The sequence below is a fragment of the Paraburkholderia sp. 35.1 genome, assembly GCF_050436525.1.
In the GTDB taxonomy this organism is placed as follows: Bacteria; Pseudomonadota; Gammaproteobacteria; order Burkholderiales; family Burkholderiaceae; genus Paraburkholderia; species Paraburkholderia tuberum.
Window position 1 is genome coordinate 2,180,881 of the sequence record NZ_JBNDMJ010000002.1, and the last position, 115,343, is coordinate 2,296,223.

The 115,343-nt window shown below is 62.7% G+C and carries 89 protein-coding genes, 2 tRNA genes, 3 rRNA genes and 10 pseudogenes (2 of these 104 only partly in view); 48 read left to right on the top strand and 56 right to left on the bottom strand.

Annotated features, from left to right (window positions below):
• Positions 1 to 1,950, bottom strand: partial view of an FUSC family protein gene (locus OKW27_RS15920; RefSeq protein WP_429334052.1) — the 5' portion only. 264 nt of this gene lie to the left of the window's left edge; the window shows 1,950 of its 2,214 coding nt (coding positions 1-1,950); it begins with the start codon at positions 1,948 to 1,950; its stop codon lies beyond the left edge, outside the window.
• Positions 1,951 to 2,295: 345 nt separating this feature from the next.
• Here OKW27_RS15920 and OKW27_RS15925 point away from each other — a divergent pair.
• Both OKW27_RS15925 and OKW27_RS15930 read left to right on the top strand, forming a co-directional pair.
• Positions 2,296 to 3,431, top strand: a protein-coding gene (locus tag OKW27_RS15925) for an IS3 family transposase (protein ID WP_429334053.1) whose coding sequence is annotated in 2 segments (ribosomal slippage) — positions 2,296 to 2,560 and positions 2,560 to 3,431 — 1,137 coding nt in all. Because the reading frame shifts where the segments join, the coding sequence is not laid out codon by codon here.
• A 58-nt stretch (positions 3,432 to 3,489) separates the two neighbouring features.
• Positions 3,490 to 3,978: pseudogene (locus OKW27_RS15930) on the top strand (LysR substrate-binding domain-containing protein); the annotation flags it as partial.
• Here OKW27_RS15930 and OKW27_RS15935 read toward each other — a convergent pair.
• The 16 genes and pseudogenes from OKW27_RS15935 to OKW27_RS16010 form a co-directional block, all read right to left on the bottom strand.
• Positions 3,967 to 4,444: pseudogene (locus tag OKW27_RS15935) on the bottom strand (integrase core domain-containing protein); the annotation flags it as partial. The pseudogenes OKW27_RS15930 and OKW27_RS15935 sit on opposite strands and share 12 nt — an antisense overlap.
• A 19-nt stretch (positions 4,445 to 4,463) precedes the next feature.
• Positions 4,464 to 4,556, bottom strand: a pseudogene (locus tag OKW27_RS15940) (hypothetical protein); the annotation flags it as partial.
• A gap of 263 nt (positions 4,557 to 4,819) precedes the next feature.
• Positions 4,820 to 4,933 (bottom strand): 5S ribosomal RNA (rrf, locus tag OKW27_RS15945).
• Between the two features lie 227 nt (positions 4,934 to 5,160).
• Positions 5,161 to 8,042: ribosomal RNA gene (locus OKW27_RS15950) — 23S ribosomal RNA — on the bottom strand.
• A 348-nt stretch (positions 8,043 to 8,390) separates the two neighbouring features.
• A tRNA-Ala gene (locus tag OKW27_RS15955) sits at positions 8,391 to 8,466 on the bottom strand.
• 53 nt (positions 8,467 to 8,519) lie between these two features.
• Positions 8,520 to 8,596, bottom strand: a tRNA-Ile gene (locus OKW27_RS15960).
• Positions 8,597 to 8,671: 75 nt separating this feature from the next.
• Positions 8,672 to 10,204 (bottom strand): 16S ribosomal RNA (locus tag OKW27_RS15965).
• Together the 16S, 23S and 5S rRNA genes with 2 tRNA genes alongside form the textbook arrangement of a ribosomal RNA operon.
• Positions 10,205 to 10,706: 502 nt before the next feature.
• Positions 10,707 to 11,267, bottom strand: coding sequence for a phosphonate degradation HD-domain oxygenase (locus tag OKW27_RS15970; RefSeq protein ID WP_090806206.1), 561 nt, complete (start codon positions 11,265 to 11,267; stop codon positions 10,707 to 10,709).
• A gap of 3 nt (positions 11,268 to 11,270) precedes the next feature.
• Positions 11,271 to 12,025, bottom strand: a pseudogene (locus OKW27_RS15975) (aldehyde dehydrogenase family protein).
• Complete coding sequence (gene phnA / locus OKW27_RS15980; RefSeq protein WP_429334617.1) at positions 12,022 to 13,302, bottom strand: phosphonoacetate hydrolase; 1,281 nt, start codon at positions 13,300 to 13,302, stop codon at positions 12,022 to 12,024. The pseudogene OKW27_RS15975 and the gene phnA overlap by 4 nt, the downstream one beginning before the upstream one ends.
• Positions 13,303 to 13,408: 106 nt before the next feature.
• Positions 13,409 to 14,164, bottom strand: coding sequence for a phosphonate utilization associated transcriptional regulator (locus tag OKW27_RS15985; protein WP_090810094.1), 756 nt, complete (start codon positions 14,162 to 14,164; stop codon positions 13,409 to 13,411).
• 105 nt (positions 14,165 to 14,269) lie between these two features.
• Positions 14,270 to 15,133, bottom strand: a complete 864-nt coding sequence (phnV, locus tag OKW27_RS15990; protein ID WP_429334054.1) for a 2-aminoethylphosphonate ABC transport system, membrane component PhnV — start codon at positions 15,131 to 15,133, stop codon at positions 14,270 to 14,272.
• Positions 15,123 to 16,085 carry a 2-aminoethylphosphonate ABC transporter permease subunit gene (locus OKW27_RS15995; RefSeq protein WP_090806212.1) on the bottom strand — a complete coding sequence of 321 codons (963 nt, stop codon included), beginning with the start codon at positions 16,083 to 16,085 and terminating at the stop codon, positions 15,123 to 15,125. Before OKW27_RS15995 ends, phnV begins: the two co-directional genes overlap by 11 nt.
• Positions 16,063 to 17,163: a 2-aminoethylphosphonate ABC transport system ATP-binding subunit PhnT gene (phnT, locus tag OKW27_RS16000; RefSeq protein ID WP_429334055.1), complete on the bottom strand. Its 1,101-nt coding sequence runs from the start codon at positions 17,161 to 17,163 to the stop codon at positions 16,063 to 16,065. The genes OKW27_RS15995 and phnT overlap by 23 nt, the downstream gene beginning before the upstream one ends.
• A 73-nt stretch (positions 17,164 to 17,236) precedes the next feature.
• Positions 17,237 to 18,328, bottom strand: coding sequence for a 2-aminoethylphosphonate ABC transporter substrate-binding protein (gene phnS / locus OKW27_RS16005; protein ID WP_429334056.1), 1,092 nt, complete (start codon positions 18,326 to 18,328; stop codon positions 17,237 to 17,239).
• A gap of 497 nt (positions 18,329 to 18,825) precedes the next feature.
• Entirely contained in the window at positions 18,826 to 19,581 is a 756-nt protein-coding gene (locus OKW27_RS16010) for a DeoR/GlpR family DNA-binding transcription regulator (RefSeq protein ID WP_090806218.1), read from the bottom strand.
• A gap of 295 nt (positions 19,582 to 19,876) precedes the next feature.
• On the opposite strand from OKW27_RS16010, the gene OKW27_RS16015 reads away from it, so the two are divergent.
• Both OKW27_RS16015 and OKW27_RS16020 read left to right on the top strand, forming a co-directional pair.
• Positions 19,877 to 21,433 carry an ABC1 kinase family protein gene (locus tag OKW27_RS16015; protein ID WP_429334057.1) on the top strand — a complete coding sequence of 519 codons (1,557 nt, stop codon included), beginning with the start codon at positions 19,877 to 19,879 and terminating at the stop codon, positions 21,431 to 21,433.
• A 35-nt stretch (positions 21,434 to 21,468) separates the two neighbouring features.
• Positions 21,469 to 21,775 (top strand): annotated as a pseudogene (locus tag OKW27_RS16020) (EamA family transporter); the annotation flags it as partial.
• Between the two features lie 36 nt (positions 21,776 to 21,811).
• Here OKW27_RS16020 and OKW27_RS16025 read toward each other — a convergent pair.
• Positions 21,812 to 22,759: a L,D-transpeptidase gene (locus OKW27_RS16025; RefSeq protein WP_429334058.1), complete on the bottom strand. Its 948-nt coding sequence runs from the start codon at positions 22,757 to 22,759 to the stop codon at positions 21,812 to 21,814.
• 448 nt (positions 22,760 to 23,207) lie between these two features.
• Here OKW27_RS16025 and nadE point away from each other — a divergent pair.
• Positions 23,208 to 24,067 (top strand): annotated as a pseudogene (gene nadE / locus OKW27_RS16030) (ammonia-dependent NAD(+) synthetase).
• A gap of 111 nt (positions 24,068 to 24,178) precedes the next feature.
• Here the strand turns inward: nadE and OKW27_RS16035 are convergent.
• The 5 genes from OKW27_RS16035 to OKW27_RS16055 all read right to left on the bottom strand — a co-directional run bounded on the left by OKW27_RS16035 (position 24,179) and on the right by OKW27_RS16055 (position 29,475).
• A complete protein-coding gene (locus tag OKW27_RS16035; protein WP_090806224.1) occupies positions 24,179 to 24,445 on the bottom strand; it encodes a hypothetical protein in 267 nt (88 codons plus the stop codon).
• Between the two features lie 427 nt (positions 24,446 to 24,872).
• Complete coding sequence (locus tag OKW27_RS16040) at positions 24,873 to 25,235, bottom strand: hypothetical protein (protein ID WP_429334059.1); 363 nt, start codon at positions 25,233 to 25,235, stop codon at positions 24,873 to 24,875.
• A 79-nt stretch (positions 25,236 to 25,314) separates the two neighbouring features.
• Positions 25,315 to 25,986 (bottom strand): hypothetical protein, encoded by a 672-nt coding sequence (locus tag OKW27_RS16045; RefSeq protein WP_090806228.1) that lies wholly within the window; start codon positions 25,984 to 25,986, stop codon positions 25,315 to 25,317.
• A gap of 184 nt (positions 25,987 to 26,170) precedes the next feature.
• The gene (locus tag OKW27_RS16050; RefSeq protein ID WP_429334060.1) at positions 26,171 to 27,835 is read right to left on the bottom strand and encodes a S10 family peptidase; all 1,665 of its coding nucleotides are present in this window, start codon (positions 27,833 to 27,835) and stop codon (positions 26,171 to 26,173) included.
• A gap of 80 nt (positions 27,836 to 27,915) precedes the next feature.
• Positions 27,916 to 29,475, bottom strand: a complete 1,560-nt coding sequence (locus OKW27_RS16055) for a S53 family peptidase (RefSeq protein WP_429334061.1) — start codon at positions 29,473 to 29,475, stop codon at positions 27,916 to 27,918.
• Positions 29,476 to 29,785: 310 nt separating this feature from the next.
• Here OKW27_RS16055 and OKW27_RS16060 point away from each other — a divergent pair, with 310 nt between their 5' ends.
• Positions 29,786 to 30,298 (top strand): DUF1993 domain-containing protein, encoded by a 513-nt coding sequence (locus OKW27_RS16060; RefSeq protein ID WP_090810096.1) that lies wholly within the window; start codon positions 29,786 to 29,788, stop codon positions 30,296 to 30,298.
• Between the two features lie 35 nt (positions 30,299 to 30,333).
• Here OKW27_RS16060 and OKW27_RS16065 read toward each other — a convergent pair whose 3' ends face one another.
• Positions 30,334 to 30,522, bottom strand: a complete 189-nt coding sequence (locus tag OKW27_RS16065; protein WP_090810098.1) for a hypothetical protein — start codon at positions 30,520 to 30,522, stop codon at positions 30,334 to 30,336.
• A gap of 146 nt (positions 30,523 to 30,668) precedes the next feature.
• The gene (locus OKW27_RS16070; protein WP_429334062.1) at positions 30,669 to 31,349 is read right to left on the bottom strand and encodes a LysE family translocator; all 681 of its coding nucleotides are present in this window, start codon (positions 31,347 to 31,349) and stop codon (positions 30,669 to 30,671) included.
• Positions 31,350 to 31,502: 153 nt separating this feature from the next.
• Here OKW27_RS16070 and OKW27_RS16075 point away from each other — a divergent pair, with 153 nt between their 5' ends.
• Both OKW27_RS16075 and OKW27_RS16080 read left to right on the top strand, forming a co-directional pair.
• On the top strand, positions 31,503 to 31,973 hold the full coding sequence (locus OKW27_RS16075) for an Lrp/AsnC family transcriptional regulator (protein ID WP_018425024.1): 471 nt from the start codon (positions 31,503 to 31,505) through the stop codon (positions 31,971 to 31,973).
• Positions 31,974 to 32,069: 96 nt separating this feature from the next.
• The gene (locus tag OKW27_RS16080; RefSeq protein ID WP_090806236.1) at positions 32,070 to 32,303 is read left to right on the top strand and encodes a hypothetical protein; all 234 of its coding nucleotides are present in this window, start codon (positions 32,070 to 32,072) and stop codon (positions 32,301 to 32,303) included.
• Between the two features lie 70 nt (positions 32,304 to 32,373).
• On the opposite strand, the gene OKW27_RS16085 is transcribed toward OKW27_RS16080, so the two are convergent.
• On the bottom strand, positions 32,374 to 32,850 hold the full coding sequence (locus OKW27_RS16085) for an OsmC family protein (RefSeq protein WP_090806238.1): 477 nt from the start codon (positions 32,848 to 32,850) through the stop codon (positions 32,374 to 32,376).
• Positions 32,851 to 32,897: 47 nt separating this feature from the next.
• Positions 32,898 to 33,290 carry a hypothetical protein gene (locus tag OKW27_RS16090; RefSeq protein WP_429334063.1) on the bottom strand — a complete coding sequence of 131 codons (393 nt, stop codon included), beginning with the start codon at positions 33,288 to 33,290 and terminating at the stop codon, positions 32,898 to 32,900.
• 149 nt (positions 33,291 to 33,439) lie between these two features.
• Between OKW27_RS16090 and OKW27_RS16095 the strand changes: the two genes are divergently transcribed.
• The 4 genes from OKW27_RS16095 to OKW27_RS16110 all read left to right on the top strand — a co-directional run bounded on the left by OKW27_RS16095 (position 33,440) and on the right by OKW27_RS16110 (position 41,609).
• Positions 33,440 to 35,443 carry a VTT domain-containing protein gene (locus OKW27_RS16095; RefSeq protein ID WP_429334618.1) on the top strand — a complete coding sequence of 668 codons (2,004 nt, stop codon included), beginning with the start codon at positions 33,440 to 33,442 and terminating at the stop codon, positions 35,441 to 35,443.
• 780 nt (positions 35,444 to 36,223) lie between these two features.
• Positions 36,224 to 37,465 (top strand): phospholipase A, encoded by a 1,242-nt coding sequence (locus OKW27_RS16100; RefSeq protein ID WP_184068068.1) that lies wholly within the window; start codon positions 36,224 to 36,226, stop codon positions 37,463 to 37,465.
• Between the two features lie 297 nt (positions 37,466 to 37,762).
• Complete coding sequence (locus OKW27_RS16105) at positions 37,763 to 38,995, top strand: hypothetical protein (protein WP_176078987.1); 1,233 nt, start codon at positions 37,763 to 37,765, stop codon at positions 38,993 to 38,995.
• Positions 38,996 to 39,011: 16 nt separating this feature from the next.
• Positions 39,012 to 41,609, top strand: a complete 2,598-nt coding sequence (locus tag OKW27_RS16110) for a response regulator (RefSeq protein WP_429334064.1) — start codon at positions 39,012 to 39,014, stop codon at positions 41,607 to 41,609.
• Positions 41,610 to 41,645: 36 nt separating this feature from the next.
• Here the strand turns inward: OKW27_RS16110 and OKW27_RS16115 are convergent, their stop codons facing one another.
• From OKW27_RS16115 to OKW27_RS16135, 5 genes are all read right to left on the bottom strand, one after another.
• Positions 41,646 to 42,752, bottom strand: a complete 1,107-nt coding sequence (locus OKW27_RS16115) for a porin (protein ID WP_429334065.1) — start codon at positions 42,750 to 42,752, stop codon at positions 41,646 to 41,648.
• A gap of 107 nt (positions 42,753 to 42,859) precedes the next feature.
• Complete coding sequence (locus OKW27_RS16120) at positions 42,860 to 44,119, bottom strand: MFS transporter (RefSeq protein ID WP_184036630.1); 1,260 nt, start codon at positions 44,117 to 44,119, stop codon at positions 42,860 to 42,862.
• A 92-nt stretch (positions 44,120 to 44,211) separates the two neighbouring features.
• The gene (locus OKW27_RS16125; protein ID WP_429334066.1) at positions 44,212 to 45,174 is read right to left on the bottom strand and encodes a PDR/VanB family oxidoreductase; all 963 of its coding nucleotides are present in this window, start codon (positions 45,172 to 45,174) and stop codon (positions 44,212 to 44,214) included.
• Between the two features lie 14 nt (positions 45,175 to 45,188).
• Positions 45,189 to 45,971 (bottom strand): SDR family NAD(P)-dependent oxidoreductase, encoded by a 783-nt coding sequence (locus OKW27_RS16130; protein WP_090806258.1) that lies wholly within the window; start codon positions 45,969 to 45,971, stop codon positions 45,189 to 45,191.
• A gap of 105 nt (positions 45,972 to 46,076) precedes the next feature.
• Positions 46,077 to 47,351, bottom strand: coding sequence for an aromatic ring-hydroxylating dioxygenase subunit alpha (locus tag OKW27_RS16135; RefSeq protein ID WP_184071569.1), 1,275 nt, complete (start codon positions 47,349 to 47,351; stop codon positions 46,077 to 46,079).
• Between the two features lie 141 nt (positions 47,352 to 47,492).
• On the opposite strand from OKW27_RS16135, the gene OKW27_RS16140 reads away from it, so the two are divergent.
• On the top strand, positions 47,493 to 48,281 hold the full coding sequence (locus OKW27_RS16140) for an IclR family transcriptional regulator (RefSeq protein WP_090806260.1): 789 nt from the start codon (positions 47,493 to 47,495) through the stop codon (positions 48,279 to 48,281).
• 305 nt (positions 48,282 to 48,586) lie between these two features.
• On the opposite strand, the gene OKW27_RS16145 is transcribed toward OKW27_RS16140, so the two are convergent.
• Positions 48,587 to 50,071 (bottom strand): mannose-1-phosphate guanylyltransferase/mannose-6-phosphate isomerase, encoded by a 1,485-nt coding sequence (locus tag OKW27_RS16145; RefSeq protein WP_090810102.1) that lies wholly within the window; start codon positions 50,069 to 50,071, stop codon positions 48,587 to 48,589.
• Positions 50,072 to 50,378: 307 nt separating this feature from the next.
• Between OKW27_RS16145 and OKW27_RS16150 the strand changes: the two genes are divergently transcribed.
• Entirely contained in the window at positions 50,379 to 50,618 is a 240-nt protein-coding gene (locus OKW27_RS16150) for an NAD-dependent epimerase/dehydratase family protein (RefSeq protein ID WP_429334067.1), read from the top strand.
• Between the two features lie 12 nt (positions 50,619 to 50,630).
• On the opposite strand, the gene OKW27_RS16155 is transcribed toward OKW27_RS16150, so the two are convergent.
• Both OKW27_RS16155 and OKW27_RS16160 read right to left on the bottom strand, forming a co-directional pair.
• Positions 50,631 to 51,899 (bottom strand): glycosyltransferase family 4 protein, encoded by a 1,269-nt coding sequence (locus OKW27_RS16155; RefSeq protein ID WP_429334068.1) that lies wholly within the window; start codon positions 51,897 to 51,899, stop codon positions 50,631 to 50,633.
• A 323-nt stretch (positions 51,900 to 52,222) separates the two neighbouring features.
• Entirely contained in the window at positions 52,223 to 53,233 is a 1,011-nt protein-coding gene (locus OKW27_RS16160) for a GlxA family transcriptional regulator (RefSeq protein ID WP_090806262.1), read from the bottom strand.
• 477 nt (positions 53,234 to 53,710) lie between these two features.
• On the opposite strand from OKW27_RS16160, the gene OKW27_RS16165 reads away from it, so the two are divergent.
• The gene (locus OKW27_RS16165; protein WP_429334069.1) at positions 53,711 to 54,478 is read left to right on the top strand and encodes a class I SAM-dependent DNA methyltransferase; all 768 of its coding nucleotides are present in this window, start codon (positions 53,711 to 53,713) and stop codon (positions 54,476 to 54,478) included.
• A 223-nt stretch (positions 54,479 to 54,701) separates the two neighbouring features.
• Here the strand turns inward: OKW27_RS16165 and OKW27_RS16170 are convergent, their stop codons facing one another.
• A complete protein-coding gene (locus OKW27_RS16170) occupies positions 54,702 to 55,862 on the bottom strand; it encodes a DegT/DnrJ/EryC1/StrS family aminotransferase (RefSeq protein WP_429334070.1) in 1,161 nt (386 codons plus the stop codon).
• Positions 55,859 to 56,380, bottom strand: a complete 522-nt coding sequence (locus tag OKW27_RS16175) for a hypothetical protein (RefSeq protein ID WP_429334071.1) — start codon at positions 56,378 to 56,380, stop codon at positions 55,859 to 55,861. Before OKW27_RS16175 ends, OKW27_RS16170 begins: the two co-directional genes overlap by 4 nt.
• A 396-nt stretch (positions 56,381 to 56,776) precedes the next feature.
• Here OKW27_RS16175 and OKW27_RS16180 point away from each other — a divergent pair, with 396 nt between their 5' ends.
• A complete protein-coding gene (locus OKW27_RS16180) occupies positions 56,777 to 57,727 on the top strand; it encodes a GDP-L-fucose synthase family protein (RefSeq protein ID WP_429334072.1) in 951 nt (316 codons plus the stop codon).
• 170 nt (positions 57,728 to 57,897) lie between these two features.
• Here OKW27_RS16180 and OKW27_RS16185 read toward each other — a convergent pair whose 3' ends face one another.
• From OKW27_RS16185 to OKW27_RS16245, 13 genes and pseudogenes are all read right to left on the bottom strand, one after another.
• Positions 57,898 to 58,956 carry an IS630 family transposase gene (locus OKW27_RS16185; RefSeq protein ID WP_429334073.1) on the bottom strand — a complete coding sequence of 353 codons (1,059 nt, stop codon included), beginning with the start codon at positions 58,954 to 58,956 and terminating at the stop codon, positions 57,898 to 57,900.
• 38 nt (positions 58,957 to 58,994) lie between these two features.
• On the bottom strand, positions 58,995 to 60,161 hold the full coding sequence (locus OKW27_RS16190; protein ID WP_429334074.1) for a glycosyltransferase: 1,167 nt from the start codon (positions 60,159 to 60,161) through the stop codon (positions 58,995 to 58,997).
• Positions 60,146 to 61,528 (bottom strand): hypothetical protein, encoded by a 1,383-nt coding sequence (locus tag OKW27_RS16195; RefSeq protein WP_429334075.1) that lies wholly within the window; start codon positions 61,526 to 61,528, stop codon positions 60,146 to 60,148. Before OKW27_RS16195 ends, OKW27_RS16190 begins: the two co-directional genes overlap by 16 nt.
• A gap of 45 nt (positions 61,529 to 61,573) precedes the next feature.
• On the bottom strand, positions 61,574 to 62,692 hold the full coding sequence (gene gmd, locus OKW27_RS16200) for a GDP-mannose 4,6-dehydratase (protein WP_090806278.1): 1,119 nt from the start codon (positions 62,690 to 62,692) through the stop codon (positions 61,574 to 61,576).
• A gap of 57 nt (positions 62,693 to 62,749) precedes the next feature.
• Positions 62,750 to 64,996, bottom strand: coding sequence for a polysaccharide biosynthesis tyrosine autokinase (locus OKW27_RS16205; RefSeq protein ID WP_429334076.1), 2,247 nt, complete (start codon positions 64,994 to 64,996; stop codon positions 62,750 to 62,752).
• A gap of 311 nt (positions 64,997 to 65,307) precedes the next feature.
• Positions 65,308 to 65,448 (bottom strand): annotated as a pseudogene (locus OKW27_RS16210) (DUF6429 family protein); the annotation flags it as partial.
• 47 nt (positions 65,449 to 65,495) lie between these two features.
• Positions 65,496 to 67,493: a hypothetical protein gene (locus OKW27_RS16215; protein WP_429334077.1), complete on the bottom strand. Its 1,998-nt coding sequence runs from the start codon at positions 67,491 to 67,493 to the stop codon at positions 65,496 to 65,498.
• Between the two features lie 99 nt (positions 67,494 to 67,592).
• Complete coding sequence (locus tag OKW27_RS16220; protein ID WP_429334078.1) at positions 67,593 to 69,020, bottom strand: lipopolysaccharide biosynthesis protein; 1,428 nt, start codon at positions 69,018 to 69,020, stop codon at positions 67,593 to 67,595.
• A gap of 141 nt (positions 69,021 to 69,161) precedes the next feature.
• A complete protein-coding gene (locus OKW27_RS16225) occupies positions 69,162 to 70,313 on the bottom strand; it encodes a glycosyltransferase (protein WP_429334079.1) in 1,152 nt (383 codons plus the stop codon).
• Positions 70,314 to 70,363: 50 nt separating this feature from the next.
• Positions 70,364 to 71,233, bottom strand: coding sequence for a glycosyltransferase family 2 protein (locus tag OKW27_RS16230; RefSeq protein WP_429334080.1), 870 nt, complete (start codon positions 71,231 to 71,233; stop codon positions 70,364 to 70,366).
• A complete protein-coding gene (locus OKW27_RS16235) occupies positions 71,196 to 71,834 on the bottom strand; it encodes a putative colanic acid biosynthesis acetyltransferase (protein WP_429334081.1) in 639 nt (212 codons plus the stop codon). Before OKW27_RS16235 ends, OKW27_RS16230 begins: the two co-directional genes overlap by 38 nt.
• Positions 71,835 to 71,900: 66 nt before the next feature.
• Positions 71,901 to 73,451, bottom strand: a complete 1,551-nt coding sequence (locus OKW27_RS16240) for a GMC oxidoreductase (RefSeq protein ID WP_429334082.1) — start codon at positions 73,449 to 73,451, stop codon at positions 71,901 to 71,903.
• The gene (locus OKW27_RS16245) at positions 73,441 to 74,283 is read right to left on the bottom strand and encodes an aldo/keto reductase (protein ID WP_429334083.1); all 843 of its coding nucleotides are present in this window, start codon (positions 74,281 to 74,283) and stop codon (positions 73,441 to 73,443) included. Before OKW27_RS16245 ends, OKW27_RS16240 begins: the two co-directional genes overlap by 11 nt.
• Positions 74,284 to 74,889: 606 nt before the next feature.
• Between OKW27_RS16245 and OKW27_RS16250 the strand changes: the two genes are divergently transcribed.
• The 4 genes from OKW27_RS16250 (at position 74,890) to OKW27_RS16265 (ending at position 78,097) form a co-directional block, all read left to right on the top strand.
• On the top strand, positions 74,890 to 76,143 hold the full coding sequence (locus OKW27_RS16250) for a glycosyltransferase WbuB (protein WP_090806297.1): 1,254 nt from the start codon (positions 74,890 to 74,892) through the stop codon (positions 76,141 to 76,143).
• A gap of 92 nt (positions 76,144 to 76,235) precedes the next feature.
• Positions 76,236 to 76,451 carry a hypothetical protein gene (locus OKW27_RS16255; protein WP_184067996.1) on the top strand — a complete coding sequence of 72 codons (216 nt, stop codon included), beginning with the start codon at positions 76,236 to 76,238 and terminating at the stop codon, positions 76,449 to 76,451.
• 407 nt (positions 76,452 to 76,858) lie between these two features.
• On the top strand, positions 76,859 to 77,071 hold the full coding sequence (locus OKW27_RS16260) for a hypothetical protein (RefSeq protein WP_143037197.1): 213 nt from the start codon (positions 76,859 to 76,861) through the stop codon (positions 77,069 to 77,071).
• A gap of 120 nt (positions 77,072 to 77,191) precedes the next feature.
• Positions 77,192 to 78,097, top strand: a complete 906-nt coding sequence (locus tag OKW27_RS16265) for a GlxA family transcriptional regulator (RefSeq protein ID WP_244144955.1) — start codon at positions 77,192 to 77,194, stop codon at positions 78,095 to 78,097.
• A 94-nt stretch (positions 78,098 to 78,191) separates the two neighbouring features.
• On the opposite strand, the pseudogene OKW27_RS16270 reads toward OKW27_RS16265, so the two are convergent.
• Positions 78,192 to 78,329: pseudogene (locus OKW27_RS16270) on the bottom strand (IS110 family transposase); the annotation flags it as partial.
• A gap of 139 nt (positions 78,330 to 78,468) precedes the next feature.
• Here OKW27_RS16270 and OKW27_RS16275 point away from each other — a divergent pair.
• Positions 78,469 to 78,771 (top strand): ArsR/SmtB family transcription factor, encoded by a 303-nt coding sequence (locus tag OKW27_RS16275; RefSeq protein ID WP_018424976.1) that lies wholly within the window; start codon positions 78,469 to 78,471, stop codon positions 78,769 to 78,771.
• A gap of 83 nt (positions 78,772 to 78,854) precedes the next feature.
• Positions 78,855 to 79,913, top strand: coding sequence for an alkene reductase (locus OKW27_RS16280; protein ID WP_187617777.1), 1,059 nt, complete (start codon positions 78,855 to 78,857; stop codon positions 79,911 to 79,913).
• 91 nt (positions 79,914 to 80,004) lie between these two features.
• On the opposite strand, the gene OKW27_RS16285 is transcribed toward OKW27_RS16280, so the two are convergent.
• Positions 80,005 to 80,532, bottom strand: coding sequence for a GNAT family N-acetyltransferase (locus OKW27_RS16285; RefSeq protein ID WP_429334084.1), 528 nt, complete (start codon positions 80,530 to 80,532; stop codon positions 80,005 to 80,007).
• Between the two features lie 150 nt (positions 80,533 to 80,682).
• Between OKW27_RS16285 and OKW27_RS16290 the strand changes: the two genes are divergently transcribed.
• From OKW27_RS16290 to OKW27_RS16305, 4 genes are all read left to right on the top strand, one after another.
• Positions 80,683 to 81,330, top strand: coding sequence for a VTT domain-containing protein (locus OKW27_RS16290; RefSeq protein ID WP_018424973.1), 648 nt, complete (start codon positions 80,683 to 80,685; stop codon positions 81,328 to 81,330).
• A gap of 120 nt (positions 81,331 to 81,450) precedes the next feature.
• Positions 81,451 to 81,903, top strand: coding sequence for a MarR family winged helix-turn-helix transcriptional regulator (locus tag OKW27_RS16295; protein ID WP_184065162.1), 453 nt, complete (start codon positions 81,451 to 81,453; stop codon positions 81,901 to 81,903).
• 45 nt (positions 81,904 to 81,948) lie between these two features.
• Positions 81,949 to 82,527: an isochorismatase family protein gene (locus tag OKW27_RS16300; protein WP_187613095.1), complete on the top strand. Its 579-nt coding sequence runs from the start codon at positions 81,949 to 81,951 to the stop codon at positions 82,525 to 82,527.
• 51 nt (positions 82,528 to 82,578) lie between these two features.
• Positions 82,579 to 83,928 carry an MFS transporter gene (locus tag OKW27_RS16305; protein ID WP_090806319.1) on the top strand — a complete coding sequence of 450 codons (1,350 nt, stop codon included), beginning with the start codon at positions 82,579 to 82,581 and terminating at the stop codon, positions 83,926 to 83,928.
• A 40-nt stretch (positions 83,929 to 83,968) separates the two neighbouring features.
• Here OKW27_RS16305 and OKW27_RS16310 read toward each other — a convergent pair.
• Positions 83,969 to 84,233: pseudogene (locus OKW27_RS16310) on the bottom strand (LysR family transcriptional regulator); the annotation flags it as partial.
• Positions 84,234 to 84,463: 230 nt separating this feature from the next.
• Here OKW27_RS16310 and OKW27_RS16315 point away from each other — a divergent pair.
• Complete coding sequence (locus OKW27_RS16315; RefSeq protein ID WP_429334085.1) at positions 84,464 to 85,867, top strand: MFS transporter; 1,404 nt, start codon at positions 84,464 to 84,466, stop codon at positions 85,865 to 85,867.
• Positions 85,868 to 86,019: 152 nt separating this feature from the next.
• A pseudogene (locus OKW27_RS16320) lies at positions 86,020 to 86,172 on the top strand (type II 3-dehydroquinate dehydratase); the annotation flags it as partial.
• Here the strand turns inward: OKW27_RS16320 and OKW27_RS16325 are convergent.
• Positions 86,169 to 87,248 (bottom strand): hypothetical protein, encoded by a 1,080-nt coding sequence (locus tag OKW27_RS16325; protein WP_429334086.1) that lies wholly within the window; start codon positions 87,246 to 87,248, stop codon positions 86,169 to 86,171. The pseudogene OKW27_RS16320 and the gene OKW27_RS16325 sit on opposite strands and share 4 nt — an antisense overlap.
• Positions 87,249 to 87,367: 119 nt before the next feature.
• Here OKW27_RS16325 and OKW27_RS16330 point away from each other — a divergent pair, with 119 nt between their 5' ends.
• The 5 genes from OKW27_RS16330 (at position 87,368) to OKW27_RS16350 (ending at position 90,940) form a co-directional block, all read left to right on the top strand.
• The gene (locus OKW27_RS16330) at positions 87,368 to 88,273 is read left to right on the top strand and encodes a LysR substrate-binding domain-containing protein (protein ID WP_429334087.1); all 906 of its coding nucleotides are present in this window, start codon (positions 87,368 to 87,370) and stop codon (positions 88,271 to 88,273) included.
• A gap of 98 nt (positions 88,274 to 88,371) precedes the next feature.
• Entirely contained in the window at positions 88,372 to 89,046 is a 675-nt protein-coding gene (locus OKW27_RS16335) for an HAD-IA family hydrolase (RefSeq protein WP_429334088.1), read from the top strand.
• A gap of 34 nt (positions 89,047 to 89,080) precedes the next feature.
• Positions 89,081 to 90,229, top strand: coding sequence for a DSD1 family PLP-dependent enzyme (locus OKW27_RS16340; RefSeq protein WP_429334089.1), 1,149 nt, complete (start codon positions 89,081 to 89,083; stop codon positions 90,227 to 90,229).
• 95 nt (positions 90,230 to 90,324) lie between these two features.
• The gene (locus OKW27_RS16345; RefSeq protein WP_429334619.1) at positions 90,325 to 90,639 is read left to right on the top strand and encodes an RNase A-like domain-containing protein; all 315 of its coding nucleotides are present in this window, start codon (positions 90,325 to 90,327) and stop codon (positions 90,637 to 90,639) included.
• 7 nt (positions 90,640 to 90,646) lie between these two features.
• Positions 90,647 to 90,940: a contact-dependent growth inhibition system immunity protein gene (locus OKW27_RS16350; RefSeq protein ID WP_429334090.1), complete on the top strand. Its 294-nt coding sequence runs from the start codon at positions 90,647 to 90,649 to the stop codon at positions 90,938 to 90,940.
• 29 nt (positions 90,941 to 90,969) lie between these two features.
• Here OKW27_RS16350 and hpaR read toward each other — a convergent pair whose 3' ends face one another.
• Positions 90,970 to 91,377 (bottom strand): homoprotocatechuate degradation operon regulator HpaR, encoded by a 408-nt coding sequence (hpaR, locus tag OKW27_RS16355; RefSeq protein ID WP_090806334.1) that lies wholly within the window; start codon positions 91,375 to 91,377, stop codon positions 90,970 to 90,972.
• Positions 91,378 to 91,568: 191 nt separating this feature from the next.
• Between hpaR and OKW27_RS16360 the strand changes: the two genes are divergently transcribed.
• The 7 genes from OKW27_RS16360 (at position 91,569) to hpaI (ending at position 97,585) form a co-directional block, all read left to right on the top strand.
• The gene (locus OKW27_RS16360; protein ID WP_429334091.1) at positions 91,569 to 92,342 is read left to right on the top strand and encodes a fumarylacetoacetate hydrolase family protein; all 774 of its coding nucleotides are present in this window, start codon (positions 91,569 to 91,571) and stop codon (positions 92,340 to 92,342) included.
• Positions 92,339 to 93,097 carry a fumarylacetoacetate hydrolase family protein gene (locus OKW27_RS16365; RefSeq protein WP_090806337.1) on the top strand — a complete coding sequence of 253 codons (759 nt, stop codon included), beginning with the start codon at positions 92,339 to 92,341 and terminating at the stop codon, positions 93,095 to 93,097. Before OKW27_RS16360 ends, OKW27_RS16365 begins: the two co-directional genes overlap by 4 nt.
• Before the next feature lie 40 nt (positions 93,098 to 93,137).
• Positions 93,138 to 94,595, top strand: coding sequence for a 5-carboxymethyl-2-hydroxymuconate semialdehyde dehydrogenase (gene hpaE, locus OKW27_RS16370; protein WP_429334092.1), 1,458 nt, complete (start codon positions 93,138 to 93,140; stop codon positions 94,593 to 94,595).
• An 83-nt stretch (positions 94,596 to 94,678) separates the two neighbouring features.
• Positions 94,679 to 95,542, top strand: coding sequence for a 3,4-dihydroxyphenylacetate 2,3-dioxygenase (gene hpaD, locus OKW27_RS16375; protein WP_090806341.1), 864 nt, complete (start codon positions 94,679 to 94,681; stop codon positions 95,540 to 95,542).
• A gap of 19 nt (positions 95,543 to 95,561) precedes the next feature.
• Entirely contained in the window at positions 95,562 to 95,960 is a 399-nt protein-coding gene (locus tag OKW27_RS16380; protein ID WP_090806343.1) for a 5-carboxymethyl-2-hydroxymuconate Delta-isomerase, read from the top strand.
• A gap of 7 nt (positions 95,961 to 95,967) precedes the next feature.
• Entirely contained in the window at positions 95,968 to 96,771 is an 804-nt protein-coding gene (hpaH, locus tag OKW27_RS16385) for a 2-oxo-hept-4-ene-1,7-dioate hydratase (RefSeq protein ID WP_429334093.1), read from the top strand.
• A gap of 10 nt (positions 96,772 to 96,781) precedes the next feature.
• The gene (gene hpaI / locus OKW27_RS16390) at positions 96,782 to 97,585 is read left to right on the top strand and encodes a 4-hydroxy-2-oxoheptanedioate aldolase (protein ID WP_429334094.1); all 804 of its coding nucleotides are present in this window, start codon (positions 96,782 to 96,784) and stop codon (positions 97,583 to 97,585) included.
• Between the two features lie 21 nt (positions 97,586 to 97,606).
• On the opposite strand, the gene OKW27_RS16395 is transcribed toward hpaI, so the two are convergent.
• Positions 97,607 to 99,928 (bottom strand): EAL domain-containing protein, encoded by a 2,322-nt coding sequence (locus tag OKW27_RS16395; protein WP_429334095.1) that lies wholly within the window; start codon positions 99,926 to 99,928, stop codon positions 97,607 to 97,609.
• Positions 99,929 to 100,427: 499 nt separating this feature from the next.
• Between OKW27_RS16395 and bcsD the strand changes: the two genes are divergently transcribed.
• From bcsD to OKW27_RS16435, 8 genes are all read left to right on the top strand, one after another.
• On the top strand, positions 100,428 to 100,883 hold the full coding sequence (gene bcsD / locus OKW27_RS16400; protein WP_090806351.1) for a cellulose biosynthesis protein BcsD: 456 nt from the start codon (positions 100,428 to 100,430) through the stop codon (positions 100,881 to 100,883).
• 147 nt (positions 100,884 to 101,030) lie between these two features.
• Positions 101,031 to 101,759 (top strand): cellulose biosynthesis protein BcsP, encoded by a 729-nt coding sequence (bcsP, locus tag OKW27_RS16405; protein WP_429334096.1) that lies wholly within the window; start codon positions 101,031 to 101,033, stop codon positions 101,757 to 101,759.
• Complete coding sequence (bcsQ, locus tag OKW27_RS16410; RefSeq protein ID WP_090806355.1) at positions 101,756 to 102,544, top strand: cellulose biosynthesis protein BcsQ; 789 nt, start codon at positions 101,756 to 101,758, stop codon at positions 102,542 to 102,544. Before bcsP ends, bcsQ begins: the two co-directional genes overlap by 4 nt.
• Positions 102,541 to 104,748 carry a UDP-forming cellulose synthase catalytic subunit gene (gene bcsA, locus OKW27_RS16415; RefSeq protein WP_429334097.1) on the top strand — a complete coding sequence of 736 codons (2,208 nt, stop codon included), beginning with the start codon at positions 102,541 to 102,543 and terminating at the stop codon, positions 104,746 to 104,748. The genes bcsQ and bcsA overlap by 4 nt, the downstream gene beginning before the upstream one ends.
• A 3-nt stretch (positions 104,749 to 104,751) precedes the next feature.
• Positions 104,752 to 107,310 (top strand): cellulose biosynthesis cyclic di-GMP-binding regulatory protein BcsB, encoded by a 2,559-nt coding sequence (gene bcsB / locus OKW27_RS16420; protein WP_429334098.1) that lies wholly within the window; start codon positions 104,752 to 104,754, stop codon positions 107,308 to 107,310.
• Positions 107,311 to 107,329: 19 nt separating this feature from the next.
• The gene (gene bcsZ, locus OKW27_RS16425; RefSeq protein WP_429334620.1) at positions 107,330 to 108,517 is read left to right on the top strand and encodes a cellulose synthase complex periplasmic endoglucanase BcsZ; all 1,188 of its coding nucleotides are present in this window, start codon (positions 107,330 to 107,332) and stop codon (positions 108,515 to 108,517) included.
• Positions 108,508 to 113,220 carry a cellulose synthase subunit BcsC-related outer membrane protein gene (locus OKW27_RS16430; protein WP_429334099.1) on the top strand — a complete coding sequence of 1,571 codons (4,713 nt, stop codon included), beginning with the start codon at positions 108,508 to 108,510 and terminating at the stop codon, positions 113,218 to 113,220. Before bcsZ ends, OKW27_RS16430 begins: the two co-directional genes overlap by 10 nt.
• Positions 113,221 to 113,793: 573 nt before the next feature.
• A protein-coding gene (locus OKW27_RS16435; RefSeq protein WP_429334100.1) for a response regulator crosses the window boundary here: on the top strand, positions 113,794 to 115,343 show its 5' portion. It continues 1,111 nt past the right edge of the window; only the first 1,550 of its 2,661 coding nucleotides appear in the window; its start codon is at positions 113,794 to 113,796; its stop codon lies beyond the right edge, outside the window.

Sequence of the window (115,343 nt, forward strand, 5' to 3'; positions counted from 1 at the left end):
ATCGGCGCGTGCGGCTTCGTTGCGCAGATCGATGACGGCGTGACCTACTTCGATCGTCGCGAGCATCCAGCGAAGTGCGTCGCGCCGTCGTCGTGAACGGTGCGTCAACAGCACGCGCAGTTGCGAAGTCAGATCATGCGTGCCCGACTGGAAACGTTGGTTCAGACCCGGCAGCGCGTCCTTGCATGCCGACACCGATTGCGCTCGCAGGTCGCCCATGATCCGGTCGATGAGCCAGCGCATATCGGCGGGAAAGACCACCGCGAAAACAACCGCTGCGAGCAGCATCGACGCGGTGAGCGCGATGCCGTTGTTGATCAGCAGATCGGGCACGTAGCTGACGACGTTGTCCGGCCCGGCCAGCAGACAGAAGAACACCGAAAAGCCGATGCCAAGCCCAGCCGCGCCGCGACGCGTCGCGATGAATGCGCCGAGCGCGAGCACCGGCGCGAGTACTGCGCAAAGCAGCGGGAAACCATCGATGTTCGGATACACGTAGCACATGAACACATAGCCGGCCAGCGTCGCGAGCACCGCGCCGATTGCCATCTGGATGGCCATTCTGGTGGCGCTTGGCGCGGTGGACGTCAACGCGCAGACCAGTGTTGCGCCAATTACGGCGAGACCGCCGCTCGGCCAGTTGGTCGCGATCCAGAACGCACCGGCGATTCCGATGACGACAGCCGAGCGCACGAATGTGAACAATACGGCGAAGCGGTTTGTGCGGCTTATAGGTCTGCTTGTGCGGTGGCTATTAGTTGGGCTTGAGCTGCATCGTAGGCTGTGCTGCCGGCTTGCTGTTTTGCGCCACAAGCATGCATAGGTTTGCGAATAGTTTATCCATTCGCCCACGAATCGATACAGCAATTCGGCTGCCGTGTTGAAGTCCGCAAGCGATTCCGCGGACGCGGCTTCGAATGGCCGCCTGGTTTCGCGTACCCGGCGTGGCAAGCTCGCTCGAAAGGGGCGCAGATCGGCTGCTGCGTGCGATGCTTCGACGCCGGCTTCAGCTTGTGCTTCGAACAAGGCTCCCAGTTCGTCGAGGTACGGACCGATGGCCGCGAGTATCGACACAGCGCGGCTGGCGCGCAACCGTTTGAGCAACTGATTCAGCGCATGCAGACGCGCGCACGCATCCATGAATTCGCTATTCAGACGCGCCAGATGCGCACTGCGCGAGCGCATCGCCGGATCTTCGAATGCGACGAACGTGCGGGTTGCTTCGAGGCCAGCGATTTCGTCGACGAAATCCGCGAAACGCCGTTCGAACTGATTGCGCTCGAGCCCGCGTGCGAGCACGTCGACAGCATACGCAGTAAAATTCGCGTACCTGATCTGAAGGTTACGTCGCAGCGCAAGGATCGAGCGCTGGGGCAGCAGCAACGCGCTGACCGCGCTCGAACACACGATGCCGAGCGCCACTTCGGCGGCACGCGTGAGTGCGGCGAGGAACAGTCCCTGAGGCGTCGTCACGTTTGGAATGCCGATCAGCGCGGCGGTGTAACCCGCGAGCACAAAACCGTACCATCTGAAATGCCGATACCTGACCGCCGCAGCAATACAGGCGCTCACCCACACGATCATGCCGAGCATGTACAGTTCGGGCTGCTGACCGAACAGCCCGCCGAGCACGAGCGCGGCCACGGTCCCTACTGCCGTTCCGAGAATCCGGTAGAAGCTCTTCGCGAGCACCATGCCGCTGAACGGTTGCATCAACACAAAGACAGTGGTCATCGCAATGCGCGGCTGCGGCAGATCGAGCAGCATCGCGATGCCCAACGCCAGCAGACCGGCGGTGACCGTCTTCAGCAGATGCAGCCAGGTCAGACCGTCGCTGCTGGCCCAGTCCCGCACGGCGCGATTGAGTTTGGCTCGGCTGAGGCGTCGCCGCATGACGCCGCGCGGACCGAAGAAATCCGCCGACGGTTCGATCGCATGATCGGGTTTCATCTGAAAACAGTGCACCCTACGTGGTCGCTGAGAGAGCCTCCGGACAGAATGGCCGACACCGGCAGGCGAGGCGCCGATTGTAGGAGTCCGCGATGTGTACATTAAGCCGATGGGTGCAGAACATCTGTTCCAGAACGGACAACAATAGTGTTCTGAGACTGACGGAAAATATGATCTTGATCTTGAAACAGAAGGTTTGATGGACACGCTACAAAATATGCGAGTGTTTGTGCGCGTGGTTGAAGCCGGCAGCTTCAGAAGTGGCTTCGAGAATTCAGACAGTTCGTTGAGTGGAAAAGCTGGGGGGTGAGTCGGCCATAATGGCCGGCAACAAGGGACCAGAAGATGACGAAACGAAACCGACGGACCCACTCACCGGCGTTCAAGGCAAAGGTGGCCCTGGCGGCGCTCAAGGGCGACAAGACGCTGGCAGAACTGGCCCAGCAATTTGATGTCCATCCGAACCAGATCACGGACTGGAAAAAGCAACTGCAAGAGCGGGTTGCCGATGTGTTCGAAGTGGGGGGCGCGGCGCCGTCGGCGCCGCCAGTCGACGTGAAGGTGCTGCACGCGAAGATCGGGCAATTGACGTTGGAGAATGATTTTTTAGAAAGCGCGCTCAGCAAGGCGGGACTGCTGGGCGTAAAGCGATGATCGATCGTGATCACGCTCTACCGGTGACACAGCAGGCCCGGCTGGTAGGCATCAGCCGCTCGAGTGCCTATTACCAATCGCGTGGGGTCAGCGAAGCGGATCTGAAATTGATGCGCCGGATTGACGAGCTTCATCTCGAGCATCCATTTGCAGGGGCACGAATGCTGGCAAGGCTGCTGCGTCGCGAAGGCATCAAGGTCGGGCGCAGACACGTCAGCACCTTGATGAAGCGCATGGGCGTCGAGGCGTTGTATCGCAAGCCAAACACGAGCCGCAAGCATGCAGCCCACAGGATCTGGCCGTACCTGCTGCGCCATCGCAAGATCGAACGGGCCAATCAGGTCTGGGCGCTCGATACGAGCTATATCCCGATGGCGCGCGGCTTCGTATATCTGACGGCCGTAGTGGACTGGGCGAGCCGTCGGGTGCTAGCACACCGGGTGGCGATCACGCTGGAGAGCTGCCATGCCGTCGAGGCGCTGGAGGAAGCGTTTGCGAAATACGGCCTGCCTGAGATCGTCAACACGGATCAAGGCAGCCAGTTCACCGCAACCGAATTCACCGACGCGGTGCTCAGCCGGAACGTTCTTCTGTCCATGGATGGAAAGGGCGCCTGGCATGACAACGTGTTCGTCGAACGGGTGTGGCGAAGCGTCAAATATGAAGAGGTCTATCTGAAAGCCTACGACTCGGTCAGCCACGCCCGCCGCTCAATCGGCAATTACCTGAACTGGTATAACCAGAACCGGCCTCATTCCAGGCTGGCCGATCAGACACCGGATGAAGCATACTTCGCCACGCTGCCAGCGATAAAATCGGCAGCTTGATTGCCTCAGCAATTCCACTTAAAAACTCGCTGATCCTGTCCGAACGAACGAGGCCACCTCTCACGGCGCGCCGCAAGAACCGGCTGACCTTGCGCATCACGAATGTCTGATCCTGCATACGCCGGCGTTCCCGCCACATGAATGGACGCTCGACGGCCCGAACGGCAGTGAGTTGATGGAAGTCGACGGCCCAGTGCATGTGAACATCGCCGAATCATTGATCGTGGCGATCCGCGAAGGCATGGGCATCGGCATGGTGCCGCTCTACGCGGCCATTTCCGGGTTGCGCGATGGCACGCTGGTGCGCGTGTTGCCGGAATATACGCTGCAGAAGACGACTGTTTATGCGCTCTATCCGTCGCGCAAATTCATCGATGCAAAGACGCGCACGTGGGTCGAATTCTTGCGCTCGCATCTGCCGACGGTGATTGCGCGCGACGAAGCATTGCTTGCTGAGGTCGGGCAACCGGGGGGCGGAGATGACCCAGTGCAGCTGGTTGGAGTTGCCCCTGCAACTCAGGACACGCGGACACCGTTAGGTCAATGAAGTCGCGGCAGCACGCCTGAACTCATGCGGCGAGCGGTATTCCAGGGCTTTGTGCGGATGGCGCTCATTGTAGTGTTCAAATGCAACAGCCAGACTCGAGAGCGCCGCTGGCGCGCCAGGCTCGTCCATACAGGCGACGTAATTGTCGCTTCATGATCTTCACGAACGATTCGACCATGCCATTGCTCTGCGGAGAACGTGCCGGCGTTCTCAATGACTCCAGGGCCAATTCGCGAGCGAAGCTGCGAGTGCGGTGGTCGACATAAGCCGAGCCGTTGTCCGTCAACCATTCGATGGACGGCGCGACCTGCCGGTGCCGAATTGCTGCGCGACGGCGGCCAGCATCGCGTTGCGCACTACATCACCGCTATGCCCGCCGGTCCCCGCCGCCCAGCCAATCGCCTCTCCGATCGCAGCAGTCGAGTGCGAACGTTACGCGCAACGGCGTGCCATCGTCGCACCGGAACATCTGTGTCGCGATCAGCCTGCGCCACCCAGTTGTAGATGGTCTGTGCAGTCGGCTCGAACTCCTTTTCCAGTTCCTCCCGCCTGCGCCCGGCCTTCACCAGCTCGACCATTTGCGCCCGAAATTCCGCCGGGTACGGGGTACGATGCTTGCCGATAATCGGCACCTCCTTCTCCAAAGGATAGATGTCCGTTTTTCTGGGTCAACTTCAGTATGCGCAAAAACGCGTCGATCAACAGGCTACTTTTGGCAGTGGCTGGCAACGGCGTCCGACCACGCTTGTTGTTCGTGCTCGGTCGAGCATGTTGCTGTTGATTTGGGCCGCGTAAACGCAAAAACCCCACCGCGGCGGGTGGGGTTTCTGACTGGGGGGGAGCCTGACGATTACCTACTTTCACACGGGCAATCCGCACTATCATCGGCGTGGAGTCGTTTCACGGTCCTGTTCGGGATGGGAAGGGGTGGGGCCGACTCGCTATGGTCATCAGGCATGACGGGTTGCTGCGTCGCAGGGTTGAAGTCAACCGGTCGCGCCACAGCCAATCGGGAAGAAGCGTAAAGGATTCGAGTGTGGGGGGTTGTGTTGTTTCTGGCACAACACTGAATCCCAACCGTGCGTTTCTGTGAGCTCCCGCGGGAGGTCACACAAATCCCCTTCGGGGATCGGACCCGCGTAAGTGCTGAAGCACTCACGCGGGTCGAGACACACCTGTTATAGGATCAAGCCTTACGGGCAATTAGTATCAGTTAGCTCAGTACATTACTGTACGTGCACACCTGACCTATCAACGTCCTGGTCTTGAACGACCCTTCAAGGGGCTCGAAGCCCCGGGGATATCTCATCTTAAGGCGAGTTTCCCGCTTAGATGCTTTCAGCGGTTATCTCTTCCGAACATAGCTACCCGGCGATGCCACTGGCGTGACAACCGGTACACCAGAGGTTCGTCCACTCCGGTCCTCTCGTACTAGGAGCAGCCCCCTTCAAATATCCAGCGCCCACGGCAGATAGGGACCAAACTGTCTCACGACGTTTTAAACCCAGCTCACGTACCTCTTTAAATGGCGAACAGCCATACCCTTGGGACCGGCTACAGCCCCAGGATGAGATGAGCCGACATCGAGGTGCCAAACACCGCCGTCGATATGAACTCTTGGGCGGTATCAGCCTGTTATCCCCAGAGTACCTTTTATCCGTTGAGCGATGGCCCTTCCATACAGAACCACCGGATCACTATGACCTGCTTTCGCACCTGTTCGACTTGTCAGTCTCACAGTCAAGCACGCTTATGCCATTGCACTATCAGCACGATTTCCGACCGTACCTAGCGTACCTTCGTACTCCTCCGTTACACTTTGGGAGGAGACCGCCCCAGTCAAACTGCCTACCATGCACTGTCCCCGACCCGGATCACGGGCCAAGGTTAGAACCTCAAACAGATCAGGGTGGTATTTCAAGGACGGCTCCATTGAGACTGGCGTCCCAACTTCATAGCCTCCCACCTATCCTACACAGACCGGTTCAAAGTCCAATGCAAAGCTGCAGTAAAGGTTCATGGGGTCTTTCCGTCTAGCCGCGGGGAGATTGCATCATCACAAACACTTCAACTTCGCTGAGTCTCGGGAGGAGACAGTGTGGCCATCGTTACGCCATTCGTGCAGGTCGGAACTTACCCGACAAGGAATTTCGCTACCTTAGGACCGTTATAGTTACGGCCGCCGTTTACCGGGACTTCAATCAGGAGCTTGCACCCCATCATTTAATCTTCCGGCACCGGGCAGGCGTCACACCCTATACGTCCACTTTCGTGTTTGCAGAGTGCTGTGTTTTTATTAAACAGTCGCAGCCACCAGTTTATTGCAACCCTTTCACCCTTCTGGCGCAGGCCAGTCAGGCTATGAGGGCGTACCTTATCCCGAAGTTACGGTACCAATTTGCCGAGTTCCTTCTCCCGAGTTCTCTCAAGCGCCTTAGAATACTCATCTCGCCCACCTGTGTCGGTTTGCGGTACGGTCACTGTGAAACTGAAGCTTAGAGGCTTTTCCTGGAACCCCTTCCAGTTGCTTCGCCACCGAAGTGGCTCGCCTCGCACCCTTGAATTCCGCGCCCGGATTTGCCAAAGCGCCTTCTCCAATGCAAGGACCGGGACTTCCAACACCCGGACAACCTTCCGCGATCCGTCCCCCCATCGCATTTCACAATGGTGCAGAAATATTAATCTGCTTCCCATCAGCTACGCATTTCTGCCTCGCCTTAGGGGCCGACTCACCCTACGCCGATGAACGTTGCGTAGGAAACCTTGGGCTTACGGCGAGGGGGCCTTTCACCCCCTTTATCGCTACTCATGTCAGCATTCGCACTTCCGATACCTCCAGCACACTTTCCAGTGCACCTTCGCAGGCTTACGGAACGCTCTCCTACCATGCACATTACTGTGCATCCGCAGCTTCGGTATATGGCTTAGCCCCGTTACATCTTCCGCGCAGGACGACTCGATCAGTGAGCTATTACGCTTTCTTTAAAGGGTGGCTGCTTCTAAGCCAACCTCCTGACTGTTTTAGCCTTCCCACTTCGTTTCCCACTTAGCCATATTTGGGGACCTTAGCTGGCGGTCTGGGTTGTTTCCCTCTTGACACCGGACGTTAGCACCCGATGTCTGTCTCCCGTGATTGCACTCTTCGGTATTCGGAGTTTGCTATGGCGTAGTAATCCGCAATGGACCCCACAACCATGACAGTGCTCTACCCCCGAAGGTGATACACGAGGCACTACCTAAATAGTTTTCGGAGAGAACCAGCTATTTCCAGGTTTGTTTAGCCTTTCACCCCTATCCACAGCTCATCCCCTAACTTTTCAACGTTAGTGGGTTCGGTCCTCCAGCACGTGTTACCGTGCCTTCAACCTGGCCATGGATAGATCACCTGGTTTCGGGTCTACACCCAGCGACTGGACGCCCTGTTCGGACTCGCTTTCGCTACGCCTGCCCTAATCGGTTAAGCTCGCCACTGAATGTAAGTCGCTGACCCATTATACAAAAGGTACGCCGTCACCCCTTCGCAGAGGCTCCGACTGTTTGTATGCATGCGGTTTCAGGATCTGTTTCACTCCCCTCCCGGGGTTCTTTTCGCCTTTCCCTCACGGTACTGGTTCACTATCGGTCGATCACGAGTATTTAGCCTTGGAGGATGGTCCCCCCATCTTCAGACAGGATTTCACGTGTCCCGCCCTACTTCTCGTACACCCAGTTCTTCCATGCTGTTTTCGTCTACAGGGCTATCACCTGCTATGGCCGCACTTTCCAGAGCGTTCGACTAACAATACAGATAACGTGTACCGGCTGATCCCATTTCGCTCGCCACTACTCTGGGAATCTCGGTTGATTTCTTTTCCTGCGGTTACTTAGATGTTTCAGTTCACCGCGTTCGCCTCACGCAGCCTATGGATTCAGCTACGGATACTCCATTAGGAGTGGGTTTCCCCATTCGGACATCTCCGGATCAATGCTCGTTTGCCAGCTCCCCGGAGCTTTTCGCAGGCTACCGCGTCCTTCATCGCCTGTGATCGCCAAGGCATCCACCACATGCACTTGTTCGCTTGACCCTATAACGGGTGTGTCTCTGTGTCGACCCACGCTAGCGCTTTAGCGCTTACGTGGGTCCCATCCCCGCAGGGGATAGACGCACTCGCTACAGGTTGAGTATTCGTGTTGCGCCGTATTCCAAAGCAATCTTTCGATCACCTTTAAAATACATCGATACAATCACAACCCTGATTCACCTACTCCGCACCCATCTCCAGGTGCCTTTCGTGAATCTCTTTACTACTTCTTCCTGATTGTTAAAGAACGGCAGCCGGTATGAAGCCTGTGCCTCATACCGCTCTGACTGGCTCAATCGCCAATGCAAAGTACTCAGCATCACTTCGTGCTGAACCCTTGGCATTGAGGATTGGTGGAGGATGACGGGATCGAACCGACGACCCCCTGCTTGCAAAGCAGGTGCTCTCCCAGCTGAGCTAATCCCCCAGTCTCACAGATACTCCAGCGGCCCCAGCCCTTCAGCTCACCAGACAAGACACTGGTGGGTCTGGATGGATTCGAACCATCGACCCCCGCCTTATCAAGACGGTGCTCTAACCGGCTGAGCTACAGACCCCTGAGCCTGTCTGCGTTTCTTCTAACCACAGCCGATAAGCGTGAGCACTTGAGTGCAATGAATGCACAGCTCTGGAAAGGAGGTGATCCAGCCGCACCTTCCGATACGGCTACCTTGTTACGACTTCACCCCAGTCATGAATCCTACCGTGGTGACCGTCCTCCTTGCGGTTAGACTAGCCACTTCTGGTAAAACCCACTCCCATGGTGTGACGGGCGGTGTGTACAAGACCCGGGAACGTATTCACCGCGGCATGCTGATCCGCGATTACTAGCGATTCCAGCTTCACGCACCCGAGTTGCAGAGTGCGATCCGGACTACGATCGGTTTTCTGGGATTGGCTCCACCTCGCGGCTTGGCAACCCTCTGTTCCGACCATTGTATGACGTGTGAAGCCCTACCCATAAGGGCCATGAGGACTTGACGTCATCCCCACCTTCCTCCGGTTTGTCACCGGCAGTCTCCCTGGAGTGCTCTTGCGTAGCAACTAGGGACAAGGGTTGCGCTCGTTGCGGGACTTAACCCAACATCTCACGACACGAGCTGACGACAGCCATGCAGCACCTGTGTTATGGCTCCCTTTCGGGCACTCCCGCCTCTCGGCAGGATTCCATACATGTCAAGGGTAGGTAAGGTTTTTCGCGTTGCATCGAATTAATCCACATCATCCACCGCTTGTGCGGGTCCCCGTCAATTCCTTTGAGTTTTAATCTTGCGACCGTACTCCCCAGGCGGTCAACTTCACGCGTTAGCTACGTTACCAAGCCAATGAAGGCCCGACAACCAGTTGACATCGTTTAGGGCGTGGACTACCAGGGTATCTAATCCTGTTTGCTCCCCACGCTTTCGTGCATGAGCGTCAGTATTGGCCCAGGGGGCTGCCTTCGCCATCGGTGTTCCTCCACATCTCTACGCATTTCACTGCTACACGTGGAATTCCACCCCCCTCTGCCATACTCCAGCGCTGCAGTCACCAATGCAGTTCCCAGGTTAAGCCCGGGGATTTCACATCGGTCTTACAGCACCGCCTGCGCACGCTTTACGCCCAGTAATTCCGATTAACGCTCGCACCCTACGTATTACCGCGGCTGCTGGCACGTAGTTAGCCGGTGCTTATTCTTCCGGTACCGTCATCCCTCACGGATATTAGCCACGAGGTTTTCTTTCCGGACAAAAGTGCTTTACAACCCGAAGGCCTTCTTCACACACGCGGCATTGCTGGATCAGGCTTGCGCCCATTGTCCAAAATTCCCCACTGCTGCCTCCCGTAGGAGTCTGGGCCGTGTCTCAGTCCCAGTGTGGCTGGTCGTCCTCTCAGACCAGCTACAGATCGTCGGCTTGGTAGGCCTTTACCCCACCAACTACCTAATCTGCCATCGGCCGCCCCTTGAGCGCGAGGTCCCGAAAGATCCCCCGCTTTCCTCTCCCGAGCGTATGCGGTATTAATCCGGCTTTCGCCGGGCTATCCCCCACTCCAGGACACGTTCCGATGTATTACTCACCCGTTCGCCACTCGCCACCAGACCGAAGTCCGTGCTGCCGTTCGACTTGCATGTGTAAGGCATGCCGCCAGCGTTCAATCTGAGCCAGGATCAAACTCTTCAGTTCAAACCTGTTACTGTGTTCGGGCTCTCTCGAACCCGGTCGCTCACTCAACGTACTGACGATGATTGATCCGTCTTTCGACAGACAAACCTTCCTCTAATACTGTGTGAGGCTTCTGATACTTCTGCCTGACAGCAGACTCCGGAGAATCCGCCGCCGCATTCCGCATCAAGCGCCCACACTTATCGACTGTTAGTTTTTAAAGATCGGTCCGCCAAACCCGCCGCGCCTGAACCACCACTACCCGGCACTGCTTCGTTTGCGTCGCTGCGTCTGCAGCAGAGAAATGAGATTATGGAGAACTTCCACCGGATCGTCAACAGGTTTTTATCACTCGCCTAACCTGCCCACGCCGCCGAAGCCCACGCCATCAAAGGCTTCCCGCTTCTCCGCACCCCGGCGTCCGGAGCACGAAAGTGCGGAATTCTAGTCGCCGACATCGGGACTTGCAAGCGATATTTTGACCGCTCGGCGCGCAACCTACCGCGACCCAAAACACCTCGACTCACGCAGTCGCATGCGCGCGCATCACCCGTTCGACCACGGCCAGATAATGGTCGATCCCCGGCGTCGCGCGATCCTTCTCTTTCGCGCGATCGTCCCATCGGCGCAAACGCATCGCGTCTTCGGCGTACGGTTTCTGCATAAACGCCTGCGCCTCTTCCCTGCTGAAGACCCCGCCCTGCAATTGCAAGCTGCGCACCGAGTCGGCGGACAGCTGGCCAAAATAGGTGGCGTCGATCGCGCACAGGCAGCGCTTCGCGTCGACGTGCAGACGAATCGGCTCCAGCACCGCATCCGACAACACCGGCCGCAAAAACGGCAAGGCGAAATACTGATGCAGATCGTCGACACCCCGTTCCGTCGGCGTCTCCCCTTGCAGGTTCAGCAGATGGCCGAGGTCGTGCAAGAACGCCGCGGCGACGAGTTCGTCGCTCGCGCCTTCCGCCTCGGCGAGCGCGCCGCTCTGCAACGCATGCTCGAGCTGCGTCACCGGCTCGCCGCTATACGCGAGGCTGCCGTGTCGCTCGAAGAGCACACGGATATCGTCGAGACTCAATGCCACCTGTTACTCCCAAGGTAATGAAAACGTCTTCAGATTGGTAAAGCTCTTCATCGCTTCCTGAACGCCTTCCTTGTAGCCTAGCCCCGAATCCTTGAGGCCGCCGAACGGCGTCAGCTCGATCCGATAGCCTGGCACTTCCTACACGTTGACGGTGCCCACGCGCAGCTCATTAATGAAACGCGTGATCGCGTCCTGCCGGTTCGTACACACGCCCGACAGCCCGAGCGGTGTTCCGTTGCTGATGCGAATCGCATCGTCGAGCGTGTCGAACGCGATGACCGGCGATACCGGCCCGAAGGTTTCCTCGCGCACGAGTGTCATCGACGGATCGACGTTATCGAGCACGGTCGGCGCATACAACGCGCCGCGGCGCTCGTTGCCGAGGCGCAGGCGCGCGCCTCGAACGAGGCAAAGCGGAACACGTCGGCGACGCGGCCGATCTCGTAGCGAGAGTCCTGTTTCGGCAGACCCGACTCGAGCGAAATCAGATCCGACGCCGGTTCGATCCGCTCACGCAGCAGCACCGCCGCGCGCTCGAGAATCTGCGAACGCTCGTAGCGCGACAACGTCGGCCGATACGCGAGCGCGTAGTCGAACGCGGCGCGCACATCGTCGATGCTGGCGAAGGGCACCGTGCCGACGCGCATGCCGGTATAAGGATCGAACACGTCGAGCGTCCGGGCGCGCGTCGCGCGCTCGCCGCTCAGCCTCAATGCTTCGGCGCGGAACTCAGGATGGTCCCGCGGCGCCGTGTTCATGATGTCGACACGCGATTGAGCGCGACGTCGAAGATATCGAAATTGCGCAGCCGTTTGCCTTCGCTGCCGGTGGCTGATGGCTGAACGCGCCGGTTGAACAGCAGTGGCACTTCCTGCTCGGAAATCCCGCCGTGCGAGCGCAACGGCACGGTGAGCCCGGACAGGTCGTGCTCGTCGCGCCGCGTGCCGAGCACCACATGCTTCGTGCCGATCACGACCAGATCGCCGACGCGATCCTCAGGCAGCCCGAAGCGCGCACACGCGGCGCGTCGATCGAGCACGACTTCGATTCCCGGCAGGCGGCCGATCCGCGCAATCACGGACGCAGCATCGACCTCGCGCGGCAAATAGACCGTCGCGAACGAACCCAGCGCGCCATGATGCACGACGTACGGATCGGTGATCGGCAGAATCACGCGCGCCGTCGACGCGTCGAGCCAGTCGTCGAGCAAGTCCTGCAGATAGATCACGTTCGGCTCGCCGGTCTGCGGATCGTGCTTCGCGTTCATGCCGTGATCGGCGGTGAGGCCGATCACCCAGCCGAGCGCGTCGAGCTTCGCGAGATAGCCGTCCATCATCGCGTAGAACGCGTTCGCGCCTTCGGTGCCGGGCGCCCATTTGTGCTGGATATAGTCGGTCGTCGACAGATACATGAGGTCCAGCTTGCGTGTCTGCGCGAGCCGCACGCCGGCCGCGAACACGAATTCCGACAACCCCGCGCTATACACGTCGGGCAATGGCAGGCCAACCAGATCGAACGCGTCGTCGATGCCGTTTTCCTCGCGCGTCACCTCGTCGGCTTTCTCCGCCGAAAAGCAGATGCCCTTCAACTGCGCGCCGAGCAGCCCGCGCAGTTTGTCCTTCGCAGTGACGACGGCGACCGCGGCGCCCGCGTCGGCGGCGGCCGCGAGCAGCGTGGGCGCGCGTAGGTAGGCGGGATCGTTCATCATCACCGCCGCGCCCGCGCCGTCGTTCGCGAGGGTGTCCCAGAAGTAGTTGCCGCAGATGCCGTGCACGGACGGCAATACGCCGGTCACGATCGACAGGTTGTTCGGGTTCGTGAACGACGGGATCACGCAGTCGCCGCGAAACGCCGCGCCGCCCTCGAGCATCGAACCGATGAACGGCGCGACGCCGGCCGCGACCGCCGCTTCCAGGTACGCAAACTCGCAGCCGTCGACACAGACAACGACCGTCGGTTGCGAAGGCAGCCGGTAGCTCCGGCCGTTGACTTCGATCGTGCGTTGCTCGGGGTATGTCATCGCGTGGTTTTCCATTGCCGGGGTTGTCATTGCAAAGTCTTCATCGCCGGGTTGTCTGTTCGTGGGGCGAAGCTGCCGCGGCGTTTGCCGGTACGCTTGCCTCGGCTTCATCGCCGCGCCGTCATCGCCCGCGCGAGCCGGCCGCACCCGCGCCTGCCGGGAGGCGCTGCTCGTGCGCCGCATCGCCCGCCGCCTCGCAGGCCGCATGCGCGCGCTGCAACCCGCCCTGCACATGCGCGCGCATCAACTGCGCGGCCTGCTCCGCATCGCGCGACGCGAGCGCTGTCAGAATCGCGCGATGCTCGGCGAGCGAGCGCGCCATCGCGTCGGCCTGCACGACTAGCGCCGCACGCCGAAACAGGCTCAGCTCGCTGACGAGCCTGCGATACGTGTCGTACAACTTCGTGTTGCCCGCCGCCGCGACCAGCGCATCGTGAAACGCGACGTTCGCGCGCGCATACGCATCGTGATCGTGCGACGCGAGCGCCGCGCGCATCGCGTCGACCCAGTCGCGCAGCACCGCGAGCTTGCCCGCATCGATGCTCGACGCGAGCATCCGGCACGCCCCCTCTTCGAGCACCGCGCGCACCGCGTAAATCTCGTCCGCCTCCGCGAGCGACACGGTCCGCACGAACACGCCGCGATTCTTCTCGGTGCGCACCAGACCCGCCTGCTCTAGCGCGCGAAACGCCTCCCGCACCGGCCCGCGCGACACCTGCAATCGCGCCGCCCAGTCGGCTTCGTTGAGCTTGTCGCCCGGCGCCAGCATGCCGCCGACGATATGCCGCTCGATCTCGTCGCGCACCAGCGTCGTCAGCGAATGGCGGCGCAGGACCTCGATCGGATCGACGGACGCAGTGTGCATATACTCGGTCATTTTGGCAACTTTTGCCACATCTACATCGATGCTCACCGGTTCGCGCGCGTGCTTCAGATCAACGAAATCGCTCGCCGATCAGTCGGATAACTCGGCTCAGTCGGGTCAGTCGATCCGGCGCCGCGGAGCGCGCGCCGCGATCAGCAGCAGAGCGACCAGCGAGACCAGCAGCAGAATCAGCGACAGCGCGGAAGCCGGCAGGTAATAGCCGCGTTCCACCTGCCCGACGACGACGATCGGCACCGTCGCGAAGCCTGGCGGATATACGGTCAGCGTCGCGCCGAGTTCGCCGAGCGACAGCGCAAAGCCGAGCGCGAGACTCGCGCGTATCGCCGGCACCAGTTGCGGCAACACCACGCGGCGCAGCACCATCGACGGCGGCGCTCCGAGGCTCGCGGCCGCTTCGCGCAACACGGTCAGCTCCGGGCGCAGCGCGGCGGCCGCGCAGCGGTAGCAGAACGGCAGTACCAGCGCGAGCTGCACGAACACCACGATCGCCGCCGAGCTCGACAGATCGAGCGGCCGTTTGTGATACGCGATCAGCACCGCGAGGCCGAGCACGACGCTCGGCACGCCGTTGGGCATCATCGCGATCGTGTCGATGACGGCGCCGAGGCCGCGCCGGTCGCGTCCTTCGAGCGCGAGCGCGAACCACAAACCGAGGATCGTGCCGAGCACCGCGACGCCCATGCCGACTTCGAGGCTGGTGGTCAGCGCGTCGAAGTCGCTCGAACCGAGGCGCTCGAACCAGCGCATGCTGAAGCCGTCGGGCAGGAACGTGCCGGACCAGTGCGACGCGACGCTCGATAGCGCGACGACCAACACCGGCAGCACGAACAGCCAGAAGCACAGCAGCGCGGCAAAGCCGAGAAACAGACCGCCGAGCAGTCGCACCGCGAGGCTGTGCCGCACCGGCCGGCCCTTCTTGTGCATGACCGGCAGCACGGTCGGATCGAGTTCAACGGCCATGACCGGCTCCTTTCACCTTGCGACGATTGACACGCCGGTACAACGCGTACAACGACAACGACATCAGCAGCATCACGACCGCGCCGGCGGCGGCGGTCGGCAGATCGAGATCGACGGTGGCGGCGCTGTAGATCGCGACCGGCAGCGTGATCAGATGGGCGCTGCCGAGCACCAGCAGAATGCCGAACTCGTTGAGCGTCAGCAGAAAACACAGGATCGTGCCGGCCGCGATGCCCGGCCACGCGAGCGGCAGGATCACCTTGAACGCGACCATCAGGCCGTTCGCGCCGAGGCTGCGCGCGGCTTCGATCAGTCGCTGGTCGAGCAGCGCGAACGATGCCAACGTCGGACGCACGACGAACGGCGTATAGAACACGACTTCCGCGAGAATCACGCCGCCGATGCCGAACAGAAAATCGAGCGGCGGCGCCTGCAGATTGAACAGCCGCTGCAGCCCGATGCTGACCGAGCCTTGCGAGCCGTACAGAAAGATCAGCGTGAACGCGACCAGAAACGACGGGAACGCGACGAACAGTTCGAGAAAGCGCGTGACCAGGCGCGCGCCCGGAAACGGCTTGAAGAACAGCAGCGACGCGAGCGCCACGCCGAGCAGCGACGCCAGGCTCGCACTCGCGAACAGGATGCCGAGCGTAGTGCCGATCACGCCGCGCGTTTCGGGGTTACCGAAGAACGTTACGTACGCGTGGCCAGACAGGCCATGCGCGCCGGTCAGACTCAGCATCACGAGCCGCACCAGCGGATAGATGACGAGCGGTCCGAGCACCACGACTGCAATGAACAGCAGATGCCATTGCGCGAGGCGCTCGCGCCGCTTGACGGCGGCCGCGTGCGCCGCCGCGCTCGCGAGACGGCGCGCGGCGGCGGCTTCGACCTCGGCTCGTGCGGCAAGGTCGAGCGGGTTGGACGTATCAGGGCTTGATAAGGACGACATCGCCAGCCTCGTAACGCAGGGAAACACGCGCGCCCTTCTCCGGCGTCATGCCGAGACCACGCTGCAGCGTGACGAGCACGGGGTCGTTCGGCAGCGCATCGAGCACGACCGATACCGACAAGGCCGCGCCGTACCACTCGACCGACGCGATCGCGCCGTGCAACTGCCCCTCTCCGAGCGGCACGATGCGCAGCGCCTCCGGACGCAGACACGCGACACGTTCGCGCTCGTTGTAGCGCGCGTCGTCCATGCCGAACGCGACCTGCGGCGGCAGCAGATTGGCCGCGCCGAGGTAGCGCGCGACGAAGCCGTCGGCCGGCGAGTCGTACAGCTGCTGCGGCGTGCCGAGCTGCGCGATATGGCCATCGCGCATCAGCAGCGTGCGGTCGGACAGCACGAGCGCGTCGTCCTGATCGTGCGTCACGCACACGATCGTCAGATTCGGCAGGCGTTCATGCAGCGCCTTCAGTTCGGAGCGCACCGACGCGCGCAGATTGGCATCGAGCGCGGACAGCGGTTCGTCGAGCAGCAGCACGTCGGGCTCGATCACGAGCGCGCGGGCGAGCGCCACGCGCTGCTGCATGCCGCCCGACAGTTGCGCGGGCATCACGTGACCGGCATCGCCGAGCTGCACGAGCTTCAGCACCTCGGCGACGCGGCGCGCGACGTCGCGCGCCGGAATACGCCGCGCGCGCAACCCGAACGCAACGTTCTCGAATACCGTCAGATGCGGAAACAGCGCGTAGCTCTGGAACAGCAGTCCGAGGTTGCGCTTGTGCGGCGGCATGTGCGTCAGATCGCGGCCGGCCACCGTCAGCGTGCCAGCCAGACCGTCGGCCTCGATGAAGCCCGCGATGAAGCGCAGCAAGGTCGTCTTGCCGCAGCCGCTGCGCCCGAGCACGGTGAGCAACTCGCCGCGCCGGATGGTCAACGACAGATCGTCGAGCACCGTGCGCGCGCCGAAGCGCACCGTCAGGTGATCGATCTGCACGCCGCCGGGCGCGTCCGAACGCGCGGCGTCGAGCGCATCCAGCGGAGCGCCAGGCGCAGTGGGGTGAGCGATACTGGCCGTATTCACCGGAGTCGTCCTCCAACAGGATTAATGCTGATGCGGCGCCGCGCATTACGTGCGAAGCGCCGCCTGAATCGACTTACTTCGGCTTGACCACTTCGATCTCTTTGCCCGACGAACCGATCACGTCGCTCTTCCAGCGCGCGGTCCAGTCGGCCTTCTTCGCCATCACGTGGTTCCAGTCGACCGGAATCAGCTTGACGCCGCTGATCGCCTGCTTGACCGCTTCGCCGTTCTTGCCGGCGAGCGGCACGTCGCTGCGACCCGGAATGCCGAAGATGTCCGGCACCTTCGACTGCACTTGCGTCGACATCAGATAGTCGATCAGCTTCTTGCCCTCGGCCTGGTTCGGACCGTTCTTGATCAGCGCGATCGCGTACGGCAGCTGGAACGTGGTCGGCTGACCGCCGGGCGTGGCGGCGAGGAACACCGGTTTCAGCGACAGGCCGCCGTTGGCCGCGTCGTCGAGATCCATCTGCAGATCGCCGTTGGCGACCGCGATCTCGTTGCGCGACAGCAGCACGTCGAGATAGCCCGTGCCCTTGGTGTGGAACTTGGCGCTCTGCTCGAGCTTCTTCAGATAATCGAACGCCTGGTCTTCGCCCATCAGCGACGTGGTCAGGATGATCACCGCCATGCCGTCGCCGGCGGTCGCCGGATTCGAATATGCGACCTTGCCGGTGAAGTCCGGGTGCAGCAGGTCCGCGAACGTCTTCGGCTGGGTTTTCGTGACTTCGGGGTTGATCGCGAACGAGAAGTAGTTGTTCACGAAGGTCGCCCACGCGCCGTTCGGCGCCTTCGCGATGGCCGGCACGTTCTTGTAGTTGGCGCTCTGGTACGCCTGCAGCAGGCCGCTCTGGTCGGCCTGCTGAATGAACGGCGGCAGGGTGACGAGCACGTCGGCCTTCGGCTGATCCTTCTCGATGGTCGCGCGGTTCACGACTTCGCCGCTACCCGCCGTGACGATATTGACCTTCACGCCCTCCTTCTTTTCGAAGGCCGGCAGCACATCCTTGTACAGATTTTCGAGGCCGTCGGCCGTGTACAGCACGACGGCGTCGGCCGCATGAGCCTGCATCGCGGCACCGCCGAACGCGGCCGCGGCGACCAGCGCCGGCAGCAGTTTGCGCGCGAGGCCGGCCGCAGCGTGAAGGGAATTCGTCTTTTTCATGTCGCTCTCTCCGAAGCTAAAAACCAGACGGTCGGGATAACCCATACCTGTAGTGATTGAACGGCGGCACGCGCTTGCTTGTTGCCCGCTGCGGTTGCCGCGCCGGTCTGTCGTGGATTGCAGATTGCCGACAACTTTGCCGCTTCTCGCCCAGCCTGACTGACAGCCCCTATTACACCCGCGCTGCCTGCCGCGCCTGAGCGGGCACGGCAAGAATCACAGGTTTCGATGACAAGGCCATGACGATTGCGCCGAATTCCAAAAAAAGACACAAATTGCCAACTCTCGCCAACCGACGGAATTCGTCGCGCCACCCCAAAGCGGACCCCGCGCGCCGATCCCGTGTGGATCGTACATGGCGAAAATGACGATGTATGCACGGTGCGTCGGGAAAATGCGGAGGGGGTGGCTTGTTTTATTTAGATTTTGGCGGGCGCGGAATCTCGCTCAGCGCGAGCGGCGTATGAACGCGGGGGGAACCGCCCCGCCAGCCCGTCTCAGGCGATCAGAATCTCCGGACCATGCGCGGTGATCGCCGTGCCAAGCGCGCGCTCGGGCGCCAGTTCGGTGACCAGATACCGCGCCGACTCGATCCCGTTGATGCGCACCGGCGTCACGCGTCCGAATTTCGAATGATCGGCGACGACGACCACCATGTCGGCCGCGGCGATCATGCGGCTGCGTACTTCGGCCGCCATGCGGCTGTAGTCGGTGAGATAGCCGTCCGGCGAAATTCCGCCCGCGCCAATGAACGCGAAATCGGCGTGGTACTGCGTGAGCTGCTGAACCGTGTCGAGGCCGAAGGTAGCGTCTTCGATATCGGACAGCTCGCCGCCGAGCAGCGTCACGCGATTGTCGTTGCGTCGGCCGAGCAGCAGCGCGATGCGCCAGTCGTTGGTGTATACCGTCAGCCGATGCCGGTCGAGCAGCGCCCGCGCGACCGACTGCGTGGTGCTGCCCGAATCGATGATCAGCGATGCGCCGTCCGGCACGAACTCGGCCGCGCGCTCGCCGATCGCGCGCTTCGCGCCGGCGTTCTCGGCTTCGCGCGTATCGAGATCGGGCTCGCGCCGATCGCTCGACAACGCGCCGCCGTGTGTCGTCACGAGCAGGCCGCGGCCGGCCAGCGCGTTGAGGTCGCGACGGATCGTTTCGCGCGATACGTTCAGTTCGCGCACCAGTTCCGCGACCGACAGCGCGCCGTGCTTTGCGACTTGCGCGAGGATGTATTGATGACGTTGTTCTGCGAGCATCTGAGAAGGCCGGAAGCCGGCACGCTTGGGTTTCGCCGTGGTTGAGGAAGGCCGCCGTATTGTATTACGCGTATTGCGCGTCGTCGGTGCTCGCGTGCAGGTGGCGCTCAGGGTGGCGTGGGGGCGCGTTCACGGCGCGCTCGGCTTGCATCGAGCCGCCCTTGCGCGCGAACACGCCAGCCATCGCGCCGACCTGCTAACCTTGACGGCTGGACTCGCCGGCCATGCGGCGAACGCAACGCCGCCGCCCGGCCGAGTCCCGCGCACAACGCCTCGCCCGTCAACCGAACCGCCGATGCCGCCACTGTTTCGCCGTCTACTGCTGCTGTTCCATGCGCTGCGTTACGGCGCGCGCCTGATCTGGCTCGCCGCCCCGCCCGACCACAAGCTGCACTGGATGATCGAACTGATCGGCCGCGTGCATGCGTCGGAGCGCAGCGGCGCGCAGTTGCATGGTCTGCTGCCGGCGCTCGGTCCGCTCGCGAGCCGCTTCGCGCAGACGCTCGCCAGGCGCCCCGAGCTCGCGAGCGGCACGCTGCATGACGCGCTGGACGCCATCGATCACATGGAAGTGCCGCTGTCGCCGGACGACTCCGCGCTGGCTTTGACTCGCGCGTTCGGCCGGCCGCTCGGCGAGCTGTTCAGCGCGGTCGACCTCGTGCCGGTACGCAGCGGCTTCGCCGAGCAGACCCATTTCGCGCGGCTCGCGATGCCGCTCAAAGGTCATCACGAAGTCGCCGTCAAACTCGTGCGCGCGCAGCAGTTGCAACAGATCGGCGATGAACTCGCTTTGTTGCGCTGGGTCGCGCGCTGGCTCGAAAAGCTGTCGCGCGTCGCGCGCCGGCTGCAGTTGCGCGCGCTCGCGCAAACCTTCACCGACGACATCCTGCGCCGCTTCGACCTGCGCGCCGAAGCCGCGAATCTGAGCCAGACCGGCCACGATTTCGACGGCGACAAGCGCATCGTCGTGCCGGACGTGATCTGGGAGCTGTGCACCGACCACACGCTGACGATGCAGCGCGTCAACACGCTGTCCGCGAGCGACCTGCCCGCTCTGCACGCGCACGGCATCAAGCTGGCGCCGCTCGCCGCGCATATCGTCGAGATCGTCACCGAGCAGGCATTCGAGCATGGCTTCTTCCACGCGACGCTCGATGCGCGCCGCGTGCGCGTCAGCATCGAGCCGGACACGCTCGGGCGCCTCGTGCTCGCGGAGTTCTCGATCATGGCGACGCTGTCGAGCGACGAGCGCGAATTTTTCGTGCACGGCGCGACCGCGTTGTTCGACCAGGACTACGGGCGGCTCGCCGACATGCATCGCGAGGCCGGCCACGTGCCGGACGACACGCGCGCCGAGCTGCTCGAAGCCGAGCTGCGCACGCGCGCCGAAGCGCACTTCGCGGCGGCGCCCGCGGATCGCTCGGCGAGTTCGCTGTTTCACCATCTGCTGCACGGCGTGCAACCGTTCGACGGCCACGTGCCGGGCGCGCTCGCGACCGCGCAGCGCTCGTTCCAGCAGGCGGAGATGCTCGCGCGGGCGCTGCATCCGGGCATCGATACATGGAACATCGCGCGCGGCGTGCTCGCCGATATCGCGCGACGCGATCTCGATCATCGCGGCTGGCTCAAGCGACTGTCACACGAGCTGCCGCATCTCGCGCATATGCTGCCGCGCGTGCCGCAACTGGCGGTGCGCTATCTGCAGCAGCACGATCGCACCGGCACCCCGCAGCAGAACGCGCAACTGCTCGCGGATCTAGCGCGCGAATACCGGCGCACGCGCTGGCTGCTGTGGGCATGCGTCGTCTGTGGCGGCGTGCTCGGAGCGGGGATGACGCTGCTCGCGTGGTGACGGTCCCGCGCGCGCGTTGCAGCTTTGAACAAGACGCGGCGATCGTCGCGGGAGTGCTGGCGCTGGCGCTGGCGCTGGCGCTCGGTGAGCATCGCTGGATCGCGTCGCCGACGCTGTGGGCATCGCTCGCGTGGGGCATCGTGATGCTGTCCGGCATCAGCGTCACGTTGCTCGTCTGGATGGTCCGGCGCGGCGATGCGGGCGCGCGCGACCGCTCTGCTGTTTCTTGCGCCGCCGCTTGCCGCGCTCGAAGGCTATCTGGGGTTCGGCGAAACGCTGCTGCCAGTGCAGATCGCCGGATTTGCGATCGCGCTGGCTGGCGTGTTGTTGGCGAGGTCGTGAGGGGCGCCGCGCGCCAGTATTGCCACCAAGCGCCCGTCAGTCGGCCGTATCCGCGCGCGCGGGCATTTTCGCTCGCGCAACCGCGCCCGGTGCTGGCGACCACGCCGGCCGACTCTTGCGCTGCGAATCGACCACGACGATAAAACGCCCCGCCCACGGCATGATCTGCCGGTCGCTTTTCAGCACCCACAGCGATTGGCCGGAATCGACGAGCTGCGCATATGCTGCGTCGAGAATCCCGTAGTGATCGAGAAACGTGTTCAGCGATGCGGGAATCCGCACGCAGCCCTTCGAATGACGAATGCCGAGCAGCGGTTCGAGCCGCTCGGGGTCGGTCGCGTGCATCTGGAAGCGCATCTGCGACATGCCGCCCTTGCCCCAGCCGCGTTCACCCAGCGCCCAGCCGAGGTCGAAGATGCGCATATCGCGCCGTCCGTAGCCGCGAATATGGTTTTCGTTCTGGGTGCCCTCGGAGCGGAAATCCATGTTGTCGGGCGTATGTTCGAACACGCCGAGCGGTGTGATGAAGTGGTCGTACTCGCCGGGCCGTCCCGTGGATACCGGGGATGCGCCGATCATCTGCCAGTTGTCGGCGGGCGCCGGGCGGAAGTAAATCAGGAGCGCCTGCACGTTCGCATTGCGGTCGACGAGCACCACGTACTCGCCCGACAGATTGCCAAGCTCGTTCTCATTGAGCGCCGTCTCCAGACGGTTGGCGTACGCTCGCTGCGCCGCGACGGGCAGTCTGAGCCGGCGCGTCACGTCCCGCGCGAATACGTCGCGCAGCAGGAACGCGCGGCGCGGATCGACGACGCCAGCCGCGTCGGGCGCGGCGATGGTGGCGGCGTCGATCGTGGGCAACGGCCGGCTCGCGCCATTCCATGCGTTGGCCGGATTGGCCAGATTCACCATATGCGCCGCTGATGTCGCGGATGCAGGTGACTGAGCGCTACCGGGCGCCGCCGCATGAACCGGCGCCGCCATCGCACCGGCACTCGAGACGACGGCTGCGCAAACCCACGCGCAAATCCTCAGGCGGTTCAATCCAGGCTGGCCAGGCCGATCTGGGTATCTCATCGCGTCTTGGAGCAAACATGATTATTATTGATCGCACGCCGGGTCCCTGCGGCGTTCGGCACGACCGATGTTACTCAGCGAAGCGAGGCGTGTCGATGAAAATACCTTCTAACCTGCGAACTCTTCAAAAATGATCGGCTATTTTTCGACAATCGACATGCCAGCGAAAATGCAATTAATACGCAATAAATCGGTCATCGGAAAATCAAACCCCAAAAGGCATATACGATTTCGTTCGACGAAAGGTAGACCGAAGACGGCGGCACGTGCCGATACTCACGCCGTTTTTCAATCTGCTTGCAATCTGTTTCAAGCCGCTTCAATCGCTTTTTCTCTCGCGAGGACAACAACGATCATGGCTCAATCCGATCCAGCCGCGCGCCAGGCCCGCATCGCGACTGAAATGCACGTCGCCGCCGAATTCGACGCAAGCCGCGAAATCGAGCGCCGGGTCGATTTTCTGGCGAACTATCTGCGCAACAGCCACCTGAGAACTTATGTGCTCGGCATTAGCGGCGGCGTCGATTCGACTACGGCCGGGCGTCTCGCGCAACTCGCGGTCGAGCGTTTGCGGGCGAACCATTACGACGCAAGTTTCGTCGCCGTCCGTCTGCCTTACGGCAAACAACGCGATGAAGCGGATGCGCTCGAGGCATTACGCTTCATTCGCGCCGACGAAAATCTGACTATCGATATCAACCCGCAGCCGATGCGATGCTCGAGTCGCTCGATAAAAGCGGCGTGTCGTTCAAGGACGAATCCCAGCGGGATTTCGTGCACGGCAATATCAAGGCGCGCCAGCGGATGATCGCGCAATACGCGGTGGCTCGCGCGCGCTCGGGCGTCGTGATCGGAACGGACCACGCGGCCGAATCGGTGATGGGCTTTTTCACGAAGTTCGGCGACGGCGGCGCCGACGTGCTGCCGCTCGCCGGGCTCAGCAAGCGCCGCGTGCGTGCGGTCGCGAATACGCTCGGCGCGCCCGACGCGTTGGCGCATAAGGTGCCGACCGCCGACCTCGAGATGCTGCGGCCGCTTCGTCCCGACGAAGACGCATATGGCATCCCATACGACGCGATCGACGATTTTCTCGAAGGCAAGCCGGTCAGCGATACCGTGCGTGACGTGGTCCTAAAGTTTTACAACGCGACGCGTCACAAGCGGGCGCCGCCGTATACGCCGTTCGATTGGCCGGCGTCGCCGGATGGGCAATGATGCGCCCGCGAACGGCGCTCTCAAACGAATAAAGGCGGTGGACATGCGCGCGTCGTCGCGCCTGTCCACCGCCTTCGAAAACAATAGAGCTTACTGCGCCATCCGCGGCGCTTACTGCTCGGGCGGCGGTTCGTCGCTGAACAGATCGGCGCTCGCTTCGAGCGGCTGGCCACCCAGTTGCTTGCCTTGAATCTGCCGCGCGATCACGTCGCCGACATACGGCACACTCGCGTCGAGTTCGATCGTCGCGTAGGCGCCGGGCTTGCCGGCGTCCACCACCTCGACGTGTTTCGCGTAACGGCCGAGTTCGCGCTTCAGAAATTCCCGCACATCCTGCTCGCTGCACGATTCGGCGATATTGCGCACGGTCAGGTTCATGCGGCCTACCCTCGCCGCGCCTGGCGGTCCGTCCGTCGGTCAGGGCTTGCGATACGCACCGGTCGCAGCGCGGCACGCTGCTTCGTCTGAGTCGCGCCGAGTGCGCGAAGTGCGACGACGCCGGTCGCGCCGGCTAACCCCATAGCGAGCCATGACAAGTAAAAGGCCATCGTTCAAATCTCCTGTGCGAATTGCATCCTGTTGTCAGAATAGCCCGCTTCGACAGCGAACACACTGTGACGCAGCGTCGTAGGCAATGGCGAAACGTCCCCGTCGATGCACTGTACCTGAATCGGTCGCGCCAATCCTGGGAAGACATCGGCTGCCTCAGCACCTTGCATGCCTGGCGAGCCCCGGCCCGGCACGCAGACCTATCGTCGAAGGTAGCGTGCGGGGGACGTGGGCAAAGGCGGACTGATCGCGCCGGTCAGTCCGCCGCTTGCACGTTCGCCGCGCTCACCCACCACGCATTCTTACCTTGCGGCAGACGGACCAGCACCGCGGAAGGATCCTCGACGCCGTCATCGGCGATCTGGCATACCGGCAGGCCGTCGGGCAGACGCTTCACTTCGCCAGCGGCCTCGAACAGCGCGATTCGCTGCGCATCCAGCGGGCGCAGTTGCCGATACACGTCGAAGCTGAGCGCCGCGGGCACGTCGCCGCGAATCTCGAGCTCATTGGCGCGCGCGCAATGCGCCGGCGAGACGGCAACCGCGGCGGCGCTGCCGCTCAGGCAACCGCTCAGGCAGCCGATCGTCAGCGCGACGGCGGCGAGACGGGAATGGATCATCGTGTTTCTCCGAAAAAAGTGAGGGGCAGCGAACCGTGGTTCCGCGCGGAATGCGCAAGCGTGCGGACGCGCGGCGCGCTCAACGCTGGCGGGCATGCGCGTCGCGTCGGCTGTCTTCGCTGTCGACGCCATCGTCGTCGCGAGTCGCGAACTCGAGCCGGCTCACGTCGCAGGACGCCTGGCCAAAGCCCGCATACACCGCCGACCAGTTTCCGACGATCACCGCTTGCGCCTGCGCGAGACTCAGCTTGCCTTCGCAGACGCAACGCTTGAGCAGCGCCGCCGCGCGTGCCTTGCGGCGCTCACCCTGCGGGCCGGACCACGGCAACAGATCGAGATTGGCCGGCGCATCGGGCGATCCGCCGAGCATGACCGGCACACGCCGGTCGAGCGCGAACGCGGCGACGTCATCCGCATCGATGCCGCGTGCGGCAAGCATGCGATCCTTGTGCGCCATCAGTTCGTCGAACGGCGGCGCGACGGTTTCCGCATAACCGGGGCGGCAAATCGTCTGGCCGATCGACTGCTGGGTCACGCGTTCGTCGAGCACGGCGCTCGGTTGCGCGGCGGCATCTCCGATGCGCAGCGCGAGCAGTGCGCCAACGGTGACGAGCAGCGCACGGTGCGTGATGCGCACGCGCGGACGAAGGACGCGCGTGCGTCCGAGCCGCGGCGCGTTGGCCACGTCATTGCTGCTGGTCGTGTCGCGGGAAAGACCGCGCCGATGGGTGTCTGCGATGCCTGCGTTCATTCGTCGGCGCGCCGGCGGCGGCACGCGGTAGTTCAATTCGCAAGGCAATTAAAACACATTCAATATGGATGAGTACAAAAGCCGGGCATGAGGGCGCGGCGTTTGCCGGCTCGCGGCAGCCGCCGCGAGCCAGCGCAGACCAACCCAGCGCGACGTCGCGATGAGTGGGAGCGCCCCGCCGCCTCTACTTCGCCACCCGCGCCTGCAACGCGCGGATCCGCCCGAGCGCCTGCGCGTTCGACACCGTCTCTTCGTACATCTTTGCGAGGTCGGCTTTCAGCGCGGTGCGCGAACCGCCATCGAGATACACCATATGCCCAGATGGATAGAACCGTGCCGACAGGTTCTGCCGCACCTGCTGACTGACCAGCGGCATCTGCTGCAGATCGAGCACGGTCTGATAGAACGGCGTGACGAAATCGAAAAAGCCATTCGCCGACAGCACCTTGAGGTCGGGATTGAGCGCCATCACGGCGGCAAGGTCGCCGGCCGTGTACAGAATGATGTTGCCTGTCGAGTCGAGACCCTTCTGCGCGCCGGTTGGATCGATATGGCCGAAATCCCAGTACTTGAACGCCTGATCGTTGAGGTCGGTGAACGACGAGTTCGACGTGTACTTCAACTGCTCGTTCAGATAGACGTTCCACATCGTCGTGTAGACGCCGGTGACCGCGGTCATCGTCGGATCGTTGCCGCCGGAGTTCGGGTCGATCTTGCCGGCGATGCCGGTGTCGATCGCCGTTACGCGGCCGTCGTAGGCGCCGAGCGCGAGGCCTTGCGACTTCAGCAACGTGGTCAGGAACAGCGAATTGCCGCGGCTGTCGTAGCCCGCGATGTCGAGGCTCCACGCGAGCAGCGTCGTTTTGTCGATGCCGGTGTATTCGCTGAGTTTTTCGGTGGTCGCGGAATCTGTGGTCGGGAACTTGCGCAGCGCGGCCAGGTAGTCGGTGCGCGCGAACTGCGCGACCTCCTCGGCGAACGCGCCGAGATCGGTCGGCCGCGGCGCGACGCCGAGCTTCTTGTGATACCACGCGTCAGCGGCCGCCGTGGGCAGCGCGCCGACCGGATTGCCCGATTGCGTGTAATCGAGAATCGACGATTGCAGCGTAATGCCGTTCAGATCGACCCCATCCTCGTGCAGCCGGTACGCGAGCACGCAGCTGCGCGCCGTGCCGTAGGACTCGCCGAATAGATACTTCGGCGAATTCCAGCGGTTGTTCTTCGTCAGGAAACGCTTGATGAACTGCTTGATCGAATCCGCGTCCTGATCGACGCCCCAGAAGTCGCGATTCTTCTTCGGCGCGATCGCCGCCGAATAGCCGGTGCCGACCGGATTGATGAACACCAGGTCGCTCTTGTCGAGCAGACTGTCCGGATTGTCTTCGAGTGAATAAGGCGCAGGCGGCGTGAACCCCGGCATCGACGTCTTGATGCGGCGCGGCGCGAACGAGCCGAGCAGCACGAATACCGACGACGACCCCGGCCCGCCGTTATAGAAAAACGTGACCGGCCGCGTTTCTTCCTTCTGATGGTCCTGCGTGAACGCGACGTAGAACATCCTCGCCGACGGTTGCGAGCTGCTCGGATCGACGATCACCAGATGGCCCGCGGTCGCCGTGTAGTCGATCTTGTGACCGCCGATCGTCATCCAATGATGCGTGATCGCGGCCGTCTCGACTGTATCGGTAACCGAATCGTCCGGGCCGTTGCCATAGGCGACCGGGTCGAAGAGCGGCTGGTCGCCGGCCTTGTGCGGCGCGCTCGTGGCGGTGGACGCGCCTGCCGAGGCCGTGGCATGCGTGTTGTGCGGCGAATGCTGGCTACCGGAAGCTGATTCTGTATTCGTCATGATCGCTCCAAGGGTTCGTTTTAATTGCCATGCGTCCTCGTTCTTACGTCTCGTTGTTGTGTTATGCGCTGCGTTGCAGACTATAGTGCGCCCGCCACCTTCCCGCCATTGGGGCTGCCCAGTCCCGTGCAGGCATCCCACCCCTTCGACGCCGCGAAGCTGCCGTTGTTGCCCTGCGTGATGTCGTTGCAGACGCCCGGCGCCTTGTACAGCTTAGCGTTGACGAAGCCGGCCGGCTGTCCCTTCGCCGCGTTGATGCGCGCGATCAGCGCCGCCCACAGCGGCGCGACCGCGCTGGTGCCCCCCACCACCGTTTGCATTCCGTCGACCAGCACGTCGTAGCCGGTCAACGGCGAGGCATCGCCCGCGACATCCGGCACGCCGCGCCCGCCGAGCGGCTGGCCGCCGCCGCCCGTCGCCGTGACCGACAAACCCTGCTGCCACGCCGGCACCGGAAACGCGCGGCTCACGCCGCCGCCACTGGCCCCACCCTGCTCGCCGTCGTTCCACACGACCTCGCGCGTGATCGCCGAACCGGACGAGCTCAGGTGCGTGCCGCCGCAAGCGAGCACATACGGGCTCGACGCCGGGAAGTCGACCGCGTCGCCGCCGCCCGAGCCGTCGCTCGATCCGCTGTCGCCCGAGGCCGCGCAGATGGTCACGCCGAGCGCCGCCGCCGATTGCAGTACGCTGTTGAGCGCCTGCATCGACTGGCCGGTCCACACTGATTCCGGCGCCCCCCAACTGATCGAGATCACCGACGGCTTGTTAGTTGTGTCGTGCACCGCGCGGCTCACCGCGTCGATGAAGCCGGCGTCGCTGTTCTGCGTGAAGTACACGGCGATGGCCGCGCCCGGCACGATGGCGCCGACGATCTCGATGTCGAGCGTGACCTCGCCGTCCGGCCCGTTCGGATCGCCGCTCGGCTCGTTGCCAGCCTGATCGACGCCGACCGGGGTCACGGTCGGCTCGCTTACGCCGAGGCTCGAGAAATAGGTCTTGAGGTCCGACGTGTTGTAGCCGCCGCCGAGCTCGATGATGCCGACGCACTGACCGCCGCCGACGCCTTGCGGAAACTGGTAGAGCGAGGCGAGCTGCGGCGGCGAGTACGACGTCTGCCCGGCGCGCGCCGGCACGAACGGCGGCCGGATGCGAAAGTGCGGACGCGCCTGCGGCCGGTTGTCGAGTCCGAGCACCGCCTCCACGACGCCATGCAGATCGTCCGGCACGCTGATCGTGCCGGTGCGGCCACGGAACTGGCCGGCCGCGTGATGCCGGTAGAGCTCGAGCTTGACCTCGAACGCGCTCTGGAATTGCGCGATCGTGCCGCTCAGCAGCACCGAGCGCGCCGCCGGATCCTCGCGCGCGACGGTGAGCCCATGCGCGGCCGCGAACGCGCGGACCTTCGCGATGTCATCGGGCGCGGCGCCGTAGTCCTGGGCGAGCGCCTCGCGCGACAGCGGCTTCACGCTCGCGTCGCCGGCTTCGATGCGTTTCATCAAGGCGTCGAACTGCGCCTGCTGCTGGCGGCGCAGCATCACGAAGACCTCGATCCGCTCGGCGGGATCGCATTGCCCGATGACCGTCGTGCCCTGCGCGACCTTTCGCTCGCTGCCCGGCAATGGATGCTTGGTGACCATGTATCGACTCTCCTGTTAGCGTGGCTTCGCACGCGGTCATGCACGACCCCGCGGCCCGGCGGCGGCCAGGCACGCCACGCGCCTGCATGAAGCGCATCGTGGCGATACGCGGCAGGGGTTGTTCAAGAACTTCGTCCACGCGTCCGACCAAAGCATTCGAACACAGTTCCGGCCAGCGCGACAGTCGTCCGCATGGCCAGGGTCTAATGCGCGGCGTGGATGCGACACGCTATGATGCTCAAGCGGCATTCCCGCCGTTTCATTGCCGCGCGCGCCGCCTGCGCGCACGATCGAGAAATCAGAGGAACCCATGTCAATTTCGATGTATCAAGCATCACTGCCTGTGCTGATTCGCGGCCTCACGAACCTCCAGGCCATCCTGGGCAAGGCCGAAGCGCACGCGGCCGCAAAGCAGATCGAACCGTCGGTGTTCACGAATGCCCGGCTCGCGCCGGACATGCTGCCGTTCGTGCGCCAGGTGTATATCGCGAGCGATACCGCGAAGGGTTGCGCGGCGCGCCTCGCCGGCGTCGAGCCGCCGAAGTTCGACGACGTCGAGCAGACTTTCGACGAACTGCAGGCCCGTATCCAGAAAACGATCGATTACCTGAAGGAATTCAACGCGGCGCAGATCGACGGTTCGGAAAGCCGCACCATCACGCTGAAACTGCGACCGGGTCCGATCGAGTTCACCGGAGCGTCATATCTGTTCGGTTTCGTGCTGCCGAACTTCTATTTCCACGTGACGACCGCGTATGACATCCTGCGTCATAACGGTGTCGAGCTCGGTAAGCTCGACTATCTGGGCGGGATGCAGCAGTAAACGGAGCAGGCGGGTCGTCGATCGCGCGGCCGCCCTCACGCGTGCAGGCGCGGCTGGAATGCGATCACCGCCATGCCGGCCAGCGTCAGCGCGACGCCTGCCGCGTCCCACGGCGTGGGCCGCACCTCGTCCACGACCCACAGCCACGCAAGCCAGCGCCACGGCAGGTAACAGCCGAGAATCTCGGCGACAGCGGTCACGACATACAGCAGGAAGGTTTGCATCGATGAGCGTGAGAAGGTGGTTGTGTCGCCGCGCGTGCGCGCGGCCGGCTGCGCTATCGGCTTTATTAACACAATCACCTGGCAGCGCGGCCTTTGCATCGGCTGTATGCGCCACGCGCGACGAATGCAAAAGCCAGCTCCGAGTTTCAATCCAGCGAAAGCCGCAGCGCGAAGCCGATCAACGCAGCCGAGAAGGTCCACCGTTGTACGGTCTGCGCCAAAGGATGGACGCGCATCCAGTTGGCGATGCGCGCAGCGCCGATCGCATACAACGCGTCGAAGCATGCGCCGATCACGAGCAGCACGACACCAAGCTCGATCATCTGCCACGCTACCGGCCCCGCTTCCGGCCGCGCGAATTGCGGCAACAGCACCGAGCAGAACAGTAGCGCCTTCGGGTTGAGCAGGTTCGTCAGCAGACCTTTGGCGAACGCGGTCCGCAACGGCCGCACCGCATTGCCCGCATCGCTCGAAGCAGTGGATTCCACTCGCGGCGCGCCGGCCGCTTGCTTGTCGCGCGACCCGGCCGGCAATGCGAACCCGGGCGAGCGGAAGATTTGAATCCCCACCCACGCGAGATAGACGGCGCCGGCATAGCGCACCGCGTCGTACAGCCACGGCGCGTTGCGCAGCAGCGCCGCCATGCCGCACGCCGACAGCGTCACGTGCGTCGCGCGCGATACGCCGAGCCCCGCCGCGGCCGCAAAGCCGCTGCGCACGCCGCGCGCGATGCTGGTTTGCAGGATCAGCGCCATGTCCGGCCCAGGCACCGCATAAACGACAATCAATGCCGCCACGTAGACGGCCAGCAGGTGAGCTGAAATCATCGGAGCCTCCTTGTTCGAGGCTCCATGTTGCTATCGGATGCGGAGCGTTTGCTGGCGATTTTCAGTCATCTGCATTCAAAAAATAGCGGAATGCGCTAATATTTCGACATCTGGCGATGCCTTCCACCACCCTGCAGCCCCCCCCTCCCGACCATGTCCACGGACGATCTCGACAAAACCGATCGCGCGATTCTCGCCGCGCTGCAAAACGACGGCCGCATGTCGAATGCGCGTCTCGCCGAGATGGTCGGCCTTAGCGAGACGCCTTGCGCGCGGCGTCTGAAACGTCTGGAGAACGATGGTTACATCGACCGCTACCGCGCGGTGCTGTCGCGCGCCGGGCTCGGTCTGGGCGTGATCGCGTTCGTGCTCGTGCGCTTCGCGGTGCACGACCGCGTCGTGGCCACGCGCTTCGAGCGCGAGGTGCAGGCGATCCCGCGGATCCTGTCGTGCCACAACGTGTCGGGCAGCGCCGACTACATCCTGCAGATCGTCGCGCGCGACCTCGACGACTACGGCACGTTCATGCGCGACGAACTGCGCGGCCTGCCGGGCGTGACGTCGGTGGAATCGGCCTTATCGTTGCGCGAAGTGAAAGCGTTTGGCGGTCTGCCGCTGTCCTGAGCGCGAACGTGGCATAGTCCCCCCTTTAGTCCCCTTTAGTCCCCTTTTGAAGCGGCACGAGCCGTTCCGACGCAACCCGACGACCCCGGAGTTCCCATGGATCACGACAAGGCGCGAGCCGAAGAAACCGCCGCAATGGAACGCGTGTTGACCGCCACGATGCGGGTGCAGACCGCGTTCGCGTCGCTGCAATCGCAATTCCCGCCGGCAGGCAGCGGCAAGCCCTCGCAATTTGCGCTGCAGACTTTCGACGCCGCGCTGCAGGAACTCGAAGACGCACAAGCCGCGTTCGACGAACTGCTCGGCGATCTGCTCGACGGCAATCGTTGAGCGCTAGCGAGCGTCTGGCCGGCGCCACGCTCGCCAGCCGGCTCGCACGCTTCGCGCCGCCGCATGTGCCTTAACGCGCGTCCGTCTCCACCACCGGCTCGCAGAGAATCGGAAAATTGACGGAGTTCGCGACGTAGCACTTCTGATGCGCGACGTGATGCAGATGCGTGGCCAGTTCGACATCGCCGCTCGCGCGGATCGTCACGCGCGGGCGCAGCACGATCTGGGAAAAGCGGCCTTCCTGCGCGGTATCGAGCATCGTGCCTTCGGCGTCGTCGCGATAGTCGAGCACGACGATGCCCGCCTCCGAGCACAGATGCAGATACCACAGCTTGTGACACGCGCTCGCCGACGCGACCAGCAGGTCCTCGGGATTCCAGCGCGTCGCGTCGCCGAGAAACGCCGGATCCGACGAGCCCGGAATGTCGGGCTTGCCGCCGGAAGAAATCACGTGATCGCGGTCGTAGTCGCGGTAGCCGGAGGTGCCGCTGCCGCGGTTGCCGGTCCATTTCACCGATACGTGGTACTTGTGCTCGCCGTGCGCCATTCGCTTCCCCTTTGGTCGGATCGGACCTGCATTCTATCCGCGCCACACTAGCGCGGCGGCGCCGCGCGGCCGGTCACGTTCGGCGCGCGTGGGTCGGGATTCATATAGAGCGCCGTGCCGTTCGCGCGCATGTTGTTGAGCGCGGCGCCCGAGCCGGTCGCGCCACCCGAGCCGAGCCCGTACGAGCCGCCCGCCGACATGCCGGGCACCGGCATGGCACTCGGACTGACGCCGGTACCGATGCCCATCGCGCCGCCGACAGCCGCATTGCCGCTGCCCCCGCTGCCCCCGCTGGTGCCCGCGTTCGTGCCCGCACGAGTGCCGTTTTGGCTGCCGCCAGGATTGCCCGGTTGCTGGGCCTCTACCGTTGCGGCGGCCCCCACCGTCAACAGCGCCGCAAGCAACGCCGACCACACGATCCCACCTGTTGCTGTCTTCATCGCTACCCTCCAACCGCATCGATCCGCCGAGCACGATATCTATTCTGAGCCGATCGCGCGACCGATGCAGCGGCGCCGCTCCCGCCCGCGCCCACGGCGTGTCCGTGCGCGTTATGATCGATCGTTACGCCCGAACGGCCGATCGCACGATGGAGCACGCCTACATCCACCTTTTGCATCTGCTCGCCGGCCACTCGACGTGGATGCTCGCGGTCGTTTTCCTCGCCGCTTTTTTCGAAGCGATCGCGGTCATCGGCACCTTCGTCCCCGGCAGCACCGCGATGTTCCTCGCCGGCGCGGTGACGGGCACCGGCTCGCTGAGCCTTGCCTGGGTCTTCGTGTGGGCGATCGTCGGCGCGGTCGCCGGCGACGGCGCCAGCTTCTGGCTCGGCGCTCGCTACAGGGAGCGCATCGTCACTCTGTGGCCGTTCCGCGCACACCCCGGCGTACTCGACGCGGGCCAGCGCTTCTTTCTGAAGCATGGCGCGAAGAGCGTCGTGCTCGCCCGCTTCATCGGCCCGCTGCGGGCGATCGTGCCGGTCGTCGCGGGCATGATGGGCATGCGGCCGCTGCGCTTCCTCTCGATCAACGTGCTCTCCGCGCTGCTGTGGGCGCCCGCGCACATCCTGCCCGGCGTCGTGTTCGGCGCGTCGGTGCTGCTCGCGGGGGCGGTGTCGTTCCGGCTCGTCGTGATCATCGCGATGCTGGCGTGCATCGTGTGGCTCAGCTTTCGCGGCGCTGGGTTTCTGGTGTCACACGCGAATGCCTGGTCGAGCGCGGCAGGCCGTCATCTCGGCAGTTGGGCATGCCGCCATCCGGGTCCGCTCGGCCGCATCGCGCGCCGCATGCTCGACCCCGACACGCCCGATGCGACCCACCTGCTCGCGACGTCGCTGATCGTGCTGGTGGCCGGCGCGCTTTTCTTCGGGGTCCTTGAGGACGTCGTCAGCGGCGATCCGCTGACGACCATCGACCTGTCCGTTTATCACTTTCTGCAATCGATACGCACGCCGTGGGGCGACACGTTGCTCGCGGCGCTCGCGACGCTCGGCAGCGGCATCACACTGTTCGCGCTGGTCGTCACGGTCGCCCTGTGGATGGTGTGGGAGCGGCGCTGGCGCACGATCGTCTACTGGCTCGCGGCGGTCGTGTTTTCGCAGCTGCTGATTCTCGGCCTGCAACTCGCGATGCGCCGCGCCCCGCCCAACGAACTCATGAATGGCCACTTCGTGTTTCCGAGCAATCACGTCGCCGCGACGGTGATCATCTACGGCTTTCTCGCGTTTCTGCTCGCGCGCCGGATCGGCAAGCTCGGAGGCGTGCTGGTTGCCGGCGCCAGCATCATCGTCGTGATCGTGGTCGCGCTCGCGGGCGTCTACTTCGGCCGCTACTGGGTGTCCGACGCGATCGGCGGCGCGGCGCTCGCGTCTGTGTGGGTCGCGCTGATTGCGCTGACGGCGATCTGGCGGCATCCGCGGCCGCCGCCGCCGCGCCGTTTCATGCCGCTCGTGGTGCTCGCGGTCGTAGCGCTCAGTGTCGGCCTGCAGCTCGGCCTCGCAATGCCGACGCCGCCGGACGGCGCGCCGCAACCACCCCCCGTGCAGTTCACGCAGACGCAGTGGAAGCTCTCCGGGTGGAAGCGGCTGCCGTGCTTTCGCTCCGACATGGGCGGCGATCGCAAGGAGCCGCTGACGCTGCAATGGGTCTCCGAGCCCGCTTCGATACGCGAGCAGTTGCGCGCGCAGGGCTGGGTCGAGGGCACCGACGTGTCCGCGCACAGCCTGCTGTCGCTCGCTTCGCCCGACGTCGCGGCGGTGTCGCTGCCGGTGCTGCCGAAGCTGAACAATGGCGTGCCGTCGTCGCTGGTCTTCATGCGACCGGGCAATTCGCGCGAGGAACGCTACGTGCTTCGCTTCTGGCCGAGCGGCTTCGCGGTCGACAACGGCACCTCCGCGGCGCCGCTTTGGGTCGGCGCGTTCGCGCACGAGCGGCTGACGCGGCCCTCCTGGCCGCTGAACATTCTGCGCATCGATCACGGCGCGAGCCCGTTCGACGCGCCCACCAGGTCGGGCGCCGAGCTCGGCGCGACGGTTCTCGCGCAGGTCGATTGTCACGGCGTGCCGGTGTCGCTGCTGGTCTCGCCGAGGCAATGAGCTGCACATCCAGGCAACTTCAGGCATCTCAGGCATCCCCAACTCGACGATTCGATAAAGGAGACAACCGTGGGCCGCTTCGGAAGTCCACATCGACGTACCCGGCGCCGTCTATCAGCAATTGGCGCCACGGGCGGAACGCCTGCTGCGCCATATGCCGCGCGTGAGCGAACTCGACAATGCAAGCGCGCCGGAGCAATACCGGAAATTCGCCTATTGAAGAAAGCATTCAGTCGCCGCATTGGCCGCGCAACGAATTGTCACGAAAGCGAATCGCCAATTGACGCGCAATTGCCATAACGGAAATGACTGAGGCGACCGCGGGGATACACCGGGTCGCGAATGACAATCGATTTGACATTTAAGTCTTCGTTGCGCAAATGCAACGACACACCGGCATTATCCCCATTTCCCCCCGCTATTTGCACCGATAGCGCTCCTAATTCATTTTTCCACTCACGCAATCCGTAATCGCACTGGCAGAATGAGCAGAATGCCAGATAGCGGGAACCGGCATGCGTCGCCATTTCCGCAATGAAACACGGCGGCCGCGATTTTCTACCCAATTGCACGCATTAACGCTATCGTCTCTTTGCGACCTGAACTCTCGTAGACCACCAGGAGCTTCGTGTGCGGAATCGATCGATGTCTCGCGTGAAGAAAGACCGCCAGTCCGCCGTTCGCAGCCACCGCTCGCGTGTTTCCCGATTATCTTCAAGTCCGCTTTCCGGCTCGGTTTCCAGCTCGCTTTCCAGGCTTCTCCCCTGGTTATCGCTTTGCATGACTGCGCTGGTGCTCGGCAGCTACTCCGCGTATAGCGTCGCCGGCGTATCCGTATTGCGTCCGCCGCGCGAAGCGCTATCGAGCAGTCCACTCGAAGTGACGATCGTCTATGCCGGCGATCAACCCGGCGGCACCGAAGTCGACGTGCCGGCGCAATTGAATATCGCGATCAGCAATACCGACGTGGTACCGCATCGGCTCGCGCTCACGCGCGAAAGCGGCGCACCCGAGCATCTGAAGCTCGCCGCCGGCGAACTGAAGGCAGTGCGCTATACCGGCACGTGGCCCGAATGGGCGCGCGGCGCGATGCAGATCGACGTGCCGGATCTCGACGTGTCGCCATCGTACGTGCTGCTGACGCGTCCGCCGCGCTCCGGCAAGGACGCGGCGCTCGCGTCGGCCGGGAGCGCCAATGGAGCAACGGCGGCGGGCACCGCGAGCGGCGCACCGTCGTCGACGAGCCTGATCGCGTCGTCGCCCGCGCCATCACGACCGGATGCGCCGGTGCCGCAAATCAACACTTTCCTGAGCCGCTTCTCCGCCTTCGAACCGATGTATTTCGCCGATGGCGGCGGTAGCGAGTCCCTCGCGAAATTCCAGCTCAGCTTCAAGTTCCGCCTCGTCGTTCCGGACGACCCGCGCTCGCGTGGTTTCGCGGACAACCTGTACTTCGCCTATACGCAAACCTCGCTGTGGGATCTCAAGAAGTACTCGGCGCCGTTCCGCGACACCAGCTATATGCCGGCACTCTTTTATTACCTCGAAGACACCGGCTGGAAGAGCACGTGGTGGAGCAGAATGGGCGTGATGGCCGGCTACGAACACGAATCGAATGGACGCGACGGTCCGGAATCGCGCGGCGTCGACTATGTGTTCCTCAAGCCGATCTGGGATTTCGGCGACATCCACAGCTACCATCTGACCATCCAGCCGAAGATTTATTACTATACGCACATCGCCGGCGAGAACCACGACATCGCCGACTACCGCGGCTATGTGGACCTGCGGTTCATCTACGGCAGCCCCGACGGCGCGCAATTGGACACGACGCTGCGCAAAGGAACGCAAGGCGGCAAAGGCAGCGTCGATACGCAGTTCACCTATCCATTGGCGAAGCTGATCAATAGCCGCTGGGGCGGTTATCTGTGGCTTGGCTTCTTCAGCGGTTATGGCGAGGACATTCTCGACTACAACCAGCATCGCTGGATTGCGCGAATCGGCTATAGCATCACACGCTAATCCGGAATTCGCCCGGCATGCAAGCAAAGGGCCGCCGAGCGGCCCTTTTCCATTCGATGACGGCCCACGACGCGCCCTAATACATCGAAACTTCTGCCGTAATCCTTTCAAAAGTTTGCCCAAAGCCGACCTCCACCCGGCGGGCAACCCGTCATGGACCGCTCGTGAATGCTGTGTGCACGAACAGACGGGCATATCGGTGTGGATTTCTCTAGAGTTGAAGGGTCGCCGGTCCAACCGGCTGGCCACGCAGCGCGCTGACTTTTCCAGCGTCTAATCAAAACCACGGAAAAACCAATGAAAACCGCTCTCCTTAAAGACGTGTCGCCTGTTTCAAACGAGCCAACCGGACTTCTTTTGCATCGGAATAGTGCACCGCTTGCGCTCAAGCACGAAATTCACCCGGAACAGATCCGGGATAGCCTGCCGGCCCGTCAGGGGGGAGTCGGCTTTCTGTTCCACGCGACCGATTGGGAAACCCTTTCATTTTCTTTTCACAACGTTCGCGAACGAAGCGAATCGTTCGAAGAGGAGTTGTGGAAAACCAGGCCTTTCATCGCATCGCCGATCTATTCGGGCGCGCAGGTGATCGGCGCGAATATCGCCTGCCCGGTGCCGCTCGAAATGTGGCTCGGCAGCCCGCGCGGCATCAAGCGCTTTCGCGAGACGCAATTCTTTCCGGCGCTCGAACTCGCCCGAAAGGCGGGCTTGAACATGGTCGCGATGGGCGCGTCGACGCCCTACGCGTGCAACTACGGCGCGCTGCCCCGGCCGGTCAAGCCGCCTCACATCACGACGGGCCACGCGGCGACCGCGGCGATGCTGAAGGACTGGGCGATGCATTGCTGCGAACAGCTCGACCTCGAGCTCGGCAACACGAAGCTCGCGCTGTTCGGCGCGGCCGGCCGGCTCGGCACGACGGTCGCGAAGTATCTGCTCTACAAGGATGCGCCGAAGGAGCTGGTGCTGATCGATCTGCCCGACAAGATCAACCTGCTGATCGATCAGGCGAACGAGCTGCTCGCGTCGGACCTGCTTGGCAAATCGAAAGTCTCGGTGCATACGTTCAGCCCGGACACGCCGCTGCCGGACTTCGACGGCGCGATTCTCGCGAGCAGCACGAGCGTGCCTTACCTGAGCGCCGCCGATCTCAAACGCGCGCAATTCTGGATCGACGACTCGCATCCGCGCGCGGCAAGCGTCGCAGCGGAACTCGCTTCTCGCGGTCATACGCTCTATATTGAATGCTTCGCGCGCGGGCCCGCCGGACTCGACACCGCGTTCCCGTTCAGGCTGCCATCCACCCGCGACTGCTATACCTGCTTCGCCGAAGGCTATTCGGCATGGCAGGAAGGTATCGCCTCCGATTTCATCATTGGCAGCCCGCCCGTGTGGTCGGTCTCTTATACTCATGGTCTGCTGAAGAAGTATGGCTTTTCGGTCGGACCGTTTCACGGCAAGAACGGCGATTCGCTCGCCGAAGTCGTCGAATCACAGCAATTCAATACGCATGAAATGATGGGTTCCTAATGAACTCGGAGGCCTGATGGCGATACCGCGCGAAAGCATGCGGGATATGCTGGAACGAAGCAGGTTCGCAATTCGATGGGGAGGCGCACTCGGCCTCCTGTGTCACCCCATCTATTACGTCGTCTGGACCTACATCCTTCCGCAGCCTTACGACAACCTGCTGCTGCGGCTCAGCGCGGCGGCCGTCTGCGTTCCCCTGCTGTTCCAGGCGCGCTGGCCGAGGCGCTACAATCCTGCGCTGCTGATCTACTGGCATTGCTGTCTGATTTACGTGCTGCCGTTCGTCTGCACGTTCCTGACCGTCAGAAACGGTTTCTCCACGATGTGGATGATGACCGAGGTCATGATGATCTTCATTCTGGCGCTGTGTATCGACAACCCCCTGCTGCTGATAACGTGCATCGGTATTGGCGTGTTTTCCGGCGGGCTCGCCGGCGTGTTGAGCGCGCCGACGCCGGTCGTTCTCAGCGCGCAGGACAAGTCCAACCTCGCGTTGCTGCCGGTGGTCGTGCTGTGCAGCATGGCGTTCAGTCATGCGATCAGCAAGGGACGCATCTTCGTCGAAAAGAACCGCGCGTTGCAGGCGCTCGCGGGGTCCATCGCGCACGAGATGCGCAATCCGCTGAGCCAGTTGCGGCACGTGCTCGACCGCGTCGAGGAAGCGCTGCCCGCGGCGACCGAAGCGGGCGCGGCGCCGACGCTGACCGACGGCACGGCCTCGCTGATGTACAACCACCTCGCGCAGGGGCAATTGTCGATCGAGCGCGGCCTGCGCATCATCGCGATGACGCTCGACGAAGTCGCCGCGAAATCGATCCGCCCGGATAGTCTCAGCTACCTCCATGCTGGCGCGACCACGCGCAAGGCGCTCGCCGAATACGGCTTCGACAACGACAAGGAACGCGCGAAGGTGAGCGTCGTCGTCAGGCGCGACTTCGTGTTCAAGGTCGACGAGACGGTCTATCTGTTCACGTTGTTCAACCTGATCAAGAACGCGCTGCATCACATCGTCGCGTATCCGCAGGCGACGCTCACATTGACCGTCGACCGCGACTCGGTGATCGTACGCGACACCGGCCCCGGCATCGCGCCGGAGATCCTGCAGCATCTGTTCGAGCCGTTTCGCACGGCCGGCAACTCGGGCGGCACCGGGCTCGGGCTCGCGTACTGCCAGCGCGCGATGCGCGCGTTCGGCGGCAGCATCGACTGCGAATCGGGACTCGGCAAGTTCACCGCGTTCACGCTGCGCTTTCCACCGGTAGCGGCCGACGAGGTCGAGGAGCACGAGCGGCGCCTGTTCGAACGCGCGATGCCGGCGTTCAAGGGCAAGCGCGTGCTCGTCGTCGACGACGACGACACGCTGCGCGCCCGCACCCGCCGCGTGCTGACGCAGGCCGGCGCCTATGTCAGCGAGGCGTCGGGCGGCGAGCTTGCGCTCGCCACGTTGCGGCGCGCGCCGCTCTACGACCTCGTGTTGATGGACATCAGCATGTCCGCGATGGACGGCTACACGACGACCGAGCGCCTCCGCGCCGACAGAGACTGCCCGAACCGCAACGTGCTGATCACCGCCTATACCGCCGAACCGGGCATCGCGGTGCGACTGCGCGCGCGGCGCGCCGGCATGGACGAGATCATCAGCAAGACGTCGAGTGTGCAGGAGCTGCTCACCGCGTTGCAGACCCTCTTCGACAACGGTGCGCATCATCAGCCGGGCGAACTGCCCGATGTCTTCGCCGGCAGAACCTTTGTGATCGCCGACGACGACACCTACAGCCGGCTTGTCGCGAAGGCGTATCTGGAGCGCTGCGGCGCGAGCGTCGTCGAGGCCGACCACGGTCAGGCGGTGCTGACCAAATTGCACGAAGACGGCTTCATCGACGCGATCCTGATGGACGTGAACATGCCGGGCATGAACGGCATCGAGACGACGAAGTCGATTCGCGCGCGCACCGATGCCTACGCGACGCTGCCTATCATTGCGCTGACCAGTCACACCGATGCCGAAGCGGTGCAGGCCTGCGTTGCCGCCGGGATGAACGAGGTGTTGATCAAGCCGGTGCAGGCCGGCTCGCTGTACGCATGTCTCGCGCGGCAGTTCGGCACACGCGGCGCGCTGGTTGCGGACGCTCCGCAACGAATCACGGAAACCGCGGGCGGAGCCGCGCAAACGGATTTTGCGGCGACGCCGGTGGCATTGCCCCCCACTGCGAACGCGCCCGCGGCCGCCACCATCGCTGAAGAAAGCCTGCTCGACGAAGCGCACCTCAAGGAACTGGTCTCGCTCGATCTGCTTGACGAATCGTTCCTGAACGGCATCGAACAGATTCGCTCGCTCGTCGTGCGCCTCGCAGGCAACAGCGCGGCCGTCGATATCAAGGCGACGCACGCGAGCTTGCATGCGTTGCTTGGCGTCAGCGGCAACATCGGCGCGAAGGCACTGCATCGCTACGCACGGCAGATCTATCCGTGCGTGATCGCCGGTGAGTGGCCAGTGGAAACCGACTGGCACGCCCAGATCCGCGCGTTGGGCGCGCGCTCGACCGACGCCTTGCAGCGGTATTACGCGTCGGCGAAAGGGCGGCGCGATCATCGCGACGCACTGAGCGATTGAGAGGGCGGCCTCGGTCGCCCTCTTTGCAGCGTCAAGTCAGAACTTGTGCAGCATGCCGAGCGCAACAGCGAGCTGGTTCGCGCCGGTCTTCACGGTGGTCGTCGCGACCGAAGTCGCCCACCCCGTCGCACTCAGCGCGGCCTTCGAGCTGTTGATCACATACGTGATGTCGGTGTACAGCGCCGTGCGCTTCGACAGCCAGTAGTCCGCGTTGACACCGGTGCTCAATGCGTGCGCGTCGACCTGGCGATACGCGTGGTAGTAAGTCGCGGCTGCGAGGTCCAGCGCCGGTGTCACCCTGTAGCGCACGCCCGCGAACGCCATCGACTGCGGCGGCGATGCGGCGAGCGTCGACCGGACGTCGTTCAGCAGCAATTCGTAGCCGCCGTACAGCGTCGCCTTGCCGATCTGATACGAACCGCCGGCCACGTAGCGACGCTCGCTGTCGCCCGATGACGCAATGGCCGAGCCTTGCCGCTGCTCGTACACGAACGTCAGATTCAGCGGCCCCTGCACATAGCGTCCGCCGATGTCGTACTGCTTGCCGACGCGGAACGAGCCCGCCACCGGCACGTTGTAGGTGACTGCGTCGTAGCCGAGGCTGTAGAGCGCATTCAGCTCGAATGGTCCCACATGGCCGAGATACGACACCGCGTTATCCGCGCGACCGACGAACTGCGCGTCCTGCGCGGAAAGGCCGTAACTCGAATAACCGAGCGGGTCGAGCGCGAGGAAGTAGCGATACATCGGCGTCATCTGCCGGCCGAGCATCATCGCGCCGTAGCGGTCCGATTCGAGTCCGACGAACGCCTGCCGGCCGAACAGCCGCCCTCCTTGCTGCAGGGCACCGGTATTCATCGACATGCCCGATTCGAGCGTGAAAATCGCCCGCAGTCCGCCGCCGAGATCTTCCTTGCCCGTGAAACCCCAACGCGAATTCAGCCGGTTGCCGGTGCCGAGAGCGACCTGCGTGCCCGACGATCCCTGCGACGTGACAGCGTGAGTCACGTAGGTCACCCCCGAGTCGACGATGCCATAGAGCGTGACCGACGACTGCGCATGCGCCGCGCCGCTGATGCCGATACCAATACCACATGCAAAAAGGACCTTCGACGGCCTGGCGAGAGGGTTGTGCTTCACCATGTGTCTCCTGCTGGAAAGTGAGTTGTTTTGTGATGCGGATTAGTTATCGTCCGACCTCTGTCGTTGCGGTAGCCGGCGCGGGGCCGCGTCGGCTACCGGAGAATCGGTCATTCGCGTGCGATATGCGGGTTGACGAAGAACATCGCGATGACCGCGATAGCGGGTCCGATCGCGAGTGTGAGGAGCGCGAGCATGAACGAATGGCTCGCGCCATACAGCGAGCCGACCACCATTGGCGACACCGCGCTGCCGGACTGCCAGATAGCATTGGTCCAGCCGGCGCTCGCGCCCGCGAGACGCTTGCCCGATGCGTCGCTGACCTGAGCCATCAGCACCGGCAGATAGCCGAACGAGAACGCACCGAGAATCGGCGCGACCAGATAGAACTGATGCACCGTCGAGCAGTAGCCGAACACCAGCAGCGCGATCGCGAAGGCGATCAGGCAGCCGATCGACATCATCCGCCGCGACACACCAGGCAGGTCGGAGATCCAGCCGAGCGTCGGCTTCGCGATCACCGCGCCAATGCCGAACGAGGCGACGATCGATCCGGCGACGATCGGCGCAATGCCGTATTGGCGCGTCATCAGTGCGTTGCCCCATGCACCGAAGCCGACGGTCGCCCACAACCCGCCGCAGCCCGCGATCGACAGCGCAATCAGGTTACGGTTGCGCAACAGGCCAAGCATTTCCTGGAGGCTGTTGCGCGCGGGCTTCGCTTCGTTCGAAGGCCGGTTCTTCAGCAGCAGCAACGTGACGATGCCCCACGCGAACGTGACGATGCCGAGCATATGGAATGCGTTCGACCAACCGTGCCGCGCGGAAAACGACGGCACGACCGCATTCGCGATCACGACGGCGAGCGACGTCGCGGTCGTGTAGAGGCCCATTGCGCGGCCACGGTCGCGCGTGAACCATGCGGGAATGATCTTCATGCCGGCCGAGTAGTCGGCGCCCGCCGCGAAACCCATCGCGGCCTGAATCACGATGCCGAATGCGAGCGAATGCGTATAGCCGAACGTGAACGTGAGCACGCCGAGCGGCAGCAGCGCAAGCGTGAGCATCGCGCGACCGCCGAGCAGATCGGTCAGCATGCCGCCAACCACGTTCGCGATCACATAGCCCGCGTAAAACGCGGTCACGAACGCACCGAGCATCGACACGCCAATGCCGAGCGACGCGCCGACCGGCGCGGCTACCGTACTCCATGCAACGCGGACCACATAGCTGAGCAGAAACGCGGCCCAGACGATGAACAGCGCGACCCAGCGATACGGGCTCGTGTCGGCGCTACTCGCCGCCCTCGCATCGTTCCCGGTCCAGACGCTCGCGGGCATACCCTCCGACGACGCCAGATTCTTCTCCATGACTCCTCCGATGCCGGGCGTGCCATCGGCCGCCCGTTTTCTTTCTGATGGATGGCGCCGACCGCGCCTGGCGGCCGGGCCGGCGATTACGGTTACAGATCGAGCACGAGCACCCTCGACTTCGCGCGTGAACAGCACGGCAGGAACTGATCGTTGCGGGCCTGCTCTTCTGGCGACAGGAACAGGTCGCGGTGGTCAGGTTCGCCTTCGAGCACCCGCGTGACGCAGGTGCCGCAAATGCCCTGCTCGCACGACACCGGCACGTCGACGCCCGCCGCCGCGAGCGCCTGGGTGACCGTGCAATCGGCCGCAATCGACACGACGCGGTCCGAGCGCGCGAGCCGCACGTCGAACGACGCGCCATCACCCGACGGCTGCGCCGCCGCGAAGTATTCGTAATGCAGACGCTCGTCACGCCAGCCGAGCGAGCGGGCCGTGTCGAGCACCGCGTTCATGAAGCCCTGCGGACCGCACACATATAGATGCCGGTCCGCGCCGGCGTCCGTCAGCAGTGCATTCAGATCGAGCATGCCGTGCGCGTCGTCGAAGTGGTATTGCACGTTGTCCGCCCACGACGACGCGGCGATTCGCTCGACGAACGCCGCACGGCTCTTCGAGCGCGCGCAGTAACGCATTTCGAACGCCGCGCCCATTGCCGCCAGCTGCTCCGCCATGCAGAGAATCGGCGTCACGCCAATGCCGCCCGCGAGCAATAGCGGCTTCGCGTCATGCCGGGCGAGCGGAAAGTGATTGCGTGGCACGCCGATACGAATCGCGTCGCCTTCGTTCACCGCATCGTGCATGCGCTGCGATCCGCCGCGCGAATCGGCGGCGCGCAACACCGCGATCTGATACCGGTGACGCTCGCGAGACGCGTTGCACAGCGAGTACTGCCGCACCGGCCCATCCGGCACGTAGACGTCGATGTGCGCGCCCGCCTCGAACGGCGGCAGGTCGCGGCCGTCGATGTCGACGAACTCGAAGCCGGCAATCCCGTCGGCTTCGTCGCGTCGTGCGGCGACACGCACCATCAGCGTGGAATCGGTCATGTTCATGCCACCTCCTCCGCTCACATCGCCGACAGGCCGCCGTCGACCATCAGCGTCGTGCCGGTTATGTACGAAGCCTCGTCGCTCGCGAACCACAGGATCGGCCATGCGATCTCTTCGGGCGACGCCCAACGGCCGATCAACGACGTGTCCTGGCGTTGCGTCTTCAGCACTTCGACGCTTTTGCCCGATGCAATGGCCCGGTTCATGTGGAATTCGGTCAGCGTCGAACCCGGGCACACCGCGTTCACGCGCACGCCGTTCGCGGTCTCCTCGAACGCGAGCGTGCGGGTCATCGCGAGCATGCCGGCCTTGGTCGCGTCGTACAGGCCCATGCCCTTGCGGCCGGTCACCGCGTAGCACGACGACACGTTGACGATGCTCGCGCGGCCCGCGCGACGCAGGAACGGCAGCGCTGCCCTGCAATAGTTGGATGTGCCGACCAGATTGACCGACACCATCGCCTGCCACTCGGCCGGCGTCGCGTCGGCGAGCGCGCTGTAGTTGCGCATCGCCGCGTTGTTCACCAGCACGTCGAGCCGGCCGAACGAATCGGCGGCGAGTTGCGCCGCGCGCACCGCATCGGCGTCGTGAGACACGTCGGCCGCGAACGTCTCGACACGCGCGGACGGATCAGCCGCCTTCAGTTCGTCGGCGACGCGCGTGAGCGCCTCCGGGTTCGCATCGACGAGCACCACCGCGGCGCCCTCCGCGCAGAACACGCGCGCGGTCGCGGCACCGATGCCGCCTCCGCCGCCGGTGATCAGCGCGACCTTGTCCTCGAGTCTTTTACGTTGCTGCATTGCATGCCGGCGCGCAGCCGGCCTCCTTTTGCGGAATGGGCAGAAGGTCCAGTCGGACCAGACGACGACACGCGCAGCCGGACCGAAGTCCGGCTCCGCCGTGCATCAGATCGAGTAGATCGGCTGGTCCTTGCCGTCGTGCAGATGGATCACCGCCCATTCCTGAGGCTTCTGATCGCGCGGCAGCAGCACGCCGGCAGCACGTACGCGCTGCTGGTCGGCGTCGATCGCGGGCGGATCGGTGTCGGGCACCAGCGCCGTTGCCGCCTCGTACATCATGCGGCGCGCCATCACGATCGCGCGGTCGGTCGGCAGCAGCTTTTCCTTGCTGTGATCCTGAATCGGACCCATGCTTTCCTGCAGCGACGCGTCCTGCATCGCGAAGCCGAACACGCCCGAGTACGCGCGCTTTTCCTTCTGAGCCTGGCGGTCGATCAGGTAGTCGTTGTCCTTGTTCGCTTTCGGCCGGAACGTGCCACCCTCCTCGTACTCACAATGAATGCCCTTGCCGGCGTTCAGGTCGGCCAGTTCCTGCTCGTCGAGCGGACGGTCCGGGCGGAAGTTGATGCTCCACGCCCAGCAGGTGTGATCGTCGATCGGCACCCATACGTGGCCCGCGAGCGAGTGATCGCCGAACGGCGGGATCAGCGTGTACCACGGGAACAGCCACTGCGTGACGCGCCAGTAGTACGAATCCGGCTCGCCGTTGCGGCGGCCGAACAGCGTGAGGCCGAACGGCTGCTTCTCGATCTCGAAGATCACGTTGCCGTCCGCCTTGATGTAGTCGAGTGCCTTCGTGCCCTGGTGCATCGGGTCCTCGTCGACTTCGTAGCGGTGTACATACGACACGTGACTCGTGTCGATGCCGCCTTCCATCGCCTGCAGGTAGTTCGATTCCTGCAGCCGCTTCGAGACGAACACGTGGCTCTCCGGCAGATTGCACCACTCGAGATCCGGCGGCGCCGGCTGGCGGTCCTTCGGCCCCATGTACGCCCACACGATGCCCGCGCGTTCGATGCACGGATACGCGGTGATGCCCATGTGCTTGCACGCCTGCGGCGCGGACGGCACTTCCACGCAGTTGCCGTTGCGGTCGAATTTCAGACCGTGATACGAGCAGCGGATGCCGTTCTCTTCATTGCGGCCGAAGTACAGCGACACGCCGCGGTGCGAGCAGAACTCGTCGATCAGCGCGGGCTGGCCGTCGGAATCGCGAAAAGCGAGCAGCTTTTCGCCGAGGATCTGCACGCGCACCGGCGGGCAATCAGGCTCTGCGATTTCGCTGGCGAGGAGCACCGGCACCCAGTAGCGGCGCATCAGATCGCCCATCGCCGTGCCTGGGCCAGTGCGAACCAGAGTTTCCGACATGTTTTTGTCCATCATTCCTCCGAATCCGGTTGTCCGTTGTATGAGAATGTATTCTCATTGTACGGACAGATTGATCGACGTCAAGTTCTTGCGGCTAGGGACTTTCACTACAATGTGCAATCGACGCGGACCGCCGCAGAAAGGAAATTTCAAATGGAAGAAAAAAAGCCGCACGAAAACGTGCGGGCCGTCGAACGGGCGCTAGAAATTCTTCTGGCGTTCCGACCCGGGGACAAAGAATTGACCGTCGCGGAGTTGCTGACCCGCGTGGACCTGAGCCGACCGACGCTGTACCGCCTGCTGAATACGCTCGAACAGAACGGCTTTCTCGCCTCGTCGGGCGAGCCGCAACGCTTCAGGCTCGGCAGTTCGGTCGCGCAACTCGCGCACGCGTGGATGGCGAACAATACGATCGCGCAGCTCGCGCAGCCGATGCTGCGCGCGCTTTGGGAAGCGACATCGGAGACGGTCGCGTTGTTCGTGCCGGAGGGGACGTACCGGATCTGCGTGGCCGAACTGGAAAGTCCGCAGCCGCTGAGTTTCCGGCGCGGGGTCGGCTATCGCGAGAAGCTCGTGCTCGGCGCGAGCGGCCGCACGATTCTTTCGCAGATGCCGCTGTCGGAGGACGATCTGCGGCGCTATCTGACCGATCCGGATCAGGACGTCGCGGCGCTAGCCGCCGATCTCGACGCGGTCCGCGCACGAGGCTTCGGTACCAGCCATCACGAGCTGATCGCCGGCGCAGTCGCGGTAGCCGCGCCGTTCTTCAACGGCGCGAACCAGGTGGCAGGGTCGGTGTGCATCTTCGGGCCGAGCGTGCGCGTAACCGATGAGCGCGTCGCGCAGTTCGCGGAATTGCTCAAGCGCGAGGTGGGCAATCTGTCGCGTGCGCTTGGGCATCAAGGGGAAACTGGACGGCCGCCGGGTACGGCACGTCGGTGAAATCGGCCTTAAAGGCGCTGGCCAACGCCGGGAGCGTCGTCAGAAAGGTCGACGCTTTGCTCAGGCTCCCGCTGATTCAGGGCTGAAGCCGAAACCAGCCGGATGGCACGCAGTTCGACATTCACGAGGTTGGAGTGTGATGTGCCCGGAGGGCCGACGGTTGCTGAACGTAACCGATCATCAGATGGGGCAGATCTCCCGGATCGCAGTGTCCGGCGCAGCGCGCATAAAGGATGAGGCCGGCATGACACCGGCGGATAGAAGTTGGTGAGACGTTGGTGTCTCACGTGCGTATCAACCGAGGGTCAAATTCGGCCGTAGCAGTCGTCCAGGCGCACAATATCGTCCTCGCCGAGATAACTGCCCGATTGAACCTCGATGATTTCGAGCTGCACTTTGCCCGGATTCTCCAACCGATGCTGCACGCCGAGCGGAATGAAGGTCGATTGGTTTTCTGAAAGAAGAAACTGGTCCTCGCCCCGTGTCACGAGCGCGGTGCCGCGCACGACGACCCAGTGCTCGGCGCGATGGTGGTGCATCTGCAATGACAGGCGAGCGCCTGGCGCAACCACGATGCGCTTCACCTGAAACCGCTCGCCGCGCTCGATCGCATCGTAGAAGCCCCACGGACGGCGCACCTTCCGGTGCGTCTCGGCTTCAGGCGCGCGCTGCTCGCGAAAGCGCGCTACCAGCGTCTTGATGTCCTGCGCGTGTGAGCGGTCGGCGACGAGCACGGCGTCGTCCGTGTCGACGACGACTACGTTGGAGGTGCCAACGCATGCAACCAGCCGCCCGCCCTCGGCCCGCACATAGCTCGAGGTCGCGCCTTCGAAAACGACACGCCCGCTCGCGACGTTGCCGAGCCCGTCCTTCTCCATCGCTTCCCACACGGCATCCCAGGATCCAAGGTCCGACCATCCCGCCGCCAATGGCACGACCACGCCTTTGCAAGGCGAGCCGGCCGCGCCAATGTGCTCCATTACCGCATAGTCGATGGAATCCGCCGGCACACGGCCGAACTGAAACGGGCAAGGACGAATGAAGTTGTCGTCCGCCTTGCCTTCCGCGAACGCCGCGGTGCAGGCCGCATGCATGTCGCCGTTGAGCTTGGCTAGCGCTTCGAGCCACACGCCCGCTCGCACGATGAAGATGCCGCTGTTCCACCAGTAGGTGCCTGCAGCGACGTACTGCGCGGCGAGTTCGGTCGTGGGCTTTTCGACGAAGCGGTCGATCAGATGTGCGCCGTTTTCGAGGGCGTCGCCGATTCGGATGTAGCCAAAGCCGGTATCCGGCCGTGTGGGCGCAACGCCGAGCGTCACGATCATGGAGTGTTCGGCATATTCAGCGGCAATTGCGATCGCACGATGCAGCGCCGGAATGTCTGAGATGGAATGGTCAGACGGCATCACCACCATGATCGCGTCGTCATCCTGATTAACGGCTGCGAGCGCCGCGAGCGTGAGCGCCGGCGCCGTATCGCGCCGCGCAGGCTCGACGATAATCTTCGCGCAGACGCCGCACGCCCGCACCTGCTCTTCTGTCTGGAACCGGTGTTCCTCCCCACACACGATAATCGGCTGAGTGTCGACGTCGAAGCCGCCGACGAAACCCTCCATCCGTGTGACGGTAGCCTGCAGCAATGAATCCCGTCCGACCACATCGATCAACTGCTTTGGAAACTGCTCACGCGACATCGGCCAGAGGCGCGTGCCCGATCCACCTGCGAGAATGACCGGGACGATGCGCCGACAGGCGTGCCCGAGCGACGCTTCTGCGATCGCCGCTGCCATTGCGTCTTCAGAACTCACCGCGTCTTCCATCATCCACCCCTCTGGTCTTGCGTCGAACACGTACTTCCCGGCATCGCCAATTCGATTCATCGGTTATCGGTTCGCCGTGAAGCGCACTTTCTCCTGCTCTCCCACCTAGGGGCCCCGCTTGATGAAGAGAGAACAACCTCACGCGTCTGCAAGCATAGGAGCAGTTCCAGGGTCACTAGACGAGTTGACCGAATATGCCATGACGTTGGCTGAAGCGAGTCTCGCGGTACAAGGTGGTCTCACACGCACCACCTGATCTGCTCTTCTTTGGTTCATCATGCACTTATCCAAAGTGTTGCCCGCAGCCCATAAAGGTACGGCACACGAGGCAAAGCTCAACGGGGTTCAGTCGATTTCCGTCTGGAGCTCCGGCTCTCCGAAGCGGGAGTTCCTGCACGTCGACGACCCCGGGTCCGCCGCACTGGCCTTGCTCGACGCCGACGGGGCCGAAGGCGTGTTCAATATCGGATACGGACGGGGACACTGCAATCGCGGATCTTGCCCGTCTCGTCTATGACCTCACCGTACTCTAATTCATCCAGACTTCCTCTCCCCAACACACCGCACGGGTGCGATATCGTTCGAGCACCCGCGCTAGCGTCGACAAGCGGGCTGCGTCATCGTTGCTCGCAAGACGCCGCGTGCCGCGCTCGATCATCAACTGGCGCAATGCAGGCTGGTCGATCAGACTGAAAAGCGCCTCCGCCATGCTGTCGGGCCGAGCCAGATCGACCAGCAGTCCCGCGTCGCCGACTTGCTCGCGCAGCGCCTCGAGGTCCGGGTAAAGGACCGGTACGCCCAGACTGAACGCCTCGAGTGGCGGCAGATTGGTCGGGCCGAAATATGTGGGCATCACTAACGCGATCGACTCGCGATACAAGTAAGGCACGTCGCCGTCCGGAACGAAACCGAGAAAGAACACACGCTCGCCCAGACCGAGATCGGCGGCGACCGAACGCACGTATTTCATGTTGCCGAAATCGCTTCCTGTGAAGACCGCACCTACACGGGTGCCATATCGAGACTCCAGCGCGCGCAGTCCCTTCAACAGAAACACATGGTTCTTGTGCGACCAGAACTGCGCGGGATAGTAGACGTATTTCAGATCGCGCGGAATTTTGTACTTCGTCTTGACATCGACGAAGTGCTCCACGTATGCCTCCTCGGAAAGCACTGTCGCGCGGGCGGGCGAGAATGGCATCAAATGCACGCGTTCGCTGTCTACTCCATATCGCCTGACAACCTTCTCGCGGCCAGCCTGCGAATCGACGAAGATGCCGCAGGCCTTCTTCAAGGCAGATCCGTACAAAAATTCTCGACGCTCGAATTCGTGCTTGATCCGGACTTCGGGAAACTCGACGTCGTCGCGGTGGGACAGATCCCAAACGGTGAACAGGTAGTTGAATCGATCAATCGCCAGTGCGAGGTTGGACGGCGTTGTGAAGTACGCAATGTCCGCGCGCATCACCGAAAGCAAGCGGTCCACCGAAGCCATCTTGCCCGGTTTCCGCAGAAACGCGCGCGGGCCTCCACGGCTATATATTGAACCGAGTCTCGCCGCCAGTCCGCGCAAGCGGGGCACCGGGAAAAAAATAGGCTCAATGCCGCTGCGTCGCAGATCATCGATGGTGGATCGCCGCGTCGTCACAAACTCAACCGCGCAAAGTTCCGGCGGAAGACTCTTTAGCAGCAAGGCAGCATTCTTCGCCTGCTGATAACCCCCACCAGAGGTATGTTCATAGTCTATAAACGCGACCATGCGAATAGGCCGTTCCAAGGAACCGTTTGAATTCGTCACTCCTCGCTCCACGTTTCTTGGCCATCTATATAACGATTGCAGCGCTCGAAAAAGGTTCTCGCGCTCGGTTTGAATTTAGATTGCGCGAGCTTGCTGGTGCCGTTCGTGACTGATTAAGGCAGGTATTTGGCCGGTCCGACGGCTTGCTGAGAAAAGCCCTTGTGCAAGGCTCGTATGACGCTCATGCGGCCCTCGGACATCGAGATTCCGAGGCGAACAGATGCGTGAAGATCTGTTTCTCCTCGAAAATATTTGAATCTGAATGCCGACCAACTGATTCGAAGGGCTCCTTGTCTCGCGGCGAAGCTTTCCCTCGCCAGCTCCTAAGCGGACATCTCCACAGGATCGGCCGTGGCGCCGCTTTTCTTTTGACAGCGGTATTCCGTCGCCGACATCGAGAATTGCCTCCTGAACACTTTCGAAAGCCGCTCGCCATTCGTCAGTCCAACCCTGCGAGCGATCTTGTCTATCGGCAAGTCGCTTCTGGCCAACAGTTCACAACTGAGATCGAGGCGCGCTCGCAAAAGATATTGCGACGGTGTCACTCCCATCTCGCGCTTGAACAGACGCAGGAAGTTCCGCTCGCTCATCGCCACCGTACGAGCCGCGTCGCCTATTGAAACCGGGCGTCCGCAATTTCGCTCGAGCCAGCGCGCGGATTCCTGTGCCTTTTCCGCCTGCGTGTTCGTTCCCATGGTGCTCAGCATGGTCGTCAAATTCTGATCTTTGGAGACGGTGAAGTGATCGGCAACTGCTGTCGCGATGTCGTATCCGAGGTCCCGCTTCACGAGCGCGAGCGAGTTGATCAGCGCATCGCCGCCTTCGGTCGACGCCGCGACGTTAGACGTCTCCGGACTCCAGATGCCCGGATCGACCGAAGCCCAATCGCGGCGAGAAATGCCCGCTGCCGCCAGCAGCAAGTCGCCGTTGCCGAGAGGGTTGACGACGCCGGTCTGCGAACATGCTATGGTCAATAACCCAATGAGCACCTCGTCGGCGGCTGCACGCTTTGCGCCGGGTCCGCCCGCAATATACAGTGCGTCGAAGCCTTGGAACCGCTGGCCGCCCAGGCGCTCGGTCCAAACGCAAACGGATGACGAACAGGCTATCATCCCACCGCAGGCAGAGACCAGACGGACGCTGTAAGTTGCGTTTCTTCTCAGACTGCGAGACTGAATCTCGTTGGCGATATGAAGCACCTCGGCAAGGGTGCCCGCTTCCAGCAGCGAAAAACCGTCGTACAACAAAATTCCTATGAGCTTGACCGCGCGTTCTTTAAATCGGTGGAAAATACCGTTATCTCCTGCATCGCCTAAGCTAGTAGCGTGGGACATGCCGTTACCTCCATTTTGCTTCGGTTCTAGATCGCTGCTCTGGCTTGCGTTGGAACGCTGTGGAAAGCGTATGACCTCGTGAGCTTAGTGCCATATTCGATCCACCATTGCCGTGGTGTCCGCCAAAAGCATGTTTCTGGCCGAGAATGTCGCTCCCAGTATCGACAAGACCAAAACATCGTCTCATTTCTTTAGCGCTGAAAGTGAAAACCATAAAGCCGCTCATCAGGGTTTCCCGACCCACAGGACTTGCTGAGCGATAGACCGATCAGACGGCGAATGCTTCAGCAAGGAAACGACCCGTCAACACCTTGCTGAAAACAGTCATGCATGTAGTCTGAAAATCCCCGCTAGTTACCCTTTCTCATGAGCACCCTGAGCTTTGGCTTTGGCTTTGGTTGCCTTCGAATAAACAAGAGTGCGTTCGCGTCACGCGTGACTTCGCCACCGCCATACGACCAGACATGGAGTCGCTTCATGAGCTTCAGCACGAGATATTCGCAATACTATGATCTTTTCTATCATGACAAGAACTACAAGGCGGAAGCGTCGTTTGTCACCGGATTGCTCGGGCGGTACGGAATAGTTGGAGGTCACGTGATGGATCTAGGTTGCGGCACCGGACGCCACGCGGCGGAATTCGCAGCCGCGGGATTTTGTGTTTCTGGCGTTGACATGAGCGCCGATATGCTTGCCCGAGCCGCTGCCAGGTGTACCACTCTGCCAGGCGCAGTAGCGAAGCGACTGACGTTTCAGCAAGGCGACGCGCGGATCGTCCGCACGAATGAACTCTACGACGCAGTCGTCTCGCTCTTTTATGTTGCGAGCTATCAAACGACCAACTCCGATTTCATGGCGATGTGTCACACCGCTGCGACGCACCTGCGGCCATCAGGACTGTTCGTGTTCGATTGCTGGTACGGTCCCGCGGTCCTCGCCGCTCCGCCCGACGTACGCATCAAACGCGCCTCCAGCGAAGAAACCGCGGCGATACGAATCGCCGAGCCCACGATGCGTCCTCATGACAATACTGTCGCGTTCAACTACACCGTCCTGCTAACGGATTTGAAAACGCAGTCGGTCGAGACCGTCCTCGAGACGCATGTGATGCGCTACATGTTCAAGCCCGAGATCGAACTGATGCTGGACCTCAGCGGATTCGAGGTCCTGGACAGTTTGAAGTGCATGGGCGGCGAATTGAGCGCTACCGATCTCGCAGCGACCTTCGTCGCGAGAAAACGGTGATGCTCGGAAACAGCCCGAGCGAGAAAACGTCGGAAAATACAACGAATGGCATGTCATAGCCAGCCTCGTCGATGAGTCGAGGCTGAACCGCCAGGCAGTCCTGCGCTGGCTAAGCGCATCGCGTCAAAGCGGCTCGCCGAAAGCCGCGTGCGACCACCTGCCACCCGGATCAAGTGTTTGTTCCGTTGCGTGACGGGCCATATTTGCTGCGGCGAGCAGTCGGTCAGCACCGCGCTGAACTTGAGTTGCTGTTGCGGAAACTTCGCGAAAAGGCGGTGGCCAGCATGTCGCGCACCACGTCCACCGTGTAGTCCTGCTGTGCTTCGGTGAGCGCGAGACCACTCGGCAGATACAATCCCCTGCGACTCATGCGTTCGGCAATCGGGAAATTCTCTCCCTTGAACATCCCTTGCTTGAGAAAAACCGGCTGTTCGTGCATCGGCCAGAAGAACGGCCGCGCGCTGACACCTGCCTCCGCCAGCATGGACCGGAGCTCGTCGGCATCAAAGGGCAAGCTGTCGTCCAATACCATACCGAAGACCCAATAGATATTCTCGGCATATGGCAATGCCACCGGCGCCATCCCGATTCCCGGCACTCCCCGCAAAAGGCTTTCGTAGCGGCGGCCCAACTCGCGCTTTCGCGCGACGTGCGCATCTAGCTTCTCGAATTGCGCTAGCCCGACAGCCGCCTGGAGATTGCTCATCCGATAATTCCAGCCAAGCTCTTCGTGGACGAATCGCCTCTCAGGCTTGAAACACAGGTTTCGCAAACTTCTCGCGCGCGAAGCCAGCTCGTCGTCGTCGCAGACGATCATGCCCCCTTCCCCCGTCGTGATGTGCTTGTTGGCGTAGAAGCTGAAGCACGATATATCGCCGAAACTGCCGCACTTCGCTTCGTTATAGGCTTGTCCGATTGCCTGCGCAGCATCTTCGATCACAACGAGGCCGTATTTCCTTGCGATATCCAGCAACGGAGCCATGTCCACCGGCAGACCGAAAGTGTGCACGGCCATGATCGCCCGCGTCCGGCTCGTGATAGCGCTTTCGATCTTCGTCACGTCCATGTTCCACGTATCCGGACTTGAGTCGACCAGTCTCAAGCGGGCACCGGTGCGAACAATGGCCGATGCGCACGATATGATCGTGTGCGTGGGGATGATAACTTCGTCGTCGGGACCGAGCCGCAGAGCCACCGCCGCCACGTCCAACGCAGCGCTGCCGTTCGCGACGGCAATCGCGTGTCTGCGGCCGACGTAACCCGCCATCGCACGTTCGAAACGCTCGACGAACGCCCCGTCCGAAGAAATCCACCCGCTTTCAATGCATTCGTTCAGATAGACGCGCTCCTTTCCGTCGAGCAGGGGTTCGTTGACCGGAATCATCGCGCGCCGTCCTTAACTTCAAGCTCGACGCCTGGGCCGTTACTCGCTTCACTGCATCGGCTCAGGTTTGCGGACGCGAAGCGCAATTTTTCCTGCTCCCCCATATAGGGCCCTTGTTTGACTTCGAAGAAAGACGCGTCCTCGAGCATCTCGAAGCCGTGACCGCCCGACGCCAGCAAGATGACATCGCCCGCGTACAGTACACGGCTCGACAGGTAGTCCTTATCGGGCGTATAGAACTTCACCAGGACACGGCCACGCTTGACGAAGAGCACCTCTTGCGTCCATTCGATCTGCCGCACCAACTTGCAGTGAAGATGCGCGTCGATCACTTTTCCGGCGGGATGTTCCATGTACGCGAGTTGCTGAGGAAACTCCTTCGGAGTAAAGAAACTCACACCACTTCTCGAGAACGAATCCCGGATGATCATGGCGAGCGTTTCACCTTCGAACGAGACTACTTCGAAATTCGAGTCATGAACGACCTCTGCGTTGCCCGTTATCGGTAGAGCTTCCATTTTTTTTCCTCGAAGAGAGCCGGTAGTATCCCGACACACCGAACCTTCCGGGAGCAAGGCCGCTTACGACATAAATTGGCCCACGGAGGTCCTTCATGCGTCCCCGAAGCATAGGATCGGTTCGTCGGTCACACGGTCAGATGGCCGAATACGGAATGAAGTTGGCTGACCGGGGTATTACGTTGCAGCGTCACCTCGCGCATCTTTATATCCGCGGCAACGACCGCGCAGAGGTGCACACGGACCGCGCCAATATATTGGCACCGCCCGCCATGACCTTGAATGGTCCATATGCATTGCTAAGCTGATGAAACCGCACGTCGTAGCCGTTTGAATCAAGTGGCGGGGCAACTCACGTTCCGACCGACGTGTCTCTCTCGACTATTGGCCATTCACATGAACAGAAACTCTCGCATCTATGTCGCCGGACATAAGGGAATGGTCGGCTCGGCTCTCCTTCGGCGCCTTGCCAGTTCCGGATATGATCACGTGATCACGGCCTCGCGACAGTCGCTCGACTTGCTGGATCAGCGCGCCGTGATGGATTTTTTCGCTCGGGAGCATATAGACGTCGTCCTCCTTGCCGCAGCCAAAGTCGGCGGAATTCATGCCAATTCGACTCAGCCGGCTTCGTTTCTCTACGAGAACCTCGTCATCGAAACCAATGTGATTCATGCAGCATTCAAGAGTCACACGCAGAAGCTCGTCTTCTTCGGTTCATCGTGCATCTATCCAAAGCTTTGCCCTCAGCCCATAAAAGAGGATTACCTGCTCACGAGCGCTCTCGAACAAACCAACGAAGCCTATGCCATCTCAAAGATCGCGGGTCACAAGCTTTGTGAAGCGTATAACAAGCAATACGGAACGCGCTTCATATCGGTGATGCCCACGAATCTCTATGGCCCCAACGACAACTATGATCTTCAAGGCAGCCATGTGCTGGCCGCGCTCATCCGCAAGGCGCACGAGGCAAAGCTGAACGGAATCGAATCGCTCCCGGTATGGGGCTCCGGATCGCCGAGACGGGAATTCCTTCATGTAGACGATCTGGCGTCCGCGGTTCTCGTCCTGCTGAGCAACGACCTGGTCGAGGGCATGTTCAATGTCGGATATGGAAAGGACATAGCGATTGCCGACCTCGCACGACTGATCTGCGATGTCGTCGGTTTTTCTGGATCGCTGAGATTCGACTCGTCGAAGCCCGATGGGACGCCGCGAAAGTTGCTCGACGTATCGAAGCTCGCCGCTCTGGGTTGGGCGCCCACGATTACGCTCAGAGAGGGCATCGCATCAACCTACGCCGACTTCGAGAATGACGTGCAGCGTACCGGGCTCGCCAGCGCCTGACGAATTCACGCGGCGTGCGCGATCCTGCACCACGGATTGAAGTTCCGCCCCTGGTATCCAGGGTACCCGTCTGCCGACTGCGGTTCCTGTCCCTCGATGCCAGCAAATCATGTCACTTTCAAGGCCACGACAGGTCATTTCGGTTAGAGCGGCTTGATCAACGCATCGGCCTAGTCCGTTGAACCGGATGAATTGCATCGGATTCGCCGCGATGGATCGGAGTATTTCCATTTCAATGGGCGCGCCTGCTTGTTGTATTGACAGATATAACGCATGAGCTTTTTGTTGAGATCCTTGGTGCTGGTGAACACGCCAAGCGCAATGTCGTCGCGCTGGATGCGTGCAAACCAGTTCTCGACCTGATTCAGCCATGACGAATACGTCGGGGCGTAATGTATCGACACTTTCGGATGGTCAACCAGAAATGTTTGAACGGCGTTGGTTTTGTGGCTGCTCACGTTGTCGCAGATCACGTGAATCTCCTTTCCGCACGGCTGTGCCCATACCACCTCCGTGAGGAACGCAACAAACTGGGCACTGGTATGGCGGGGCGCGGTTTTGCCCTGCACCTCACCGGTGGCAACATTCAATGCGGCGAACAGGCTCAGGGTGCCGTTGCGTTTGTATTCAAAGCCATGGCTCTCGGCGCGTCCAGGCGAGAGCGGCAACATCCGGTCCTTGCGATCCAGCGCCTGGATGGCTGTCTTCTCGTCCACGCAGAACACCACCGCATGCAACGGCGGATTGAGGTACAGCCCGATCACGTCGGCTGCCTTCGCCTCAAAGTCGGGATCGTTGGACACCATGTGGGTATCGAGACGATGTGGCCGAATGTCGTGCTTGCGCCAAATACGCTGCACCGTCACGAAGGCCATGCCCAACTGTGCCGCCAGTTTGCGGCTGCTCCAGTGTGTCGAGCCGTCGGCCGGCTTACGTCGCAGTGTGTAGTCGAGCACTCTCGCTTCAAGGACCGCCAGGTCAGGTCGCGGCGCCCGGCCTGGATGTCTGCCGTACAACCCAGCCAAACGCTCACTGGTGAAACGCATTTGCCACGTTGTAATGAAACGCGAATCGCAACGCAATTCCGCCATGATCGCCGCACGCGAGGCTCCTTCGTCGAGCAGCAAGATCAACCGCGCACGCCTCACCTGGCCAACGGCCATCGTGCGGCTGCGCTGCATCGACATCAGCTCTTCGCGCTCGGTTTCACTCAGATTCATTTTGCCCATGCACTATTAGCTCAGTGCAATTTCATTGGTTCAATGGACTAGTCCTTGATTCGACTGCTCAAAGCCCTGGATATCGACCTTTCTAGCGCGTCTCGCGTCAGAAGTTGGGCGGCTGCTTTCATTGCCCGCTCGATGCTCATGCGTTTGCGGCGATACGTCTGCTCTGCGTTTGCCAACGCATCGGCGATGGACCTTGCATCCGCGGAAACAAAGCATATGGCGTCGTGAATCTCCTTCATGCTCATCGGGGGAAGTTCGGTGGAAATGACCAATCTTCCCGACGCGACATATTCGACAACCTTGAAAGGAAAGACCCCGTTACCCATTTTCTCTATCGAAACATGCGGGTTCACCAGCACGTCACAGTCGGAAATCAATTTGAACAAGACTCTTTCGTCCACCCGACCGTGGAAGTGCACCGGGTAATCTTCGGCGGACAGCCTGACGAACTCGCGTGCCAGCGGACCCGTTCCGCAGACGTGAAACATGAGGCGTCCGCCGGACTTCCGGATCAGGTCGAGAACCACGTCAGCACCCTTCTCGACGCTCAGCCCACCAAAATAGCCAACCATCGTTCTAGCATCTGCCGTTCGCGAGAATGGACGACGCTGTCCACAAGCTTCAATGAGATCGTCCGACACCACGCCCGGACACAGCACCACGGGACAACCGCTGCGTTGATGTTCGCGTGTCGATAAGTGATCGTTAACCGCAAGACATAACGATGGAGCGGGTAACACATATCGCCATGCGATGAAGTCGAGCAACGGCTTCGGATGCCAGCGGCGACGAGAAAGCAGCCAATCTTCGAACTGGAGGATCAGGCGCGCACCGAACCGGTGCGTCAGCACGCGAGCGAGCATCGACTCGAATGCGTAAGCGTTATAGATCCATACGGCTTCGGGCTTGCCGACCTTCGCTATCTCATCGCTCAGCGCCAAGACTTCGAAAAGGTTCAGCAGCTTGCCGATGGGCCTTACAGGGTAGCAGCGAAGCGAAATCTCCCGAATGCGTTGCGTGCCGATGACGGAATCCCGACATTTTCTACGTGACCATCCTGCCTCTATGTGGCCCGTATTGATCAAAAGAACATCCTTGGAAAGTTGCGATGCCAGCGCCAGAAAAAACTCCACCTTGCGTGCGGCGCCCAGATTCACATTCGCCCCACGATTAGAGGCGCTGTAAGGCGCTATGAAAACAAGCATTTTTGCTGCTCCGCGTCAGCGACTCCTGCTTCAGTGCCACGCAAGTCAACGCCACGTGATCGACGCGTGGACAAATACGCGCCGAGAGAGCACCCGTAGATGTCCCCAAAGCAGAGCATCAGCGTCGTCACCAGTGGATACTGCTCGAATAGGTTGATGTCCATGCAGGCTGCAATCGTGATCCCAACGAACACCACATAGCGAACCGACTGACGCCTCGAATGACGCGGACGGATGCGCCAGAAAAACGCCGTCGCACCCGTCGCGAAAATTAGCATACCCACAATTCCGATTTGAAACTGCATCGTCACGAAGGCGTTATCGATGAGCAGATTGAACCGGTATTGCTCAGGGTCGACGCCCGCACGCTGGAGGAGCATGACGGCTGTGTTCGTGCCTACGCCGAGGCCCCGCCCCAAAAAGAGTTCTCCCGGAGTTGCCTCTGACAACTGCTCCGCTATCTTCCCGAGGTTGGATAAACGACCGCCTTCGTCGAGTTGATCAGTCAGCACATCACCGCGGCCGACCGCTTCCACCATGTGAGAATAGCCAACGATTGCGAGCAAAATAGCAATCGGTAGCGCAGTCACCACCAGCAGCATCCGATCATTACGGCTCAGCCGTCCCCCAAGCGTTTCCCAAACTACTACGCCGACGATGGACGCGATACTGAGCATAGCGAATCGCGTGCCCGAAGAGACGGCAATCGCGACTGCGAGGGAGAGCAATATAAGCCGATACAACAGCCGGGCGCGGTCCAGAATGAGCACCATGCTTGCAAGCGAAATCGCATACATGCCTGCTAGCGCCGCGTTACTGAACAGGCCCGTGTACCGATCCTGCATAAATAGAACTTGTTGTATTTGTCCGAGTTGTATCCATTGTCGCAGGACAACGTAAAAGTCCAATGCGGCAAGCGCGAGCAATGCGAGGACGAGGGCCGTTTGTCCCTGCTTCTCGGCCGGCAGCAAACTCGCGAACAAAAACAGGCCGAATGACGCATGAATCAGCAGAACCCAGCGCAATCCCGCAGGTAGGAAGAACAATGGCGTCCAACCTGCGATGAACGGCACGAGTCCCACCGATACGATGCAAAGAATCCACGTGAAGAACATCAGAATAAACGTACGCATTCCCCCCCGAAAGCGATTCAAACCGAGCGCAAGAGGCCACCCGACTCCGATCAAGGCGATGCTCGCGTCCTTCACGTACTTGACAGCACCTGCGTCATCCATGGCGGCCGAATTTAGGTTCCAGACGTTGATTGCTCCGGTGCCGAGCGCGCCAAGCGCCTGATCCGCGTATTGAGCCAAGCCTGCCGCGAAGACCGTAAAGACTGCGAGTGAAAATACGAAACGCGGCGACATTCCACACGCTCCTGAGTTACATGCCGACTCGACCAAACTTCGTCCTTACTCGTGATGCTCCAACGCCCTGTAGCCAGCCAGCGTGATCAGCGCATCCCGCTTGGCGATCTGATAGTCGGACAACACCATTTCCCTCACAAGAGCGCCGAACGTCACGGTCGGTGCCCATCCCAGCTTCGCGTGGGCTTTCGACGGATCGCCGAGCAAGGTCTCGACCTCTGTCGGTCGAAAATAGCGAGGATCCACTCGCACGATGACCGTCCCGGGCGCGACCCGGCATTCCCGGCCGCTCACACTTTCGACGATCCCGACTTCATCGACTCCGCTTCCGTCAAACCGAAGCTTGATACCGAGTTCGCACGCCGCCTGCTGAACGAATTCGCGCACGCTGTATTGCACGCCAGATGCAATGACAAAGTCTTCCGGCTCGTCCTGTTGCAACATGAGCCATTGCATCTGGACGTAATCGCGCGCGTGTCCCCAGTCGCGTTTCGCCGACAAATTGCCAAGGTAAAGGCAATTCTGCGAACCGATTGCAATACGTGCGAGGGCGCGCGTAATTTTGCGCGTAACGAACGTCTCGCCCCGAACGGGCGATTCATGATTGAACAGAATGCCGTTGCAAGCGTATATGCCATACGCCTCGCGATAGTTGACCGTGATCCAGTACGCGTACATCTTCGCTACCGCATACGGACTGCGCGGATAAAATGGCGTGTTCTCCCGTTGCGGCACTTCCTGCACGAGTCCGAACAACTCCGATGTCGACGCCTGATAGAACCGGGCGGTCTTCTCGAGGCCCAGAATTCGCACGGCTTCCAGCATGCGCAGCGCACCCAGGCCGTCCGCGTTCGCCGTGTACTCAGGCTCTTCAAACGAAACCGCAACATGGCTTTGCGCGGCGAGGTTATAGATCTCATCCGGTTGCACCCGCTGAATAATTCGCAAGATGCTCGACGAGTCGGTCAGGTCACCATGGTGAAGATGAAAGCGGCGCTGCGATGCATGGTCATCCTCGTATAAATGGTCGATGCGATCCGTGTTGAAGAGCGAGGTGCGCCGCTTGACGCCATGCACTTCATATCCTTTGTCGAGCAGGAATTGAGCAAGATAAGAGCCATCCTGGCCTGTGATACCGGTGACCAGTGCAACCTTGTTCGACATGGTTCCTTCTCCTTGTTTTGATACTTCGCTGTGTGCGTGATACTTCTTGCGATTCGTTCAGGCTGTCCTGACATTGGACTCGCCGCCGCTTTTGCCGTACCCGTCCGACCTGCCGTAGCCTGAACCGTATCGCGCCTTGTCGAGCGGAACGTCGGTAAAGAGAGTTCCTGCCACGTTCACGCCACTACTGCGCAACCGGTTGAGCGCCTCATACAGTTCGTCCACCGGATGCCGACCGTGCCGAACGACCAGCAGCGTTGTACCGGCCTGCCGGCCGATCAGCGTTGCATCGGTGACAGCAAGCACAGGCGGCGTATCGACGACGACAGCGTCATACCGCCGCGATGCAACATCGAGTATCTCGCTCAGTCTCCGGGTCGTAAGCAAGTCCGCGGCGTTTGGCGTCTCGCCCCCGCGCGGGATCAGGTCGACGCCATTCATGACATCGCGCACGACCACGTCGTCAAACGCCGCACCTTTTAGCAACTCGGTCAAGCCGGGGCCGCCAGCCGGGTTGAAGGATCTGTGTATGTCGCCCATGCGCATGTCGGCATCGATCAGGAGCACCTTTTTCCCGCCTGTCGCCAACACGATTGCAAGATTGGCCGCGACAAACGACTTTCCTACCCCAGGACGGGAACTTGTGATCATCACGACATTGTTCCTGACTTCCGATCCGATCGATTGCAACGCTGTTCGCAAGCTTCGCACGCCTTCGACCGCGACATCCCCCGGCCATACCGCAGCAAGCACATGTATGCCCGGAGCCTTGCGGCGTATTGCCTCCTGCAAACGAATTTGCCGTTCGCTGTGCGGCACGACAGCGCAAACGGGTATTCCAAGGGCTGCCTCGATCTCGGCGCTTCGCTCGATTCCACCAGACACCGCCTTGCGAAGGAACGCGGTGACGATTCCCAGTACAAGCCCAAGCACGGCAGACAACGACAATAGTACCTGCCAGTTAGGCTTGCTCGACTTCTCGGGGGGCACCGCGAGATCGACAATGCGCACGTTGCCTACGTTGCCCGCCTTGACGACACGAAGCTGTTGCGCACTGTTCAGGAGATTCGTATAGAGGTCTGTGTCGACCTGAACGTTGCGCATCAGTCGCACTGCGTTTTGCTCCTTATCCGGCAAACTGGCAACACGCTGGCTCAGCGCTTCGCGGTCTTGTTGCAAGCGGGCGATCTTCGAGTCCACCGCCGTAAGTAGCGGGTAACCCTCCTTGTAATGCTGCGAGAGGTCGTCGCGCTGCTGCAAGAGGCCGCGCAAGGCGGTATCGAGATCGACAACCTGTTGCAGCAACAACCGGCTTTCCACACTCAGATCGACGGTTCCATTGCTATTACGAAAAGCGTTGTACTTATCCTCTGCCTGCTGCAATTCGTCCCGCAGCTTCGGCAATTGACCCTCGAGGAAGAGAAGCGAGTGTTCGGCCTCGGACGTACGCCTTGCGAGATCCTGAGCGAGATACTGCTGAGCAACCGCATTGACGATGTCCGCAGTGCGCACCGGGTCGGGTCCCTCCAGGGCAACACCAATCATGCCGGTTTGCGACTTTTTTTCTGAAATGACCAAAGCATCTTTCAGCGCGAGGATCGTGGCCTCTATCGAACTTGACTTCAGTGTAAATTCACCGCCGGGAGAAGCGGATAACTCATTGACGAGAAGATGCACCTTGCCGTCGCCGAAAGGCACCACCAGCTCGTGGCCGACTTCTCCTGTTCCGAGCGTTTTTCCGTCAGGTGCAATCAACTTGAAGTACGGGGCCTGTCTCGCCTTTACGATGAATTCGTGGCCGATTGCAGCATGAGGAACATCGAATTTCGATACTTCGATCGACTCGTCGCTCCAGGCGAACTGCCGCAGTCCAAAAAGGGGTTTCATGCTGGCGGATCCGCTGCGCAGTCGCGCGATCCAACGGCCAATAAGTGGGAAGTACCGAGGTTGCGCCGTAGTTTGGAGATTCAGTTGCTGCACCGCCTCGCCGACCACCAGGCGTGAGCGAATGAGTTCCATCTCGGCGTCTGCACTGGCTTTCACCCTCGAATCGAATATCGAGGCAAGCCGGCCCAACGCTTCGGCTTCGGGAGAGCTGGACGCGGGTGTGCCAATCTGTATGAGCGCATCGGCCCGGTACAAGGTCGGATGCATCAGGCCGTACAACGATCCCAGCGCGAGAACGCCGAGCGCAATCATGCCGATTAGACGCCAGCTCTCGCCGATTGTGCGAAGGTAATCCGAGATGGAGATCTCGTCGCCCTGCAGCGGATCATCGCGCGTGATCTGTTTCCTTGAGGCCATGGTTTCTCGGGTGGAGTGCTTTGCGCCCGGCAGCGGGATAACGCCAGGGGCAACCAGTTACGGGAGCGACGACGCGACGCATTGACCGTGCGTCCATTTCGACAGGTACTCTGCTACGACTTCAATGACTGAAATTCGAGAATGCGGAACATTCGCCGCCGCAGTCTATTTTAGATAAGCCTGCTGCTTGCGCCGTGTCGAGACCGAAATCGCCAAGATGTTGTCGGGCCCGATAGGACGGTCGTTTAGAATGAAACGATTCACTGGCCAGTAGCGTGACCCCTGGTGTCGTGAGTTGGAAATTCGTTTCATTAATCGGTTTTGCTGCCAGCGGTGACGAAGTGCTGCTTGAAGAGGCGTTCAGATTCTCGCAGGCCGTCCTCCGTCAGCACCACGGATTTCGCTTTGTTGACCGGATCGGAAATGAGCCCTCGTTCATGCAGTCGGTTGAGAGTCTGCGGTGGACTTGATCAGCTTTGCCCCAGATGCGGGGTCGGTCCTAAGTCTCGAACGGCCGGTTGCCGATCATCACGACGTGGTGTGCGCCATGGACAGTAGCTCGTAGTTCCAGCATGTTCCGCGGACTTACAGCAAAACGCAGGACATCGCTTCCCGACACGAGCGTTCCAACCGGAGCGCTCGTACTATTACGCGAAAGCTGCAGCAGATAGAGACCGGACGACGCGCTCTCTACGCGGTTCGCATCGCGTGACACCAGCACCATGACTGCATGCCCTTCTTCGTCCTTCGGGCAGGAAATCTGAGTGTCGAAACTGCCGCCATCGAAATGCACGGTGTAGAGGCCCAATCCACCGATCCGATGTCTGGCATCCTCCAATGCGCGAAGCGCTCCACTGCGTATCGTCACATCGTCGGTGAAAGTGGTGGCAGGCAGGGTGTAGCGAGGCTGCGGTTCTTTGAAAACACAGTCCGCTGACTGGACGGATCCGACAGGGCCGTCAGATCGAACGACCGAAACGCCGAAAGACTGCTGGATGTTGACACCGGAAACGCAGGAGGAGACGTCGAGTTCTCCTATGAACGCCGGGACGAGGACGCCATGACCAAGATAAGGATCGTCCCATCCGGCGCCAACGGCACCGGTTCGCTTGCGATGGTCGCGATAGCCGACGCGTTCCATATAAACGCCGTTGAAGACAGCCGATTGGCATGCATCAACCAGCACCGCTGGACGCGGCGAGTAAGCGTGCGTTATTTGCATGAAGACATTGCTATTCGAAGGGCGCGCATAGCGCGCCATGACGCGTATGCAGAATCCGCAAATGCCCCGATAGGGATACGCCCTCGCCGGTGACGCGGCATTAGTCGGCGCGCTGAGTCTGCGCTCGCTGTTGATTGACTTGAAGAACGTGGCATCGAACCATTGATCGATCTTGCGCTCATCGTCGCCATAGACGCGGTCATAGATGTTACGTACGTTGATGATGGTGCACTTGTCCGCGAAGCCGCCTCGTTCGTTGTAGTCGTCGTTGCGATCGACCCATTGCCCTCCGACAAGAACAGGGACGCCCGTGCGCAGCGCCTCGATATTGCTGAACGTGCACTGTTCCAGCACAGCCGCATAGATACCCACCCCGCAGCCGACAAAGTGAAGTCTGTCGAAGATGCAGCCTGCGAGCGTCGCGGACAGGGCGCCAAAAGCCATGAAGCAATCCACGCATGTCAGATTCTCGAGCCCTGCATCCATCGCCGTGTCGAATTGATCGAGCAAGCCGAAAGTGACTGGCTGCGACGCGTCCGCCATGCCGTAGCGATAGTTGCCCTTCACCACGGCGTTATGCCCACATAGTTTGACCCCCGGCCATACGCCTACGCAATAGGGCTGTCGCATGGGAGGCTCAGACGGGAGTCTCCTGCCTTTTCCCTGCTTAACCGTGCCATCGTCGTGACAAGGGATGGCCAGCGTTCCGCGCGCGGCTGCAAGGTAGAACGTGCCGTTATCAAGCACAACGCACTGAGTCCGGCCCGTCGATGCATAGAGCGATCCTGCGAATGCGACGGCGCGATTGATCGCGTCACCGTCATCCGTCGTGCCGTCACCGCGTGCACCGAACCATCTGGCATGGATGTCGCCCTCGAATACGCGCTTCCAACGCTTTCCGCTCTTCGAAACCAGCACTGTGCCACCATTGTCCCGGCTCAAGACGTCGGTAGGATCGAGCCAATAATATGCAGCATCCAAATCGCGTTCGCCCGCAGCATGCTGAAAAACGAGCAGTCTCGTAAGCGGTCCGCCGTAGTCACGCAAGCTGGCGTAGCCCTGAATCGGACCTTGCGCAAGCACAAATTCAGCGAGGTGTCGGATTTCGGTGTATGCGAGCGAAGACCTGGTGACTATCACCCTGTCGTCGGGCGACAAGTCGCTCACGGGCTGCATCGAGGTCGAACCGCTCTGCGTGTGCGACGGCTGCAGTCCCGATGCCTGCCGCTGCGCCGCTTGTGCAGATGCGCCAGACAGGCCGAAGCAGGCGGCCATGATTGTCCTCAAGGCTCCACGTCTGTTTTTGAGCGCGTCTCCCGCCAACCGCAACTTTTCCTGAAAGTCGGCCATACGTTCAGAAGGTGGGTGTGAGAGTCACGAAAGTGGACCGAGCGACGCGTGCGCAAGAATCTGCTTCCTGCAGAGGCCGATATAGACGCCATAGTCGGCGATGATGCTCGCAATGATGGACGACCAGACCACCCATTCCACTGTGCCGAACTTCAAGAGCAGACATACCTTGAGCGGAATGGATACCGCGCTAAAGATCAGCACGGCAAGCAACTGGGGGCGTAATTCGCTCATTCCATTCAGAAAGATGGTGAAAGCGTTTCCCATTGCTTCGACCACCGCCAGCATCCCCGCCGCGCACAGCAATGGGAAAGGTACAACCAGGTGATTGCCCGTCCAAACCTTCAGAAGCCAGGGGGAAGCTGCCAGAATCAGCGCGCTTGTCAGCACCGCGATGCCGCCCGTGACGCCCATGGACACCTTCAGCGTGTGCCTGATGAACATCTTCTCACCGCGCGAGTGTGCGTCGGCATAGAGACCCCAAAGCGGCCCCGACAGCATGGCCATCCCGACGGTGATCGCCTGGAACAACCGCTGCGCAACGGCCAGTCGCGCCACTTCCTTCGCGCCGAGAATGTTTGAAACGATCAGGGGATCGCATGCGCTGCCGCATATCATGCCAAGTTGAAGAATCAGGAACATGCCGCTCGTCCGCAGTAGCAGCCTCGAGTCTTGCCACCCCGTTCCCAGCCATATGCCGCGATGAACGCGAAAAATCCGCTCCCGGCGAAGACGCCAAACGAGAATCAACGTCGTGCCGACCTGCATGCCATAGGTAGAAAGCACGAGATACGGCAACGGTGCGCGATAGCGGTTGCAGAGATAAAGAAGCGGTAGCGAGAAAAAGTATCCGATCGCAGCAGCGATATGTGGCTCCCATGCTCGCTGAAGACCATAAAAAACCTTTCTCACGCCGCTTAGTGGGATGTTCACGCAAAACAGCGTGATGAAAACCACGGTTGACTCCACCGCTTCTCTTGTGACGTCTGCCGATTCGATCTTGAGCATCCTTTGGAAGTCCAGCAACCTCACGGCACCAACGAGCACAGCCCCAGCGGCTGCGCCGATCACCACGAGCAGCAGTACGCCGCGAGTCGCAATCGTCTGCAGTTTCTCTTGATCGCCGCTCGTTTTCGCGTCCGCAACCAGGTTGACGAGGCCATTCGCCACGCCAAGGTCAAGCACCGACAACATCACTGCGAGGCTTGATATTGTCATCCAGATGCCAAAGCGCTCTTGCCCGAGATACGGAAGCGTCAAAGAGACCGAGAGCAGCACTACCGCAAAGCCCATCGCGGCACTCACCGCATTGCATGCAGCGGAACGCGCGGCGCGCACATAGCGATCCCTGTCGCGCCCTTCCGAGGCTCCGATACCAAACGGCAAGCGACGAAAACAGAGTCGCAGGATGGAGACCGGTGCGCGCACGAAAAAATTATCTGCAAGCGGCATTGGAGCGTGTGATCCTCTGACGCTGCTCTTCCGCGAATGAGATGTCCCGGAAAGGGCAGCAACGGTTGAGCGTAAAATCGCGCTGACGAACTCAACTTCCTGCGACAGCCATCCTGCACGCGTGTGCTAAAGCAGAAATGCTTACGCGACCTGCTTGCTCATCAACGCGATATAGTTCTGCGCGACTCTGGAGATATGAAACCGATTGTTGAAACACTGCTTTGCCGAACATTGCATCGCAACCTTCTCGTCGTCCGGCAGCATTGCCCATTGCGTCAGAAGGCGGGTGATACCCTCTCGCGTGTCGTCGTCCACGAACCCGGCTCCATCGGCAACGACCTCTTGCCAGATTCCGACCTTGTCGGTCAAGAGCACCGGCACGCCGCACGCTAGTGCTTCGGCCACCACCACGCCGAAGTTTTCCTGATGCGAGGGCAAAACCATGACGTCGGCAGCGCGCAGCAGGGACCACTTGTGCGCCCCCGTTACCATGCCAGGCCAGCTAACACGATCCGCGATGCCGAGCCGCACGGCCTCGCGACGCAATCTCGCCCCGAGTCCATGATCATCGGGGCCTGCGACGACGAGGCGATAGTCGGTGCTCAAGTTCTGGAGATCGTGAAACGACTGGATTAGCAAGTCGCAGCCCTTCTTCTCGTGAATTCGCCCGAGAAAAAGGATAATCTTGCCCGGCGTCGCTAGCGAATGCCGCTGCGCAACGTCCAACGTTTCCGTCGAAGGTGGCGGTGCCGTGCCAATCATCATCATCAGCTCTTTCGCCCTGTACAGCGGAAACGCCAAGCGCGCCAGTTCGCGCTCACTGTCGGTGGTGAAGAGAACCCCCTTCGCATTGCTGATGACATGACGCTCCACAAATATCCAATAGACTAGCTTCTTGGCATGTTTCAACGGGCGGCCGATGTTGAACCACGGATCGAGCATGCCGTGCGGCATCACGAAATATGGGATCTTTTTCGGAAGAAGCGAGAGAACGGCCGCCGCGCTGTGGAACTGCCATATGCCGTCTACGATAATTGCATCGTACCGGTTTGCATGCTGTGTCAGCCACCTAACAAGCCTGAAGTTGAGCGCGTATTTGCCAGCGTGGTGGCCTAGCCTCACAACCAGATCGAAAGCATTGTCGTCCGATTTGTCAGCATCAATAGATGAGTCAAGACAGACAATGTCGGTAGTGTGTCCGGAAAGCCGGAGCTCCGTCGCGAGCCGTTTGAGCGCCTCAGCAGGACCACCATACCTTCGCTCGATTGACGAGATAATGTGAAGGGTTTTCAACGCGGGATCTCCGGCTGACACAGACATTCATCATAACGCGCATGCGCGGTTCAACTCTTCAATTCTTCGCTTAACGTAGGGCGATCGACTTGCGTTCTCGCCGCCCTCATCTTCTCCCTGACTTTCAGAACGATGAAGTACTCATAGACCGACTGCAGCGTCGCATACACCAAGCCCGGGTGTCCGTCGAGGAAGCCTCGACGAACCAAGTAAAGTAAAACGAACTTGATCACCGGGCGGCATGGAAGTTGGTAGAACAGGCGCTTTTGATGATAGCGGCGAGTCTGGAAATCGGCCGCAAACAGCGCCTTGGAAAGGCTGAACTTGTTGCCGTTCGCCCTATTGCGAAGGAACTGATCTGCTTCCAGCGAACTGTAGGCGTTATGCCGTGAAAGCCAGTGCGATAGCCCCTTGCTGAAAGGGAAGTGATCGAGATAGCCGTCGAGCCGGCCAGTCTTGCCATCCACCACGGTGACGGGATTGACGAGCCGTTCATAGTGGATATGCTGGGGCCTGAAAAGCCGAACGAAGTACGGTGAAGCCTGCACGTGCCTGAGCCACTTGTCATTGAAGAAGTCGCGGCGTCTAATCTGAAACGCCACCGCATCGCCGGCGTTCGAGACCGCCTTTTCAATCTCCGGCACGAGCAATGGGGGAACGCGCTCGTCGGCATCCAGATACAGCACCCATTCGTGCTTGAATGGGATGTTTTTCAATCCCCAGTTCTGGTGAGTGGACCAGTCGTCGAATGGTCTGGAGATCACGTTCGCGCATACCGAGCGAGCGTACGCGACGGTCCCGTCTGTGCTGAGCGAATCAAATACGTGGATGTCGTCGGACCACCCGATGACGGTCTCAAGACAACCAGGCAAATCCTGTTCTTCATTCTTCGTCAGCACTAGTACAGACACTTTGCTCATTGGGATCTCCGTGCTTGACTCTAAGAGAAATCTTCCTTGCTGGCATGCCGGCATACACAGTCCACTCATCCAGCAGACTCCGCGTTACCACTGATCGCGCGCCTACAACCGCTCCCGGCGCGATATGAATGCCAGGGCAAACGAAGACTTCAGAGCACACCCACGCGTCCGATCCCACAATAATCGGCTTTGCAGTTAGCTGAAACGTCGGATGGTTGTAGTCGTGACTTCCTGTACAGAGCTGCGCGCCCTGCGATATCGTGCAACGCTCACCTAACGTGATGCGTTCGATGGAATACAAGTTCACTCCATTGGCAACGCCTGTAAAGTCGCCGATCGAAAGATTCCATGGCGCCCAGATGCGCACACGCGGATAGACGTGAACACCTGCGCCTATAGTGGCCCCGAATAGTCGCAGAATCCAGCGACGCCACGCATGAAAGACACGCGGCGTCGGCACGAAGAAAACGATATAGATGACGCCCCAAAGAACCCTCAGAAATCTGTTCGACAACGAAAATGAAGGTCCCTGTCTCGAATTCACGCCTTTCAGGATTATGCTCGGACGAACGCCTTGCCGGTTGATTGCATCTTTAGGCATAGACTCCTCTCTCAACGGACCATCGTAGCGTCCACACGGCTCAATACCCGCGGTTGGCGGAAAGCATCAAGCTTTTGGCGGGGTGCTGCCGGCAGCGTGCTGATTGACACATCGCATCCCCAGCAGCAGCAGCATCATAGTCGGATTCGCCCCACCTCCCGTCGGCAAGACTGACGTGGCAAGTAGCTGGACATTCGCGACACCGAAGAGGTTGAGGTTTTTGTCCACCACGCCATCGGCGGGGCAAGCACCCATGCGAGTCGAACCTGTCGGATGGAAGATGCCTTCTGCGTTGTCGATGTTGGCCCAGATTTGCTGTGGCTCGATCGATTTCCATACGCCAAGCGAGGCGAATTTGCTCGTTTTCCAGGTTCTTTTAAATAGTTCCGATGTCTCGATTACGTTTTCTTTGTCTTCCTTGGACAACCTCCAGTTGATCTCAGCGAGTGGCAAGCCAAAGCGGTCGCAGCACGTATCGCTGAGAGTGATACGATTGTTGGGAGATGGAAGCTGCTCAACCACCGAATGGACAATCAGGCGCGAGTGGGCGGGAAACAGTAGACGTTTGTTCGCGAGCCTCCACCACATGGCGCGCGCAAGCCAGGGGGTATTCGCAATCAAATCGAACATTACTCGTGGCGGCGGTGACTTACGACGCTGTACATTCCGGAATATCTCCCGTAGCACATCAAAGCCACCGGGTTTCTCAACCTCGAACCCGATGTGGCAGAAACCTGGCGGCAGATGCCGCCGCGCCTCCGCTTGTGGCGCTAGCTCGAAACGAATATTGCGCATTGAACCGGCGGCGCCGAATCGAAAGCCGACGATCTTATTTAGCAAAGCGCTTTCGGAGGCGACGATTTCCGCTACTTCTGCGGAAATATGATCCGTGAAGTTATGGCCGAGCGCAGACGTAAGGGCGGAGACGGCTCCATTGTTCTGACGGTCGATTAGCAATGCCAGACGGGTTGTTTCGATCGCGCCAGCGGCGACGATGAGCTTCCTCCCCGAGATAGCTAGCCTGTCACCATTTTGCGATACCGCTTCCAGTCGGACGCCTTCAGTCTGAGTTTTGATTTTGACGACATGGGCATTCAACCAGACCTGAAGGTTGGCTGCCGCAGCGACGTCAGCGTCCAACAACGCCGCTACATTGCGCTTCCGGAATTCTGGCCACTTGGCGAGACGATTGACATGGGTCCCACCGAGTTCGAACGGAAAGGAGACGTCGAAATACGGGCCCGGTTCCAGGGAGAATAGCCGCTCGACGTCACCGATGAAAGGGGTTAGTTCATCGAGTGAGATCGGCCAGTTGGCATTGCAGAGATCAGAGTTTTGGAAGGGAATGAGGGCCCCGCCCCATCGCATCGAGGTACCGCCCAGGCATCGGAAACGTCCGTGCGAGGCGCCCTTGTAGAACATCCCCTGCTGGACGACTTCATTGAGCGGATGCGTGTCCTCTTCCTGGCGCAATCCGCCGGTTTCCAGGCAGATGACGGTTGCGCCTGTCTTCCGCGCCAGTAGTACGCTGATCGGTAGGCCGACGGTTCCCGCGCCGATGACTATGAAATCGGCTGCCCGCGAAATTGCGCCCTGCCCGCCCAGGTCATTGAGCATCGGCCGTTTCCGCCACGAGCCGGGCATATTGCTGCAGCCTGGCCAACTGCTTCGTGCTCACGATGATTGCGCCATCGGTATTGCGAAGTAGTGCCCGACGCAGAACCTCTGTCACTGACAGCGGCGACCCCTCCTTGCGGGACGCGGAGACATAACCATAAGTGATCTGGAAGGGCTTGCGGTAGCAGGTCAGTACGTCGGCCTCGCGACCGGTGAGACTGTCGTGGACCTGAATGAAGCGGGTCAGTTCGGAGCCGGCAGCGAGGAACGGTTCGACCTTATCCGTAGTTAGCGCGAGGCCGAAAGTACGGACCGTTCCGTCGCGTAGGAGACTCTCGAGCCATTTCAACCATTCATCAGTATTGAGCAGGGAAAGTTCAGGCTCGTGCAGCGCGTAGATGTCGATAGAGTCACGCTTCAGACGACGCAAACTGCCCTCGAGTGTTCTCTTCGCTCGGGCAACTGAGAAATCCACCGTTGGACCCGAGATGGTCTTTATAAAGCGCCCTGTCGCCTTGCGAACAAAAACAGCGGCTCCGCTTTGCTCCTCGCCGCCGGGCGAATAGATACCGACTTTGGTGGTGACAGTGACCTCCGGTCGTGCTTTGAGAACGTGGCCAAGATCGCGCTCGGCCAAGCCAAAGCCATAGTAGGGGGCCGTGTCGAAATGGGTGAACCCGGCGTCCACCGCTGAGAATAATAGTCGTCGTCTTGCTTTTTCGGAGCCACTGTTGAAAAGACTGGCGGTGCCGAATATGAATCTCGAAAGTACGATGGGAGTCCCGGTCAACTGAACGCTTTGCACGATTAGCTCCCGCTGAATGCTGGTCAAGCCCGCGCCTTGAATTGAATGACGAGAATGTTCTACCCACGATCAGCGTTACCGCGGCAATAAGACGTCAGTCCCTTAGTAAGGTCTGTGCGTAGTCCGCCAGATTAACCGTGTCAGTATCCATGGCATGGTTGTACGAGCTCTCCGTCAAAGCCGCTGTATACCGAGCACTATGGGTTAGCACAGCGTGTTCACGCGATTGCATGTAGCGAACTTGAATCTCGTCGACGTGAAAGGAATATAAGCGCCGCGCCCTGATGTCCCCGGTCAAGACGGAAATTGGCAAGAAGTTGTCGGCTTTCGCCCACCGCGAGTGGCAAGAGACCGGCATCAGGCCTCCTGCGCCCACACGACTTGCGATCATATGTCCTGGCTGGCGAAGCCCATCTAGGCGAGGCACGACAAGCATTTGTCCGACCGGGCAATTTGATATCTGCGATCTTCGAATCAAAAGGCGAACGCGCAGCTTTGACACAACGCGAATACGAATGCGACTGCGAGCAAGCCACGGAACGATAGCCTCCGTCAGAGTCCGAACGCATGGGTCGCACGTTCCCGTGCCCAACGCAGACTTGATCTTCTTTTTCCCAAGATGTGGATTACTCAATGAAAGTGCTGATAATCTCGCTCAACTATGCCCCAGAGGTGACAGGGGTGGGAAAGTACTCCGCGGAGCTTGCGGAGTGGCTCGCATTACAGGGGCACACGATACGCGTGATAACCGCGTCTCCATACTATCCTGAGTGGCGCATCAAGGCTGGCTATAACGCGTTGACGTACTCGACTGAGCAAATCAACAACGTTTCCGTCATACGCGTTCCCTTCTGGTGCCCCAAGCGCCCGTCGGGTCTGAAACGCGTGCTACATCTGATGAGCTTCGCGGTCTTCGCGAGTCCGGCCGCTCTGTGGCAGATCGCGTGGCGTCCGCACGCCGTGTGGCTCGTAGAGCCACCTTTGTTCGCGTCTCCCGTCGCGTTGTTCGCCGCCCGCGTCGCCAGCGCCTCATGTTGGCTTCATGTACAGGACTACGAAGTCGACGCAGCGTTTCGACTGGGCATACTGAAAGGCCATGTCGCAAGAAAGCTGGCTTTGCGCGTGGAAAGATGGTTGATGTCACGCGCCGACGTCGTCTCGACACCCTCCGCAGCGATGACACGGCTCGCCGTGCAGAAGGGGGTCTCCTCGGAAAAAGCTTTCACCTTTCCCAACTGGGTCGATACTCAACACGCGCATCCAAACAGCACGGACAACCCCTATCGCGCGCAGCTCACCATCGGCCACGGAGCGCTGGTCGTCCTCTACTCAGGCAATCTCGGACTTAAGCAAGGTCTGGAAATCATTGTCGACGCTGCAAAGCTTCTCACGTGGCGCGCGGACATCATGTTCCTGATCTGTGGCGCTGGACCAGCAAAAGATGTCCTGCTCGAAAAGGCCCGTGACGTACCGAACGTCAAGTTTCTCGGGCTGCAACCTAAAGAGCGGTTCAATGAATTGCTATCGGCTGCGGACATACACGTCCTTCCACAGCTTGCGGGCGCCGCGGATCTCGTCATGCCTTCGAAGCTTGGCCCAATGCTGTCGAGCAGCCGACCGGTAATTGCGACTGCGAATGAAGGTACCGAGTTATGGAGCGTCATCAACTCGGTCGGCGTCGCAGTCGAGCCCGGCTCTTTCACGGCATTGTCACACGCCATCCTTCGTCTCGCCGACGACCCGTCGCTTCGTGAGCGCCTTGGCACCCTCGGACGGCAATACGCCGCATCCAATTTCTCGAAAGAAACGATTCTCCTCCAGTTTGAGGCACGGCTTCGCAGCTCAGTCCTCGGCAAACGAGACCTCGGAGACCGCGCGACGACGTAGGCCCACTTAACAGTCTTCGGATCCGGTGCTAGCGCAAATGAGCGAGATCCAGCTTGCTTCGTGGACCTCACAAGGTATCCTAAGGAGGCAGGATGAATTCAGAATGGCTTAGTGCTGACCTTCCCGTAGACTGGACGGATGAGGAGTCGGAGTTCTTTATGCGTGCAGTGGAGGCGATCGCACTGGCCTACAAAGAACAGACCATCACGCTTGAAGAGGCCGGAGACCGGATTTGTATGGTTGCGGTCACGAGACTCGGTGAAGCAATGGGCATGGATGATTCAATCAGATGTATTAGCCGGGACTAGCTCTGAAGCGGCTTCGCCTTGCAGCGCGTTTCGTCCACCTTGACGTCAACACCAGGACTTTTGCAGACCTTCCCTACTAATTCACCAGGGTATGCGGCCAGTTGAACGCGCCGTAGTTTCATTAAGTCAAAACTTAGTTCTGTCCGGCCGATAAAGGTTGAAAGTAATTGGTGGGATTTTTTTTCACGCGGTAAGTTATGGCGTGTAACGATATTTACGTGGCACAACTGCTTATTATCTCGCCAGTTTACCTTCAAAGTTTACTATATGAAGAATACGCTTGAACCAGGAATACCGATATATGGGAACCTCGCTGATTCTCATTGCTTGTTATTACTATTTTCTTTCTGATTACCGGGTTGCTGCCCATATTGCAGTGACGCCTCCGCTATTTTGAGGCGGACACCTTGCATCTCGACACTGAGGCAAGGCCGCTGCATTTTCCGCTGACAGTCGTTTTTATCGCGCGCCGCGACCTGGATGCCGGGCTTGCACCACCGCCCTTCGGCAACGTATTTTTCTCGCCTGAAACCTTGTCGATTAAAACGGCGAGAATAAATCTGAAAACGCGAGAATCGAAGTCCGATGACACATGGAAATCCTGTCTTCTTTCCGTGTGACGAATAGAAACCTGCCGAACTGGAGGCCGCATGACGCCAATCTTATCTGACGCGCTAGCACCGCCTGATTGTCCGAGACAGGACATTCGGTCTGTTCAGTGTTCGACAATCGTGAAGCACGTGGCGATTATTTTGTATGACGGATTTTCGTTGCTGGACGCCGGCACGCTCGCCGAAGCTCTGCATGTCGCTAATGAATTACAATCGCAAAGTTCGAATCATTCCGTGACATATCGCGTGAACCTCATTTCGGCTGGCGGTGGAGCGGTTGCATGCTCGTCATCGATGATGGTTTGGACAGAGCATTTTTCCACGCGCGATTTCGATCGTCTCGACAACCTCTTCGTTCCCAGCGGAAGTGGTGTCGCGCACGCCTCCGTCGACGACAACCTCATTGATCTGTTGCGACTGGTTTGTGCAAGAGGCGTCCGTGTCACCGCGATCGGGAATGGGCACATGGTTTTGTCGGCTGCCGGCGTGGCGCGGCGCGATTGGCCTTCGATGAAGCATGATATCCGTCTCCGATCGTTATCCGCGAGCGCTGCGGAGCATGATCGCGATCAGGCTTTGGTGACCTCGCTCGCACTGCTCAAGATGGATCTGGGAGCGGAGTTGGCCGCGCGCGTGGCGGACCGTCTCGGCTCGGATGGCGGGCGTACATTGGCCCCCGCGTTCGAAGAGATGGATGCAAAGACGCTCGCCGAGAAAGCACGTGCGTCGGCGCGTTGGATCGTCCAGAACTGCGCGAAGCCCATATCGGTGGGCGATGCGGCGCGCACGTCTTCGATGAGTGAGCGCAATTTCCTGCGTCTGTTCAAACGGGAGCTCGGTGTTACGCCTTCAAAGTACCTTCTTGGTGCGCGGCTCGATCTTACGTGCAAGCTGCTCGCCAACAGCGATCTTCCGGTGGACAAGATCGCTCGTAGAACCGGTCTTAGCAACGGAGAGAGACTGTCGAAGCTTTTCCGTAAAGAGCTCTCGATGTCGCCTACTGAGTTCCGGACGCAGAGTCGACGAAAGAGTTGACGTACGAACAGCAATCCAGATGCGCAAGTGGGGAGTCACGTCAAGCGCCGCGCTTACTTATGCCGTGAAGGCTTACCTTGCCACCCGAACCGGTCTGCTTCGGCACCGACGCCCGTCCTTTAGCCGTAACTTCCCCGTACTCGGTTAGCCGTCCGCGCAAGCCGTTGATTTGCATGGTCCGGAACTTCACAAGTTGCTCGCGCATGCGATGCAGCGCCAGCATTGCCTGCTGCATTCGATGCCTATCGCCCCATCCGCAGTAGTGCTTTCACCAATATCGTTAAGTTCCGATATATGATTCGTTCTGTAGCGATGCATGTCGCGCACGCCATGCGGCGTGCCGGTTGCCGAATCACCTGAAAACCATCCACATGACGCCCGATTTCGACGCGATCCACAAAGCGCTGGCCAACCCGGTCCGCCGGGAGATTCTCGGCTGGCTGCGCGAGCCGCACGCGCATTTTGCCGATCAGGAGTTGCCGCTCGACCACGGCGTGTGCGCGGGCAAGATCGACTCGCGCTGTGGCCTGTCGCAGTCCACCGTGTCGGCGCACCTGGCCGCGTTGCAGCGCGCGGGGCTCGTCACGTCGAAACGGGTTGGTCAATGGGTGTTTTTCAAACGCAACGAGCCCGTCATTCAGGCGTTCCTCGAATACATGAACACGAAGCTCTGAGCGCCGCATTCGCATCGCCGCGCTTCCTTTTTCACGCAGTTTTTTGAGGTTCGGGCCTTGCCCGCCGCCAAAGGTGAACTCTTATGCCGACTCTTTTCGATCCGCTGCAAATTGGCGATATCACGCTGCCGAACCGCATCATCATGGCGCCGCTCACGCGTCAGCGCGCCGAGGAAATCCGCGTGCCGAACGCGTTGATGGCGCGCTACTACGCCGAGCGCGCGAGCGCCGGTCTGATCCTCAGCGAAGCGACGTCGGTCACGCCGCAAGGCGTCGGCTACGCCGAAACGCCGGGCATCTGGTCGCAGGAGCAGGTCGAAGGCTGGAAGCTCGTCACGCAGGCCGTGCACGACGCGGGCGGCAAGATCTTCCTGCAGCTCTGGCACGTCGGCCGTATTTCGGATCCGGTGTTCCTGAACGGGGAGCTGCCGGTCGCGCCGAGCGCGATCGCGGCGGGTGGTCACGTGAGCCTCGTGCGTCCCGAGCGTCCGTTCGTGACGCCGCGCGCGCTCGAGCTCGATGAAATCGCCGGTGTCGTCGAAGCGTTCCGCAAGGGCGCGGAAAACGCCAAGGCCGCGGGCTTCGACGGCGTCGAAGTGCACGGCGCGAACGGCTATCTGCTCGACCAGTTCCTGCAGGACAGCACCAACAAGCGTACCGATGCCTACGGCGGCCCGATCGAAAACCGCGCGCGTCTGCTGCTCGAAGTCACCGACGCGTGCATCAGCGTGTGGGGCGCAAACCGCGTCGGCGTGCATCTCGCGCCGCGCCGCGACGCGCACACGATGGGCGATTCCGATCCGGCCGCAACGTTCGGCTATGTCGCGCGCGAACTCGGCAAGCGCAAGATCGCGTTTATCGCGGCACGTGAAGCGCTCGGCGACGACCGCCTCGGCCCGCAGTTGAAGGAAGCGTTCGGCGGCCCGTATATCGCGAACGAGAAGTTCACCAGGGAAAGCGCGCAGCAGGTGCTCGACTCCGGTGAAGCGGATGCGGTGGCCTGGGGTCAGCTGTTCATCGCGAATCCGGATCTGGTGCGCCGCTTCGCTGAAGATGCGCCGCTGAACAAGCCGGTCCCGGCGACGTACTATGCGCGCGGCGAAGTCGGCTACACCGATTATCCGGCGCTCGAAACGGTGTAAACGGTAGCGACAGCGAACTCATGTCCGCTGTATGAAATGACAAAGCGGCGGGCGTGACTGAATTCCAGTCACGCCCGCCGCTTTTTGTGCGCTAGACAAGCTCGCGCCGCATAAACACCCGTTTCGATTCATCGAGTCCGCGCGCGATATGTGCGTCGCGCCGCGCGAGCAACGCCGCGTCGAGCTCCGACGTGTCGAGATCGCGAAACCCGAGCCGCCGGTAATACGGCGCATTCCACGGCACGTCGCGATACGTCGACAGCACCAGCTGTGTCAATTGTCGCGCGCGCGCGATTCGCGCGACCTCTTCGATCAATGCGGCGCCGATGCGCCTGCCCGCGTGCGAGCTCAGCACATCGAGTTCCTGAACGTAGATGCGCGCCGGCTGCGGCTCGAACATCACGAAGCCCGCGCAGATCGTCTGCTGGTCGAGCGCGACGATGATCTCGCGCGCCTCGATCTTGCGCTCGACGACCTCGCGCGCCATGGGCGGCGCGTCGGCAATCCCGGTCATGCCGACGCTGACGAAACGCTGGCCCGCTTCGAATTCGATGGCACGAATCGTTTCGGCTTCGTGCAAAGCGGCAAAACGGAAGGTGATGGCGGAATCATGCGACATGGCGTTGCGTCCGATGAAGACCGCCCGAGTTTGACATCGGCACCGCCACATCGACAAGCGGCATATGGCATAAACTCGCGCAAGCGCCCTGCACGCACGCTCGCGGGACTACACTCATCACATCCGAACGCCACTCGAGGCCACGCCAAGATGAACCTGATGAATGTGCTGCAGATCGCGCTGCACCTCGACCAGCACCTGAGCGCGCTGATCGTGCAGTTCGGCACGGCAATCTACGCACTGCTGTTTGTCGTCGTGTTCGTCGAATACGGTTTTCTGCCGCTGTTCTTTCTGCCCGGCGATCCGCTGATCTTCATCTGCGGCGCGCTCGCGGCCACCGGCGCGTTGAACGTGTGGATCATCGCGCCTGTGCTGTTCGTCGCGACGGTGGCCGGCAGCAGCGTCGGGTACGCGATCGGCCATGCGGTCGGCGACAAGGTCTATACCCGCAACTACTACTGGCTCAATCGCGATGCGCTGCGCCGCGCCCACGTGTTCAGCGAGACGCGCGGCCGCCTGACCTTCCTGCTGTCGCCGTTCATCGCCGTGGTGCGCACGTTCGCGCCGTTCGCCGCGGGCGTGTCGCGCATGACGTTCTCACGCTTCGTCGCGTTCGTCACCGCCGGCGCGGCGCTGTGGGTGGTCTCGCTGATCGCTGGCGGCTATCTGTTCGGCAACGTGCCGGTGGTGCGCGAGCATCTGAGTTCGCTGGTGTTGCTGGGCCTCGCGCTCGGCGGTGCGATGCTCGTCGGCGGAGCGGTATGGCGCTTTTTCAACCGGCGCATGCGGGCGCGCTGAGGCCATCGTGGCGACGTTTCGGCGTACGGCCTACCGCCATCTCAAAACTTGACCCGGGCGAGATACGAAGGTAACCTTATCAGGAAACCTTCACATCATGTCATCGCACGAGTTCACCGCATGACCCAATCCCCTCCCGCAGTTACGCCGGAAGAACTTCATACGCTCGCCGAAGATCTGCGCGTGCTGGCGGGCAAGCTGCGCCGGCGTCTGCGCGAAGAGTCGCATGTCGGCGACTTCACGCCGTCGCAGGTGCAGGTGCTGAACTTGCTGGAACGCGAAGGCCCGGCCACCGTCACCTCGCTCGCGCGTGCGCACGGCATGCGGCCGCAGTCGATGGGAGAAACGCTCGCGGTCCTGAAAGCCGCGGGGCTCGTCAGCGGCACGCCCGATCCTAACGATGGACGGCAGACGGTTCTGTCGCTGACACCCTCCTTTCGCAAGAAGGTCAAGGCAAGCCGCGCGGCACGCGAAGACTGGCTGTACCGCACGATTCAAACGCGTTTCACGGCAGCCGAACAGCAACAACTCGCGACGGGCGTCGACTTGCTGAAACGCCTCGTCGATTTGTAACTCGCGATTCGCGCACACGCGTCCCGCCACTCGCAGGAGCACTTCATGGCACTCACGACTCTCGACGCCAAAACCGCACTGGTCGTCGTCGACCTGCAGCGCGGCATCGTCGCGCTGCCCACCGCCCCCCATCCGGCCCGCGAAATCGTCGAACGCTCGGTTACGCTGCTCGATGCGTTTCGCCGCCACGGCCTGCCCGTCGTGCTCGTGAACGTCACCGCCGGCGCACCGGGCCGCACCGACCAGGGTCGCCACTCCGCCGACTTCCCGCCCGATTTCGCCGACCTTCTGCCCGAACTGAAGCAGCAGCCGTCGGACCATCTGGTCACGAAGCGCACGTGGGGCGCCTTCACGAACACGGACCTGGCCGCGTATCTGCAACAGCAAGGCGTCACGCAAGTGGTGCTCGTCGGTGTCGCGACCAGCATCGGCGTCGAATCGACCGCGCGCTTCGCGAGCGAGGCGGGCCTGAACGTCACGCTCGTCGTCGACGCGATGACTGATCTGAACGCCGACGCGCACACCAACAGCATCACGCGCATCTTCCCGCGCCTCGGCGAAACGGGCACGACGCGGGAAGTGCTCGATCTGCTCGAACGTTCGCGGGCTGAAAGCCTGAATTGAAGCCGGCCGCTACCCGCATGCGCCCCACCCCGCGTTGAGGAAACCCCTGCCGTGAGCACCACGTTCCGTTCGCTGCGCATATTCAACTATCGTGTCTGGGCGAGCGGCGCGATCGTCTCGAACATCGGCACATGGATGCAGCGCACGGCGCAGGACTGGCTGGTGCTCACCGAGCTTACGCATCACAACGCGACGGCGGTGGGCATCGTGATGTCGCTGCAGTTCGGACCGCAGATGCTGTTGCTGCCGCTCACCGGCTACGCGGCCGATCACTTCGACCGCCGCAAGCTGCTGTTCGCGACCCAGGCGGCAATGGGTACGCTGGCGCTCGCGCTCGGTCTGCTCACGGTCACGGGGCTCGTGCAGCTATGGCAGGTCTACGTATTCGCGGGCCTGCTCGGCTGCGTGACCGCGTTCGATTCCCCCGCACGCCAAACCTTCGTATCCGACCTCGTCGGCGAACGCGATCTCGCGAATGCCGTCGCGCTGAACTCCACGTCGTTCAACGCCGCGCGCATGCTCGGGCCAGCGGTCGCGGGTCTGTTGATCGCGTCGGTGGGCAGTGGCTGGGTGTTTCTGATCAACGCGCTTTCGTTCGTCGCCGTGCTCGGTGCACTGCGCATGCTGCGGCTGGACCAGTTACATATCAAGCCGCGCAATGTGCGCTCGCGCGGCAGCTTCGTCGAAGGCTTCAAATATGTCTGGACACGCCCCGATCTGAAGGCGGCGCTCCTGATGCTGTTCCTGATCGGCACCTTCGGCCTGAACTTCCCGATCTTCATCTCGACGATGTCCGTCACCGCGTTCCGTGCGGGCGCGGGCGAGTACGGCGTGCTCAGCTCGACGATGGCGATTGGCTCGGTCACCGGCGCTCTGCTCGCCGCGCGCCGCGCGCGGCCCACCATGGGGCTGCTGCTCGGCGCCGGCGCGATGTTCGGCGTCGGCTGCACGGCGGCTGCGCTGATGCCGAACTACGTGCTGTTCGGCATCGTGCTGATCGCGATCGGCGTGTCCACGCAGACCTTCACCACCTCGACCAATAGCCTCGTGCAACTGACCACCGAACCGGCCATGCGCGGCCGCGTGATCGCGATCCTGCTCGCGATCGCGCTCGGCGGCACACCGCTCGGCGCGCCGGTGGTCGGCTGGGTCGCCGACCGTTTCGGGCCGCGCTGGGCGCTCGGCGTCGGCGCTGCATCGGGCTTCGGCGCCGCGCTCGTCGGACTTGTCTATCTGATGCGATACCGGCAACTGCGTTTCTATCGCGAAGGCTGGCGCCTGCGTTACAGCATCGAAGATCCGCGGCCCGTCACGGCCACCACGGTCATTCCCGACTCCGTAACGACGGTTCAGCGTAGCGAGCTGGACGAGGCGGAAGAGGATACGGCTTCGAGCGTGTAAACGCGCAAGCGTGTGAGCACCGGATCCGGGCAGGCGCAGCTCAGAGTCCGCCCACGCCGCGCGTCGCCAGTGCACACGGTCCGCGCGTCAGCTGCTCCCCGAGAAACTCGATGCACACCTGAATCCGCGCCGACGACGACAAGCGCTCGGCCGTCACCGCCCACACTCCCGTATCCCTCCTTCGCCCACTGCACGACGATGTCGCTCAGATTCGACGCGACCGTGCCCGTCACCTTCACGCTCCTTTCGCCATGCGGCCCGCTCAGGCGCCAGACCCCGAAGCGGTCGTCGCGGCCGCGAAACAGTGGGGCAAGGGGCAGTCGCTTGAAGCCGGTTTGAATGCAATGCCCGGCGCACTCAGGCCGTGGTTAACCCGGAGTGCGCCGCGGCAGCTCGTGACACGCGTCGATCCATCCCGTTGTGCGGCACCGCGGCAACGAGACCAGGAAAATCCTGGCTTGCGCGGCGCCCGTTTAAAGGCGCCAATGATTCAGCCGTAGAAGCTGACAAAAACATTTCGCATTCAGGAGGCGTCATGCAAACGAACGCATCGGCAAGCAGCGGGCATAGCTCGCAGGCGCGCAAGGCTACCGCCAGCGGCTGGATCGGCTCGGCACTCGAGTACTACGATTTCTTCATCTATGCGCAGGCCGCCGCCCTGATCTTTCCTCAGTTGTTCTTCCCTTCCGGTAATCCCAAGATCGCGATCGTCGCATCGCTCGCAACCTACGGCGTCGGCTACGTCGCGCGGCCGATCGGCGCGGTCGTGCTCGGGCACTGGGGCGATACACACGGGCGCAAGAACGTACTGCTCGTCTGCATGTTCCTGATGGGTCTGTCGACGATGGCGGTCGGTCTGCTGCCGACCTATCAGCACGTCGGCTTTCTCGCGCCGGTGCTGCTCGTCGTGCTGCGACTGATCCAGGGTTTCGCGGTCGCTGGTGAAATCTCGGGCGCCAGTTCGATGATCCTCGAACACGCGCCATTCGGGCGACGCGGCTTTTACGCGAGCTTCACGCTGCAAGGCGTGCAGGCCGGCCAGATTCTGGCCGCCGCGATCTTCCTGCCGCTCGCCTATTTCATGAACGACGCCTCGTTCAATGCGTGGGGCTGGCGCATTCCGTTCCTGCTCAGCGCGGTCGTGCTGATCGCCGGGTACATCATCCGCCGCGAAGTCGAGGAAACGCCCGCGTTCGAGAAGGAGGACGCGAGCGGCGGCGTGCCGCGCTCGCCGATCGTCGAAGCATTCAAGTACAACTGGGGCGACATGCTGCGCGTCGTGCTGTGCTCGCTGATGAATGTGATCCCGGTCGTCGCGACGATCTTCGGCGCGGCGTACGCGGTGCAGCCGTCGTACGGCATCGGCTTTTCGAAGAGCCTGTATCTGTGGATTCCGGTGATCGGCAACATCGTCGCGGTGCTGGTGATTCCGTACGTGGGCAATCTGTCCGACCGGATCGGGCGGCGTATGCCGATCATCGTCGGCTCGCTCGGCGCAGGGCTGCTGTCTTTCGCGTATCTGTACGCGATCAGCATCCGCAACGTGCCGCTTGCGATGGTGGTGTCGATCCTGATGTGGGGCGTCATCTATCAAGGCTACAACGCGATCTTCCCGAGCTTCTATCCGGAACTGTTCCCGACCCGTTCGCGCGTCTCCGCGATGGCGATCGGCCAGAACATCGGCACGACGATCACCGCGCTGCTGCCGGCGCTGTTCGCCTACGTCGCGCCGCCGGGATCGCACAACGTGCCGCTGACGATCGGCGCGATCACGTTCGCCATCACGATCGTCTGCGCGATCGCCGCATGGAGCGCGCGTGAGAACTTCCGTGTGCGGCTTGGCGACCTCGGCGCAAAGAACGTCGTGCCGCTCGACAAGCTCAGCTACGACGCAATGCGCGCGCAGAGCATGGCCGACGCGAAAAAGGCCGCTGCTTGAGCCCGCTTGCCCTTTAACGCGTCTTGATCAGGACTTTCAGGGAACCCGCTCATGAACCGCACCCGGATCGCCGTCGCCGGCGCGGGCACGTTCGGCTCGTTCGCGGTACCGACGATGCGCCTGAAGACCTACGCCAAAGCCGCGGACCGGGCGAAGCGTTCGGGCATCAGTCGGTGTTTGCGGAGATCGTCAAAGGACAGATTTGCGGCTTCGGCGTGGACAGCTATCTGCTCGGGCTGCGCGGCGGTATCGGCGGCGGGCTAGCCACGGAAATACGCCGCGCGGCGCTGGCCTCGCACGGCTAGCGCCATGTTTCGGTCAACTCGTTGGCCAGCACCATCTTCTGGCGCACCGCCTCGACGAAGGCCGCGTCGATGCCCGCCTGCGCCTTCAGGAATTTAAGCGCGGCGGAATGCACGGCGCGCAACGCGCCGCCGTCGATGCCCGTCATACGCGCCGCGCCGCGGCGCGTTTCCTCGATCAGATCGCGCGCGCTCGTGAAGTCGGGCGACAAGCCGCATTGCGCGTCGAACGCGGCGCGCAGACCGGCCGCGTAGTCGCTCGACTCGCCGAGCCGCTCCATATCGATCAGCAAATCGACGCCCTCGCCCATGCGCAGCGCGCAGAGGATCCACAACGCAATGAACGCGCGATACGCGTTGTCGCTGTCCACCGTGCGCGCGAATTGCTCGCAGGCGACGGCATACGCGTCATCGGGCATCGACGGTAGCGGCGGCAGGCGTACGCCGCACACGCCGATCGCTTCGCGCACCAGCGGGTCCATCTGATTCAGACCGAGCACGCGAAACGGCGCGGCGACAAAGAACGCATTGCTCCACTGCTGCCGCAGCATCCAACCCGATGCGAACTGCGATGCGGGATTGCGCAGCACGCCCACGTGCAGCGCCTCGGCAAACGCGCGCTTCAGCCACGGCAGACGACCGCCCGTGCGGCAAAACTTGAAGACGGGTACGCGGCCCTGCTCGATCGTGTGCTCGCTCAGCGCACGCAGATAGGCCTGCAGTGACGGGAATGTCGCATCGGGATCGCGCGTAAAGCGATCGATGCTGAAGCGCCGGTCGTAACCCGCCACGCCGCGCGCATCTTCGCGCAAAAACGGGCGGTATTCGTCGAAGTAGGGTGCGGCGAGCGGCGGGTGCCCCGAGGTCAAGGTCGGCCGCGAGGCGGGCACGTCGGCGGGTTTGAGATCGGCGAGCACATTGCTGAGCGGCTCATAAAAACCGGCCGCGCGCTCGTGTTCGCGCAGCCGCGACCACACCCACGTGCCCGCACTGCGCCAGCCCGTGTGCAGAAAAACCGCCTGTTTCAGCGGAGTATTGGGCGCGGCGTCGTACGCGGACGACTCATGAGGCAACGGCATGGGACGTCTCTTCCAATGATTGGATCAATAGACTGGAAGCGCCACTTTACCCTGTGATCGATCCGGACGCATTATGCTGCGAGATTCCCCGCTCCCGCCATTGCACCCACCTCGCATCCATGAACGATTCGGCCGATATCCGCTTCCTGCTCACGCTGCGCGCGAGCGGCAGCCTGATCGCCGCCGCGCGCCGACTCGCGCTGTCGCCGTCGGCGGTCACGCAGCGCCTGCAGCAACTCGAAAAGAAGCTCGGCATGCAGCTCGTGAACCGCAGCGCGCGCCGCCTGCAATTCACCGACGAAGGCCTGCTGCTGTGCGAGCGCGGCGCCGAACTGGTCGAGCAGTTCGACGCGTTGTTCGACGATCTGCAAACGCGCCGCGGCGGCCTCGTCGGCACGCTGAAGATCAATGCGCCGCTCGGTTTCGGACGACGCCATCTGGCGCCGCTGATCGGCGAGTTCCAGCAGCAGAACCCCGACATCGACGTCGCGCTGACGCTGTCCGACCGGCCCTTGACCGAAACGCTCGATCGCTTCGATATCGTCGTGCATATCGGCGAGCTGCCGCCGTCGAACCTGGTCGGCTATACGATCGCGCCGAACGCGCGCTTCGTCTGCGCGGCGCCCGCGCTCGTCAGGCGAATCGGCCAGCCCGAATCGCCGGATGCGTTGAGCCGGCTGCCATGCATCGTGCTGCGCGAAAACAATGAGGACGTGTCACTGTGGCAGTTCAGCAAGGGCCGCACGCGCCGCGGCGTGCGCGTGTCCGCGCATCTGAGTTGCAACGACGGTGACGTGATCCGCCAATGGGCCTGCGAGGGACGCGGCGTGATTCTGCGCTCCGAATGGGACGTCGCCGAGGATCTTGCGAAGGGCAAACTCGTGCGTCTGCTGCCGGGCTGGAAAGCGCCGGACGCGAACGTGATCGCGCTCACGCATCAGCGGGCGGGACTGCCCGCGCGCACGCGCCATTTCATGCAGTATCTGCAAGGCCGCTTCAGGCCGTTGCCACCGTGGCGGCGGTGATTCAGTCCATCTGAATCTAACAGTCAACCTATCTGAACGCTGACGTACTATCGAAAACCTATAATTGACTCATCCTCAACAGCCGGCCCCATGCAATCATGACTGCCGCCGCCCATTCCACCGACACCCCCGCCTACCCCGACGCGGTCCTGTTCGACCTGCTAACCGCCCTGCTCGACTCGTGGACCTCATGGAACCGTGCGGCAGGCTCCGACGAAGCGGGCCGCGCATGGCGTGCCGCCTATCTGCGTCTGACATACGGCTGCGGCCGCTACGTTCCCTACGAACAACTGGTGCGCGAGGCCGCCACGCAAGTCGGTTTGTCCGAATCGGCCGCGAACGCGCTCCAGGCGAACTGGCTGAACCTGACGCCGTGGCCCGGCGCGCTCGGTGCGTTGCGCGCGCTCGCGCCGCACTGCAAGCTCGCGGTCGTCACCAATTGCTCGACGCGGCTCGGCTCGCAGGCGGCCGCGCTCTTGCCCGTGAGCTGGGACGCGATCGTGACCGCCGAGGAAGCCGGCGTCTACAAGCCGGACCCGCAACCGTACCGCCTCGCGCTCGACAAGCTCGGCGTCGAGCCGCGCCGCGCCGCGTTCGTCGCCGGCTCGAGCTACGACATGTTCGGCACCGCGGCCGTCGGTTTGCGGACTTACTGGCACAACCACGTCGCCCTGCCGCTCGTCACGGGAGCGCAGGCGCCCGAGGTCGAAGCGGCCTCGCTCGATGGGCTGGTGCCGTGGCTCGCAGGCTTTGGCCGCGATCGTCGTCACTGAATCTCCAACCTCACCTCGCTCCTCAGGTGCAAACATGAAACTCGAACAGATCGAAACCCCGGCCGCGCTGATCGACGTCGCGCGGATGCAGAAGAACATCGCGCGGATGCAGGGGCGGATGAATGCGCTCGGCGTCGCGTTCCGGCCGCACGTGAAGACCACCAAGTGCATCGACGTCATGCGCGCGCAGATCGCCGCCGGCGCGCGCGGCATCACGGTGTCGACGCTGAAGGAAGCGGAAGCGTTCTTCGCGGCCGGCGTCGACGACATCCTGTACGCCGTCAGCATGGTTCCGTCGAAGCTGCCGCGCGCGCTCGCGCTGCGCCGCCAGGGCTGCGAACTGAAGCTCGTGGTCGACAATCCGACCGCCGCCACGGCGATCGCCGCGTTCGGCGACCAGCACGGCGAAACGTTCGAGGTCTGGATCGAGGTCGATACGGACGGACATCGCTCGGGCATCCAGCCCGAACAGCAGACGCTGCTCGACGTCGGGCGGATTCTGCACGAGAACGGCGTGAAGGTCGGCGGCGTGATGACCCATGCGGGTTCGAGCTACGAGTTGAATACGCCTGAGGCGCTCGCCGCGCTCGCGGAGCAGGAGCGCGCGGGCTGCGCGCGCGCCGCCGAACGGTTGCGCGAGGCGGGCATCGCGTGTCCGGCCGTCAGCGTCGGTTCGACGCCGACCGCGCTCGCCGCGCGGCATCTCGAAGGCGTCACCGAGGTGCGGGCCGGCGTCTACGTGCTGTTCGATCTGGTCATGCACAACGTGGGCGTTTGCACGCTCGACGACATCGCGCTTAGCGTACTCACGACCGTGATCGGTCATCAGGAAGACAAAGGCTGGGCGATTCTCGACGCGGGCTGGATGGCGTTAAGCCGTGACCGCGGTACGTCGCGGCAGTCGCACGATTTCGGCTATGGGCAGCCGTGTTTGCTCAATGGCACGTTGCTGCCGGACTATGTCGTGAGCGGCGCCAATCAGGAGCATGGGATTCTTGCGGCGGTTGCGGCCGATGCGCGAGCCGATGCACGGACCGAGGACATCGCGCAGCGCTTTCCGATCGGTATGAAACTGCGCATTCTGCCGAACCACGCTTGTGCGACCGGCGCGCAGTTCCCCGAGTATCACGCGGTTGCGCCGGACGGCAGCAGCGTCGAATGGCAGCGATTTTACGGCTGGTAGGTCGGCGGCTTCAAAACATGCCCGGCGCACTCGGCACACTCAAGGAGAACCAACGGCTTCTGCCAGAATCATCCATCGCCCATAGACGGACGTGAATCCCGCCGTTAGCGTGGAATCTCCACAGGAATACAAAGCGCCGGGTTGTTTCATCGTTCACTGATCTACAAACGGCAGAGTGGGCGATTTCCAAGGTCATACAGGACAACGCGGCCCGGATAACGACGTGGGCGCAATCTCATACCGGTTCCATACGACTGGAACTGACGGGCGATGCAGGTAGGCAGGTAGGGTACGGGGTCATTCGCAAGACGGGGGAGATGGTGAATCTGAGCAAGGTTCACATGTTCTTGATCCGGAAGGAATATAACGGCATGCCATACTACGTCCTGACCGCCTACCTGATGCCATGAGCTTACTGTGAAAGACGAATCACCTTACCCGAATCTGGATTTTCTGATTCATGGCTATTTCAATGAAGATTTCGATTTATGGGGCAATGACGTACAGGAAATTGTCACGTGCTTCAAAAAAGAGAGCGACAAGACCCTTCATAAGTTAGTCGTGGATGAAATCGATCGTTTTGCAAGCGACCATTCCGCCAACTTGGACGGATATTTTGAGGAAATCTATGGCCTCTACGTTGATCCCGAACCGTGGGGTCACACGACCGCCTCATTTCTCGATGAAGTGAAGCGTCTCCTGAGACAGTAGATAGCCCCAAACCTGCTGCGAAACGTCGGTCACTCATCCTCTTCCGACAACCCCGCCAACAGATCGTCGACCGCGCGATACACGCGCTCGACGATCTCCGGTCCCACCTTGCGCTCGAGCTCGCGATAGTGCGCCTCGAGATCCTTCGAAATCACGCGCACCAGGTCGACGCTCGTATCGGTCAGCGACACGAGCACGCGCCGCTGATCCTCCGCGAAACGTTCTTTCGTCACGAGTTCCATGCTCTCCATGCGCGCGAGCACGCCGGCCATGCTCGGGCTCGAAATCGTGCAGATGTCGGAGATGTGGCGCGGCTCCATCGGGCCGTGCTCGTTGAGCGCGCGAATCACTCGCCATTGCTGCTCGGTGAGTCCATGCGCGGTGATCAACGGACGAAAACGCTCCATCATTTTTTCGCGGGCGCGTAACAACAGCATCGGCAAATTGCGGTGCAAAACTCGGGTGGACGCAGCGGACATGGCGGCAAGGAATCAGAAAAAAACAGCTGTCGAAGCTTACGGGAAAACCCGCGATCAACCGGCAGCCTATTGACCGTCGATGATATCAAGCGGGATACTACTAACATCTTAGTGTTTTCGCAAAACTTTCGCCACGAGGCTGCGCATTTATGTTTGCCCTTGCCGATCATCTGCTGCATCCCGAAGGCGACGCGCTGTCTCGCGACGTGGACGCGCACACCGCGGCCGCGTTGCTGGCACGCGGCGTTGCGTGTCGCGCGCCGCTCAGCGGCGTCGTGTACGGCGCCCTGCTGAACGATCGCGCCGCCTTGAACGCGCTGGGCGACGCAGTGCATGCGGCACCGTACAAGGCACCGCCGAAAGCGCCGATTCTGTATCTGAAGCCGCGCAACACGCTGGCCGGGCATCGGGCGCGCGTGGTCGTGCCGGATAACACGCTCGGCGTCGAGGTCGGCGCGTCACTCGGCATCGTGATCGGCCGTACCGCGACGCGCGTCGGCGTCGAGCGCGCGGCGGACTACATCGCCGGCTATACGCTGGTCGGCGATCTGAGCGTGCCGCATACCAACGTGTATCGCCCGAACGTGCGACTGCGCGCATGCGACGGCTTCTGCGTGATCGGACCGGCGCTCGTCGCCGCGCGCCACGTCGCCGCGCCGGATCGGCTCGACATCGCCGTCTCGCTGAACCGCGCCGAACCGTTCACGGCAAGCACCGCAACCTCGGTGCGCAACGTCGCGCAATTGCTCGCCGACGTCACCGATTTCATGACGCTGAACGCGGGCGACGTGCTCACGCTCGGCGTCCGGCACGGCTCGCCGGTCGCGCACGTCGGCGATACGGCCACGCTGTCGATCGGCACGCTGCCGCCCTTGACCATATCGTTCATCGGCATGGATCAACGAAACGGAGAACTGTCATGATGCGCGGTCGCGTCGCCTATGCGGGAGCGATTCACGAAGCGTATCCGCACGAGCAGGGTGTGCGCCTAGCCGACGGCCGCGTGCGTCGCGAGGACGAAGTGGTCTGGCTTGCGCCGATCGAAGTCGGCACGATCTTCGCGCTCGGTCTGAACTACGCCGAGCACGCGAAGGAATTGCAGTTCAGCAAACAGGAAGAACCGCTGGTGTTTCTGAAGGGGCCCGGCACGGTGCTCGGCCATCGCGGCGTCACGCGTCGCCCCGCCGACGTCACGTTCATGCACTACGAGTGCGAGCTCGCGGTCGTGATCGGGCGAACCGCGCAAAACGTCGCGCGTGAAGACGCCATGCAGCACGTGGCGGGCTACATGATCGCGAACGACTACGCGATTCGCGACTACCTCGAAAACTACTATCGCCCGAATTTGCGCGTGAAGAATCGCGACGGCGGCACGGTGCTCGGCCCCTGGTTCGTCGACGCCGCCGACATCGCCGACGTCACGCAGCTCGAGCTGCGCACGTTCGTCAACGGCACGCGTCAGCAATGCGGCAATACGCGCGATCTCGTCACGGGCATCCGCGCACTGATCGAATACCTGAGCGGCTTCATGACGCTCGCGCCCGGCGACGTGATCCTGACCGGCACGCCCGAAGGCATCGTCAACGTCAACACGGGCGACGAAGTCGTCTGCGAAATCGACGGCCTCGGCCGGCTCGTCAACACGATCGCCTCGGACGCGGACTTCGGCCGCGCCTGATCGACAGCAAAAATCCACCGAACAGCGAAAGGACAAGGCAATGCCGATCGACCATCTGATCAACGGCGAGGCGTGCACCTCGAGCGACTATTTCGAAACCGTCAATCCGGCCACCCAGGAAGTGCTCGCCGAGGTCGCACGCGGCGGCGCGAAGGAGATCGATGCGGCCGTGCAAGCGGCCAAAGGCGCCTTCCCCGCCTGGGCCGCGAAACCCGCCGCGCAACGCGCGAAGCTGATTCGCAAACTCGGCGAGCTGATCACGAAGCACGTGCCGGAAATATCGGAGACCGAAACGAAGGACACCGGCCAGACGATCTCGCAGACCCGCAAGCAACTGGTGCCGCGCGCAGCCGACAACTTCAGCTATTTCGCCGAGATGTGCACGCGCGTCGACGGCCACACGTACCCGACCGACTCGCATCTGAACTACACGCTGTTTCATCCGGTCGGCGTGTGCGCGCTAATCTCGCCGTGGAACGTGCCGTTCATGACGGCCACCTGGAAGGTGGCGCCCTGCCTCGCGTTCGGCAACACCGGTGTGCTGAAGATGAGCGAGCTGTCGCCGCTGAGCGCCTCGATGCTCGGCAAGCTCGCGCTCGAAGCGGGCATCCCGGCGGGCGTGCTGAACGTCGTGCACGGCTATGGCAAGGAAGCGGGCGAGCCACTCGTCGCGCATCGCGACGTGCGCGCGGTGTCGTTCACCGGGTCGACCGCGACCGGCAATCGCATCGTGCAAACCGCAGGCCTGAAGAAGTTCTCGATGGAGCTTGGCGGCAAGTCGCCGTTCGTGATCTTCGACGACGCCGACTTCGAACGCGCGCTCGACGCCGCGGTGTTCATGATCTTCTCGAACAATGGCGAGCGCTGCACCGCGGGCTCGCGCATTCTCGTGCAGCGCTCCATTTACGCGCGGTTTGCCGAGCGCTTCGTCGAGCGCGCGAAGCGCCTGACGGTGGGCGATCCGCTCGCGGACAGCACGATCGTCGGCCCGATGATCAGCCAGGGGCATCTCGCGAAAGTGCGCAGTTATATCGAGCTCGGCCCGAAGGAAGGTGCCACGCTTGCGTGCGGCGGGCTCGATACGCCCGAGTTGCCCGACGCCTTGCGTCACGGCAATTTCGTCACGCCGACCGTGTTCGTCGACGTCGACAACCGTATGCGCATCGCGCAGGAAGAGATCTTCGGACCGGTCGCGTGCCTGATTCCGTTCGACGATGAAGCCGAGGCGATCCGTCTCGCCAACGATATTACGTATGGTCTGTCGAGCTATATCTGGACCGAGAACACGGGCCGCGCGTTGCGCGTGGCGGCCGCCGTCGAAGCCGGCATGTGCTTCGTGAACAGCCAGAACGTGCGCGATCTGCGCCAGCCGTTCGGCGGCACGAAGGCGTCGGGTGTGGGCCGTGAAGGCGGGACGTGGAGTTATGAAGTGTTCCTCGAACCGAAGAACGTCTGCGTGTCGCTCGGCTCGCATCATATTCCGCGCTGGGGCGTTTAATCGCGACGTCAAACGAAATTGCTAAAGCATGGGACCGGAGTAAGAGCTGAACGCTCTAACTCCGCTCGACATTGGAGACCGCGATGGGCAAACTGGCGTTGGCAGCAAAAGTTACACACGTGCCGTCGTTGTATTTATCCGAGCTCGACGGTCCGCACAAGGGTTGCCGTCAGGCCGCGATCGACGGACACCATGAAATCGGCCGACGCTGCCGCGAACTTGGCGTCGATACGATCGTCGTGTTCGACGTGCACTGGCTAGTGAATAGCGAATACCACATCAATTGCGCGCCGAAGTTCGAAGGCGTGTACACGAGCAACGAGCTGCCGCATTTCATCAGGAACATGCCGTACGCGTATCCGGGCAATGTCGGGCTTGGTCAGCTGATCGCGGACGTCGCCAACGAGATGGGCGTGAAAAGCCGGGCGCACAGCGAGACCACGCTCGAGCTCGAATACGGCACGCTGGTGCCGATGCGCTATATGAACGGCGATCAGCACTTCAAGGCGGTGTCGGTGGCGGGCTGGTGCATGTGGCACGACCTCGCGACCAGCGCGCGTTTCGGCCTCGCGGTACGCAAGGCCATCGAAGAACGCTACGACGGTACGGTGGCCATTCTCGCGAGCGGCTCGCTGTCGCATCACTTCGCGAACAACGGCACCGCCGAGCAGTTCATGCACAAAGTCTGGAGCCCGTTCCTCGAACAGATGGATCGCAGCGTGGTGCGCATGTGGGAAGCCGGCGACTGGAAGACCTTCTGCGACATGCTGCCGCTCTACAACGAGAAATGTTGGGGCGAAGGCGGCATGCACGATACCGCGATGCTGCTCGGTGCGCTCGGCTGGGATCGTTACGACGGCAAGGTCGAAGTCGTCACGCCTTATTTCGGCAGTTCGGGCACCGGCCAGATCAACGCGATCTTCCCGGTCACGCCGCTACCCGTCTGACACTCGCGAAGGAATCGCCATGCCTCACTTGACACTCGAATACAGCGCCAACCTCGCGGACGCGCAACGCCTCGGCGAACTCTGCAAAGACCTCGCGCAGTGCCTCGACGCGCAGCGCGATAACGGCGAGCGCGTCTATCCGCTCGGCGGCATCCGCGTGCGCGCGCTGCGCTGCGACCAGTACTGCATCGCCGATGGGCGGCCCGACGCCGCGTTCCTGCACGCGAATCTGAAGATCGGCGCGGGCCGCCCGGAGGCCGTCAAGAAGGCGACCGGCGACGCGCTGTTCGCGCTGATCAAGCAGCGCTTCGCCACTGAGTTCGAACGGCAGGGGCTCGCGTTGTCGCTCGAAATCAACGAGTTCAGCGAAGCGGGCACCTGGAAGCACAACAATCTGCACGCGCGGTTCAAGGGCTGACATCATCATGCTAGACGAACAAACCATTCGCGACCTCGCCGCGCAACTCGATCACGCGGAAAAGACCCGCACGCAGCTGCGGCATTTTTCCGCGCAGTATCCAGAGATGACCGTACAGGACGGCTACGCGATACAACGCGAGTGGGTCAAGCTGAAACTCGCCGAAGGCCACGTAATCAAGGGCAGGAAGATCGGCCTGACGTCGCGCGCGATGCAGCGCTCGTCGCAGATCGACGAACCGGACTACGCGCCCCTGCTCGACAGTATGTTCATCGAAAGCGGCGAGGACATTCGCGTGGATCGCTTCATCGCGCCGCGCGTCGAAGTAGAACTCGCGTTCTTGCTGAACAAACCGCTGAAGGGCCCCGGCGTCACGCTGTTCGCTGTGCTCGACGCGACCGCGTACGTGAGCCCGGCCGTCGAAATCATCGACGCGCGCATCGAGCAGTTCGATCGCGAAACACGCGCGCCGCGCAAGGTCCATGACACGATCTCCGACTTCGCCGCGAACGCGGGCGTCGTGCTCGGCGGCCGGCCGGTGCGTCCGCTCGACGTCGACCTGCGCTGGGTCGGCGCGCTGCTGTACAAGAACGGCGCGGTCGAGGAAAGCGGGCTCGCGGCGGCGGTGCTCAACCATCCGGCCACCGGCGTCGCGTGGCTCGCCAACAAAATTGCTCCGCATGACGAATCGTTGAATGCGGGCGACGTGATCCTGAGCGGCTCGTTCACGAGCCCGGTTCCCGCCCGCGCGGGCGACACGTTCCACATCGACTATGGCCCGCTCGGCGGCATCGGTTTGAATTTCATCTGAACGCATCAATATGTCCTTGCCGAACAACCCCTTCAAGCGCGCGCTCGCCGAAGGCAGACCGCAGTTCGGCCTGTGGGCCGCGCTCGCCGATGCCTACGTGACCGAGCTGCTCGCCACCGCCGGCTTCGACTGGCTGCTGATCGACAACGAGCACGCACCGAACGACGTACGCAGCACGCTGTCGCAATTACAGGCGGTCGCCGCGTATCCGTCGCATCCGGTCGTGCGGCCGTTACGCAGCGACGCCGCGCTGATCAAGCAGTTGCTCGACATCGGCGCGCAAACGCTGCTGCTGCCAATGATCGACACGGCCGCGCAAGCGCTCGATGCGGTCGCGGCCACGCGTTATCCGCCACAAGGCATTCGCGGCGTCGGCAGCGCGCTCGCGCGTGCGTCGCGCTGGAATCGCGTGCCCGGCTATCTGGACACCGCCGCCGACGAACTGTGCGTGATCGTGCAGGCGGAGACCGTGCAGGGCCTCGACAATCTCGTGGAGATCGCGCATGTGGATGGCGTCGACGGCGTGTTTTTCGGGCCGTCGGATCTGAGCGCGTCGATGGGATTGCTCGGCAAGCCGGGCGACGCGCGCGTGCGCGACGCGATTCGCCACGGCATCGACACCGTGCGCACCGCTGGCAAGGCAGCGGGCGTGCTCGCCCCTGATCCCGCGCTGGCGGCCGAATATCTGGCGGCGGGCGCGACCTTCGTCGCGGTCGGCACGGACACCGGCTTGCTGAGCCGCGCGGCCGCGGACCTCGCCGCGTCGTACAAGGAGCTGGCGGCGAGCGCGCCGCAGGTCAAAGGCGGGTATTGAAGCGAAAGCCTTTCACTTCCCCTACTCGCTCGCCGGCCAAGGCAAGCCTCGCGCCGACCAATCCAGCTCGACCCCCATCACACAGCGCCCGCTCGCCAGCTGCACGGCAAGTGTCACTGCGATGCACGGCCGCCCGCTCGCGAGCGACAGATAAGAATTACTGGTGACCGCCTCGCCGGGCAGCAGCACCGCATTGCGGAAGTACGGCCGATGATCCCAGCGCGCATCGCTCGGATTCGCGACCGGCTGCAGCGACGCCGCGTCCTCGCACCATGCGGACCCGCGCACCTCGTGACCGATCTGGCGGCCGGTGCCGTCGAGGATGAAACAGCTGATGCAACGCTTGAAGGTGGCGAGCAGCGCGAACGCGTCGTCCATCATGGCGCCGGCGCGCAAGCCGTCGGCCGCGCGCCGCAGTTCGAGCCGGTACGGCTCCATTTCGGATTCGAACAACGCATGCTGATGCGCACGGCCCTGCGCGATCACGTCGAACGCATCGTCGATCTGGCGATGCACCGACTCGGGCGGCGCGATCTCTGCCGCGGGCCGCCCTAGCAGATAGCCCTGCGCGAAATCGACATTCGACTCGACCGCGAGAATCAGCTCGTCGGCCGTCTCGACGCCTTCGACGACCACCAGCATCCCCGCCTGGTGCAGCAGCGACACGAGTTTCGGCAGGATCGGCTGCTGCGTGCCGTACGTGGTCGCGCGAATCAGCTCGCCGTCGAGCTTGACGAGGTCCGGCCGGATCCGCAGCAGCCGGTCGAGATTCGACTGGCCCGCGCCGAAGTCGTCGACTGCGATCAGGAAGCCGTGCTGGCGATAGCGCGCCGCCGCGCGCGACATCTCGTCGACGCTGCCGCCATGCGATTCGAGAATCTCCAGAATCACGCGCTCGGGTTCGAGCCCCGCGGCGCGCACGATCTTCGTCAACTGGTCGGCGTAGCCTTCGGCGACGAAGGTGGACGGCAGGATGTTCAGGAACAGCCACGCGTCGCCGGGCAGCGCGCGACGCGCGTTGCCGAGATGCACCGCGTGGCTCGCGCGGTCGAGCGCGCCTTCGTCGCTCGACGGCTTCGGCGCGAACATCACGACCGGCGGCACCAGCGTGCCGTCGCCATGCTCTCCGCGCAGCAGCGCCTCGAAGCCGACCTGCTTCTGATGCGATAGGCTGTAGAGCGGCTGAAAGTGCGAGATCAGAAAGAAGTCTTCCCAGCGGTAGCGCGCCGCGTCGGCGCTCGGATCGCCGAACGGTGACTGCAGCGCGTCGAACGGCAGCGCGCGTTCCGCGCAGACACGGTTGCGGCCCGTCTGCTTCGCGCGCAGCAAGGCTTCGTCCGCGCGATCGAGCAGCATCATGAAGCTTTCGCCGCGCCGATGCTCGGCGACGCCGAAGCTCGCGGTCAGATGGCCGTCCGGCCGTTCGATCGCGGCGATGTCGAGGCGCAGCCGCTCGGCGATCTGCAGCGCGCCGGTGAGATCATTGTCGAGCAGCAGCGCGAATTCCTCGCCGCCGATGCGGCTCACGCTTGGGTAGAGCGCAACCGCGTCCTTCAGCACCTGCGCGACCTGGAACAGCGCATGGTCGCCGACCGCATGACCGAAGCGGTCGTTGAGCGACTTGAAGCTGTCGATGTCGAGAAAGATCGCGCTGATCTGCGCCCCTGGCGCCAGCGTCTCGAGGCGTCCCTGCGCGTGCTTGACGAACGAGCGACGATTTTGCAGGCCGGTCAGCGGATCGGTCGCCGCGAGTTGCGCGAGCTGGCTCTCGAGCAGAAAGTGATTGCGCCGGAAACGGTAGAAGCCGAAATGGAATACCACCGCCGTCGGCGCACCGATCGCGATGAGCCACGTCCACACGGCCGCGTCGACCTCGGGCGTATGAGCTTTGCCGCGCAGCAGCGCGATGGCCGCCGCGTAGAACACCACGCTGCCGGTGACGAAATGCGCGGGCGTGAGCCATAGCGGCGCCGCGCAGATCGGTATCACCACGAATGCGGGCAATAGCCACGGCAACGGATGCGCGAGGCCCTTCGCATTCAGCACGAGCCCGGCGATCAGCACCAGTTCGTACGCGACGCCGATCGCGCCGAACAGCGCCGTCGACTTCGCGCGCGGGATCGCCAGCACCAGCAGCGCGAGCAGGAGCGCGCATAGCAGCCGGTACGCGAGCGGCCCGGCCGGTGCGCCGACCAGTTCGCGCGCCGTTACCGTGCACAGGAACGCAACCACCGTGAAGCCCATCGTCACGAGGGAAAGCGGCCGCTGATGGTCGAGCGAGCGCCGGTGAAAGCGCTCACGCATGCTTGGCTCGGGCAGGTGCTGCGTCGGGATGGCAGACATAGATGGTTGATCAGGGTTTCCGGTCACTCGCCAATAGTTATCGGCAAACGTTCGATAAACATTTATGGCTAACGTAACACGACGTATAAATTCGGCGCCTGCGTGCCGAACGACGCCGCGCCGATCTTTCGCGCGACTCACCATCCGCCGAATGCATGATTAAAAGACTAAAGCTCAAAGCAGGCCGGATTGCCGGCTAATACACCTATGGTTCCGCAAGCCTTTTCGCGCGCCAGGCGAAGATTAACCTTTCAATTTCTTTTAAGCAGCAAAAATTACGCAATTCATGTGGCTCGATTGCGCGCTTATTACCGTATAAGCCGAGCAATGGAAAGTGGCTAAAAGCGTGTGTCTTAAGTAGACTGCTTGCAATGTGTGCCGGACACCCTAGACAACCCGGTAGAAATGACGTAATCGGCGCCCCGTTGCCGAACGACTCCAATGCTCAATGGCTGTCACGTCCGCAATGTGCAACGGGCCGCGACCACTTCCGGAAAACATGGTCCCAATCCTCAACTATCTGCTCGAACGCCAAATCTCGCCGCAATGGCGCGGCATGCTGAGCGCGCTGGCGAGCGAGTTCGAAGCGCAAATCGGACACGACGAGCTGCGCCAGCTGATGCATCGCGTCGGCAGCCGTTTCGCGCTCGCGTATCCGCTGCCCGCCTGCGCATCGACGGCCGAGCTCGAGCAGGTGTTGAATTCTTACTGGCATCAGATGGATTGGGGTTACGTCGCGCTCGCCGATGAGGCGGAGTCGCTGCGCATCATTCACTATTGCGCGCCGCTGCCCGCCTTCGGCGAATCGGCGCTCGCCTGGACGCCGGCATTTCTCGAAGGCGCCTATCAGACGTGGTTGAGCGCGTTGGGCGCGCAGGGTTTGTCGGTCGTGCAGACGAGCGCGTTCGGCGAGGACAGCTCGCTCGAATTCCGCCTCGGCCGTCACCCCGCCTGAGCACCAGCGGGTGCTGCACGCGTACGTGCGAACGAGCGTGCGACGGCGATACAGCCGCCACGCAGAATCAGGGAAGGCAGTTCAAACAAACAGCACCCCGAGCAGTCGGTTTGGGGCCATGCACGGTATGTAAGAGACGACGGCATCATGAGTTCATCGAGCGACATCGAAAAACTGTTCGAGCAATTTGGCGGCGACGCCAACGCGTACCAGGAGATCGGCCGCGAGAACGACGCGCGCACCGCGCGCACTCGTTGGCCGCTGCTCGTGACGCTCGATCTGACGCAACCGGCCATTCCGGCAATCGGCCAGCTTCGCGACGCGAAACCACAGCCGCCTATAACCGTGGCGCCACGGGCCGCCGTCCACGAGGACACGACACCGAAGGACATGGCATCCGTGACGCGCGCGAAGGCACCGCTGTTCACGCGTCCGCACCGGCGTGACATTCCACCGGTACCTGTGGCCGCAGCCCAGCCCGCGGCGCCGAGCGGCGCGTCACGCTTCCGCACGGCCGACGAACTCGACGAGGCGGCCGCGCAAACGATTGCGCCTGTCGCGCCAGGCAGGACACGCCCCGCCGCGCCCGCTCATGGCAGCGCGAGCACGGCACCGGCATCGTCGATGCCACCGCCACCAGCCCCGCAACCCACCTATACGGCCCAACCCGCGCAACCGGCCCAACCGCCGTCGATCCTCGGCAAGATGTTTGCAGCGCAAACCCCGAGCGCGCCGCCGCAAGCGGCCGCGGCCGCGTCGCTGAACTCGGTGTTCGACCGTCTGCGCGGCACGTCCGCCCAAGGCACGCAAGCACCCGCCGGCACCGCGCGCGGCGGCTTCGCCTCGTGGCTCACCAACGGTCCGCGTCGCTCATGAAAGTCATTGCCGTGGTGTCCGCCAAAGGGGGGGTCGGCAAGACCACCCTCGCCGCCAATCTCGCCTCCGTGCTCGCCAACAGCGGCCGGCGTGTGATTGCACTCGATCTCGATCCTCAGAACGCCCTGCGGCTGCACTTCGGCGTGCCGCTCGACAGCATCGACGGCCTGTCGCGCGCGACTCTCTCGGGCAACCCGTGGCAAACGGTGATGTTCGACGGTATCGACGGCGTGACCGTGCTGCCGTACGGCGCGCTGCTGGAGGACGACCGCCGCCGCCTCGAGGCGCAGATCGACCAGCATCCGCAATGGCTCGCGCAGTCGCTGCAGCACCTGCGGCTCGATGCGTCCGACATCGTGATCGTCGATACGCCGCCCGGCTCGTCGACCTACGTGCGAACCGCGCTGAGCGCGGCCACCTTCGCGTTGAACATCGTGCTCGCCGACGCCGCGTCGTACGCGGCGATCCCGCAGATGGAGCGGCTGATCGAAACCTACGCGGCGCCGCGCGCGGACTTCGGCGGCGTCGGCTACGTGATCAACCAGATCGACCAATCCCGCCAGTTGACCAAGGACGTGCTGAAGGTGCTGCGTCAGATGCTCGCCGGCAAGGTGTTCCCCGGCGTGATCCATCTCGACGAAGGCGTCAGCGAAGCGCTCGCCTGCGACACCACGCTGATCCATTACGATCCGCTGAGCCAGGCCGCCGCCGATTTCCGCGCATGCGCCGCCTGGCTCATGGCGGCGCTCGACGCGATCGCCGCCCGGCCAAGGAACGTCGCATGAGCAGTCCAGCCTCCTCGCGCGAGCCCGAGGGCGGCGAGCCGTCGCGGTTCCAACGCTTCATCGACGCAAGCTTCTGGAACAGCCGCATCGTCACCGCGCTCGTCACGATGCTCGCGCTGTACATGCTGTACTTCGTGTTCACGGTGCCGCTCGAGTTCTATCAGCAGCTGACCTTCGCGACCCTGTGCTTCGTGCTCGCGCTGCTGTTTCGCCGTCGTCCCGGCCGCTACGCGACGATGGTGATGATCATGCTGTCGATCGTCGCGTCGGGCCGCTACATGTACTGGCGGCTGACCGAAACGACCTACTGGGAGCATCCGCTCGACGCCGCCTGGGGTCTGCTGCTGGTGTCCGCCGAGCTCTACGCGACGATCGTGCTGATGCTCGGCTACTTCCAGACCGCGTGGCCGCTCAAGCGCAAACCAATGCCGCTGCCCGCCAATCGCGACGAATGGCCGACCGTCGACGTGTTCATCCCGACCTACAACGAGCCGCTCGCCGTCGTGAAGCCGACCATCTACGCGGCGCTCGCGCTCGACTACCCGGCCGACAAGATGTCGATCCACGTGCTCGACGACGGCCGCCGCGCCGAGTTCAAGGCGTTCTGCGAGGAAGTCGGCGTGAACTGGACGATCCGCACGCACAATCGCCACGCGAAGGCCGGCAACATCAACGAGGCGCTGAAGATCACGAGCGGCGAGTACCTCGCGATCTTCGACTGCGATCACATCCCGACCCGCTCGTTCCTGCAGATCGGCCTCGGCTGGTTCCTGCGCGACAAGCTGCTGTCGATGCTGCAAACGCCGCACCACTTCTTCTCCGCCGACCCGTTCGAGCGCAACCTCGGCACTTTCCGCAAGGTGCCGAACGAAGGCGAGCTGTTCTACGGCCTCGTGCAGGACGGCAACGATCTGTGGAACGCGACGTTCTTCTGCGGCTCGTGCGCGCTGCTGCGCCGGAGCATGGTCGACGAGATCGGCGGCATCGCGGTGGAGACCGTCACCGAGGACGCGCACACCGCGCTGAAGCTGCACCGCCTCGGCTACACCACCGCGTATCTGGCGATTCCGCAGGCCGCCGGCCTCGCGACCGAAAGCCTGTCGGGCCACATCGGCCAGCGCATCCGCTGGGCGCGCGGCATGACGCAGATCTTCCGCATCGACAATCCGCTCACCGGCAAGGGGCTGAAGATCGGCCAGCGGCTGTGTTACCTGAACGCGATGATGCACTTCTTCTACGGCGTGCCGCGTCTCGTGTTCCTGACCGCGCCGCTGTCGTATCTGTTCTTCGGCGCGCATGTGATCGAGGCGGCGGCCAGCACGATCGCGATCTACGCGCTGCCGCACATGATGCACGCGAGCATCACCAACTCGCGGATGCAGCGCCTGTTCCGCCATTCGTTCTGGGCCGAGGTGTACGAGTCGGTGCTGGCGTCGTACATCACCGCGCCGACGCTGCTCGCGCTGATCAACCCGAAGCTCGGCAAGTTCAACGTGACGGCCAAGGGCGGCGTGATCGAGAAGAGCTACTTCGACTGGTCGATCTCGCGGCCGTATCTGTTCCTGCTGCTGCTGAACCTGCTCGGTTTCCTCGCGGGTCTCATGCACATCTACATGAACTGGCACGTGCGCAGCATCGTCGAGACCACACTGCTCAATCTCGCGTGGACCAGCTACAACATGCTGATCCTCGGCGCGAGCGTGGCCGCCGCGAGCGAGCGCCGCCAGATCCGCGCGGTGCCGCGCGTCGCGATGAAGATGCCCGTGATGCTGAAGTTCTCGACCGGCCGCACGCTCGCGTGCGAAACGATCGACTACTCGGAAGGCGGCGTCGGCGTCGCGCTGCCCAGCACCATCGAAGTGCCGATGCAGGAGCGCGTGACCGTGTCGCTGTTCCGCGGCGACGAAGAGTACGCGTTCCCCGCCACCGTCAGTTTTACCGAGCCGGGACGCGTGGGGCTGCGCTTTTCGTCGATGTCGCGCGAACAGGAGTACGAGTTCGTCAAAACCACCTTCGCCCGCGCGGACGCGTGGACCGGCTGGGCCGAGGGACGCGAGACGGACACACCGCTGCGCGGCCTGTCGCACGTGCTGAAGGTCGGTGTGCGCGGCATCGCGGGGCTGTTCGAACATCTGTATGACGACTTGCGCAGTTCGATCAAAAGCCGTCCCGCGGACGTCAAGAAGCTAAAAACGAAAGACTGATCTATGGGCTACCGGATGGCCACGGACAATATCGAACGCCCGGCACACGGGCGCAACAGCATTGGACCCCAATCGCGCCTGTCTGCTTGTCACGGCTTGCGACACTCGCGGCGAATCATGCGCGGCGTCGCCTGCTGGCTCGCGCTGCAGACCGCGCTGGCGTCGTTCGTGCCGCTCGCTGAAGCGGCCCCCCCTGCCGCCGCCAAACCGGCGTCGGACGCGGCGGCACCCGCCGGCGCGCCGCAAACCCCGCAAGTCGCGACCGGTGTCGGCAACGTGCCCGCGCCGAGCGCGGCCGTGCCGTTCGATCCGAACGCGATCGCCCAGGGCCCGCTCGCCACGCCGACGCCCGCGCTCGCGGCGGCGTCGGTGAAGGCGCCCGGCACGCGCACGCCGACCACCGCCGAGCCCGGCACGCTGGTGCCCGGAGGCCGCCGCCAGACGCTGACGTTCGCCGACTTCGGCGCGCTCGACCCGCTGCAATTGCGCGGCGTCGACGGACAGAACGGCATCGCGTTCTCGGTGCGCGGCGACGAGGTCGTGACCGGCGCGACGCTGCATCTGATCTACAGTTATTCGCCCGCGCTGTTGGCGAACCTGTCGCAGCTGAAGGTGCTGGTCAACGGCGAAGTCGCGGCGACGCTGCCGCTGCCGCACGAGCAGGCCGGCATGCTGGTCGCGCGCGAGATCACGATCGATCCGCGCTTCATCACCGACTTCAACCGCCTGAACCTGCAGCTGATCGGCCACTACACGACGGCCTGCGAAGATCCCGCCAACTCGTCGCTGTGGGCGACGATCAGCAACGCGAGCTCGCTCGACCTGACCTACTCGTCGCTCGCGACGAAAGCGGAGCTGGCCGCGCTGCCGCAGCCGTTTTTCGACCGCCGCGACGTGCGCCGCCTCGAGCTGCCGTTCGTGCTCGCGCAGAAGCCGGGCAACGGCACGCTCGAAGCCGCCGGCATCGTCGCGTCGTGGTTCGGCTCGCTCGCCGGCTACCGCGGCGCGGTGTTTCCCACCCAGCTCGACAACGCGCCGCTGTCGGGCAACGCGGTCGTGTTCGCGACCAGCGACCAGCATCCGGCCGGCGTGACGATTCCCGAGATCACCGGGCCGACCATCGCGGTGGTCGAGCGCGACGCGAACGCGCGCGGCAAGCTGCTGCTCGTGCTCGGCCGCAACGAGGCCGAGCTGAAGACCGCCGCGAAGTCGCTCGGGATCGGCCATAGCGCGCTGTCCGGCGCGAGCGCCACGATCACGTCGCTGCACGAAATTACGCCGCGCGTGCCGTACGACGCGCCGAACTGGCTGCCGACCGACCGCGCGGTGCGCTTCGGCGAGCTCGCCGATCCGAAAGACCTGACCGTGTTCGGCTACGACGCCGACGCGGTGCGCATCAACATGCGGGTGCCGCCCGATCTGTTCATGTGGCACACGCGCGGCGTGCCGATCGATCTGCGCTACCGCTACACGGTGCGGCCGGCGCGCGACCGCTCGTCGCTGAACATCAGCGTGAACAACGGCTTCGTGCAGGCGCTGCCGATTCCGGCGCGCCCTGCGTCGGTGTTCGACCTGAGCCGCTACTTCAACCTCATCATGCCCGACGGCACCGCCGACGCGCGCCGCAACATCCGCATCCCGCCGCTGCTGATGACGCCGCGCACACAGCTGCGGCTGCACTTCTACTACGACATCCCGAACACCGGCGAATGCGCGGGCCGCCTGCTGCAGAACGTGGTCGGCGCGATCGATCCGAACTCGACGATCGACCTGTCGTCGTTCCCGCACTACATGGCGCTGCCCGATCTGGCCGCGTTCGCCAACAGCGGCTTTCCGTTCACGCGGATGGCGGACCTCTCCGAGACCGCCGTCGTGCTGCCGGACGACCCGGACGCGAGCGACTACAGCCTGTATCTGCTGACGATGGGCCGGATGGGCGAATCGACCGGCTATCCGGTCTCCGGCGTGACCGTCACCCATGCGGCCGATGTCGAGCGCCTCGCCGACAAGGACCTGCTGGTGTTCGGCGCGCCTGGCAAGCAGCCGCTGTTGCAGCGCTGGTCGAAGTCGATGCCGTTCTCCAGCGACGGCGCCGCGCACACGTTCCAGCTCACCGACCTGGTGTTCAAGCTGCGGGACTGGTGGCACGGCGAGCACGGCGTCGAGCGCACGCCCGCGCGTGCCGATCTGACGATGGTCAGCTCGAACGGCGCGGCGCTGCTAACCGGCTTCGAGTCGCCGCTGCAGCGAGGCCGCAGCGCGGTTGCGCTGATCAGCGCGGCCGGCCCGTCGGATGCCGATCTGTCCGCCGCGCTGCTCGACGCCGACGTGCTGCCGAAGATTCAAGGCGCGATGGCCGTGATCCATGGCCGCGCCGTCACCATCACGTCGAACGGCACCGCATACTACGTGGGCAGTCTGTCGCCGCAGGAGTATCTGCGCTGGGCACTGTCGTCGCATCCGCTGCTGCTGTTGCTCGGCGGCGTGCTCGCCGCGCTGATCATCGCGGCCTTGTGCTACCGGACGCTTCGCGCGATCGCCGCGCGTCGGCTGAAGGACTGATGGAACGGATATGACTCGAATGCGGTTTCGGATCAGCAGAAGAACCTCTTTTGCGCTCGCGCTCGGTATCGGCATGACGGCGTCGGCCAGTCTGGCGGGTTTGAGCGGCGCCGCTCAGGCCGCCCAGAACGGCGCTGCATGCGGCGACTGGGGCGCCTGGCAAAGCTTCGTGCAACGCTTCGTCCAGGCCGACGGCCGCGTGATCGATTTCTCGACGCCGGCCCAGCAGACCACCTCGGAAGGCCAGTCCTACGCGCTCTTTTTCGCGCTGGTCGCCAACGACCGCGCGACCTTCGACAAGCTGCTCGGCTGGACCCGCGCGAATCTCGCGGGCAACCAGTTCGACGCCCAGAACCTGCGGCTGCCCGCATGGCAATGGGGCAAGAAGCCGGACGGCTCGTACGGCGTGCTCGATCCGAATTCGGCGTCGGATTCCGACCTCTGGATCGCCTACGATCTGCTGCAGGCCGGCCGCCTGTGGCACAACCCCGCCTACACGCAACTGGGCCAGGCACTCGCCGAGCGCATCGCGCACGACGAAGTCGCGAATCTATCTGGCCTCGGGCCGATGCTGCTGCCGGGGGCGCAGGGCTTCAGGAACGGCAACGTCACGCGTCTGAATCCGAGCTATCTGCCGCTGCCGGTGTTGCGCGCGCTCGCGCACGAGGTGCCGGACGGCCCGTGGGCCACGCTCGCCGACAACGCTTATCAGTTCGTCAAAACCGTGTCGCCGCAAGGCTTCGCGCCTGACTGGGCGGCGTGGCAGAACGGTCGGTTCGTCGTCGATCCGAAGAACGGCGACGTCGGCAGCTACGATGCGATCCGCGTCTATCTGTGGGCCGGCCTCGCTTCGCCCGCCGATCCGCTCGCGAAGCCGTGGCTCGGCGCGCTCGGCGGCATGCGCGCGAAGGTCGCGCAGAACGGCTTCCCGCCGGAGAAGGTGTCGTCGACCACCGGCGCGTCGAGCGGCGAAGGCCCGCTCAGCTATTGGGGCGCGCTCGCGCCATACTTCAAGACACTGGGCGACGAGCACGGACTCGGCCTCGCGCGCACACGGCTCGCCGCGCTCGACGCGAACGTTCCGGGCCGTGAACCGGTGTACTACGATCGTGTGTTGGGTCTGTTCGGCACGGGGTTCATCGATGGCCGCTATCGCTTCGATCAAGCCGGCGGTCTCGTGCCCGCCTGGAGGACCGCATGCGATTGAACGCCCTCGCCGGGTCGCTGCATATCGCGCTGTCCGTCGGCGCGCTCTTGTGCGCGGCCGCGGCCGCGCCCGATGCGCTCGCGCAGGCGAGCAAGGATCCGCTGACCGTGCTGATCGATCAGGGCAAGTACTGGCAGTCGCATCAGCGCGGCGACCTCGCCGAGCAGGCCTGGCAGAAGGTGCTCAGCATCGATCCGAAGCAGCCCGACGCCCTGTTCGGCATGGGCATGGTGCTGGCCGACCGCAAGGACGGCGCCGGCGCGCAGCAGTACCTCGCGCGGCTGAAGGCGGCCGCGCCGAATTATCCGAATCTCGATGAGCTCGGCCGCCGCCTTGGCGAAACGAGCCCGCGCGACCAGACCATCAGCGAGGCGCGCCGGCTCGCGCAAGCCGGTCAGAGCGCGAGCGCGGCGCAGGAGTATCAGCGCGCGCTGGCCGGCAAGCCCGCCACGCCCCAGTTGCAGCTCGAGTATTACCAGGCGCTGTCGGCGACGCCGCAGGGCTGGGACGAAGCACGCCGCGGCCTCGAACAGCTCGCCCACGACAACCCCAACGACCCGCGTTTCGCACTCGCGTACGCGCAGCATCTGACCTATCGCGACGTCACGCGGCGCGACGGTATCGCGCGGCTGCAAAAGCTCGCCGGCGACACCTCGGTCGGCGCGGCGGCGAAAAAGAGCTGGCGCCAGGCGCTGCTGTGGCTCGACGCGCGGCCCTCGGACGCCGCGCTGTACGAGTCGTACTTCCAGACCGCCGGTGAAGATGCCGCCGTGAAGGCGCGCTTCGATTCGATGGTGCAGCAGGACAGCGCGGCGCGCGCCCGCGCGCAGGAAAACGCCGCCGCCGACGCGCGCGGCCGCGTGATCGCCGACGGCTTCGCCGCGCTCGACCGCGACGACATCGTGAGCGCGCGCGCCAGGTTCACGTCGGTACTCGCGAACAGTCCTAACGATACCGACGCGCTCGGCGGCATGGGCATCGCCGCGCTGAAGCAGGAGCGTTTCGCCGAGGCGCGCAACTACCTCGAGCGTGCCTCGCGCGGACCGAATCCGGCGCGCTGGAAAACCGCGCTCGACAGCGCGACCTACTGGACCTACACGAGCGAAGCGATCGGCGCGCGCAGCAATGGCGAGTTCGCGAAGGCGAAGGCATTGTTCGAGCGCGCGATCGCGCTGAATCCGTCCGACGTGACTGCCCAGGTGCAGCTCGGTGAAATGCTGCTCACGACCGGCGACCCGGCCGGCGCCGAGCAGGCATACCGGATGGCACTGCGCCGCCAGGCCGACAACCCGGACGCGATTCGCGGCCTCGTCGGTGCGCTCGCCGCGCAGGGCCGTGCCGACGAGGCGTTGCAGTTCGCCAATCAGTTGAACGCGCAGCAACAGGCGAAGGTCGGCGGCATCGACCGTTTGCGCGGCGACGCGCAGGCAGCGCAGGCGCGCGCGGCCGAAGCGCGCGGCGATCTCGGCAGCGCGCGCAGCCTGTTCGAAGACGCGCTGCTGAACAAGCCCGACGATCCGTGGCTGCGGCTCGACCTCGCGCGCATCTACGTGCGCCAGGGCGCGGTCGCGAATGCGCGCAGCATGATGGACGGTCTGCTCGCCGCGCATCCGGACATGACCGATGCGCTGTACGCGAGCGCGCTGCTGTCGGCGGAAACGCAGGACTGGTCGACCGGTCTCGCGCAGCTCGACCGTATTGCGCCCGCGCAGCGCACCGATGCGATGACGACGTTGCAGCATCGGCTGTGGGTGCATCGGCAGGCCGACCTCGCGACGCGCATGGCGAAGAACGGCCAGACGCAGCAGGCCATCGCGATGTTGCGCGCCGCCGAGCCGGTGGCCGGCAACAACCCCGAGCTGATCGGCGTGATCGCCGGCGCGTACCAGCAGGCCGGCGACCCGACCCGCGCGCTCGCACTCGTGCGCGGCGCGATGAGCGCCGCGCCCGGCAACACCGATCTGCTGCTGCAATACGCGAGCATTCTGTCTGCGGCCAACCAGCAGGCCGAGCTCGGCGCCGTGATGCGCCAGTTGCAAGGCATGCAACTGACGCCGCAGCAGAGCACTGACTTCAACAACCTGAATCTCGGCATCGTCATCCGACAAGCTGACGCGGTACGCCTGCGCGGCGATCTCGCGAGCGCCTACGAGGTGATCGCGCCGTGGCTCGCCGCGATGCCCGACAACCCCGACCTGCAAGCCGCGCTCGGCCGCATGTATGCGAGCGCGGGGGACGACCGCAACGCGCTCACGAGCTTCCGCGTCGCGCTGCAGCGCCGCCCCGACGATCTGAATCTGCTGCAGGCGGCGATCTCGGCCGCGGCCGGCGCGAAGCAGTTCAGCTACGCCGAAACGCTCGCGAACCAGGCGCTCGCCCTCGCGCCCAACGACCCGGGCGTGCTCGCGACCGTGGGGCGCATGTATCGCGCCCAGGGCAAGCTGTCGCTCGCATCGACCTATCTGCAACGCTCGCTGGTCGCGGCCAACACGCCGCTGGCGGCGAACGCGCCCCGCAACGCAGGCACCAACGTGCCGCGCGGCTGGGAAGCGGCGATGGGCCAGATCGGCGCGACGCCGCTACCGGGCACCAATCCATTCGAAGGCAAAACGGCGATCGTCCCTTCGGGCGACGCCGACAATGCCGCGCGTCCCGCGCTTCCGTTCCTGAATATGCAGTCTTCCTCGCCGACGCAGACCGTGCCGAACTATCCGCCGCCCCTTCAGCCCGCGCCGTATGTCGCGCCGTATGTCGCGCCCTATACGGCGCCCGCCGCGACGCCTTATAACGCGCCTGCCGCACAGCCCGCGCCGGTCGCCGCACCGTACGGAGCGCCCCGCTCCGCCGCCGAGGTCGGCGGCTACGGACAGGAATCCAACGGATCGAGCCAGTCGGGCGCGCCGTTGCAGCCTTATCCGGGGCAAGGTCAGGCGCCCGGGCAGCCGATGCCGCGGCAGCAGTACGACGCGGGCTATGCGCAGCAGCAGCCCTATGCGCAGCAGCAAGCGTATCCGCAGCCACAGCCTTACCCGCAGCAGCAAGCGTATCCGCAGCAACCGGCGTACGGGCAACCGGCGTACGGGCAGCAGCCCTACGGCGCGCAGGACGGCTATGCGGCCACACCGTGGCCTATGTCGCGGGCCGCGCGCCAAGCGCAGGCCAACGCCGCGTCGACGACGGCGCTGCCGTACGGATCGACACGCACGAGCACGCAGAAGAGCGCCAAGAAGAGCACGGCGAAAACGAGCCAACCCGCGCCGGTCTACGCGCAGCCGCCGCCGTACCCGCAGCAGCAGGGCTACGCGCAACCGTATCAGCCGTACCCGCCGCAACAGCCCTATCAACAGCAGCCTTACCCGAACCAGGGCTACTACGCGCAGCAGCCGTACATTCCGCAACCGCCGGCCGGCTACGCGCAGCCGTACTACCCGCCCGGCAGCAACGCGCAGAACAACCCGCAGTCGAACGTCGCGAACGCGCAGACCCTCGGCGTCGCCGAGGAGCTTGCGCAGGTCAATCGCGAGCAGTCGAGCACCGTGTCGGGCGGCCTGATCTTCCGCAATCGCGTCGGCGAGGACGGGTTGTCGTCGCTCACCGACATCGAGGCGCCGATTCAGGGGCGTATCAAGGCGGGCAACGGTCACGTGGTCGTGACCGCGACCCCGGTCACGCTCGACGCAGGCACCGCGTCGAACAGCACGTCGACGCTCGCGCGCTTCGGCGCGGGGCTTTCGACCGCGTCGTCGAAATCGGCGGCGCAGAACGGCACCAACAACTACGGCAGCCAGACCGCAAGCGGTGTGGGCCTCTCCGTCGGCTATGACAGTCGCAGCATCAGCGGCGATATCGGCGTGACGCCGATCGGCTTGCGCGAGACCAACCTCGTCGGTGGCGCGCAATACAACGGCGGCATCACCGATAAGGTCTCGTACTCGATCGCGGTCGCGCGGCGCGCGGTGACGGACAGCCTGCTGTCGTACGCGGGCGCGCGCGATGCGGCCGCCGGCCTCGAATGGGGCGGCGTCACGTCGAACGGCGCGCTTGCCAGCCTCAGCTGGGACGACGGCACGAGCGGCCTGTACGTGAACGCGTCGTATCAGCACTACATGGGCACCAACGTGCCGAGCAACAACGCGATCAAGGGCGGCGGCGGCGTCTACACGCGTCTGCTGAAAGACGCCGACCAGACGCTGACGGTCGGCGTGAACACGACGATCATGGGCTACAACCGCAATCTGTCGTACTTCACTTACGGCCAGGGCGGCTACTTCAGTCCGCAGCAGTACGTGATCCTGAATCTGCCGGTCGAATGGTCGGGCCGCGCGGGCCTGTTTACATATGACGTGAAGGGTTCGATCGGCGTGCAGCATTATCGCGAGGATGCGTCGAACTACTTCCCGCTGAACGACGGCTCGACGCGGCAAGGCGACGCGGCCGCCGCCGCGCAATCCCTCGGCAACGGTCTGACCGCCGTCTACCCGGGTCAGAGCAAGACCGGCGTGTCGTATTCGATCAGCGGCGTCGGTGAATATCAGCTCGCGCCGCAGCTCGCGGTCGGGGCGACCGCGTCGCTCGGCAATGCCTATGAATATCGCGAGTGGCTCGCGGCCGTGTACGTGCGCTACAGCTTCAACAAGCAGACCGGCTTGCAGCCGTTCCCGCCGGTGCCGTTGACGTCGCAGTATCTGTCGCTGTCCAACTGACGGACGCACTCGTTGGGTGAGGTCGCGGCTTGCATTCGATGAATCGCAAGCCTCGTCGCCCCCGCACTCACTTTCGTTCGCACTCCATTGCATAGCGCCGGCCATGCTCGAGATAGCCGGCCTCGTGGCTGCTCACGAGCTCGACGGCGGGTTTGGGGAGTGGATATCGTGTGATGTTTTCCCTCGCCATCGTACGGTGCGTTCCATTGAAGTTCGAAGCTCGCGCAGGAATCGGGGACGGCAGCACGATTCGCACCTGACCGTGGGCACGACCACGCCCTACGCGAAGGTATCGAGCCACGCCGGAAATGCGGGCGCTTCTTCCGCTTTCGCCGCGCAGCAAACGCGCCTCGCGGTAAATGTCGCCCGCGCATCGAACGAGGTGCCAAATTGGTACGGTTTCGGACACGGGTGCTTACCCGGCAAAACCCCGAATAGCGTCTGCGATGCATCACCGATAAGGCGTTGTGCCCTACAATATTTGGGGTTCGCGAGGCTGCGCAACGCGCGCGAACCTTCGAAGCTTCGGTCAAGAGCCAATCATTTTCGACGTGATTTCACGTGGAGCGCTGCATGCCTTTTCCGGCACAAGACTGCGGCTGCGCTGGCTGGCGCGGCGAGATGGCGCGACGCATCAGCGAATTCGACTGGCGCGCCACCACCCTCGGCGCGATCGAAAACTGGCAGCGCAGTCTGACCTCGACGGTCCAGATGATGCTCGCCTCGCCGATGCCGCTCGTGCTGTTGTGGGGCGAGCCCGGCTACATGATCTACAACGACGCCTATGCGGTCTTCGCGGGCGGGCGGCATCCGTATCTGCTCGGCCGTCCGGTCGAAGACGGCTGGCCCGAAGTCGCCGATTTCAACCATCACGTGATGGTCACCTGCCTCGCGGGCGGCACGCTGTCGTATCGCGACAAGGCGCTCATGCTGCTGCGCGACGGCAAGCCGGAAGACGTGTGGATGGATCTGTACTACAGCCCGGTCGCGGGCGACAGCGGCGCGCCGGCCGGCGTGCTCGCGATGGTCGTCGAGACCACCGGGCGCGTGCTGACCGAGCGGATGCGCCAGCAAGCCGAAACCGAATTGCACGAGACCAACGAACGCCTGCAGCTCGCTCTGAATACCGGCGCGGTGCTCGGCACCTGGGTGCTCGACGTGCGCACCGGCGAGGTCACGGGCGACGAACGCTTCGCGCGGACCTTCCTGTTTGCGCGCGATAAAGCGTCGAAGGGCGTCGCGCGCGATGCCGTGACGCAGATGATCCACCCCGACGACCAGGCGCTCAACGACCGCCTGACCGCCGAAGCGATCCGCAGCGGCGAGCCGTTTCGCGCCGAGTACCGAATCCGGCGGCCTGACGGCGGCTATATGTGGGTACAGGCGAACGGCCGCTGCCAGTTCGATGAACACGGCGAACCGACGCGCTTTCCGGGCGTGCTGATCGACATTCACGATCGCAAGATCGCCGAACAGCAGCTTCTTCAGTTGACCGAAACGCTCGAGCAGCGCGTCGCCGATTCGATCGCGGCGCGCACGCTCGCCGAGGAACAACTGCGCCAGGCGCAGAAGATGGAAGCGATCGGCAGCCTGACGGGCGGCGTCGCGCACGACTTCAACAACGTACTGCAGGTGATCAACGGCAATCTGCAGATGCTCGCCGCCGACGCCAACGACGACCCGGTCGCGCAGCGGCGTCTATCCGCCGCGACCGATGCCGTCAAACGCGGCGCGAAGCTCGCCGCACATCTGCTCGCGTTCGCGCGGCGTCAGCCGCTGTCGCCGACCGTGCTGAATCCGCGCCGCCTGCTGACCGGCATGAGCGAGATGCTGCATCGCGCGCTCGGCGAAACGGTGCGAATCGACACGGTGCTCAGCGACGATCTGTGGAACGTGCAGGTCGACCGCAACCAGCTCGAAAACGCGCTGCTCAATCTCGCGATCAATGCGCGCGACGCGATGCGCGCCGACGGCGTGCTGACCGTGCGCGCGACCAACCGCACGCTCGACGCCGCGTTCTGCCGCGGCAAGCCGGAGTTGTCGCCCGGCGAATACGTGGAGTTCTCGGTTGCCGACACCGGCTCGGGCATGCCGCCCGAAGTGCTGCAACGCGTGTTCGAGCC

What these genes read in the sequence shown, in the direction of transcription:
- phnA (WP_429334617.1), bottom strand. Translation starts at nt 13,302, where the DNA reads ATGGAAAACCACGCGATGACATACCCCGAGCAACGCACGATCGAAGTC.
- OKW27_RS15985 (WP_090810094.1), bottom strand. Translation starts at nt 14,164, where the DNA reads ATGACCGAGTATATGCACACTGCGTCCGTCGATCCGATCGAGGTCCTG.
- phnV (WP_429334054.1), bottom strand. Translation starts at nt 15,133, where the DNA reads ATGGCCGTTGAACTCGATCCGACCGTGCTGCCGGTCATGCACAAGAAG.
- OKW27_RS15995 (WP_090806212.1), bottom strand. Translation starts at nt 16,085, where the DNA reads ATGTCGTCCTTATCAAGCCCTGATACGTCCAACCCGCTCGACCTTGCC.
- phnS (WP_429334056.1), bottom strand. Translation starts at nt 18,328, where the DNA reads ATGAAAAAGACGAATTCCCTTCACGCTGCGGCCGGCCTCGCGCGCAAA.
- OKW27_RS16010 (WP_090806218.1), bottom strand. Translation starts at nt 19,581, where the DNA reads ATGCTCGCAGAACAACGTCATCAATACATCCTCGCGCAAGTCGCAAAG.
- OKW27_RS16015 (WP_429334057.1), top strand. Translation starts at nt 19,877, where the DNA reads ATGCCGCCACTGTTTCGCCGTCTACTGCTGCTGTTCCATGCGCTGCGT.
- OKW27_RS16025 (WP_429334058.1), bottom strand. Translation starts at nt 22,759, where the DNA reads ATGGCGGCGCCGGTTCATGCGGCGGCGCCCGGTAGCGCTCAGTCACCT.
- OKW27_RS16035 (WP_090806224.1), bottom strand. Translation starts at nt 24,445, where the DNA reads ATGAACCTGACCGTGCGCAATATCGCCGAATCGTGCAGCGAGCAGGAT.
- OKW27_RS16040 (WP_429334059.1), bottom strand. Translation starts at nt 25,235, where the DNA reads ATGATCCATTCCCGTCTCGCCGCCGTCGCGCTGACGATCGGCTGCCTG.
- OKW27_RS16045 (WP_090806228.1), bottom strand. Translation starts at nt 25,986, where the DNA reads ATGAACGCAGGCATCGCAGACACCCATCGGCGCGGTCTTTCCCGCGAC.
- OKW27_RS16050 (WP_429334060.1), bottom strand. Translation starts at nt 27,835, where the DNA reads ATGACGAATACAGAATCAGCTTCCGGTAGCCAGCATTCGCCGCACAAC.
- OKW27_RS16055 (WP_429334061.1), bottom strand. Translation starts at nt 29,475, where the DNA reads ATGGTCACCAAGCATCCATTGCCGGGCAGCGAGCGAAAGGTCGCGCAG.
- OKW27_RS16060 (WP_090810096.1), top strand. Translation starts at nt 29,786, where the DNA reads ATGTCAATTTCGATGTATCAAGCATCACTGCCTGTGCTGATTCGCGGC.
- OKW27_RS16065 (WP_090810098.1), bottom strand. Translation starts at nt 30,522, where the DNA reads ATGCAAACCTTCCTGCTGTATGTCGTGACCGCTGTCGCCGAGATTCTC.
- OKW27_RS16070 (WP_429334062.1), bottom strand. Translation starts at nt 31,349, where the DNA reads ATGATTTCAGCTCACCTGCTGGCCGTCTACGTGGCGGCATTGATTGTC.
- OKW27_RS16075 (WP_018425024.1), top strand. Translation starts at nt 31,503, where the DNA reads ATGTCCACGGACGATCTCGACAAAACCGATCGCGCGATTCTCGCCGCG.
- OKW27_RS16080 (WP_090806236.1), top strand. Translation starts at nt 32,070, where the DNA reads ATGGATCACGACAAGGCGCGAGCCGAAGAAACCGCCGCAATGGAACGC.
- OKW27_RS16085 (WP_090806238.1), bottom strand. Translation starts at nt 32,850, where the DNA reads ATGGCGCACGGCGAGCACAAGTACCACGTATCGGTGAAATGGACCGGC.
- OKW27_RS16090 (WP_429334063.1), bottom strand. Translation starts at nt 33,290, where the DNA reads ATGAAGACAGCAACAGGTGGGATCGTGTGGTCGGCGTTGCTTGCGGCG.
- OKW27_RS16095 (WP_429334618.1), top strand. Translation starts at nt 33,440, where the DNA reads ATGGAGCACGCCTACATCCACCTTTTGCATCTGCTCGCCGGCCACTCG.
- OKW27_RS16100 (WP_184068068.1), top strand. Translation starts at nt 36,224, where the DNA reads ATGACTGCGCTGGTGCTCGGCAGCTACTCCGCGTATAGCGTCGCCGGC.
- OKW27_RS16105 (WP_176078987.1), top strand. Translation starts at nt 37,763, where the DNA reads ATGAAAACCGCTCTCCTTAAAGACGTGTCGCCTGTTTCAAACGAGCCA.
- OKW27_RS16110 (WP_429334064.1), top strand. Translation starts at nt 39,012, where the DNA reads ATGGCGATACCGCGCGAAAGCATGCGGGATATGCTGGAACGAAGCAGG.
- OKW27_RS16115 (WP_429334065.1), bottom strand. Translation starts at nt 42,752, where the DNA reads ATGGTGAAGCACAACCCTCTCGCCAGGCCGTCGAAGGTCCTTTTTGCA.
- OKW27_RS16120 (WP_184036630.1), bottom strand. Translation starts at nt 44,119, where the DNA reads ATGGAGAAGAATCTGGCGTCGTCGGAGGGTATGCCCGCGAGCGTCTGG.
- OKW27_RS16125 (WP_429334066.1), bottom strand. Translation starts at nt 45,174, where the DNA reads ATGAACATGACCGATTCCACGCTGATGGTGCGTGTCGCCGCACGACGC.
- OKW27_RS16130 (WP_090806258.1), bottom strand. Translation starts at nt 45,971, where the DNA reads ATGCAGCAACGTAAAAGACTCGAGGACAAGGTCGCGCTGATCACCGGC.
- OKW27_RS16135 (WP_184071569.1), bottom strand. Translation starts at nt 47,351, where the DNA reads ATGGACAAAAACATGTCGGAAACTCTGGTTCGCACTGGCCCAGGCACG.
- OKW27_RS16140 (WP_090806260.1), top strand. Translation starts at nt 47,493, where the DNA reads ATGGAAGAAAAAAAGCCGCACGAAAACGTGCGGGCCGTCGAACGGGCG.
- OKW27_RS16145 (WP_090810102.1), bottom strand. Translation starts at nt 50,071, where the DNA reads ATGGCAGCGGCGATCGCAGAAGCGTCGCTCGGGCACGCCTGTCGGCGC.
- OKW27_RS16150 (WP_429334067.1), top strand. Translation starts at nt 50,379, where the DNA reads ATGCACTTATCCAAAGTGTTGCCCGCAGCCCATAAAGGTACGGCACAC.
- OKW27_RS16160 (WP_090806262.1), bottom strand. Translation starts at nt 53,233, where the DNA reads ATGTCCCACGCTACTAGCTTAGGCGATGCAGGAGATAACGGTATTTTC.
- OKW27_RS16165 (WP_429334069.1), top strand. Translation starts at nt 53,711, where the DNA reads ATGAGCTTCAGCACGAGATATTCGCAATACTATGATCTTTTCTATCAT.
- OKW27_RS16170 (WP_429334070.1), bottom strand. Translation starts at nt 55,862, where the DNA reads ATGATTCCGGTCAACGAACCCCTGCTCGACGGAAAGGAGCGCGTCTAT.
- OKW27_RS16175 (WP_429334071.1), bottom strand. Translation starts at nt 56,380, where the DNA reads ATGGAAGCTCTACCGATAACGGGCAACGCAGAGGTCGTTCATGACTCG.
- OKW27_RS16180 (WP_429334072.1), top strand. Translation starts at nt 56,777, where the DNA reads ATGAACAGAAACTCTCGCATCTATGTCGCCGGACATAAGGGAATGGTC.
- OKW27_RS16185 (WP_429334073.1), bottom strand. Translation starts at nt 58,956, where the DNA reads ATGGGCAAAATGAATCTGAGTGAAACCGAGCGCGAAGAGCTGATGTCG.
- OKW27_RS16190 (WP_429334074.1), bottom strand. Translation starts at nt 60,161, where the DNA reads ATGCTTGTTTTCATAGCGCCTTACAGCGCCTCTAATCGTGGGGCGAAT.
- OKW27_RS16195 (WP_429334075.1), bottom strand. Translation starts at nt 61,528, where the DNA reads ATGTCGCCGCGTTTCGTATTTTCACTCGCAGTCTTTACGGTCTTCGCG.
- gmd (WP_090806278.1), bottom strand. Translation starts at nt 62,692, where the DNA reads ATGTCGAACAAGGTTGCACTGGTCACCGGTATCACAGGCCAGGATGGC.
- OKW27_RS16205 (WP_429334076.1), bottom strand. Translation starts at nt 64,996, where the DNA reads ATGGCCTCAAGGAAACAGATCACGCGCGATGATCCGCTGCAGGGCGAC.
- OKW27_RS16215 (WP_429334077.1), bottom strand. Translation starts at nt 67,493, where the DNA reads ATGGCCGCCTGCTTCGGCCTGTCTGGCGCATCTGCACAAGCGGCGCAG.
- OKW27_RS16220 (WP_429334078.1), bottom strand. Translation starts at nt 69,020, where the DNA reads ATGCCGCTTGCAGATAATTTTTTCGTGCGCGCACCGGTCTCCATCCTG.
- OKW27_RS16230 (WP_429334080.1), bottom strand. Translation starts at nt 71,233, where the DNA reads ATGAGCAAAGTGTCTGTACTAGTGCTGACGAAGAATGAAGAACAGGAT.
- OKW27_RS16235 (WP_429334081.1), bottom strand. Translation starts at nt 71,834, where the DNA reads ATGCCTAAAGATGCAATCAACCGGCAAGGCGTTCGTCCGAGCATAATC.
- OKW27_RS16240 (WP_429334082.1), bottom strand. Translation starts at nt 73,451, where the DNA reads ATGCTCAATGACCTGGGCGGGCAGGGCGCAATTTCGCGGGCAGCCGAT.
- OKW27_RS16250 (WP_090806297.1), top strand. Translation starts at nt 74,890, where the DNA reads ATGAAAGTGCTGATAATCTCGCTCAACTATGCCCCAGAGGTGACAGGG.
- OKW27_RS16255 (WP_184067996.1), top strand. Translation starts at nt 76,236, where the DNA reads ATGAATTCAGAATGGCTTAGTGCTGACCTTCCCGTAGACTGGACGGAT.
- OKW27_RS16275 (WP_018424976.1), top strand. Translation starts at nt 78,469, where the DNA reads ATGACGCCCGATTTCGACGCGATCCACAAAGCGCTGGCCAACCCGGTC.
- OKW27_RS16280 (WP_187617777.1), top strand. Translation starts at nt 78,855, where the DNA reads ATGCCGACTCTTTTCGATCCGCTGCAAATTGGCGATATCACGCTGCCG.
- OKW27_RS16285 (WP_429334084.1), bottom strand. Translation starts at nt 80,532, where the DNA reads ATGTCGCATGATTCCGCCATCACCTTCCGTTTTGCCGCTTTGCACGAA.
- OKW27_RS16290 (WP_018424973.1), top strand. Translation starts at nt 80,683, where the DNA reads ATGAACCTGATGAATGTGCTGCAGATCGCGCTGCACCTCGACCAGCAC.
- OKW27_RS16295 (WP_184065162.1), top strand. Translation starts at nt 81,451, where the DNA reads ATGACCCAATCCCCTCCCGCAGTTACGCCGGAAGAACTTCATACGCTC.
- OKW27_RS16300 (WP_187613095.1), top strand. Translation starts at nt 81,949, where the DNA reads ATGGCACTCACGACTCTCGACGCCAAAACCGCACTGGTCGTCGTCGAC.
- OKW27_RS16315 (WP_429334085.1), top strand. Translation starts at nt 84,464, where the DNA reads ATGCAAACGAACGCATCGGCAAGCAGCGGGCATAGCTCGCAGGCGCGC.
- OKW27_RS16325 (WP_429334086.1), bottom strand. Translation starts at nt 87,248, where the DNA reads ATGCCGTTGCCTCATGAGTCGTCCGCGTACGACGCCGCGCCCAATACT.
- OKW27_RS16330 (WP_429334087.1), top strand. Translation starts at nt 87,368, where the DNA reads ATGAACGATTCGGCCGATATCCGCTTCCTGCTCACGCTGCGCGCGAGC.
- OKW27_RS16335 (WP_429334088.1), top strand. Translation starts at nt 88,372, where the DNA reads ATGACTGCCGCCGCCCATTCCACCGACACCCCCGCCTACCCCGACGCG.
- OKW27_RS16340 (WP_429334089.1), top strand. Translation starts at nt 89,081, where the DNA reads ATGAAACTCGAACAGATCGAAACCCCGGCCGCGCTGATCGACGTCGCG.
- hpaR (WP_090806334.1), bottom strand. Translation starts at nt 91,377, where the DNA reads ATGCTGTTGTTACGCGCCCGCGAAAAAATGATGGAGCGTTTTCGTCCG.
- OKW27_RS16360 (WP_429334091.1), top strand. Translation starts at nt 91,569, where the DNA reads ATGTTTGCCCTTGCCGATCATCTGCTGCATCCCGAAGGCGACGCGCTG.
- OKW27_RS16365 (WP_090806337.1), top strand. Translation starts at nt 92,339, where the DNA reads ATGATGCGCGGTCGCGTCGCCTATGCGGGAGCGATTCACGAAGCGTAT.
- hpaE (WP_429334092.1), top strand. Translation starts at nt 93,138, where the DNA reads ATGCCGATCGACCATCTGATCAACGGCGAGGCGTGCACCTCGAGCGAC.
- hpaD (WP_090806341.1), top strand. Translation starts at nt 94,679, where the DNA reads ATGGGCAAACTGGCGTTGGCAGCAAAAGTTACACACGTGCCGTCGTTG.
- OKW27_RS16380 (WP_090806343.1), top strand. Translation starts at nt 95,562, where the DNA reads ATGCCTCACTTGACACTCGAATACAGCGCCAACCTCGCGGACGCGCAA.
- hpaH (WP_429334093.1), top strand. Translation starts at nt 95,968, where the DNA reads ATGCTAGACGAACAAACCATTCGCGACCTCGCCGCGCAACTCGATCAC.
- hpaI (WP_429334094.1), top strand. Translation starts at nt 96,782, where the DNA reads ATGTCCTTGCCGAACAACCCCTTCAAGCGCGCGCTCGCCGAAGGCAGA.
- OKW27_RS16395 (WP_429334095.1), bottom strand. Translation starts at nt 99,928, where the DNA reads ATGTCTGCCATCCCGACGCAGCACCTGCCCGAGCCAAGCATGCGTGAG.
- bcsD (WP_090806351.1), top strand. Translation starts at nt 100,428, where the DNA reads ATGGTCCCAATCCTCAACTATCTGCTCGAACGCCAAATCTCGCCGCAA.
- bcsP (WP_429334096.1), top strand. Translation starts at nt 101,031, where the DNA reads ATGAGTTCATCGAGCGACATCGAAAAACTGTTCGAGCAATTTGGCGGC.
- bcsQ (WP_090806355.1), top strand. Translation starts at nt 101,756, where the DNA reads ATGAAAGTCATTGCCGTGGTGTCCGCCAAAGGGGGGGTCGGCAAGACC.
- bcsA (WP_429334097.1), top strand. Translation starts at nt 102,541, where the DNA reads ATGAGCAGTCCAGCCTCCTCGCGCGAGCCCGAGGGCGGCGAGCCGTCG.
- bcsB (WP_429334098.1), top strand. Translation starts at nt 104,752, where the DNA reads ATGGGCTACCGGATGGCCACGGACAATATCGAACGCCCGGCACACGGG.
- bcsZ (WP_429334620.1), top strand. Translation starts at nt 107,330, where the DNA reads ATGCGGTTTCGGATCAGCAGAAGAACCTCTTTTGCGCTCGCGCTCGGT.
- OKW27_RS16430 (WP_429334099.1), top strand. Translation starts at nt 108,508, where the DNA reads ATGCGATTGAACGCCCTCGCCGGGTCGCTGCATATCGCGCTGTCCGTC.